101 protein-coding genes, 2 tRNA genes, 1 pseudogene and 1 riboswitch (2 of these 105 cut by a window edge) are annotated in these 114437 nt (G+C 70.3%); of the genes and pseudogenes, 44 read left to right on the top strand and 60 right to left on the bottom strand.

Features of this window, described 5'->3' with window-relative positions:
• Positions 1-492, bottom strand: partial view of a zinc-binding dehydrogenase gene (locus OG798_RS34825; protein ID WP_095852648.1) — the 5' portion only. Its footprint begins 474 nt before the window's first position; only the first 492 of its 966 coding nucleotides appear in the window; it begins with the start codon at positions 490-492; its stop codon lies off the left edge, out of view.
• A gap of 352 nt (positions 493-844) precedes the next feature.
• Positions 845-2119, bottom strand: coding sequence for an NAD(P)-dependent malic enzyme (locus OG798_RS34820; protein ID WP_097224806.1), 1275 nt, complete (start codon positions 2117-2119; stop codon positions 845-847).
• Positions 2120-2662: 543 nt separating this feature from the next.
• Here OG798_RS34820 and OG798_RS34815 point away from each other — a divergent pair.
• The 3 genes from OG798_RS34815 to OG798_RS34805 are packed head-to-tail and all read left to right on the top strand — an operon-like array spanning position 2663 to position 5387.
• Positions 2663-3619, top strand: coding sequence for an ABC transporter substrate-binding protein (locus OG798_RS34815; RefSeq protein ID WP_095852651.1), 957 nt, complete (start codon positions 2663-2665; stop codon positions 3617-3619).
• Between the two features lie 38 nt (positions 3620-3657).
• Positions 3658-4596 (top strand): amino acid ABC transporter permease, encoded by a 939-nt coding sequence (locus tag OG798_RS34810; protein ID WP_095852652.1) that lies wholly within the window; start codon positions 3658-3660, stop codon positions 4594-4596.
• Positions 4593-5387 carry an amino acid ABC transporter ATP-binding protein gene (locus OG798_RS34805; protein ID WP_306454730.1) on the top strand — a complete coding sequence of 265 codons (795 nt, stop codon included), beginning with the start codon at positions 4593-4595 and terminating at the stop codon, positions 5385-5387. Before OG798_RS34810 ends, OG798_RS34805 begins: the two co-directional genes overlap by 4 nt.
• Before the next feature lie 64 nt (positions 5388-5451).
• Here the strand turns inward: OG798_RS34805 and OG798_RS34800 are convergent, their stop codons facing one another.
• Positions 5452-5898, bottom strand: a complete 447-nt coding sequence (locus OG798_RS34800) for a hypothetical protein (RefSeq protein WP_328758217.1) — start codon at positions 5896-5898, stop codon at positions 5452-5454.
• Between the two features lie 203 nt (positions 5899-6101).
• Positions 6102-6890 carry a class I SAM-dependent methyltransferase gene (locus tag OG798_RS34795; protein ID WP_095852654.1) on the bottom strand — a complete coding sequence of 263 codons (789 nt, stop codon included), beginning with the start codon at positions 6888-6890 and terminating at the stop codon, positions 6102-6104.
• A gap of 110 nt (positions 6891-7000) precedes the next feature.
• Here OG798_RS34795 and OG798_RS34790 point away from each other — a divergent pair, with 110 nt between their 5' ends.
• The gene (locus OG798_RS34790) at positions 7001-7630 is read left to right on the top strand and encodes a CGNR zinc finger domain-containing protein (protein WP_095852655.1); all 630 of its coding nucleotides are present in this window, start codon (positions 7001-7003) and stop codon (positions 7628-7630) included.
• Here OG798_RS34790 and sodX read toward each other — a convergent pair.
• Entirely contained in the window at positions 7534-7968 is a 435-nt protein-coding gene (gene sodX, locus OG798_RS34785; RefSeq protein WP_095857783.1) for a nickel-type superoxide dismutase maturation protease, read from the bottom strand. The two genes, OG798_RS34790 and sodX, sit on opposite strands and share 97 nt — an antisense overlap.
• A gap of 144 nt (positions 7969-8112) precedes the next feature.
• On the opposite strand from sodX, the gene sodN reads away from it, so the two are divergent.
• Positions 8113-8508, top strand: a complete 396-nt coding sequence (gene sodN, locus OG798_RS34780) for a superoxide dismutase, Ni (RefSeq protein ID WP_004983535.1) — start codon at positions 8113-8115, stop codon at positions 8506-8508.
• 213 nt (positions 8509-8721) lie between these two features.
• Here sodN and OG798_RS34775 read toward each other — a convergent pair whose 3' ends face one another.
• Entirely contained in the window at positions 8722-9675 is a 954-nt protein-coding gene (locus OG798_RS34775) for an NAD(P)-dependent alcohol dehydrogenase (protein ID WP_121415047.1), read from the bottom strand.
• A gap of 147 nt (positions 9676-9822) precedes the next feature.
• Here OG798_RS34775 and OG798_RS34770 point away from each other — a divergent pair, with 147 nt between their 5' ends.
• The 5 genes from OG798_RS34770 to OG798_RS34750 all read left to right on the top strand — a co-directional run bounded on the left by OG798_RS34770 (position 9823) and on the right by OG798_RS34750 (position 13426).
• Positions 9823-10716 carry a helix-turn-helix transcriptional regulator gene (locus tag OG798_RS34770; RefSeq protein WP_267062790.1) on the top strand — a complete coding sequence of 298 codons (894 nt, stop codon included), beginning with the start codon at positions 9823-9825 and terminating at the stop codon, positions 10714-10716.
• Positions 10717-10756: 40 nt separating this feature from the next.
• Complete coding sequence (locus OG798_RS34765; RefSeq protein WP_095852657.1) at positions 10757-11182, top strand: helix-turn-helix transcriptional regulator; 426 nt, start codon at positions 10757-10759, stop codon at positions 11180-11182.
• Between the two features lie 81 nt (positions 11183-11263).
• Positions 11264-11680, top strand: coding sequence for a VOC family protein (locus OG798_RS34760; RefSeq protein ID WP_054228118.1), 417 nt, complete (start codon positions 11264-11266; stop codon positions 11678-11680).
• Positions 11681-11793: 113 nt separating this feature from the next.
• Positions 11794-12648 carry a hypothetical protein gene (locus OG798_RS34755; RefSeq protein WP_267062789.1) on the top strand — a complete coding sequence of 285 codons (855 nt, stop codon included), beginning with the start codon at positions 11794-11796 and terminating at the stop codon, positions 12646-12648.
• Positions 12649-12667: 19 nt separating this feature from the next.
• Positions 12668-13426, top strand: a complete 759-nt coding sequence (locus tag OG798_RS34750) for a VOC family protein (protein ID WP_267062788.1) — start codon at positions 12668-12670, stop codon at positions 13424-13426.
• Positions 13427-13496: 70 nt separating this feature from the next.
• Here the strand turns inward: OG798_RS34750 and OG798_RS34745 are convergent, their stop codons facing one another.
• From OG798_RS34745 to OG798_RS34720, 6 genes are all read right to left on the bottom strand, one after another.
• Positions 13497-13829: a DUF952 domain-containing protein gene (locus OG798_RS34745; RefSeq protein WP_095852660.1), complete on the bottom strand. Its 333-nt coding sequence runs from the start codon at positions 13827-13829 to the stop codon at positions 13497-13499.
• 78 nt (positions 13830-13907) lie between these two features.
• Complete coding sequence (locus OG798_RS34740; RefSeq protein ID WP_121415050.1) at positions 13908-14321, bottom strand: YciI family protein; 414 nt, start codon at positions 14319-14321, stop codon at positions 13908-13910.
• 21 nt (positions 14322-14342) lie between these two features.
• Entirely contained in the window at positions 14343-14639 is a 297-nt protein-coding gene (locus tag OG798_RS34735) for a hypothetical protein (protein WP_097224812.1), read from the bottom strand.
• Between the two features lie 158 nt (positions 14640-14797).
• Complete coding sequence (locus OG798_RS34730) at positions 14798-15409, bottom strand: GNAT family N-acetyltransferase (RefSeq protein WP_328758215.1); 612 nt, start codon at positions 15407-15409, stop codon at positions 14798-14800.
• Positions 15410-15661: 252 nt separating this feature from the next.
• Complete coding sequence (locus tag OG798_RS34725) at positions 15662-16708, bottom strand: family 2 encapsulin nanocompartment cargo protein polyprenyl transferase (RefSeq protein WP_328758214.1); 1047 nt, start codon at positions 16706-16708, stop codon at positions 15662-15664.
• A 152-nt stretch (positions 16709-16860) separates the two neighbouring features.
• Positions 16861-18267 (bottom strand): family 2B encapsulin nanocompartment shell protein, encoded by a 1407-nt coding sequence (locus OG798_RS34720; RefSeq protein WP_328758213.1) that lies wholly within the window; start codon positions 18265-18267, stop codon positions 16861-16863.
• A 265-nt stretch (positions 18268-18532) separates the two neighbouring features.
• On the opposite strand from OG798_RS34720, the gene OG798_RS34715 reads away from it, so the two are divergent.
• From OG798_RS34715 to OG798_RS34705, 3 genes are all read left to right on the top strand, one after another.
• Entirely contained in the window at positions 18533-18766 is a 234-nt protein-coding gene (locus tag OG798_RS34715) for a hypothetical protein (protein ID WP_097224814.1), read from the top strand.
• 181 nt (positions 18767-18947) lie between these two features.
• The gene (locus tag OG798_RS34710) at positions 18948-19538 is read left to right on the top strand and encodes an N-acetylmuramoyl-L-alanine amidase (protein WP_095852666.1); all 591 of its coding nucleotides are present in this window, start codon (positions 18948-18950) and stop codon (positions 19536-19538) included.
• A gap of 55 nt (positions 19539-19593) precedes the next feature.
• Positions 19594-20550: a 1-aminocyclopropane-1-carboxylate deaminase/D-cysteine desulfhydrase gene (locus OG798_RS34705; RefSeq protein ID WP_443053901.1), complete on the top strand. Its 957-nt coding sequence runs from the start codon at positions 19594-19596 to the stop codon at positions 20548-20550.
• 16 nt (positions 20551-20566) lie between these two features.
• Here the strand turns inward: OG798_RS34705 and OG798_RS34700 are convergent, their stop codons facing one another.
• Entirely contained in the window at positions 20567-22162 is a 1596-nt protein-coding gene (locus tag OG798_RS34700) for a Na+/H+ antiporter (protein ID WP_095857787.1), read from the bottom strand.
• A gap of 61 nt (positions 22163-22223) precedes the next feature.
• Here OG798_RS34700 and OG798_RS34695 point away from each other — a divergent pair, with 61 nt between their 5' ends.
• From OG798_RS34695 to OG798_RS34685, 3 genes are all read left to right on the top strand, one after another.
• On the top strand, positions 22224-22484 hold the full coding sequence (locus OG798_RS34695) for a UBP-type zinc finger domain-containing protein (protein ID WP_054228128.1): 261 nt from the start codon (positions 22224-22226) through the stop codon (positions 22482-22484).
• Between the two features lie 261 nt (positions 22485-22745).
• Entirely contained in the window at positions 22746-23159 is a 414-nt protein-coding gene (locus OG798_RS34690; RefSeq protein WP_054228129.1) for an anti-sigma regulatory factor, read from the top strand.
• Complete coding sequence (locus OG798_RS34685; protein ID WP_075028856.1) at positions 23156-24250, top strand: RNA polymerase sigma factor SigF; 1095 nt, start codon at positions 23156-23158, stop codon at positions 24248-24250. The genes OG798_RS34690 and OG798_RS34685 overlap by 4 nt, the downstream gene beginning before the upstream one ends.
• A gap of 56 nt (positions 24251-24306) precedes the next feature.
• Here OG798_RS34685 and OG798_RS34680 read toward each other — a convergent pair whose 3' ends face one another.
• The gene (locus tag OG798_RS34680; protein WP_095852667.1) at positions 24307-24756 is read right to left on the bottom strand and encodes a hypothetical protein; all 450 of its coding nucleotides are present in this window, start codon (positions 24754-24756) and stop codon (positions 24307-24309) included.
• Positions 24757-24914: 158 nt separating this feature from the next.
• Between OG798_RS34680 and OG798_RS34675 the strand changes: the two genes are divergently transcribed.
• Both OG798_RS34675 and OG798_RS34670 read left to right on the top strand, forming a co-directional pair.
• The gene (locus OG798_RS34675; protein ID WP_095852668.1) at positions 24915-25883 is read left to right on the top strand and encodes a diacylglycerol/lipid kinase family protein; all 969 of its coding nucleotides are present in this window, start codon (positions 24915-24917) and stop codon (positions 25881-25883) included.
• A gap of 319 nt (positions 25884-26202) precedes the next feature.
• The gene (locus OG798_RS34670) at positions 26203-26460 is read left to right on the top strand and encodes a WhiB family transcriptional regulator (protein WP_006380970.1); all 258 of its coding nucleotides are present in this window, start codon (positions 26203-26205) and stop codon (positions 26458-26460) included.
• Positions 26461-26653: 193 nt separating this feature from the next.
• Here OG798_RS34670 and OG798_RS34665 read toward each other — a convergent pair whose 3' ends face one another.
• Positions 26654-28120 (bottom strand): sensor histidine kinase, encoded by a 1467-nt coding sequence (locus tag OG798_RS34665; protein WP_054228133.1) that lies wholly within the window; start codon positions 28118-28120, stop codon positions 26654-26656.
• 466 nt (positions 28121-28586) lie between these two features.
• The gene (locus tag OG798_RS34660; RefSeq protein ID WP_075028853.1) at positions 28587-29663 is read right to left on the bottom strand and encodes an SIS domain-containing protein; all 1077 of its coding nucleotides are present in this window, start codon (positions 29661-29663) and stop codon (positions 28587-28589) included.
• A gap of 327 nt (positions 29664-29990) precedes the next feature.
• Between OG798_RS34660 and nagB the strand changes: the two genes are divergently transcribed.
• Positions 29991-30776 (top strand): glucosamine-6-phosphate deaminase, encoded by a 786-nt coding sequence (nagB, locus tag OG798_RS34655; RefSeq protein ID WP_328758212.1) that lies wholly within the window; start codon positions 29991-29993, stop codon positions 30774-30776.
• Between the two features lie 115 nt (positions 30777-30891).
• Here nagB and OG798_RS34650 read toward each other — a convergent pair whose 3' ends face one another.
• The 4 genes from OG798_RS34650 to OG798_RS34635 all read right to left on the bottom strand — a co-directional run bounded on the left by OG798_RS34650 (position 30892) and on the right by OG798_RS34635 (position 36541).
• Positions 30892-32403, bottom strand: a complete 1512-nt coding sequence (locus OG798_RS34650; RefSeq protein WP_267062783.1) for a glycoside hydrolase family 3 protein — start codon at positions 32401-32403, stop codon at positions 30892-30894.
• A gap of 9 nt (positions 32404-32412) precedes the next feature.
• Positions 32413-33261 carry a carbohydrate ABC transporter permease gene (locus OG798_RS34645; protein WP_067368696.1) on the bottom strand — a complete coding sequence of 283 codons (849 nt, stop codon included), beginning with the start codon at positions 33259-33261 and terminating at the stop codon, positions 32413-32415.
• Positions 33258-34244 (bottom strand): carbohydrate ABC transporter permease, encoded by a 987-nt coding sequence (locus OG798_RS34640; protein ID WP_095852670.1) that lies wholly within the window; start codon positions 34242-34244, stop codon positions 33258-33260. Before OG798_RS34640 ends, OG798_RS34645 begins: the two co-directional genes overlap by 4 nt.
• A 1010-nt stretch (positions 34245-35254) precedes the next feature.
• On the bottom strand, positions 35255-36541 hold the full coding sequence (locus OG798_RS34635) for an extracellular solute-binding protein (RefSeq protein ID WP_121415055.1): 1287 nt from the start codon (positions 36539-36541) through the stop codon (positions 35255-35257).
• Between the two features lie 424 nt (positions 36542-36965).
• Between OG798_RS34635 and OG798_RS34630 the strand changes: the two genes are divergently transcribed.
• The 9 genes and pseudogenes from OG798_RS34630 (at position 36966) to OG798_RS34590 (ending at position 48273) form a co-directional block, all read left to right on the top strand.
• The gene (locus tag OG798_RS34630; RefSeq protein WP_054228140.1) at positions 36966-37730 is read left to right on the top strand and encodes a GntR family transcriptional regulator; all 765 of its coding nucleotides are present in this window, start codon (positions 36966-36968) and stop codon (positions 37728-37730) included.
• A gap of 116 nt (positions 37731-37846) precedes the next feature.
• Positions 37847-38128 carry a DUF3311 domain-containing protein gene (locus tag OG798_RS34625; protein WP_095852672.1) on the top strand — a complete coding sequence of 94 codons (282 nt, stop codon included), beginning with the start codon at positions 37847-37849 and terminating at the stop codon, positions 38126-38128.
• Positions 38125-39735, top strand: coding sequence for a monocarboxylate uptake permease MctP (mctP, locus tag OG798_RS34620; RefSeq protein WP_267062781.1), 1611 nt, complete (start codon positions 38125-38127; stop codon positions 39733-39735). The genes OG798_RS34625 and mctP overlap by 4 nt, the downstream gene beginning before the upstream one ends.
• Positions 39736-40046: 311 nt before the next feature.
• A pseudogene (locus OG798_RS34615) lies at positions 40047-40322 on the top strand (GNAT family N-acetyltransferase); the annotation flags it as partial.
• Between the two features lie 52 nt (positions 40323-40374).
• Positions 40375-40513, top strand: a riboswitch (cobalamin riboswitch).
• Positions 40514-40633: 120 nt separating this feature from the next.
• Positions 40634-43033: a ribonucleoside-diphosphate reductase subunit alpha gene (locus tag OG798_RS34610; RefSeq protein ID WP_095852673.1), complete on the top strand. Its 2400-nt coding sequence runs from the start codon at positions 40634-40636 to the stop codon at positions 43031-43033.
• The gene (locus OG798_RS34605) at positions 43033-44046 is read left to right on the top strand and encodes a ribonucleotide-diphosphate reductase subunit beta (RefSeq protein ID WP_267062780.1); all 1014 of its coding nucleotides are present in this window, start codon (positions 43033-43035) and stop codon (positions 44044-44046) included. The genes OG798_RS34610 and OG798_RS34605 overlap by 1 nt, the downstream gene beginning before the upstream one ends.
• A 407-nt stretch (positions 44047-44453) precedes the next feature.
• Positions 44454-46535 carry a putative Ig domain-containing protein gene (locus OG798_RS34600; protein ID WP_121415057.1) on the top strand — a complete coding sequence of 694 codons (2082 nt, stop codon included), beginning with the start codon at positions 44454-44456 and terminating at the stop codon, positions 46533-46535.
• A 99-nt stretch (positions 46536-46634) separates the two neighbouring features.
• The gene (locus tag OG798_RS34595; RefSeq protein WP_095852675.1) at positions 46635-47093 is read left to right on the top strand and encodes a hypothetical protein; all 459 of its coding nucleotides are present in this window, start codon (positions 46635-46637) and stop codon (positions 47091-47093) included.
• Between the two features lie 217 nt (positions 47094-47310).
• Positions 47311-48273 (top strand): GlxA family transcriptional regulator, encoded by a 963-nt coding sequence (locus tag OG798_RS34590; RefSeq protein WP_095852677.1) that lies wholly within the window; start codon positions 47311-47313, stop codon positions 48271-48273.
• Between the two features lie 47 nt (positions 48274-48320).
• On the opposite strand, the gene OG798_RS34585 is transcribed toward OG798_RS34590, so the two are convergent.
• From OG798_RS34585 to OG798_RS34540, 10 genes are all read right to left on the bottom strand, one after another.
• Positions 48321-49691, bottom strand: coding sequence for a bifunctional albaflavenone monooxygenase/terpene synthase (locus OG798_RS34585; RefSeq protein WP_095852678.1), 1371 nt, complete (start codon positions 49689-49691; stop codon positions 48321-48323).
• Positions 49688-50773: an epi-isozizaene synthase gene (gene cyc1 / locus OG798_RS34580; protein WP_267063915.1), complete on the bottom strand. Its 1086-nt coding sequence runs from the start codon at positions 50771-50773 to the stop codon at positions 49688-49690. Before cyc1 ends, OG798_RS34585 begins: the two co-directional genes overlap by 4 nt.
• 309 nt (positions 50774-51082) lie before the next feature.
• Positions 51083-51733: a peptide deformylase gene (gene def, locus OG798_RS34575; RefSeq protein WP_054228148.1), complete on the bottom strand. Its 651-nt coding sequence runs from the start codon at positions 51731-51733 to the stop codon at positions 51083-51085.
• Positions 51734-51883: 150 nt separating this feature from the next.
• A complete protein-coding gene (locus OG798_RS34570) occupies positions 51884-52864 on the bottom strand; it encodes a tetratricopeptide repeat protein (RefSeq protein WP_095852680.1) in 981 nt (326 codons plus the stop codon).
• 153 nt (positions 52865-53017) lie between these two features.
• Positions 53018-54298, bottom strand: a complete 1281-nt coding sequence (locus OG798_RS34565) for an HD-GYP domain-containing protein (protein WP_097224820.1) — start codon at positions 54296-54298, stop codon at positions 53018-53020.
• Positions 54295-55776, bottom strand: a complete 1482-nt coding sequence (locus OG798_RS34560; protein ID WP_097224821.1) for an HD-GYP domain-containing protein — start codon at positions 55774-55776, stop codon at positions 54295-54297. Before OG798_RS34560 ends, OG798_RS34565 begins: the two co-directional genes overlap by 4 nt.
• 155 nt (positions 55777-55931) lie before the next feature.
• Positions 55932-56234 (bottom strand): mycothiol system anti-sigma-R factor, encoded by a 303-nt coding sequence (gene rsrA / locus OG798_RS34555; protein ID WP_054228151.1) that lies wholly within the window; start codon positions 56232-56234, stop codon positions 55932-55934.
• Positions 56231-56914 carry an RNA polymerase sigma factor SigR gene (gene sigR, locus OG798_RS34550; RefSeq protein ID WP_054228152.1) on the bottom strand — a complete coding sequence of 228 codons (684 nt, stop codon included), beginning with the start codon at positions 56912-56914 and terminating at the stop codon, positions 56231-56233. Before sigR ends, rsrA begins: the two co-directional genes overlap by 4 nt.
• A 255-nt stretch (positions 56915-57169) precedes the next feature.
• A complete protein-coding gene (locus OG798_RS34545) occupies positions 57170-57802 on the bottom strand; it encodes an alpha/beta hydrolase family protein (protein ID WP_267063914.1) in 633 nt (210 codons plus the stop codon).
• Positions 57803-57886: 84 nt separating this feature from the next.
• Positions 57887-58702 carry an SOS response-associated peptidase gene (locus OG798_RS34540; RefSeq protein WP_097224822.1) on the bottom strand — a complete coding sequence of 272 codons (816 nt, stop codon included), beginning with the start codon at positions 58700-58702 and terminating at the stop codon, positions 57887-57889.
• 50 nt (positions 58703-58752) lie between these two features.
• On the opposite strand from OG798_RS34540, the gene OG798_RS34535 reads away from it, so the two are divergent.
• From OG798_RS34535 to OG798_RS34520, 4 genes are all read left to right on the top strand, one after another.
• A complete protein-coding gene (locus OG798_RS34535) occupies positions 58753-59475 on the top strand; it encodes a M50 family metallopeptidase (RefSeq protein ID WP_097224823.1) in 723 nt (240 codons plus the stop codon).
• A 79-nt stretch (positions 59476-59554) separates the two neighbouring features.
• The gene (gene aroA / locus OG798_RS34530; protein ID WP_097224824.1) at positions 59555-60895 is read left to right on the top strand and encodes a 3-phosphoshikimate 1-carboxyvinyltransferase; all 1341 of its coding nucleotides are present in this window, start codon (positions 59555-59557) and stop codon (positions 60893-60895) included.
• A gap of 16 nt (positions 60896-60911) precedes the next feature.
• A complete protein-coding gene (gene rsgA / locus OG798_RS34525; protein WP_095852686.1) occupies positions 60912-61922 on the top strand; it encodes a ribosome small subunit-dependent GTPase A in 1011 nt (336 codons plus the stop codon).
• 145 nt (positions 61923-62067) lie between these two features.
• Positions 62068-62391, top strand: coding sequence for a DMT family transporter (locus tag OG798_RS34520; RefSeq protein ID WP_267062779.1), 324 nt, complete (start codon positions 62068-62070; stop codon positions 62389-62391).
• A gap of 91 nt (positions 62392-62482) precedes the next feature.
• On the opposite strand, the gene OG798_RS34515 is transcribed toward OG798_RS34520, so the two are convergent.
• A complete protein-coding gene (locus OG798_RS34515; protein ID WP_095852687.1) occupies positions 62483-63088 on the bottom strand; it encodes a TetR/AcrR family transcriptional regulator in 606 nt (201 codons plus the stop codon).
• A 234-nt stretch (positions 63089-63322) separates the two neighbouring features.
• Between OG798_RS34515 and hisN the strand changes: the two genes are divergently transcribed.
• Positions 63323-64123, top strand: coding sequence for a histidinol-phosphatase (gene hisN / locus OG798_RS34510; RefSeq protein WP_067369310.1), 801 nt, complete (start codon positions 63323-63325; stop codon positions 64121-64123).
• Between the two features lie 158 nt (positions 64124-64281).
• The gene (locus OG798_RS34505) at positions 64282-64674 is read left to right on the top strand and encodes a CBS domain-containing protein (RefSeq protein WP_095852688.1); all 393 of its coding nucleotides are present in this window, start codon (positions 64282-64284) and stop codon (positions 64672-64674) included.
• Between the two features lie 136 nt (positions 64675-64810).
• On the opposite strand, the gene OG798_RS34500 is transcribed toward OG798_RS34505, so the two are convergent.
• Positions 64811-66280: a catalase gene (locus OG798_RS34500; protein WP_328758211.1), complete on the bottom strand. Its 1470-nt coding sequence runs from the start codon at positions 66278-66280 to the stop codon at positions 64811-64813.
• A gap of 112 nt (positions 66281-66392) precedes the next feature.
• Here OG798_RS34500 and OG798_RS34495 point away from each other — a divergent pair, with 112 nt between their 5' ends.
• On the top strand, positions 66393-66809 hold the full coding sequence (locus OG798_RS34495) for a Fur family transcriptional regulator (RefSeq protein ID WP_095852690.1): 417 nt from the start codon (positions 66393-66395) through the stop codon (positions 66807-66809).
• Positions 66810-66917: 108 nt separating this feature from the next.
• Here OG798_RS34495 and OG798_RS34490 read toward each other — a convergent pair.
• From OG798_RS34490 to OG798_RS34475, 4 genes are all read right to left on the bottom strand, one after another.
• A tRNA-Met gene (locus OG798_RS34490) sits at positions 66918-66991 on the bottom strand.
• Between the two features lie 226 nt (positions 66992-67217).
• The gene (locus tag OG798_RS34485; RefSeq protein ID WP_095852691.1) at positions 67218-69041 is read right to left on the bottom strand and encodes a tetratricopeptide repeat protein; all 1824 of its coding nucleotides are present in this window, start codon (positions 69039-69041) and stop codon (positions 67218-67220) included.
• 265 nt (positions 69042-69306) lie between these two features.
• Positions 69307-69380 (bottom strand) — tRNA-Met (locus OG798_RS34480).
• A gap of 144 nt (positions 69381-69524) precedes the next feature.
• Entirely contained in the window at positions 69525-72521 is a 2997-nt protein-coding gene (locus tag OG798_RS34475; protein WP_328760114.1) for a UPF0182 family membrane protein, read from the bottom strand.
• A 163-nt stretch (positions 72522-72684) separates the two neighbouring features.
• Here OG798_RS34475 and OG798_RS34470 point away from each other — a divergent pair, with 163 nt between their 5' ends.
• Positions 72685-73227, top strand: a complete 543-nt coding sequence (locus OG798_RS34470) for a PPA1309 family protein (RefSeq protein WP_095852692.1) — start codon at positions 72685-72687, stop codon at positions 73225-73227.
• 93 nt (positions 73228-73320) lie between these two features.
• On the opposite strand, the gene OG798_RS34465 is transcribed toward OG798_RS34470, so the two are convergent.
• The 4 genes from OG798_RS34465 to OG798_RS34450 all read right to left on the bottom strand — a co-directional run bounded on the left by OG798_RS34465 (position 73321) and on the right by OG798_RS34450 (position 76791).
• Positions 73321-74418 (bottom strand): YlbL family protein, encoded by a 1098-nt coding sequence (locus OG798_RS34465; RefSeq protein ID WP_328758210.1) that lies wholly within the window; start codon positions 74416-74418, stop codon positions 73321-73323.
• 84 nt (positions 74419-74502) lie between these two features.
• On the bottom strand, positions 74503-74709 hold the full coding sequence (locus OG798_RS34460; RefSeq protein WP_121415063.1) for a hypothetical protein: 207 nt from the start codon (positions 74707-74709) through the stop codon (positions 74503-74505).
• Positions 74710-74859: 150 nt separating this feature from the next.
• Positions 74860-75321 (bottom strand): molybdenum cofactor biosynthesis protein MoaE, encoded by a 462-nt coding sequence (locus OG798_RS34455; RefSeq protein ID WP_054228166.1) that lies wholly within the window; start codon positions 75319-75321, stop codon positions 74860-74862.
• 354 nt (positions 75322-75675) lie between these two features.
• The gene (locus OG798_RS34450; protein ID WP_095852695.1) at positions 75676-76791 is read right to left on the bottom strand and encodes an SDR family oxidoreductase; all 1116 of its coding nucleotides are present in this window, start codon (positions 76789-76791) and stop codon (positions 75676-75678) included.
• A gap of 191 nt (positions 76792-76982) precedes the next feature.
• Here OG798_RS34450 and OG798_RS34445 point away from each other — a divergent pair, with 191 nt between their 5' ends.
• On the top strand, positions 76983-78413 hold the full coding sequence (locus OG798_RS34445) for a zinc-dependent metalloprotease (RefSeq protein ID WP_328758209.1): 1431 nt from the start codon (positions 76983-76985) through the stop codon (positions 78411-78413).
• Positions 78410-78937 carry an NUDIX hydrolase gene (locus OG798_RS34440; RefSeq protein WP_121415065.1) on the top strand — a complete coding sequence of 176 codons (528 nt, stop codon included), beginning with the start codon at positions 78410-78412 and terminating at the stop codon, positions 78935-78937. The genes OG798_RS34445 and OG798_RS34440 overlap by 4 nt, the downstream gene beginning before the upstream one ends.
• Positions 78938-79065: 128 nt before the next feature.
• On the opposite strand, the gene OG798_RS34435 is transcribed toward OG798_RS34440, so the two are convergent.
• The 4 genes from OG798_RS34435 to OG798_RS34420 form a co-directional block, all read right to left on the bottom strand.
• Entirely contained in the window at positions 79066-79821 is a 756-nt protein-coding gene (locus tag OG798_RS34435; protein WP_095852698.1) for an AIM24 family protein, read from the bottom strand.
• 16 nt (positions 79822-79837) lie between these two features.
• On the bottom strand, positions 79838-80518 hold the full coding sequence (locus tag OG798_RS34430; protein WP_054228171.1) for an AIM24 family protein: 681 nt from the start codon (positions 80516-80518) through the stop codon (positions 79838-79840).
• A gap of 11 nt (positions 80519-80529) precedes the next feature.
• On the bottom strand, positions 80530-82191 hold the full coding sequence (locus OG798_RS34425) for a TerD family protein (protein ID WP_121415066.1): 1662 nt from the start codon (positions 82189-82191) through the stop codon (positions 80530-80532).
• Between the two features lie 137 nt (positions 82192-82328).
• Positions 82329-82925: a M48 metallopeptidase family protein gene (locus OG798_RS34420; RefSeq protein WP_075028823.1), complete on the bottom strand. Its 597-nt coding sequence runs from the start codon at positions 82923-82925 to the stop codon at positions 82329-82331.
• A 217-nt stretch (positions 82926-83142) separates the two neighbouring features.
• On the opposite strand from OG798_RS34420, the gene OG798_RS34415 reads away from it, so the two are divergent.
• Together OG798_RS34415 and OG798_RS34410 are read left to right on the top strand one after the other, a co-directional pair.
• On the top strand, positions 83143-84324 hold the full coding sequence (locus tag OG798_RS34415; RefSeq protein ID WP_267062775.1) for a TOMM precursor leader peptide-binding protein: 1182 nt from the start codon (positions 83143-83145) through the stop codon (positions 84322-84324).
• The gene (locus OG798_RS34410) at positions 84317-85693 is read left to right on the top strand and encodes an ABC1 kinase family protein (RefSeq protein ID WP_095852701.1); all 1377 of its coding nucleotides are present in this window, start codon (positions 84317-84319) and stop codon (positions 85691-85693) included. Before OG798_RS34415 ends, OG798_RS34410 begins: the two co-directional genes overlap by 8 nt.
• Positions 85694-85733: 40 nt before the next feature.
• Here the strand turns inward: OG798_RS34410 and OG798_RS34405 are convergent, their stop codons facing one another.
• The 5 genes from OG798_RS34405 to OG798_RS34385 all read right to left on the bottom strand — a co-directional run bounded on the left by OG798_RS34405 (position 85734) and on the right by OG798_RS34385 (position 89624).
• Positions 85734-85958 carry a hypothetical protein gene (locus OG798_RS34405; protein WP_120985371.1) on the bottom strand — a complete coding sequence of 75 codons (225 nt, stop codon included), beginning with the start codon at positions 85956-85958 and terminating at the stop codon, positions 85734-85736.
• A 118-nt stretch (positions 85959-86076) separates the two neighbouring features.
• On the bottom strand, positions 86077-86400 hold the full coding sequence (locus OG798_RS34400; RefSeq protein ID WP_054228177.1) for a hypothetical protein: 324 nt from the start codon (positions 86398-86400) through the stop codon (positions 86077-86079).
• Positions 86397-86765, bottom strand: a complete 369-nt coding sequence (locus OG798_RS34395) for a WhiB family transcriptional regulator (protein ID WP_095852703.1) — start codon at positions 86763-86765, stop codon at positions 86397-86399. Before OG798_RS34395 ends, OG798_RS34400 begins: the two co-directional genes overlap by 4 nt.
• A gap of 175 nt (positions 86766-86940) precedes the next feature.
• Entirely contained in the window at positions 86941-87264 is a 324-nt protein-coding gene (locus tag OG798_RS34390; protein WP_179436441.1) for a hypothetical protein, read from the bottom strand.
• A 164-nt stretch (positions 87265-87428) separates the two neighbouring features.
• Positions 87429-89624, bottom strand: a complete 2196-nt coding sequence (locus tag OG798_RS34385; protein ID WP_328758207.1) for an ATP-dependent DNA helicase UvrD2 — start codon at positions 89622-89624, stop codon at positions 87429-87431.
• A 226-nt stretch (positions 89625-89850) separates the two neighbouring features.
• Between OG798_RS34385 and OG798_RS34380 the strand changes: the two genes are divergently transcribed.
• Positions 89851-90093: a mycoredoxin gene (locus OG798_RS34380; protein ID WP_054228181.1), complete on the top strand. Its 243-nt coding sequence runs from the start codon at positions 89851-89853 to the stop codon at positions 90091-90093.
• Between the two features lie 129 nt (positions 90094-90222).
• On the opposite strand, the gene nudC is transcribed toward OG798_RS34380, so the two are convergent.
• The 5 genes from nudC to OG798_RS34355 form a co-directional block, all read right to left on the bottom strand.
• Entirely contained in the window at positions 90223-91173 is a 951-nt protein-coding gene (nudC, locus tag OG798_RS34375; RefSeq protein WP_179436442.1) for an NAD(+) diphosphatase, read from the bottom strand.
• A 119-nt stretch (positions 91174-91292) separates the two neighbouring features.
• Positions 91293-92705, bottom strand: a complete 1413-nt coding sequence (locus tag OG798_RS34370; protein WP_328758206.1) for a dipeptidase — start codon at positions 92703-92705, stop codon at positions 91293-91295.
• A 10-nt stretch (positions 92706-92715) separates the two neighbouring features.
• The gene (locus OG798_RS34365; RefSeq protein WP_328758205.1) at positions 92716-96306 is read right to left on the bottom strand and encodes an ATP-dependent DNA helicase; all 3591 of its coding nucleotides are present in this window, start codon (positions 96304-96306) and stop codon (positions 92716-92718) included.
• 123 nt (positions 96307-96429) lie between these two features.
• Entirely contained in the window at positions 96430-99825 is a 3396-nt protein-coding gene (locus OG798_RS34360; protein ID WP_328758204.1) for an ATP-dependent helicase, read from the bottom strand.
• Positions 99826-100073: 248 nt separating this feature from the next.
• The gene (locus OG798_RS34355; protein ID WP_179436443.1) at positions 100074-100439 is read right to left on the bottom strand and encodes an MGMT family protein; all 366 of its coding nucleotides are present in this window, start codon (positions 100437-100439) and stop codon (positions 100074-100076) included.
• Positions 100440-100625: 186 nt separating this feature from the next.
• On the opposite strand from OG798_RS34355, the gene OG798_RS34350 reads away from it, so the two are divergent.
• The 3 genes from OG798_RS34350 (at position 100626) to OG798_RS34340 (ending at position 106754) form a co-directional block, all read left to right on the top strand.
• On the top strand, positions 100626-103424 hold the full coding sequence (locus tag OG798_RS34350) for a lysylphosphatidylglycerol synthase domain-containing protein (RefSeq protein ID WP_328758203.1): 2799 nt from the start codon (positions 100626-100628) through the stop codon (positions 103422-103424).
• 99 nt (positions 103425-103523) lie between these two features.
• Positions 103524-105068, top strand: coding sequence for an alpha/beta hydrolase (locus OG798_RS34345; protein WP_328758201.1), 1545 nt, complete (start codon positions 103524-103526; stop codon positions 105066-105068).
• 138 nt (positions 105069-105206) lie between these two features.
• On the top strand, positions 105207-106754 hold the full coding sequence (locus tag OG798_RS34340; RefSeq protein WP_328758200.1) for an alpha/beta hydrolase: 1548 nt from the start codon (positions 105207-105209) through the stop codon (positions 106752-106754).
• Between the two features lie 239 nt (positions 106755-106993).
• Here OG798_RS34340 and moeZ read toward each other — a convergent pair whose 3' ends face one another.
• The 6 genes from moeZ to OG798_RS34310 all read right to left on the bottom strand — a co-directional run.
• Entirely contained in the window at positions 106994-108172 is a 1179-nt protein-coding gene (gene moeZ, locus OG798_RS34335; protein WP_095852712.1) for an adenylyltransferase/sulfurtransferase MoeZ, read from the bottom strand.
• A 63-nt stretch (positions 108173-108235) separates the two neighbouring features.
• Positions 108236-108985 carry a spherulation-specific family 4 protein gene (locus OG798_RS34330; protein WP_121415075.1) on the bottom strand — a complete coding sequence of 250 codons (750 nt, stop codon included), beginning with the start codon at positions 108983-108985 and terminating at the stop codon, positions 108236-108238.
• Positions 108973-109932 (bottom strand): NAD-dependent epimerase/dehydratase family protein, encoded by a 960-nt coding sequence (locus OG798_RS34325; RefSeq protein ID WP_095852714.1) that lies wholly within the window; start codon positions 109930-109932, stop codon positions 108973-108975. Before OG798_RS34325 ends, OG798_RS34330 begins: the two co-directional genes overlap by 13 nt.
• Before the next feature lie 156 nt (positions 109933-110088).
• Entirely contained in the window at positions 110089-111282 is a 1194-nt protein-coding gene (locus OG798_RS34320; protein WP_328758198.1) for a hypothetical protein, read from the bottom strand.
• Positions 111282-113024 (bottom strand): DUF3492 domain-containing protein, encoded by a 1743-nt coding sequence (locus OG798_RS34315; RefSeq protein WP_121415076.1) that lies wholly within the window; start codon positions 113022-113024, stop codon positions 111282-111284. Before OG798_RS34315 ends, OG798_RS34320 begins: the two co-directional genes overlap by 1 nt.
• 189 nt (positions 113025-113213) lie before the next feature.
• Positions 113214-114437: the 3' portion of a dipeptide ABC transporter ATP-binding protein gene (locus tag OG798_RS34310; RefSeq protein ID WP_267062767.1), read on the bottom strand. Its footprint extends 357 nt past the window's final position; only the last 1224 of its 1581 coding nucleotides appear in the window; the start codon falls outside the window, past its right edge; it ends in the stop codon at positions 113214-113216.

Genomic DNA, 114437 nt, shown 5'->3' with positions numbered 1-114437 from the left:
GCCGCCGGCGCCCTGGACGAGGACGGAGTCGCCGGGCCGTACTCCGGCGTTGGTGAAGAGCATGCGGTACGCCGTCAGCCATGCGGTCGGCAGACAGGCGGCCTCCTCGAAGGAGAGTTCCTTGGGCTTGGGGATGACGTTCCACGTCGGGACGGAGACCTGTTCGGCGAACGTGCCCTGGTAGCGCTCGGTGAGGATGGAACGGGGCTCCTTCGGGCCGACCCCGTGCCCCGTCTGTCCGATGACCGAGTGCAGCACGACTTCGTTGCCGTCCTCGTCGACGCCGGCCGCGTCGCATCCGAGGATCATCGGCAGCTTGTCCTCGGCGAGACCGACGCCGCGCAGGGACCAGAGGTCATGGTGGTTCAGGGACGCGGCCCTGACGTTCACGGTGGTCCAGCCCGGCCTCTGCTCGGGGGCCGGACGCTCCCCCAACTCCAGGCCGGTGAGCGGCTGGTCACGGTCAATGCGGGCGGCGTAGGCAGCGAACATGACCTTGACGATAGGCTCCGCCCCCGCCCGGCGGAACCAGGTCCCCCTGTGACACACGTCCCGCCACCCTCACGCTCCACGTCACACCGGTCCGCTCCGACCACGAGCGAAAGCGACCGCCGACCTCCCGCCCGGGGTAGGGGCTGGTCGCGCAGTTCCCCGCGACCCTGAAGACTCCGCCCGCCGGGGTGCAGGGGGCAGCCCACCCGCAGGACGGCGAGGGCGCGTCCTTGGCGGGGGTCCGGGGCGGAGCCCCTGGGGATGATGGGGCCCCTGTACGGACCAATCCGGGAAAGAAAGCAGGGCCCCGCCGGGAGCACACCCGGCGAGGCCCTGACATCACGCGGCCGCGTCAGCGGCGGGCAACGCCCTCGGCCCGAGCAGCCGCGGCCACCGCCGCGGTCACCGCGGGAGCCACCCGCTCATCGAACGGCGACGGAATCACGTAGTCCGCGGCAAGGTCGTCCCCGACGACCGCAGCGAGCGCCTCGGCCGCCGCGATCTTCATCCCCTCGGTGATCCGAGACGCCCGCACCTGCAACGCCCCCGCGAAGATCCCGGGAAACGCCAGCACGTTGTTGATCTGGTTCGGGAAGTCCGACCGCCCGGTGGCGACCACGGCCGCGTACTTGTGGGCGATCTCGGGGTGCACCTCGGGATTCGGGTTGGCCATGGCGAAGACGAAGGCCCCCTCGGCCATCGACGCCACCGCCGGCTCCGGCACCGTACCCCCGGACACGCCGATGAAGACGTCCGCGCCCGCGAGCGCCGACTCCAGCGACCCCGTGAGCCCCGCCTTGTTGGTGATCCCGGCGAGCTCCCGCTTGACGTCCGTCAGGTCGTCCCGGTCCGCGGAGACGATGCCCTTGCGGTCCGCGACCGCGACGTCACCGATCCCCGCCTCCAGCAGGAACTTGGCGATGGCGACCCCGGCCGCCCCCGCCCCCGAGATCACCGCACGCAGATCACCCAGCGTCCGCCCGGTCAGCTTCGCGGCATTCCGCAGCGCCGCCAGCGTCACGATCGCGGTTCCGTGCTGGTCGTCGTGGAAGACGGGAATGTCCAGCCGCTCCTGGAGCTTGCGCTCGATCTCGAAGCACCGCGGCGCCGAGATGTCCTCCAGGTTCACGCCCCCGAACGAGGGAGCGAGCCGGACCACGGTCTCCACGATCTCGTCGACGCCCGTGCAGTCCAGCGCGATCGGCACGGCATCCACCCCGCCGAACTGCTTGAACAGGATGGCCTTGCCCTCCATCACGGGAAGGGAGGCCTCCGGGCCGATGTCACCGAGTCCCAGCACCGCCGTACCGTCCGTCACCACAGCGACGACGGACGACTTCCACGTGTAGTCGTGGACGAGCTCGGGCTGCTCGGCGATGGCGCTGCACACCTTCGCCACGCCGGGCGTGTACGCCAGGGACAGGTCGTCCTTGTCACGGACGGGCACGGTGGCCTGCACGGCCATCTTGCCGCCACGGTGCAGCGCAAAGGCAGGGTCGAAGTCGAGGGAGTCGACGGAACCGGCGGAACCGACGGTGTCGACGGAACCGGCGGAATTGACCGGCTCCACGTCGCCTTCAAGACCCGTACTGCTGTCGCTGCGAGGATTGACGATCTCCGCTGCCACTTTGTTTTACCCCTTAAGTCTTCATTGATTTGAGGGTGACCACTCCTGGTTGAGGGGTGGGCGGGCACCGCGTAACCCTGCCGCCGTGGTGGTGCGTACGGGCGGATACGCGACGGGCGCGCCGCACACGCGCCCTGAGCCCCGGATGAGGGGTGTAGAGAACCTTCTTACCGGACGGACCAGGTCGGCGACGAGTCCATACCGCGAAGCTCACACGCCGGTGACATGACTCATACCTGGATATGTGGACAAGTCCGGGACATGACCTCAACACACTACAAGTGCGGAGTAGTGGCGGCCCGCATCGTGAGATGCGCCGAAGATCTTCCGGCCGGAAGGAGGGATTCCCGCACAAGGTCCGGCCCTGATGGAGTCGTCCGTGGCGGTTCGGGGGTCACCCGTTATCCGATTTTGACATAGCGAGTCCCTTGAAGCGCGCAGTCCGAATGGCAAGATGCCGTCATCACACGAGGTCGCGACACCCAAAGGTGTGTGTTCTCGTCGACCCATCGGCAACTCCCTCATCCGCCGGAGGCACCCACCATGACCGCAAGCTCCACCCGTCGTACGACCGCCGCGCAGTCCCGGATAGCAGCGGTCGGCGCGATCGCGGTCGCCGGGGCCCTGATCCTCACCGGCTGCGGTGACCAGACCAAGAAGGACTCCAACAGCTCCTCCTCGAGCGCCGCCTCAGCTCCGCTGGCCTCCAAGCTGCCCGCGTCGATCCGTGACGCGGGTGTCATCAAGGTCGGCTCGGACATCGCGTACGCGCCCGTCGAATTCAAGGACAGCTCCGGCAAGACCGTGGGTATCGACCCCGATCTGGCGGACGCGATGGGCAAGCAGCTCGGAGTGAAGTTCGAGTTCCAGAACGGCACTTTCGACACCCTGATCACGGGTCTGCGCTCCAAGCGGTACGACATGGCGATGTCCGCGATGACGGACACCGCGGACCGCCAGAACGGTGTCGACGCCGACACCGGCAAGAAGGTCGGCGAGGGCGTCGACTTCGTCGACTACTTCACCGCGGGTGTCTCGATCTACACCCCCAAGGGCAAGACCCAGAACATCAAGACCTGGGCCGACCTCTGCGGCAAGAAGATCGCGGTGCAGCGCGGCACGGTCTCGGAGGACCTCGCCAAGTCCGAGTCGAAGAAGTGCACGGGCGGCAAGAAGATCGCCATCGAGTCCTACGACAACGACCAGCAGGCCCAGACCCGGGTGCGCGCCGGTGGCGCCGACGCCGGTTCCTCGGACTTCCCGGTCGCCGCGTACGCGGTGAAGACCTCGGGCGGCGGCAAGGACTTCGAGCTCGTCGGCGAGCAGGTCGAGGCGGCGCCGTACGGCATCGCGGTCGCCAAGTCCAACACGCAGCTTCGCGACGCACTGCAGGCCGCGCTCGACGCGATCATCAAGAACGGCGAGTACGACAAGGTGATAGCGAAGTGGGGCGTCGAGGCCGGCGCCGTCAAGACGGCCGCGGTCAACGGCGGCAAGTGACCGCGGAACCGAGCGGGCACTGAAAGGCAAGAACACCCGTGACTGTTGACATCGACAAGACGGCAGGGCCGGAGGACACTCCTCCGGCCGGGCCGGAGGCCATCAAGGCCATCCCCGTCCGGCACTACGGACGGTACCTCTCGGCCGTCATCGCGATCGCCGTGCTCGTCGCGATCATCTACGCGTTCGGCCAAGGCAAGATCAACTGGAATGCCGTACCGGACTACTTCTTCGACCAGCGCATCATCAAGGGCGTCGGCCAGACGCTGCTGCTGACGGTGCTCTCGATGGTGATCGGCATCGTGGGCGGCATCCTGCTCGCCGTGATGCGCCTGTCGAAGAACCCTGTGACCTCGTCCATCGCGTGGTTCTACATCTGGTTCTTCCGCGGCACCCCGGTCCTCGTCCAGCTGTTCGTCTGGTTCAACCTGGGTCTGGTCTTCGAGTACATCAACCTCGGGCCGATCTACAAGGACTACTGGTCCAGCTTCATGACGCCGTTCCTGACGGCGCTGCTCGGCCTGGGTCTGAACGAGGCCGCGTATATGGCCGAGATCTGCCGTGCCGGTCTGCTCTCGGTCGACGAGGGCCAGACCGAGGCCTCGCACGCGCTGGGCATGAGCCACGGCAAGACACTGCGGCGGATCATCATCCCGCAGGCGATGCGCGTGATCGTGCCGCCCACGGGCAACGAGGTCATCAACATGCTCAAGACGACCTCCCTCGTGTCGGCGGTGCAGTACTACGAGCTCCTGCGGTACGCCCAGGACATCGGACAGACCTCCGGCGCCCCGGTGGAGATGCTCTTCCTGGCCGCCGCCTGGTACCTGATCATGACCTCGGTCCTGAGCGTGGGCCAGTACTACGTCGAGCGGTACTACGCCCGCGGTTCGAGCCGTCAGCTGCCGCCTACCCCGTTGCAGAAGATCAAGGCCAATCTGACGTCCCTGTCCAACCGTCAGGGAGCGGCGGCATGACCGAGAACGAAACCACCAAAGACATTTCCGGTACGCCGATGGTGAAGTCCGAAGGCGTCCACAAGTCCTTCGGCGCGGTCGAGGTCCTCAAGGGCATCGACCTGGAGGTCAAGCCCGGCGAGGTCTTCTGCCTCATCGGCCCCTCCGGCTCCGGCAAGTCGACCTTCCTGAGGTGCATCAACCACCTGGAGAAGATCAACGCCGGCCGGCTGTCCGTCGACGGTGAGCTGGTCGGCTACCGCCAGAAGGGCGACAAGCTGTACGAGCTCAAGGACAGCGAGGTCGCACTGAAGCGCCGGGACATCGGCATGGTCTTCCAGCGCTTCAACCTGTTCCCGCACATGACGGCGCTCGAGAACGTCATGGAGGCCCCGGTCCAGGTCAAGGGCATCAGCAAGACCCAGGCCCGGGCGCGTGCCGAGCAGCTCCTGGAGCGCGTCGGCCTGGCCGACAAGGCGAAGAACTACCCCTCGCAGCTGTCCGGCGGTCAGCAGCAGCGTGTCGCCATCGCCCGCGCGCTGGCGATGGACCCGAAGCTGATGCTCTTCGACGAGCCGACCTCGGCGCTCGACCCGGAGCTGGTCGGTGACGTCCTCGACGTCATGCGCGACCTCGCCGAGTCCGGCATGACGATGATCGTCGTCACCCACGAGATGGGCTTCGCCCGCGAGGTGGGCGACTCGCTGGTCTTCATGGACGGCGGTGTGGTGGTCGAGTCCGGCCACCCGCGTGACGTACTGACGAACCCGCAGCACGAGCGGACGCAGTCGTTCCTGTCCAAGGTGCTCTGAGGGTTTCGACAGCCGGATGCCGCCCGCCCGTGAAGGGGTGGGCGGCATCCGACGTTCCGGATCACTACAGGTTCAACCAGGGGCTGCGCGGCGAGAGGTTGCCCTCGGTGTTGAGCCCCTGCAGCTGCACGAAGGTCGTGAACTGCCCCTTACCGTGGAAGTCCTTGCCGGCGTAGTGCTTGTTGACCACCTTGCCCGTGGGGCAGGGGTACGACTTCTTGGACACGATCCTCTCGCCCGTCGTGAGGACCCTGATCAGGATCGTGCACTTCGCGTGCTTCTTCCCCATGGAGACGATCGCGCTCGGGTGCCCCACGCCCTTGGACTTCTTGCTGAGGCAGGACTTCCAGATGACCGCGTGGTCGTTGTCGGGGAAGGTGTCCACGTTCGAGTAGGTGGAGCAACCTCCCTTGCCGGACTCCGCGTACGCCATGGGCGCCGTGGCCAGTCCGGCGAACGTCACGACCGCGCACATGGCCGCCGCGACGGCGGTCCCCCATGCATTGCACAACCTTCCCTCGTTTGACGGGCGGCATGGAGGCCGCCCCATGCGAGGAAAGATCATCCAATATGCTCGCACATCTGCGCAACTGTGAATTCGGAGTCAACTCGTCCAGTTGCGGCGGCACTTACCCGCGCAGCGGCGGGAGGCCGCGCAGGGCGCGGAAAAGGCGGTACGAGTCCCGTACCGCCTCAACCGAACCGCCCCGCGGATTACTTGACCGCGAGCACCAGCGCGTCGGACGGCGACCGCCACACCGCCCGCGCCTCCCCGAAGCCCTTTTCGCGCAGCACACGCGTGTGCCAGTCGACGGACGGCATGTCGCCGTCGGCGTGCTCCCCGTAGATCTCGAAGCGGCGGGCGGTCGGCGCGGCGAGGACGGGGTCCTGGGCCGCCAGCTCCCACCAGGCGGCCCAGTCGAGCGCCCCGCGCACCCTGGCCTGGTCCATCCGGGCGTGCCGCTGGGCGCGCTCGGCCTCGTTGATCCGGGGCGTGGACTCGTCGATCATGTGGTCGGCGTTCATGAAGACGCCACCGTCGCGGACGAGCTCCGCGATCTGGCCGTAGAGGACCGCGAGGGGTTCGCTGTGCAGCCAGTGGAGGGCGGTGGCGGTCAGGACGGCGTCGTACGAGTCGTACGGCAGCCGGGTCGCCCAGTGCGGATCCTTGAGGTCGGCCGTGACGAGGGAGACCCTCTCGTCGCCCGCGAAGGTGCCCTCGGCGATGGTGAGCAGCGCCGGGTCGAGGTCGACGCCGGTACTGGTGGCCTTCGGGAAGCGGTCGAGGAGCCGGGCCGTGATGGTGCCGGTGCCGCAGGCCAGGTCGAGGACGCGCGGCTCCGGGCCACACAGGGCCTCGACCATGTCGAGCATCACCCGGAAGCGCTCCTCGCGGTCCGGCATGTACCACTCCTGTTGCCGGTCCCAGCTCTCCTGCCAGGCGTGCCAGTCGGTGCCGTTGCCATGGATCTCGTCGCTGTCGATTCCGATGCCGACGGTCATGGAAACCCCTTCTCCGTTCGTCTTCACTCGCCCGCGTAATACCCTGGAAGCGCAATCAGCCGTTACCTGACCGCACGCACGACGATAGAGCGCCTCCGTAAGGACTACAAGTGGAACTGGCCTATTACTCGGATTACGCGGTACGCCTCGTCAACACCGAGGAGCCGACCCGGGGCAAGGACTCGCTCACCTCGGTCGAGGCGGTCCGGGACCTCTTCGAGGGGAACTCCTCCGCGGCCCGCCGCGCCACGGACGCGGACGTCACCCGCTTCCGGTCGGTCCGCGCCCGGCTGCGCGCCGTCTTCGAGGCGGCCGACGGCGGCGACGAGACCCTGTCCGTGGACCTGCTGAACTCACTTCTCCTGGAGTTCCCCGTCAGCCCGCAGATCTCCGGGCACGACCACCGGGACGACGACGGGCGCCCGCTGTGGCACATGCACCTGGCGGACCACCCGTCGAACGCGACCGCGGGCTACGCGGCGATCGCCGCCATGGGACTCGCCTTCCACCTCACCTCGTACGGCGTGGACCGCCTGGGCCTCTGCGAGGCGGCCCCCTGCCGCAACGCGTACCTGGACACGTCGACGAACCGCTCCCGGCGCTACTGCTCGGACCGCTGCGCGACGCGCGCCAACGTGGCGGCCTACCGGGCCCGCAAACGCCTGGAGGCCGACCGGTCGGAAAGCACCGGCCTGGCGGCGCCCAGCGCCCAGCGGACGACTGCGAACGGCGAGCGCTGACCCGGCAGGTAGGGCCGGTAGCGGAAACGCACCTTCCCGAGGACGAGGTCCTCGGGCACGGTCCCGTAGTCGGTGCTGTCCCCACCCGCGTAGGCGTTGTCCCCGAGCACCCACCAGCCCCCCTCGCGCCGCTCCGCGATCCGTTTCACGACCAGCAGGTCCTGCTGGAACGGATGGCGCAGAACGACCACGTCACCGGGCCTGACCCGGGCCCCGTACTGCACGACGAGCCGATCTCCGTGCTGGAGCGTGGGCACCATGGAGGGCCCCGTCACCTCGGCCGCCCCGAACGGCAGCACGGCCCTCCCACGCTCGGTCTCCTGCGACAGCTCCGGCATCACCGGCACCTCCCCGGTCCATCCTCCACCAGTCCCAGTCTCACCCCGGACTTTTGTCCTAAGCCCATGGGGGCACTCGAGAAAAGACGTCTCCCACGGAGTAATGTCCCACCTGAGAAGACGATCACGAGGAAGGACAGCTCAATGCTCTCCCGCCTGTTTGCCCCCAAGGTCAAGGTCAGCGCGCACTGCGACCTGCCCTGCGGCGTGTACGACCCGGCCCAGGCCCGCATCGAGGCGGAGTCGGTGAAGGCCGTCCAGGAAAAGATGGCCGGCAACGACGACCCGCACTTCCAGGCTCGCGCCACCGTCATCAAGGAGCAGCGCGCCGAGCTCGCCAAGCACCACGTGTCGGTGCTCTGGAGCGACTACTTCAAGCCCCCGCACTTCGAGAAGTACCCGGAGCTGCACCAGCTGGTCAACGACACCCTGAAGGCCCTCTCGGCCGCCAAGGCGTCCACGGACCCGGCCACGGGCCAGAAGGCGCTGGACTACATCGCCCAGATCGACAAGATCTTCTGGGAGACCAAGAAGGCCTGACCTTTGGTCATACGGCTCGACCCGCGACCTGTTCGGTTTCTCCGGTCGCACGGTCCCTCTGCCCGCACCCGGCCCGCGGGGCGCCGAACACGGCGTCCACGACGGTCCGGGTGCGGTCTTCTTTCGCCTGGCTTCTTTCACCGGGCTTCTTTCGCCCGCGTTTCGTTCGCCCGCGTTTCGTTCGTCCTTCGTCGGGGCTTCGTTCGTGGGACTTCATTCGGATACGGCGACCACGTGCTTGCCGACGACGCCGCCCCGTTCGAAAGCCTGGTGCGCCGCGGCGATGTCCGCGAGTGGGTACACGCTGTTCACCACCGGGCGCAGCGCTCCCGAGGTGACATGGTCGGCCAGGGCGCGCAGCACGGTGGCGTCGGGGTTGGCGCTGAAGGTGCGGATGCGGCGGGCGCCGTACACGCTCGATGCCGCGATCGCGGCCAGGGCGGGGGCCGACAGTCCGACGGTGACCATCCGGCCGCCCTTGGCCAACCGGCTGCGGTAGCAGTTCAGTTCCGTGCCGACCGTGTCGACGATGACGTCGAAGGGACCGATCCGGTCCGAGGTGGTGGAGCCGTGGTCAAGGACCTCGTCGGCGCCGAGGTCGGTGAGGGCGGGGGCGTGACGGGCGCGGGCCAGCGCGGTCACGTGGCCGCCCAGGGCGTGGGCGAGTTGGACGGCGGCCGTGCCGACGCCGCCCGCCGCGCCGCGGACCAGGACCTTCTCTCCGGGCGCGAGGCGCACGGTGTCCCGCACCGCGATCAGCGCCGTCGCGCCGGCGACGACCAGGGAGGCCGCGTCGGCCGCGGAGAGCCCCGCCGGGGCGGGCGCGAGCCGGTCCGTGGGGACGACGACGTACTCGGCCGCCCCGGCGATGGTGTGTCGCTGCCGGGGGTGCACCGTGCCCCACACCCGGTCCCCGACCCGCGGGCCCTCGACGCCGGTGCCGGATTCGGTGACGACGCCGGCGAAGTCCAGCCCCGTGCCGAGCGGGAACCGGCGCCCTGAGACGATCTTCATCTCCCCGGAACGGATGATCACGTCGTGGCCGTTCACGCTGGACGCCTCGACGCGGACCAGTACTTCACCCGCGCCGGGGGCGGGCCGGTCGACGTCATTGATCCGCAGCACGTCCGCCGCGTCGCCGTAACTCGTGATCTGAGCGGCCTTCATGGCGCTGTTCCTCTCCGCGGTCTGCTGTTGCGGTTCAGATCCTGGTACCGGGCCGCGGTATCACGGTCGTTCGCCTTTTCCCGGGTTCGGCTTTCCTGGGTCCGGCGGACCCACCCTCGCGGGCCGCGCCGCGGGCATACTGAAGCCGTGACCGACAAGCCCGTCGCGGTGAGCGACGATCCCCGACGCGAACTCGGGGAGTTCCTCCGGACTCGCCGCACCCGGCTGCGGCCCGAGGACGTCGGTCTGGAACCCGGTCCGCGGCGGCGCGTCGCCGGGCTGCGGCGCGAGGAACTGGCCCTGCTGGCCGGGGTCAGCTCGGACTACTACCAGCGCATGGAGCAGGGCCGCGACGTACGCCCCTCCGAGCAGGTCCTCGACGCCCTCGCGCGCGCCCTCGACTTCTCCGCCGAGGAGACCCGGCATCTGCACAGCCTCGCCGCCGCCGCGCGCACGCCCGCGAGGCGCCCGCGCCACCACGCGCCCGAGGAGGTGCCACCCACCACCCTGCGGCTGCTGCGCACGATGACCTCGCCCTCCGTGGTCGTCGGCCGCTTCCTGGACGTACTGGCGTGGAACCCGCTCGCCGGTGCCCTGCTCGGCGAGCTCACTCAGCGCCCGCGGAGCGAACGCAATCTGCTGTCGCTGCTGCTGCACCCGGAGGCCGACCGGACGTGCCCGGATCGGGCCGCCACCGTCGCCGAGCTGGTCGCGATGCTGCGTACGCAGGTCGCGGCCGAGCCGGGACATCCGCGCGCCGTCGAGCTGGTCGGTGAACTCGCCGTCCGCAGCGACGAGTTCGCGGGCCTGTGGGCGCGTCATGACGTGGCGGAGACCACCCGCGGCCGGATGCGCGTCCGTCACCCGCTGATCGGGGAGCTGAACCTGGACTGGGACGCGTACCCGATGCCGGACGCCACCGGCCCCGTACTCATCGCCTTCACCGCCGAGGAGGGCGGGCCCGACGCCGAGCGTCTCCAGTTGCTCGCCGGCCTGCTCGTCACTCCCGGCCCGGCGGCTGCGTCCCGTCCACGGCCTTGACCCACCGGTCTCTGTCAGTGGCGCGTGCCATCCTGAGGAAATGACTCTGGAGGATCTGGTCCGGCTGCGCCGGGCACGCGACCGGATGGACCGCGAGTACGCGGAGCCGCTGGACATCGCCGCGCTCGCGCGCACCGCGCTGATGTCACCCGGGCACTTCCAGCGGAGCTTCCGGGCGGCGTACGGGGAGACGCCGTACAGCTATCTCATGACCCGCCGAATAGAGCGGGCCAAGGCCCTGCTGCGGCGGGGCGACCTGACGGTCACGGAGGTCTGCCTCGCCGTGGGCTGTACGTCGCTCGGTTCGTTCAGCTCCCGCTTCACGGAGCTGGTCGGCGAGACCCCGAGCGCGTACCGGGCCCGGCCGCACGACCACGGCGCCCCGATCCCGCCGTGCGTGGCCCAGCGCCTGACCCGCCCGGCCCGCCACCGCAACCCGGAAGCGGAACCGGGTACACGCCTCTAGGGCCTGTCCGGCCGATCACGGTGGAGGAAAGCTGCGGCGCCTCTCCGGCGTGATCGGCCGGACAGGTCCTAGCGTGGGGCCATGGACCTGAAACTCTCACAGTGCTTCATCGCCGTGGACGACCATGACAAAGCGCTCGCCTTCTACCGGGACGTCCTCGGCCTGGAGGTTCGGGGTGACGTCGCCTTCGAGGGGATGCGCTGGGTGACGGTCGGCTCCCCGCTCCAGCCAGACGTCCAGATCGTCCTGGAGCCCCCCGCCGCGAGCCCGGACATCTCCCCGGCCGACAAACAGGCCATGGCCGAGCTCCTCGCCAAGGGCATCCTGCGCGGCGTCATCTTCTCCACCGCCGACTGCGACGCCCTCTACGAACGCGTCCGCGCCTCGGGCGCCGATGTCCTCCAGGAGCCGATGGACCAGCCGTACGGCGTCCGCGACTGCGCCTTCCGCGACCCGGCGGGCAACCTCCTCCGTTTCACCGAACGCCCCGATGCCTGACCCCGGCCACCCCCGCATAGGCCGCCGGGAGGGAGACTACGTCCGTGTGTTCCGTGGGAGCGGGTCGCCCATGGAATGAAACGTCTGAAGTCCCGTGGTCCGAGGAGTCATCGATGCCGTCCGCGCGCCCCCGCGTCCTCTACGTCAGTGACCTGGCCTACCCGGCCAAGGGGCGGCGGTACTGCGACGAGGACATCTTCCTCACCTCCCGGCTGCGCGAGGAGTTCGACCTCGCCGTGTGCCACCCCCTGGACGCGGCCGCGCTGATGACCGGCTTCGACGCCGTGGTCGTGCGCAACAGCGGGCCCGTGCTGCACTACCAGGCGCAGTACGACGCGTTCCGGAAGCAGGCGGTCACGGAAGGTGTCCGCGTGTACAACCAGCTGTCCGGCAAGGGGGACATGGCGGGCAAGGGGTACCTGCTGGACCTCACCGCGGCGGGGTTTCCGGTCATCCCGACCATCGACCGCGCGGAGGACCTCGACCGGCTCCCGGACGTCGACACCTACGTCGTGAAGCCCAAGCTGGGAGCGGATTCCATCGGCCTGGAATTCGTACCGCGCGACCGGCTGCCCGAACTGTCGTACGGCAACATCCTCGTCCAGCCGCGCATCGACTTCCGCTACGAGGTGTCCTTCTACTTCGTCGACCACACCCTCCAGTACGCCCTGTACGCCCCCCGCCCGGACGAGCGCTGGGCCCTGGAACCGTACGAGCCGACCGAGCGGGACCGGGAGTTCGCGCAGCGGTTCGTCGACTGGAACGACATCGCGTACGGCATCCAGCGCGTCGACGCCTGCCGGGCCCCCGACGGCGAACTGCTCCTCGTGGAGCTGGAGGACCTGAACCCGTATCTGTCCCTGGACGTCCTCTCCCCCGACGCGCGGGACGCCTTCGTCTCACGGGTGAAAACATCGTTGCGCGGGCTGATCGGACAGGAGACGGTACGAGCCGCACACGGCATCTGAGAGGGAGCGGTAACGGCCCATGGCTGACCTCATTCGATGGACCTACGCCTTCGTCGACCGGCCCATGAAGGACTTCGATCGCGCCTGCGGCTTCTGGACCGCGGTCACGGCGACGAAGCTGTCCGAACCGCGCGGTGAGCAGGGCGAGTTCGTGACGCTGCTGCCCGACGGCACCGACGCCTGCGTCAAGGCGCAGGGCGTCGACGCGGGCGACGGCGGCGCCCATCTCGACCTCGCCGTCGAGGACGTACCGGCGCTGGCGGAGTCGGCCCGGCGGCTTGGCGCCGAGCTCGTCACCACCGAAGAGGACCTGGTCGTCCTGCGCTCCCCCGGTGGTCAGCCGTTCTGCGCGGTCCGTTGGCACGGCGAGTCGGCGCGGCCTGCGGTCGTTCCGGGCCCCACCGGCGCCACCAGCCGCCTCGACCAGGTGTGCCTGGACGTGGCGCCCACCCGCTTCGAGGCCGAAGTCGCCTTCTGGAGCGCCCTGACCGGATGGGAGTCGCACCCCGGCGCGCTCCCGGAGTTCCACCTGCTCAGGCCGCCCGCCGGGCTCCCCTTCCGCATCCTCCTGCAACGCCTCGACACCGCCCGCCCCGCCGCCGCCCACCTCGACATCGCCTGCTCGGACATCGAGGCGGTACGCGCCGACCACGAGCGGCTCGGAGCCGTGCTCGTCGGTCACGGCGCCCGCTGGGCCGTCATGCGGGACCCGGTCGGCGGCACGTACTGCCTGACCGGCCGGGACCCGGCGACGGGCAGCCTCCCGGCCCCGGCCTGATCCGAAGAACGACCCGAAGCGGACGGCTCGAGGCGGACGGCCCGAAGCGGACGGCCCGAGGCGGACAGCCCTACGCGGACTCCCACACCTCCACGTCCACCACGGCCGCCACCGGAATCGGCCCGTAGACGTGCGGGAACTCCTCTCCCCCGGGCTTGACCGCCTCGTAGCGCAGCGGCACGTCCAGCCGTTCGGGATCGATGACCAGGAGCACCAGCTCGTCGGGGCCGTCGTACCCGCCGTACAGGAAGGAGGCGACCCCGGGGACCTGGTGCCGCAGCGAGCAGTGGATGAAGCCCTCCTCCTGGAGGGTGCGGCCACGGGTGGACATCTCGTACGCGCCGGACGCGCGCGCCGCGTCCCACAGGGAGCGCTCGGTGAGGTGCAACAGGGGTTCGGACATGCCGACACGCTACGGCCTCGGCCGGGCCGCCCGTGTCTCCAATCGGCGCCGCTCGGGGAGACCGCGGGCGCATCCCGCTCAGATGTCTCCGGCGCCGTCCAGGATGGGGCGGATGACCACCGGGTAGTTCGTGGCACCCTCGGGGCCGGGGCAGCGGGTGACGCGCTCGGCGATCTCGGTGACCCGCTCCAGGCTCTCGCACTCCAGTACCCAGTAGCCGGCGATCAGCTCCCTGGTCTCGCTGTACGGCCCGTCGGTGACGACGGCCTTCCCGTCCTGCCCGGCCGTGACCAGGCGGGTCTGTGCCGGTTCGGCCAGCCCCTGCCCGTCGACGAGCTCACCGGACTTCGAGAGGTCGTCGCTGATCGCGCCCATGTACGCGTACATCGCCTGCAGCTCCTGCTCACTCCAGGCCGGGGCGTGCGCGGAGCCCTTGCCCCGCATGCCCTCGTAGTCCGCCTGCGCGCCCTGCACCATCACCAGGTACTTCATGAGTCGGCTCCCTCGGCTTCCTCATTTCTCCGCGACGGACTCCCCGGGATGCTCCCTGGGCTCCCCGGTGTCCCTGCCGGGTTCGGCTCCGGTCCCGGGTACGGACCGGGACCCCGCGCTGCCTACGGCCCCGACCCCGGCTCCGGACCCTGCTCCGACTGCGGCGCCGGGCTCGCCGACGTACGCCTCGCACTCGGGGTTGTGACAGGGGCCGGGACCCCATACGGGAACGAACGCGCCCAGCGTCTTGTGGCGCCGCACGACGGTGGTGGTGACCGGCTGCCGGCAGGCGGGGCAGACATGCTCATCGGTGCCCATGCTTTCAGGGTAGGGCGGGAGAAGCTTCAGCGCTTCCTGCTGTACGTCCGCACGAAGACGCCGTTCTTGAACGCACGCGCCCCGTCGAGCAGCGCCCCCGCGAGCCGTACACCGCCGCACAGACAGATGCCGAGCCCGCTGTCCTACGACCTGCCCGATCAGGCCCCCCGCCCGGGCTGCGGCTCGCGCCACATCGGCCACATCCGCGGACCGTCCGGCAGGTCGAGAGGGCGCCCCGTGATGTCGAAGCCGAGACGTTCGTAGAGCCTGCGGCTGTCGGCGTTGCTCGCCTCCAGATAGGCGGGCAGGCCCTCGCGGTCGCAGCGGTCGAGAACCGACCGGACGAGCGCGGTGCCGAGGCCCTCGCCCTGGCGCCCCGGCGCCACGCCGATCATCCACAGGTACTCGTGGGCGCGGCCCGCGGGGTGGATCCCGGCCGTCAGGCGGCCTATCAGCTCGACCCGCTCGTTGTCCGGGTCGACGGCCTCACGCAGCCGTACGGGACCGTCGTCCTCGTCGTCGGCGTGGCCGGCGTCGGCGGGCACGGACAGCCACAGCGCGCACGCCGTGCCGTCCTCCGTGACGTCGATGCGGCCCTCGGCGAGCACGATCTCGGTGAACATCCCCATCAGGCCGGGGTGCTTGGCACGTCGGTGCGCCGCGTCCGGAAAGACCCAGACACTCACCGGGTCGTCCTGGAACGCCTCGTCGAGCAGCCGGGTGACCAGCTCCTGGTCGCCCTCGTCCGCCGTCCGGATCACCACGCCCATGTCCCACCCTCTCGCCTCAACCGCCGCTGATCGTACGGCTGTTGCAGCCTAGGGCCTGCCGGGTCCGTCGGGCCTGTCGGGGCTGTCGGGGCCTGAGAGGGGTGGGCCCCGCGCACCGTGGGGATGCGCGGGACCCGCCCCGGCCGGAGCCCCGTGCCGTACGGAGGTCAGGTGCCGTACGGTCCCGGAGGCCCCGGGGTCTTCAACCGCCCTTCTGAAAGGTCGAACGGATCATCCGAAGGTTCGGACGGGTCAGTTGCTGCGCCGCGTCACGAACTCCGCGAGTGCGAGGAGGCCGCCCGCCGCCTCCGGGTCGGGGATCGCCCGGGACAGCTCGTGCATCGCCCGGGACATCCGGTCGGCCGCCTGGAGCTGCGCCCAGTCACGGCCGCCCGCCCGCTCGACGGCCAGCACCGTGCGCTCCAGCTCCCCTTCCTCGTAGGGAACTCCGTACAGCTCTGCGAGCTCCGTCGCCGCCGGGGTGCCGGAGGCGAGCGCGGCGACCACGGGCAGGGACTTCTTGCGGGCGATGAGGTCCGCCCCGGCCGGCTTGCCGGTGCGGCTCGGGTCCCCCCAGATCCCGATCACGTCGTCGATCAGCTGGAAGGCGAGCCCGGCCTCCCGGCCGAACGCGTCCAGCGCGTCGACGTCCTCCTCGTCCGCTCCCGCGTACAGCCCGCCGAGCGCGCAGGCGCAGCCGAGCAGCGCGCCGGTCTTGGCCTCGGCCATGGCGAGCACTTCGTCGAGGGTGACCTCGGCGGGTCCGCGCTTCTCCATGACCGTGTCCGCGTGCTGCCCCTCGCACAGCTCGACGACGCAGGACGCGAGCCGGGCGGCGGCGGCCCCGGACGCCGGGTGCGAGTCCTCGGCGAGCAGCCGCTGGGCGAGCGCCTGCATGGCGTCCCCGGCGAGGATCGCGTCGGCGTCGCCGAACACGGTCCACGCGGTGGGGCGGTGTCTGCGGGTGGTGTCCCGGTCCATGACGTCGTCGTGCAACAGCGTGAAGTTGTGGATCAACTCCACGGCGGCCGCCGCCTGTACGGCGGCCGCGTGCTGACCGCCGAGCGCTCCCGTGGCGGTGAGCACCAGGGCCGGGCGGATCGCCTTGCCCGCGTTGCCCGCCGCCGGGGTGCCGTCCGCGTGCTCCCAGCCGAAGTGGTAGAGCGCGATCCGGCGCATGGATCCCGGCAGCGAGTCGACAGCCCTGCGCAGCTCGGGGTCGACGGACGCCCGGGCGTACTCCAGGATGCCCGCCGCCTCCTGTCCGTCCAGCGAGCCGGGCGCGACCTGCCGATCCATGGGCCTCCCGTCCGCGGCACCGTCGTCCAAGGGCCCGCCCTCCATGGGCTTGCCGATGAGGCCCCGCCTGTCCAGGGTCTCGGCCGGACTCCGCCTCGCCCCCGGTGTTCCCGCCTGATCGGGCGGAAACACGGCGGCCGGCGTCGGGAAGGTCACCGCCAGCGGCCGATCTCGACGTTCTCCAGGATGCCGAGGGCGTCCGGCACGAGAACCGCCGCCGAGTAGTACGCCGTCACCAGGTAGGAGATGATCGCCTGTTCGTTGATGCCCATGAAGCGCACCGACAGGCTCGGCTCGATCTCGTCCGGGATGCCCGCCTGCTGGAGGCCGATGACACCCTGCTCGGCCTCGCCGGTACGCATGGCGATGATCGAGGTCGTACGGGTGTCGCTGACGGGGATCTTGTTGCACGGGAACAGCGGCACACCGCGCCAGGTCGGGACGCGGTTGCCCGCGATCTCGACGCTCTCGGGGACCAGTCCGCGCTTGTTGCACTCGCGGCCGAACGCGGAGATCGCGCGCGGGTGGGCGAGGAACAGCTTGGTGCCACGCCGGCGGCTGAGCAGCTCGTCCAGGTCGTCGGGGCTGGGTACGCCGTCGTGCGGCTGGAGCCGCTGGTCGTACTCGCAGTTGTTGAGCAGTCCGAACTCCCGGTTGTTGATGAGCTCGTGCTCCTGGCGCTCCTTCAGCGCCTCGACGGTGAGGCGGAGCTGCTGCTCCGTCTGGTTCATCGGCTGGTTGTAGAGATCGGCCACGCGCGTGTGCAGGCGCAGCACGGTCTGGGCGATGCTCAGTTCGTACTCGCGCGGCGCGGCCTCGTAGTCCACGAAGGTGCCGGGGATGTCCTGCTCCCCTGTGTGGCCGGCCGCGAGGTCGATCTCCTTCTCGCCGTACTTGTTGGTGCGCTGCTCCGGAATCGCGCGCAGCGACGTGAGGTGCTCGCGCAGGGATTCGGAGCGCTCGGCGACCTGCTCGAGGTCCTGGCGGGGCAACGCGAGCACGGTGACCGCGGTGACGGCGCGGGCCGTGTACTCCCAGATGGCGTCCGGGTCGATGAGCGCCTGCTCGCCGAAGTACGCGCCGTCGGCGAGGACGCCGAGGACCGCGTCGTCGCCGTACGGGCCGGTACCGATCTTCTCCACCCTGCCGTGCGCGAGCAGGAACACCTCGTCGGACGGGCTGCCGAACGAGGCGAGCACTTCGCCCGGTACGAACTCCCGCTGCTGGCACCGCTGGGCGAGCTCGCCGAGCACCTCCTGATCCTCGAACGAGCGGAGCACGGACAGCTCGCCGAGCTCCGCGGGGATGACCTGCACACGGTCACCGGTCTTCACGAACGTCACGCGGCCGTCGCCCACGGAGTAGCTGAGCCGCCGGTTCACGCGGTACGTGCCACCCTGCACGTTCACCCACGGAAGCATGCGCAGCAGCCACCGTGAGCTGATCTCCTGCATCTGGGGCGCGGACTTGGTGGTGGTGGCCAGGTTCCGCGCGGCGGATGTGCCGAGACTCTGCTGCGGCTTGCCCTGACCCGCACGGACCTCTTCGCCTACCGACATGAAAATTGCCCTCCCGGTCGTGCACTGATCTGCGCCGACCAGCCTTCCATCACGGAGCGTGCCGGTGCTATTACACGAATGAGGGGGAATGGATCACGGTTGGATTGGGCAGAGGGTCCGCTTTTGTCGATCGATCGAACAGCCGGAGGCGTCGTCCTCGAACAGCCGGAGGCGTCGCCTTCGAACAGCGCGGAGCCGTTGCGGGCGGGAACTCCGAGATCAGGCCAACCGTTTGACGCGGTGACGGACGACGAAGGAGACGGCAATGGCAGGCTTCCTGGACCGTGCCAAGGAACAGGCGCAGCGAGGGCTCACGCAGGGCAAGCAGAAGATCGACGAGGTGCAGGCGCAGCGTGCGGGTGGCGACCTCCTGAAGAAACTGGGCGCGGCGTACTACGCGGAGCGGCGCGGCAGCGGCTCCCCCGAGGCGACCCAGCAGGCCCTGCAGGCGCTGGAGAGCCACATCGCGGTGAACGGGGACGCGTTCCTGCACTCCTGACGGGCCTCGCGGACGCACCGCGAACGCGCCGTGAACGCGCTGGTCAGACGCGCCCACGCCTCTGACCGGATCGACTCGCACGCCGTACGAACGGCTGGGCCGGAGCCCCGGGTTCCGGGTACAAGCTGCGGTACGAGACGGCCGCGACCGGTGGCCGCCGCGCAGTGCGAAGGAGGCGGTCATGGCCCCACCCATGTCCGCGGGCGGTTTCCTGAACCGGCTCAGGGAGGAAGGCGTCACCGTCGTCGAGGTCGGCGACTGGGAGCATCACAACCGCAATCACAAGGGGCCCTGGGGTCCGGTGCACGGCGTGATGATCCACCACTCGGTGACGTCGGGCAGCGAGCACACCGTCGGGATCTGCCGTGCGGGCCGCCCGGACCTGCCCGGTCCGCTGTGCCACGGCGTCATCACCAAGGACGGTGTCCTGCACCTCGTGGGCTACGGCCGGGCCAACCACGCGGGCCTGGGTGACGACGACGTGCTGCGCGCCGTGATCGCGGAGAAGGCGCTCCCGCCGGACAACGAGGCGGACACGGACGGCAACCGCCACTTCTACGGCTTCGAGTGCGAGAACCTCGGCGACGGGAAGGATCCGTGGCCCGAGGTGCAGCTGGAGGCCATCGAGAAGGTCGCGGCCGCGATCTGCCGCCACCACGGCTGGACGGAGCGCTCGGTCATCGGCCACCTGGAGTGGCAGCCGGGCAAGGTCGACCCGCGCGGCTTCACGATGGCCTCGATGAGAGAGCGGGTCCGCGACCGCCTCAAGTGACGGACGGACACGGGGTGGCCGCCCGCATACCGGACAGGTGTCCGACAATGGTGGGGTGCCCAGCCCCGCAACCCCGGACGGCCCGACCACCCCGGCCACTCCGGACGTCCCCGAAGCGCTCGACCCGACCGTTCTGCGGCCGAGGCTGCCCTCGCCGCTGTGTCAGGTCACGGACGAGCGCTTCACACGCCATGGCGTGCGGCTGCTGCTCAAGCGGGACGATCTGATCCACCCGGAGCTGATCGGCAACAAGTGGCGCAAGCTCGCCCCGAACCTCCGCGCGGCGGCGGGCCGCACGGTGGTCACGTTCGGCGGTGCGTACTCCAACCATCTGCGCGCCACCGCCGCCGCGGGCCGCCTCCTCGGGCTGACGACCGTGGGGGTGGTCCGCGGCCAGGAGCTGGCCGACCGCCCTCTCAACCCCTCCCTGACCCGCTGCGCGGCCGACGGCATGCGACTGCACTTCGTCGACAGATCGACGTATCGCCGCAAGAGCGAACCGGAGACGCTGGCCGCCCTGCTGCGCTCGGTGGACGCCGAGGACGCGTACGTCGTCCCGGAGGGCGGCAGCAACTCCCTTGCCGTACGCGGCTGCCGGGAACTCGGCGCGGAGCTGCGGGGCCATGATGGTGTCGACGTGGCCGCCCTGGCCTGCGGCACCGGCGGCACTCTCGCCGGCCTGGCCGCCGGCATCGCCCCCGACCAGCGGGCCCTGGGGATCCCCGTCCTCAAGGGCGGCTTCCTGAGGAGTGACATAAGCGCTCTCCAGGAAGCCGCCTTCGGCGGCCTGCGCGGCGCCTGGTCACTGGACGACCGCTTCCACTTCGGCGGCTACGCCCGCACCTCGCCCGAACTCGACACCTTCGCCGCGGACTTCGAGCAGCGCCACGGCCTGCCCGTGGAACGTCTCTATGTCGCCAAGATGCTCTACGGACTTGTCACCCTGGTGGAGGAGGGGGCGTTCACACAGGGGACGACGGTGGCGGCGGTGATCACGGGGGCACCGTTCTGAGCCCTCGTCCGGCGCCTCACGCCGCTTCCCGGTAGGCCGCCGCCTCCTCCAGGTCGAGTCTGCGCAGGAGCGTGCGGAGCATTTCGTCGTCGATGTAGCGGTGGTCGCGGAGTTTCACGAATATCTCGCGTTCGGCGCTGATCATCTCGCGGGACAGGCGGCGGTAGGTGTCGTCGGCGGTCTCCCCGGTCACCGGGTTGACGGCGCCGAGCCGTTCCCAGACGGCGTTGCGGCGGCGTTCCAGGACCGAGCGGAGCCGGTCGGCGAGCGGCGGGGGCAGGGCGTTGCGCTCGTCGGTGAGGAGTTCGTCGAGGCGCTCCTCGGCGACCCGGGACGCCTGCGCCTGGGCGTTCGCCTCGGCGAGCGTCTCGGCCTGGACGTCGCGCCCCGGCAGCTTCAGCAGGCGGATGAGAGGGGGCAGGGTCAGCCCCTGGACGACCAGGGTCCCGATCACGGTGGTGAAGGTGAGGAAGAGGAGCAGGTTGCGATCGGGGAAGGAGGCACCACCGTGCACGGTGAGCGGGATGGAGAAGGCGATGGCGAGCGAGACCACCCCGCGCATGCCGGCCCAGCCGATGATGAACGGGCCCTTCCAGGTGGGGGCCCCCTCGCGCTCCCGGACGCGCGCCGACAGGATCCGGGGCAGGAAGGTGGCGGGATAGACCCACACGAAGCGGGCGGCGACCACGACCAGGAAGACGGCCACCGCATACCAGGCGGCCTGCGCTCCCTGGTACTGGCCGAGGCCCTTGAGGACGACCGGCAGTTGGAGTCCGATCAGGGCGAACACCGCCGACTCCAGGACGAACGCGACCATCTTCCACACCGCCTCCTCCTGGAGCCGGGTCGCGAAGTCCACCTCCCAGGCACGGTGCCCGAGGTAGAGCGCGACGACGACCACCGCGAGCACTCCGGAGGCGTGCACCTTCTCGGCGATCCCGTAGGCGACGAAGGGGATCAACAAGGAGAGGGTGTTCTGGAGAAGTGCCTCATTCAGGTGCGTGCGCAACCAGTGGATCGGAACCATCAGGACGAGACCGACGACGACACCCCCGACCGCCGCGAGCAGGAACTCACGGACGCCGCCCGCCCAGGTCGCGCCCTCGCCGACCGCGGCGGCGAGGGCCACCTTGTAGGCGGTGATCGCGGTCGCGTCGTTCACCAGGGACTCGCCCTGAAGGATCGTGGTGATCCGCGAGGGCAGCCCCACCCGGCGCGCCACCGCCGTGGCCGCCACCGCGTCTGGCGGCGCCACCACCGCCCCGAAGACCAGCGCCGCGGGCAGCGGCAGGCTCGGCACGAGCAGATAGGTGGCCCAGCCGACGGCCAGCGTCGCGAAGAGCACGTACCCCACCGACAGCAGCGCGATGGGCCGCAGATGTGCCCGGAGATCGAGGTACGAGCTGTCGGTGGCCGCCGTGTACAGCAGCGGGGGCAGCACCAGCGGGAGCACGATCTCCGGGTCGAGTTCGTATCCGGGCACTCCAGGGATGTACGAGACGACCAGGCCCGCCGCAACGAGCAACAGCGGCGCCGGCACCGGGGTGCGACGGGCCAGCCCGGCGACCGCGGCGCTCCCCGCGACCAGCAACAGCAGTGGCAATACGTCCATCGTCTTCCGCCCGCCCTCGTTTTCGCGCGACATCCCGCACGCCCGACGTAACCTGGCAATCATGAAACAGTGCACGCACGCCGACGAGCTGCCGCACCCCGAACCTGGGCCGCTGAGCGAGACCTGCCTGGAGTGCCAGGCCGCCGGTACACATCCGGTGCAGTTGCGACTGTGTCTGAGCTGCGGGCACCTCGGCTGCTGCGACTCCTCGCCGCTGCGGCACGCGACGGAGCATTTCAAGGAGACCGGACATCCCGTGATGCGGACCTTCGAGCCCGGTGAAAGTTGGCGCTGGTGCTTCGTCGACCACGTACTGGCGTGACCCACGGCCCGGACGGTTCGACCGTCTGACGCCTGGGTACGTCAACCCGGCGCGCGCTCTTCCTATTTGGGCCCGCAGACCCCTAGCCACTGTGCGTACTCATAGGCTTACTATGAGTGACAGCAAGGGGCGGGGTCCCCAGGACAGAAAAGTTGGGAGCGCGGTAGCGTCACCGCTGAACCACCTAGCGCGTTACCCCGGGGGGCGACCCTCGGCCCCCGAAAAGAGCTCGAAAGAGCTTGTACCACCTTGGAGGTGAGGGTGTCCCAGATCGCAGGCGAGCCCGCGACGAAGGACTTCGTGGAAGTCCGGCTGCCGGCCGCGGGTGCCTACCTGTCGGTGCTGCGTACGGCTACGGCCGGTCTCGCGGCCCGTTTGGACTTCACCCTCGACGAGATCGAGGACCTCCGCATCGCGGTGGACGAGGCCTGCGCGATCCTGTTGCAGCAGGCCGTCCCCGGATCGGTGCTCAGCTGTGTCTTCCGGCTCATCGACGACTCGCTCGAGGTGACGGTCTCCGCTCCGACCACCGATGGTCACGCTCCGTCACGGGACACGTTCGCGTGGACCGTCCTGTCGGCGCTCGCGGGCAAGGTCGACTCCACCGTCGCCGAGGACAAGACCGTTTCGATCAGCCTCTACAAACAGCGCGGCGCGGGACCCGGGCCGGCGTGAGGAACGGGGACGGGCCGGTGCGGGACGAAGAGCGCGGCACACGGGAGCTTCCCGCCGGACGCGTCGACGGCCTCGACGGGCCGCGGCGCGCGGTGGAAGGCGTCGACGGCATCCCCGAACAGGCCCGGCCGCACCCGGAGGACGCACAGGAGAGCCTCTCCGGCCAGGACGACGGGCAACGGGATCCGGAGGGTGCCGCGCCGAGCACGTCCTCGGAAGGGCGGCGGCTGGTGACGGGCGGGACTATGAGCGAGCACGAGCGACACGACAAGCCAGGGGTGCAGAGCGTGCAGGGCACGCAGCACGGGCCGAGCGCCCAGCACATCCAGCACGACCCGCAGGACCGCAGCGGCGCGCGGGCGATGTTCATCGAGCTGCGCAAGCTGCAGGACGGCAGCGCGGAGTACGCGGAGCTGCGCAATCAGCTGGTCCGCATGCACCTCCCGCTCGTCGAGCACCTCGCGCGCCGCTTCCGCAACCGCGGTGAGCCGCTGGACGACCTCACCCAGGTCGCGACCATCGGCCTGATCAAGTCGGTCGACCGCTTCGACCCGGAGCGCGGCGTCGAGTTCTCGACGTACGCGACTCCGACGGTCGTCGGCGAGATCAAGCGGCACTTCCGCGACAAGGGCTGGGCGGTGCGGGTGCCGCGGCGCCTGCAGGAACTGCGCCTGGCCCTGACGACGGCGACGGCCGAGCTGTCGCAACAGCACGGGCGCTCCCCCACGGTCCACGAGCTGGCCGAGAAGCTGGCCATCTCGGAGGAGGAGGTCCTGGAGGGCCTGGAGTCCGCCAACGCGTACTCCACGCTGTCGCTGGACGTCCCCGACACGGACGACGAGTCCCCGGCGGTCGCGGACACGCTGGGTGCGGAGGACGAGGCCCTGGAGGGCGTCGAGTACCGGGAGTCGTTGAAGCCCCTGCTCGAGGACCTCCCCCCGAGAGAGAAGCGGATCCTGCTCCTTCGCTTCTTCGGCAACATGACCCAGTCGCAGATCGCACAGGAGGTCGGCATCTCCCAGATGCACGTCTCCCGCCTGCTGGCCCGTACCCTCGCCCAGCTCCGCGAAAAGCTCCTGGTCGAGGAGTAACCGGGCAGCCGCCGAGCGGGGGCGCAACCGGTGAGGACCCCGTCGGCGGGCCGAAGCTACTTGGTTTCCTCGGCGGCACCGGGGCCACGGATGCCCAGCGCCCGGGTGGTCTCGGAATTGACGAGCAGGACCAGCGCCGTGATCGCGACCACCGCGAGGGCGATTCCGGCGGGGATCGCCACGCTGTCCGCCTGAAGCAAGCTGTAGGCGACGGGCAGCGCCATGATCTGGGTGATGACCGCGGGCCCCCGGCTCCAGCTGCGGCGCAGCAGCAGGCCGCGGGCGGCCAGCAGGGGCAGCAGCGCGAGCACGATCAGCGTCACTCCCAGGGTCACGCCCTGCTGCCGGTCCCCCGAGCCACCCGTGGCCCCCAGGACCAGCATCCACACGCCCCCCACGGCGAGGACCAATCCCTCCAGCGCGGCCAGCGCGGCCGCGGCGGTCAGCCGTCCGGGACGGGGCTCTGCGGTCGGGGCGTCAGGGGTGGGGATCTGCTCAGCGCTCACCCCCGAAGGGTATCCCTCGGGCCTCGGCACGCGGCCCGACCCCGGCCGCCACCCCACCGCCACCCGCACCTCACCGTGTCGAGACTCACGCCCCTATCTCTTACCGGATCCCTAACTCTGTCTGGGACCGGTACCCCTCGGTAGGTACGCTGCATCGCATGCGTGCACTTCTCGTGGTCAATCCGGCAGCTACCACCACAAGTGCGCGCACGCGCGATGTCTTGATCCACGCGCTGGCGAGCGAGATGAAGCTCGAGGTGGTCACGACCGAGTACCGCGGGCACGCCCGGGACCTCGGCCGGCAGGCCGCGGAGAGCGAGGACATAGAACTGGTGGTCGCGCTCGGCGGCGACGGCACCGTCAACGAGGTCGTGAACGGTCTCCTGCACAACGGCCCCGACCTGGACCGCCAGCCCCGCCTCGCGGTGGTCCCCGGCGGATCCACCAATGTCTTCGCCCGCGCCCTGGGCCTGCCCAACGACGCCGTGGAGGCCACCGGCGCCCTGCTGGACGCGCTCAGAGAGGACCGTGAGCGCACGATCGGCCTCGGTCTCGCCGCGGGCACCCCCGGCACCGAGGACGAAGCCGTCCCCTCCCGCTGGTTCACCTTCTGCGCGGGACTCGGCTTCGACGCGGGGGTGATCGGCCGGGTCGAACAGCAGCGCGAGCGCGGCAAGCGTTCCACCCACGCCCTCTATTTGCGCCAAGTGGCACGTCAGTTTTTGGACGAACCTCACCGCAGGCACGGAACGATCACACTGGAGCGGCCCGGCCAGGACCCGGTCACCGATCTTGTGTTGTCCATAATCTGCAACACCTCGCCCTGGACGTTTCTCGGCAATCGTCCGGTGTACGCGTCACCTAAGGCTTCGTTCGATACCGGGCTCGACGTACTCGCTCTCAACCGCATGTCGACGGGCGCGGTTGCCCGGTATGCCACCCAGTTGCTCACTTCGTCCCCCGAGCGCGGACCCCATGGCAAGCACGCCCTGTCTCTGCATGACCTGACCGACTTCACCTTGCATTCGAAGGCGCCGCTCCCCCTCCAGATGGACGGCGACCACCTGGGACTGCGCACCAGCGTGACGTTCACAGGCGTACGCCGTGCACTGCGTGTGATTGTGTGAGCGGAAGGGCCCAAAGTCCTTTCACTCGAACGTTTAGACCAGGGTCCACCCCATGGAAGTACGGCTGTGACCTAGTCGACACCGAGGAATCAAAAAAAACTTTCCAGAAGGGGTTGTATCCGCCGCTGAGGTTTGCGAGTCTCTACGTGGCGATCGGGACGGCCCGCAACATCGGCCCCACAGAGAGCCAGAACCCCTCCTCAAATCACAGGACCACGTCAGGGAATCCTGGCAGTCGGCCCTTCACTTGTTGAGGGATTCGTGAAAGCGTTCACATTCACAAGCAACGTGCATGTAATACCAAGGAGAGGTAGCAGCCATGGACTGGCGTCACAACGCCGTTTGCCGCGAGGAAGACCCCGAGCTCTTCTTCCCCATCGGCAACACCGGTCCTGCGCTGCTGCAGATCGAGGAAGCCAAGGCCGTCTGCCGCCGCTGCCCCGTCATGGAGCAGTGCCTGCAGTGGGCGCTCGAGTCCGGCCAGGACTCCGGCGTCTGGGGTGGCCTCAGCGAGGACGAGCGCCGCGCTATGAAGCGCCGTGCCGCCCGCAACCGGGCCCGTCAGGCCACCGCCTGACACCCCACCCCGTAACGAGCCTGAGCCCGGCGGCGCGTACAGCGAGTACGCATCTCCCGCCCCCGAGCCGCAGCGCGCAGTACCCCCGATGCGCATAGCAACGTAAGCAGTGGCCCCGGACCTTCTGGTCCGGGGCCACTGTCATGCGCGACTTGCCACCGGCATGCGCGACTTGTGGGTGCGTCAGATATGCCTACTTGTGCGCTCGTACCGGAATGTCCAGGATGACCTGTGTGCCGCGCTCCGGGGCCGCCACCATGTCGAAGCTGCCCCCCAACTCGCCCTCCACCAGCGTCCGTACGATTTGCAGCCCGAGGTTGCCCGAGCGGTGCGGGTCGAAGCCCTCCGGGAGGCCGACCCCGTCGTCCTGGACGGTGACCAGCAGGCGGGCCTCCTTGCTGGTGCCGCCGCGCACCGCCGAGACCTCGACCGTGCCCCGGTCGCCCTCGCGGAAGCCGTGCTCCAGCGCGTTCTGAAGGATCTCGGTGAGAACCATGGAGAGCGGGGTGGCGACCTCGGCGTCGAGTATGCCGAAGCGGCCGGTGCGGCGGCCGGTGACCTTGCCGGGCGAGATCTCGGCGACCATGGCGAGCACCCGGTCGGCGATCTCGTCGAACTCCACCCGCTCGTCCAGGTTCTGAGACAGCGTCTCATGCACGATGGCGATCGAGCCGACCCGCCGTACGGCCTCCTCCAGGGCCTCACGACCGCGCTCCGACTCGATGCGCCGGGCCTGGAGCCGCAGCAGCGCCGCCACCGTCTGGAGGTTGTTCTTGACCCGGTGGTGGATCTCCCGGATGGTCGCGTCCTTGGTGATCAACTCGCGTTCGCGGCGCCGCAGTTCGGTCACGTCGCGCAGCAGGACGAGCGAACCGACCCGGGTGCCCTTGGGCTTGAGCGGGATCGCGCGCAGCTGGATCACCCCGTCGGCGCTCTCGATCTCGAACTCGCGGGGTGCCCAACCGCTGGCGACCTTGGACAGGGCCTCGTCCACCGGACCGCGGGACGGGGCGAGTTCCGCGGTGGTCACACCGAGGTGGTGGCCCACCAGGTCGGAGGCGAGGCCGAGGCGGTGGTACGCGGACAGCGCGTTCGGGGACGCGTACTGGACGATGCCGTCGGCGTCGAGGCGGATCAGTCCGTCGCCGACCCGCGGGGAGGCGTCCATGTCGACCTGCTGGCCGGAGAACGGGAAGGAGCCGGCGGCGATCATCTGGGCGAGGTCGGACGCGCTCTGGAGATACGTCAGCTCCAGCCGGCTCGGGGTGCGCACGGTGAGGAGATTCGTGTTGCGCGCGATGACACCGAGGACGCGCCCCTCCCGCCGTACCGGAATGGACTCGACCCGTACCGGCACCTCCTCCCGCCATTCGGGATCGCCCTCGCGCACGATCCGGCCCTCGTCCAGCGCGGCGTCCAGCAGCGGGCGGCGGCCGCGTGGGACGAGGTGGCCGACCATGTCGTCCTGGTACGAGGTCGGGCCGGTGTTGGGCCGCATCTGCGCGACGGAGACATAGCGGGTGCCGTCGCGGGTGGGAACCCACAGCACGAGGTCGGCGAAGGAGAGGTCGGAGAGCAACTGCCACTCCGAGACCAGCAGATGCAACCACTCGAGATCGGAGTCACCGAGAGCGGTGTGCTGGCGGACGAGGTCGTTCATGGAGGGCACATCTGCGAGCGTACCTGGGGCTTTGGCCCGGCTCCGAAAACACCCGCGGGCCGCGGCGCCTGGGAGGGACCCTCAACCCTCCCGGCACCGCAGCCCGGAGCAGCAACGGCCGCGGGGTGTGCGATCCCGGTCGGCCGAAGGAGAGGACCCGGAGCAGTCAGGGCAGAGAGCGCCGGTTCCTCGGTCCGCCTTCCTGTGCGGGGAAGACGGATGCTTGTGTGGATCAACGCCTCGCCGTAAGCGACGCTTCGTCGATCGAAGGCTTTACCTGCACATTGTGGACTAGACCACGTGCCGCGTCCATGCGCCTGCGGATGTTTGTTGTTGTCTCTTTATCGAACTTCCAACAGCATCCACCACGCAGACTAGCCCGGTTCGGCCCCCGGTGGGGACCGGATCGGCTCATGAACGGAGCCGGATCGCCGTGGCTCGTCCACCCGCCCGGAGGACGCGTCGGTCAGCGGGTCTCCGTCACCTTCGCCAGGGCGCGCGGCGCGTCCGGGTCCTGGCCGCGGGCGATGGTGACCTCGTAGGCCAGGAGCTGGAGCGGAAGGATCTCAAGGATCGGCTGGAGCTCCTCGGCCACCCCCTCGGTGGGCAGGACGAACCCGGCCGAGGCCTGCTCCACCTGGGCCCGGGGGCCGATGACGACCAGGTCGGCGCCGCGCCCGCGCAACCGGTCGAGCACGGGCTGGAGCGCCTCGCCGCCCTTGCCGTCGGTGACGACCGCGATGACCGGGGAGATGTTGTCGACCATGGCGAGGGGGCCGTGCAGCAGATCGGCGCCGGAGTACGAGAGGGCGGGGATGTAGCTGGTCTCCATCAGCTTCAGGGCGGCTTCCTTGGCCGTGGGGTAGCCGTAGCCGCGCGAGGTGATCACCATCCGCTCGGCGAAGCGGTAGCGGGAGGCGAGCGTGCGGATCTCGTCCTGGCGGGTGAGGAGGTGCGCGGCGAGATCGGGCAGCGCCTTGGCCGCGGCGCCGTCGCCGCCGCGCAGTCCTTCGACGAAGAGATAGAGGGTGAGGAGGGAGGCCGTGTAGGTCTTGGTGGCGGGCAGGGCCTTCTCGGGTCCGGCCATGATGTCGAGGTGGTACTCGGAGACGGCCGCCAGCGGTGAGTCCGGGTTGTTGGTCACCGCGAGCGTGATGGCGCCGGCCTCACGGGCGGCCCGGGTCGAGGCGACCAGGTCCGGGGAGCCGCCGGACTGGCTGACGGTGACGACCAGGACGTCGGTGAGATCGGGCCGCGCGCCATACGCCGTGGTCGTCGACATCGAGGTGAGCCCGCACGGCAGGCCCAGCTGGATCTCCAGCAGGTACTTCGCGTACAGGGCGGCGTTGTCGGAGGTACCGCGGGCGGTGAGCAGGACGAAGCGGGGCTCGCGGGCCGCGATCTGCCGGGCCACTTCCTGGATCCGCGGCGCGCCCGCCTCCAGGATCCGGCGCAGCACGTCGGGCTGCTCGGCCATCTCGCGGGCCATGATCCGACCCGGGCGGTCGTCGTCGGTCCGGGGGTCCGGGGTAGGGGCGGACATGGGGCCTCCTGGGGACGTTCCGGTCGTACGCGTCGACCGTGGGCCGGTACGGGGTGGAGCGCGGTGGTGCGGGGTGGTGCGTGCGGTGCGTGCGGTGCGGATCTCGAGGATCGGTATCAGCATCTCATCGCCTGTGGGCAGGACTTTGTCGGGTGTGCCGTTACTCATGGGGGTGGCGAGCGGGCGTCCGGGCGGCGGGCCTGGACGCATCGAGAAGCCGGCGACGGACGACGGGCCGCGGGTGGAACTCCTTTGCTAGATTGGTCTACACCACATGTGTTCCCTCGCGGTTCCCGGCGAGCCCCTCTCCAGATCGGCAGGCCCAGCGTGGAAGTTGTCATCGTTCCCGGCGCCAAGGCGGGCGGCGAACTGATCGCCGAGGCCATGGCGGAGCTGCTCCGGCGCAAGCCCGACGCTCTGCTCGGCGTGGCCACCGGCTCGACGCCGCTGCCCATCTACCAGGCGCTGGCGGCGAAGGTCGGCTCCGGTGCCGTGGACGCCTCGCGGGCGCGGGTCGCCCAGCTCGACGAGTACGTGGGACTGCCGGCCGAGCACCCCGAGTCGTACCGGTCGGTGCTGCGGCGCGAGGTGCTCGAACCGCTCGGGTTGGGCATGGACGCGTTCATGGGCCCGGACGGCACCGCCGTGGACGTGCAGGCCGCGTGCGCGGCGTACGACAAGGCGCTGGCCACGGCCGGCGGCGTCGACCTCCAGCTGCTCGGGATCGGCACCGACGGGCACATCGGGTTCAACGAGCCCTGCTCCTCGCTGGCCTCGCGGACCCGGATCAAGACACTGACCGAGCAGACCAGGGTCGACAACGCGCGGTTCTTCGGGGGCGACATCGAGCAGGTGCCGCACCACGTCATCACCCAGGGCATCGGCACGATCCTGGAGGCGCGGCATCTCGTCCTGCTGGCCACGGGCGAGGGCAAGGCGGACGCGGTCGCGGCGACGGTGGAGGGGCCGGTGGCCGCGGTGTGCCCCGCCTCGGCGCTCCAGCTCCACCCGCACGCCACGGTCGTCGTGGACGAGGCCGCCGCGTCCAAGCTGAAGCTGGCGGACTACTTCCGGCACACGTTCGCGAACAAGCCGGACTGGCAGGGGATCTGACCCCGAGGGCGCGAAGAAGGGCACGGCGGGGAAGTAGAAGAACGAGGAAGGTGCCGGACCACTGAGGTCCGGCACCTTCCTCGTTCTCCTTCTCGGTTCTCCTTCTCGCGGGCCGTCACTCCCCCGCGATGACCTCCGCCGCCGCCCGGCCGCACACCCTCGCCGCGCCGTGCGTGGCGATGTGGAGGGCGCCTCGGGGCGGGGCCTGGGGGATGCCCATCTCGACCACGATCGTGTCGGGGCGTTCCCCCAACAGTGTGTCCAGGGCGGCCGCCATCCAGGGGTGCCGGTGTTCGTCGCGGACGACGGCGACGACGCGGCGGCGGCCCGCGGCGGCCAGGACAGCCGTTGCCGCCCCCTCCCCCGCGAAGCTGCCCGTCTCCGTGCCGGGCAGCAGCCGGGCCAGTTCCGCGGCCACGCCCCAGGGGGTCTCGTCACCGACGGCGATGTTCGCCACGGGGGTGAAGGCGGCGACGAACGGCGCCGCGCCCACCGGCTCGTACGACGGCGCGCGTGTCACCGTCAGCGCGCGTCGGGCGGCGACGAGCCCCACGTCGGCCGGCTCCCGCTCGGCGGCCGGCGGGGCCGCGGAGGCCGCCGCCGTCCAACGGGCCAGCGCCCGTACCCGCTCCGCCGCGTCCGCGAGGCGCTCCTCGGGGAGTTCACCGGTGCGCACCGCCGTGACGAGGGCGTCGCGCAGGCGTCGTACCGTCTCGTCGTCCGCGAGCCCGCCGCCCACGCAGATCGCGTCCGCGCCGGCCGCGATGGCGAGGACGCTGCCCCGCTCGATGCCGTACGTCCCGGCGATCGCCTGCATCTCCATGCCGTCGGTGACGATGAGGCCGTCGTAGCCGAGTTCCTCGCGGAGCAGGCCGGTGAGGATGCGGCGGGAGAGGGTGGCCGGGCGGTCCGGGTCCAGCGCCGGGACCAGGATGTGCGCGCTCATCACGGCGCGTGTGCCCGCGGCGATCGCGGCACGGAACGGGGCGAGTTCGCGGGCCTCGATGACCGACAGGTCGGCGTCGATGCGCGGCAGCGCGTGGTGCGAGTCGACCGCGGTGTCGCCGTGGCCGGGGAAGTGCTTGGTGCAGGCCGCGACGCCCGCGGACTGGAGCCCGGTGACGTAGGCGGCGGTGTGCCGGGCCACCAGGTCGGTGTCGGCGCCGAAGGACCGTACGCCGATGACCGGGTTGTCGGGATTGGAGTTCACGTCCGCGGAGGGGGCCCAGTTCAGGTTCACCCCGCAGGCCGCGAGGCGGTGGCCGAGTGCCGAGGCCACCTCCCGCGTCAGCTCCACGTCGTCGACCGCGCCCAGCGCGTGGTTGCCGGGGTAGGACGAGCCGGCGCGGACCTCGAGGCGGGTGACGTCGCCGCCCTCCTCGTCGATGGCGACCAGGACGTCGTCGCGCTCCGCGCGCAACTGGGCGGTCAGGGCCGCGAGTTGTTCGGGAGAGGCGATGTTCCGGCCGAACAGGCCGACGGCGGCCAGCCCTTCGCCGAGGCGGCGCAGCAGCCAGTCGGGGGCGGTGGTTCCGGTGAAGCCGGGCTGGAGGACGGTGAGCGCGTCGCGTGCCAGGCCGTTCTGGTCGGAAGAGGACGCGGTCGTACCACTGGCGAGTGTCGTCATCGGGGGGCGTTATCCCTTCACGGCGCCCGCGGTCAGCCCCGCGGCCATCTTGCGCTGGACGATGAGGAAGAGCACGACGATCGGCACGGCCATCATCGTGGCGCCGGCCATCATCGGGGCGTACTCGGTGCCGTGCTTGGTGGTGAAGTTGCCGAGCCAGACGGTGGCGGTCTGGTGCTCCTGGCTCATGAGCATCAGGGCGTAGAGGTACTCGTTCCAGGCCTGGATGAACGCGTACACGGACGTGGCGACCATGCCGGGCGCGAGCAGCGGGAAGACCACCCGTATGAAGGCTCCGGTGCGCGAGCAGCCGTCGACCATGGCCGCCTCCTCCAGCTCCTTCGGGATGTTGACGATGAAGCCGCGCAGCGTCCACACCGTGAAGGGGAGGATGAAGGTCAGGTACGTGATGATCAGGCCGGTGAGCTTGTCGTACTGATTCAGGTCGTTGAGCAGCAGGAAGACCGGGATGATCATGGCGACCAGCGGGATCATCTGGACCGCGAGGATGCCGACGATCACGATCTTGCGGCCGCGGAAGGCGAAGCGGGAGATGGCCAGCGCGGCCAGCATTCCCACCACGACGCCGATCACGACGACCGACAGGGAGACGATCAGGCTGCGGCCGACGGGGCCCCAGAAGTCCGCGATGTCCAGCGCGCGACGGAAGTTGTCGAGCGTGAGCCCCGTGGGGAACAGGCTCGGGTCCGGGTCGATGGCGTCCTTCGCCGGCTTGAACGCCGTGTTCAGCATCCAGTAGACGGGGAAGCCCGCGGTGACGAAGACGAGGAGGCCGAGGAGGTTCCAGCCGAGCTTGGACTTCCCCCGGCGCCGGCCCGCCGTGGCGAGGGTGCTCATTCGACCTCTCCGATCTGCAGCATCTGACGCATGTACACGGCGACCACGCCCAGCAGCAACAGCACGGTCAGCAGGGCGATCGCCGACCCCTGCGCGTAGTCGTTGACGACGAAGGCGCGGTCGTAGGAGTACGTGGTGAGCAGTTGGAACTCCGCCTCCGGGTGGCCGCCCCGCATCACGAAGACCTGCGGGAAGACGCCCATGTCCCAGATGACGGAGAGCGTCGTGAGCATCACGACGATGGGCTTGAGGATCGGGAGCGTGACGTAACGGAAGACGCCCCAGGCGCCGGCGCCGTCCAGTCGGGCCGCCTCCTCCAGTTCGCTCGGCACCTGGGTGAGCCCCGCGCTGAGCGTGATGACCACGAAGGGCACCGCGCCCCACACCACCAGGAGCATGATCACGGCCAGTCCCTGGGGGCCGCTCGCGAACCAGTTGTGGCCGATCATGTCGACGCCAGGCAGCTTGCTCAGCAGCGCGTTGAAGACGCCGTAGTCGGAGTCGAAGAGCCACTTGAAGACGGTGGTGGCCACGATGATGGGCATGCCCCAGCTGGCCACCAGCGCGATGTTGATCAGCGTCTTCACCCAGCCCGAGACGCGCTGGAGGAGCAGCGCGATCAGCATGCCGATGACCATGGTGAAGACGACGGACCCGACGGCGAAGACGATCGTTCGGACGACGACCGTCCAGAACTCGCTGTCGCCCAGCACCTTGCCGAAGTTGTCGAAGCCGACCGACTCGGCCGGCTGGAAGCCCCACAGCTGGGACTGCCCGAACTTCTGGAAGGAGAGGGTGACCAGGCGGACCAGGGGATAGCCCATGACCAGCGCGAGGATCAGCAGACAGGGCGCGAGCAGGGCCCAAGGGGCCGCCGCTCCGCCCGAGGTCCGCCCTCTGCGTGGCGCCTTCGGGACGGCCGGTGGCGGTGCCTGCCGCGGCGGCGGCACCTTGGCGGGGGTGGTCGTGTCTGCGGCACTCATCGCGCGCTCCTCAGCGGTCCCTCAGGTCGTACGTGGTCGAAGCCCCGCACGGGGTCGTACGCGGGGCAGGCCCCACACGGTCGAACACAGGCGAAACACGCCCGGGCCGTACGCGGCCGGCGCCTCGCACGGTCGTACGCGGCCCGGCTCCGCACGGTCTGAGCGGGGGCGGACCCTCGCGATCGCGCACGGGGCGGACCCTCGCGGTCGTACAGGGCCCAAAGCCCGGCGCGGTCGTATCCGGGCGAAAGCCACCCAGGTCGCACACGGCCCGAGCCCCGCGCGGTGGTGCACCGTCCGAGCCCCGCACGGGTCGTGCACAGTCCGAACCCGGCACGGTCGTGCACGGTCCGAACTCCGCACAGGTCGCACACGGCCCGCCCCGAACAGGTCGCCCACCGGGGCCGACCCTCTCGGTCGTACGCGGTCCGAACCCCGCGCGGTCGTGCGCAGTTCGAACCCCACGCGGGTCGTGCACAGGGGCGGACCCCCGCGGTCGCACACGGGCCGAGCCCGCGCAGGTCATGCACGGGGGCGGGCCCCCGCGGTCGTACGCGGGGCGCTCGCCCGGGCGGGGCCTCTCGGTCGTGCGCGGGGCGGCCCGGTCGGTCCTGCCCCGCCCTGCCCGGTCCTGCCCTGCCCGGTCCTGGCCCGGTCCGAGTCCGGTGCGGGTCGTGCGTGATCCGAACCTGGTGCGGTCGGTTCCGGTCGGGGGCCGCCCGGGTCGTATACCGGCCGGACCCATTCGGTCGTACGCGGCCCGGCCTCGCACGGTCGTACGTGGCCGGGGCCCCGCGCGGTCGTACGTCGCCGGGACCCGCATGGTCGTACGGGAAGCGGCAGGAACCCGGGCCCGAAGAGGGCCCCGGCAGGCGCGCCCGGGAACAGCCCGGGATCGCCCCGGACGTACTCGGACGTACCCCTGGAGGCACACCCCGGGCGGACCCGGGGCGGACCCCGGGTGAAAGCCCCGGGCGTGCCCCGGGGTCCCACCACGCCCCGCGCTCACGTCACTTGGTGTTGATGACCTTGTCGATCGCGGCGTCCGCGTCCTTCGCGGCGGCCTCGACCGACTTCTTGCCGGTGCCGATGTTCTGCAGCATGGTCTGCAGGACCTGAGCCTTCTCGACCTGGCCCCAGCCGGGAGCCATCGGCACGAACCAGTTGGACTCGGCCGCGGTGGCCGGAACCACGGTCGCCGGGTCGTTCTTGAGGGTGGCGAGGTCGGTCTTGTTGTTGGGCAGGTTGCCCTTGGCCATCAGACCCTTCTGACCGGCGGAGCCCGTGAAGGCGTTGATCCACTCGGCGGCGAGCGCCTGCGCCTTGGACTTCACCGGGACGGCGAGGTCGGAACCGCCGAGGAAGACGGGGAGGTTCTTGCCGGACGGGCCGGGCATCACGAAGTTCTCGAGGTTGCCCTTGAGCTTGCCGGTCTTGTCGTTCTTCGGGTCCTCGGAGGTCGCACCCTCCCACGCGGCGCCGAAGATCATGGCGGACTTGCCCTGGCCGTAGACGATGTAACGGTCGGACTCGTCCTTGGTCTTGTCTCCGTGCATGTACTTGTCGACGATGGTCTTCCAGTCGTTGAGTCCCTTGATGGACTCCGGAGACGACAGGCTGGCCTTCCACTGGCCGCCGTCCTCCTTGGCGATGGAGCCGCCGGCGTCGTAGACGAAGGACATCGCGGCGTACCAGTCACGCGTCGGCTGGTACCAGGCGTTGAACTTGCTCCCCTCCTTCTTCTGGATCTTGTCCAGGTCGGAGATGAGCTCCGTGTACGTCTTCGGGGGCGTCTTGACACCGACCGAAGCCGCCACGTCCTTGCGCCAGTTGCCGACGCGGCCACCGGCGTAGTACGGCACGCCGTAGGTCTTGCCGTCGTAGGTGACGGAGGCCTTCAGGCCGTCCAGCCACGCGGCCGAGTTGTCGAGCTTCGACGCGTCGATGGGGGCGAAGGCACCCTTGACCATGTAGCTGAGCATCTCGGTGTTGCCCATCTCGACCACGTCGGGCGCCTTGTCGGTGGCGAGGACCGCGTCGAGCTTGGTGTTCTTGTCCGGCCAGCCGTAGTACTCGTGGTTGATCTTGACGCCCGGGTGCGCCTTCTGCACCGCCGCGTCGGCGGCCTTCACCAGCTCGGGCCAGTTGTTCTGCGCGTCCACCGTGAGCCAGACGGTCAGTGCTTTGGCGTCCGCGCCCTTGTCCGACCCCCCGGACTTGTCGTCGCTGCTCCCGCACGCCGCGATGGAGACCATCATGCCCGCGATACCGATCGCGGCTGCCAGCTTCCGCTTCACGCCACCCTCCTCAGGGATGCCATAAACCCCCCTGCCCACCGCGGTGACACATGCCGAAGCGCTGCCGAGTACTGCCCGTGGGACTGGGACTGGACCAATGGTGTAGACCAGTACGGGGAGCTTGGCCTAGACCTAGAGGGGTGTCAAGGGTGTGTAAGCCCGACTGGTCGTCCGTTATGGGACCTACATATGCAAGGACCTTTAAGTAGGTAAGTGGCATAAACGGCGGGGCCGTTCAGCGGCCTCACGTGCCTCTCGGTCGACCCGAGTCCACACTATGGACTAGACCAACGGGTACGCCGACGGTATATAGAGGGGATCACGGAGCGTGCGGGGGACACTCGCACACGAAGCCGTGCCACGATGTGAGCCGTGACCGACGGGATGTCGGTCGCTTCGGCACCCGGAGCCGGGAAGGCAGAGCATGAGCACCGACGTCAGCAGTGCGGAGAACGAGGGTGGGGCCCCCATCCGTACCGCGCGCGTGCCCAAGTACTACCGCCTCAAGAAGCACCTGCTCGACATGACGGAGACACTGCCGCCCGGCACGCCCGTACCGCCCGAGCGCACCCTCGCCGCCGAGTTCGACACCTCGCGCACGACCGTGCGCCAGGCCCTCCAGGAACTGGTCGTCGAGGGCCGCCTCGAACGCATCCAGGGCAAGGGCACGTTCGTCGCGAAGCCCAAGGTCTCCCAGGCGCTCCAGCTCACCTCGTACACCGAGGACATGCGCGCCCAGGGCCTTGAACCCACCTCGCAGCTCCTGGACATCGGCTACATCACCGCCGACGACACCCTCGCCGAGCTGCTCGACATCTCGGCCGGCGGCCGGGTGCTGCGCATCGAGCGGCTGCGCCTCGCGAGCGGCGAGCCGATGGCCATCGAGACGACCCACCTCTCCGCGAAGCGCTTCCCCGCCCTGCGCCGCAGCCTGGTGAAGTACACGTCCCTCTACACCGCGCTCGCCGAGGTGTACGACGTCCATCTCGCCGAGGCCGAGGAGACCATCGAGACCTCGCTGGCCACCCCGCGCGAGGCCGGCCTGCTGGGCACCGACGTCGGTCTGCCCATGCTGATGCTCTCCCGGCACTCGCTGGACCGGCAGGGCGAGCCGGTGGAGTGGGTGCGGTCGGTGTACCGGGGCGACCGGTACAAGTTCGTGGCACGGCTCAAGCGCCCGCAGGAGTAGCGCACCTGCCACGTTGCGCGGACCGAGATACGGACGAGGGGTTCCGCTTGGCTGACACCGTCGCCTAGATTGCCTGCGCATTGCACAGGTGAACAGCGAGGGGACGGAGTCGCCGTATGTCAGACGTGTCGGACGTGTCAGACGCGCCGAAGGTCGAACCGCCGGTGGTGACACCGATCCGGGTGGTCATCGCCCTGTGCCTGATAGCCCCGTTCGTGGCGATGCTGTGGGTCGGCTCCTACGCCAAGACCGACCCGGCGTTCATCGGCATCCCGTTCTTCTACTGGTACCAGATGCTGTGGGTGCTCGTGTCCACGGCGCTCACCGTGACCGCGTACCAGCTGTGGCAGCGTGACCAGCGCGCCCGCGCGTCCCAGGGCGGGGGTGCGGCGAAGTGAAGGACGGCGTGAACGGCGTCGCGCTCGGCGTCTTCATCTTCTTCTTCCTGGCCGTCACGGTCATGGGCTTCCTGGCCGCGCGCTGGCGCAGGGCGGACGACGAGCACAGCCTCGACGAATGGGGCCTGGGCGGACGGTCGTTCGGCACCTGGGTCACCTGGTTCCTGCTCGGCGGCGACCTCTACACGGCGTACACCTTCGTCGCCGTACCGGCGGCGATCTACGCGGCGGGCGCGGCCGGCTTCTTCGCCGTTCCGTACACGATCCTCGTCTACCCGCTGATCTTCACGTTCCTCCCCCGCCTGTGGTCGGTCTCCCACAAGCACGGATACGTGACGACCTCGGACTTCGTGCGCGGGCGCTTCGGTTCGAAGGGTCTGTCCCTCGCCGTGGCCGTGACCGGCATCCTCGCGACCATGCCGTACATCGCGCTCCAGCTGGTCGGCATCCAGGCCGTCCTGGACGTGATGGGCGTGGGCGGCGGCGAGAACACGAACTGGTTCGTGAAGGACCTTCCGCTCCTCATCGCGTTCGGCGTGCTGGCCGCGTACACCTACTCCTCGGGGCTGCGGGCGCCCGCCCTGATCGCGTTCGTGAAGGACACCCTGATCTACATCGTGATCGCGGTGGCCATCATCTACATCCCGATCAAGCTGGGCGGGTTCGACGAGATCTTCAAGGCGGCGAGCGACAAGTACACGGCGGCGGGGGCGGGCGGGCTCGTGCCCGCCCAAGCGGGCCAGTGGACGTACGCCACGCTCGCGCTCGGCTCGGCGCTCGCGCTGTTCATGTACCCGCACTCGATCACGGCGACGCTCTCCAGCCGCAGCCGTGAGGTGATCCGCCGCAACACCACGATCCTTCCGCTCTACTCCCTGATGCTGGGGCTGCTTGCCCTGCTCGGGTTCATGGCGATCGCGGCCGGGGTCAAGGTCACCAACGGCCAGCTCGCCATACCCCAGCTCTTCGAGAACATGTTCCCGGACTGGTTCGCGGGGGTGGCCTTCGCGGCGATCGGCATCGGAGCGCTCGTGCCGGCGGCCATCATGTCCATCGCGGCCGCGAACCTCTTCACCCGCAACATCTACAAGGACTTCATCAAGCCGGACGCGACTCCGCAGCAGGAGACCAAGGTTTCGAAACTGGTGTCGCTCCTTGTGAAGGTGGGCGCGCTGGTCTTCGTCCTGACGATGGACAAGACGGTCGCGATCAACTTCCAGCTCCTGGGCGGGATCTGGATCCTCCAGACCTTCCCGGCGCTGGTCGGTGGCCTGTTCACCCGCTGGTTCCACCGCTGGGCGCTGCTCGGTGGCTGGGCGGTGGGCATGCTGTACGGCACGCTCGCCGCGTACGGGGTCGCCTCTCCCACCCAGAAGCACTTCGGCGGCAGCTCGAAGGAGATCCCGGGCATCGGGGAGATCGGCTACATCGGTCTGACGGCGTTCGTCCTGAACGTCGTGGTCAGCGTCGTCCTCACCCTCGCCCTCCGCGCCTTCAACGCGCCGGACGGCGTCGACGAGACGTCTCCGGAGGACTACACGGCGGACGCGGGCGACCCGGGCGTCGAGACGGAGCTCCCACCGGCCACGGCCGGTTCCACCCACTGAGCCCGGGGGCTGCGCCCCCAGACCCCCGGGTGAGCGTGTTGGCTGCGGGTGGGTGGGGGCTTGGCGCGCAGTTCCCCCGCGCCCCTGGGGCACGGGGCTGCGCCCCGGTGCCCCAGGCTTTTAGGGGCGCGGGGAACTGCGCGACCAGCCCCCACCGCCCCGCAGCCGAAGAACCGCGCCAACAACCCCCACGGGCCGTCGGACACAAATCCGGCGGCCCGTTCCGCACCCTGTTGCGCACTCGCCGGCATGGACATCCGCATCGGAGAAGCCCACCGCCGCGGAGGTCCTCGTCGCCATCGACCACGACCGACCTGGCTTGCCCCGGCGAAGCCGAGATCCGCATGCTCGCCGTCGCACGCGAGTCCCGCGGCCGAGGCGCCGGCGAGACCCTCGTCCGCGCCCGCGTCGACCCCGCACGCGCCACCGACGGCTGCGTACGCGTCGTGCTCTCCACCCAGCGCACCATGCACGCCGCCCACCGCATCTACGAACGCCTCGGCTTCACCCGCACCCCCGACCGTGACTGGAACCCGCTCCCGGACCTCGACGACATCACTCTCCTCACCTACGAGTTGACACTCTGACACCGGCACGACACAACATCTGGTGGTGTCACGGCAGCCCGGCACAAGATGTATGCTCATGCTCGCTGTCGCCGCAGGGGAATCCGGTGCAAATCCGGAACTGTCCCGCAACGGTGTACTTGTACGTGTTCGCACGCCCGCGCCCATGTACTCGCGTCAGTCCGAGGACCTGCCGACAGCGCGCCCGGCCATCCGGCCCGGGTGCATGACGTCCGGGCCTCGCGGAATGGGCCGGTGGACGCGACGCCGTGTGCGCTCGTGAGCTGCCCTGCCCTCCGCCAGGCCCCGTGCCGAGCGAGGGAGAGCCCCAAGTGACCATCGCGCCAGCCGACCCGGCTTCAGCTACCGCTTTCGCACAGCAGGAGCGGAAGCAGGTCCTGGTGGAGACGGACGGTCCCGGTACCACTCTGCTGCGTACCCTGACCGACCTCACCGCCGACCTCCCCGACGCCGACCCCGGCCGGGTCGCCGCCGCCGCGCTGCGCGGCCGGTCCGCGCACGCGGACGACACGGAGCTGCGCGAACTGGCCACCGAGGCGGCCGCGGGCCTCATCTCCGAGGACCCCGTCTACTCCCGGCTGGCGGCCAGGCTGCTGACGATCAGCATCGCGGCGGAGGCCGCCTCGCAGGGCGTCACGTCCTTCTCCGGGTCGATCGCCACGGGTCACCGCGAGGGCCTGATCGCCGACCGCACGGCGGAGTTCGTCCGGCTGCACACGGCCCGGCTGGACGCGCTGATCGACACCGACGGCGACGACCGCTTCGGCTACTTCGGCCTGCGCACCCTGCACAGCCGCTATCTGCTCCGGCACCCGATCACCCGCAAGGTCGTCGAGACGCCCCAGCACTTCATGCTGCGCGTGGCGTCGGGCCTGGCCGAGGACGACACGAACCGGGCCCTGGACGAGGTCGCGGCGCTCTACGGGCTCATGAGCCGCCTCGACTACCTCCCCTCCTCCCCCACGCTGTTCAACTCCGGTACGCGGCACCCGCAGATGTCGTCCTGCTACCTCCTCGACTCCCCGCTGGACGAGCTGGACTCCATCTACGACCGCTACCACCAGGTGGCCCGCCTCTCGAAGCACGCGGGTGGCATCGGACTTTCGTACTCCCGGATCCGTTCGCGCGGTTCGCTGATCCGCGGTACGAACGGGCACTCCAACGGGATCGTCCCGTTCCTGAAGACCCTCGACGCCTCGGTCGCCGCGGTGAACCAGGGCGGCCGGCGCAAGGGCGCGGCCGCGGTCTACCTGGAGACCTGGCACTCCGACATCGAGGAGTTCCTGGAGCTGCGCGACAACACCGGTGAGGACGCCCGCCGTACGCACAACCTGAACCTCGCGCACTGGATCCCGGACGAGTTCATGCGCCGGGTCGACACCGACGGGCAGTGGTCCCTCTTCTCGCCCTCCGACGTGCCCGAGCTGGTCGACCTGTGGGGCGACGAGTTCGACGCGGCGTACCGCAGGGCGGAGGCGGCCGGCCTCGCCAAGAAGACCATCCCGGCCCGTGACCTCTACGGCCGCATGATGCGTACCCTCGCGCAGACCGGCAACGGCTGGATGACCTTCAAGGACGCCGCCAACCGCACCGCCAACCAGACGGCGGAGCCGGGCCACACCGTCCACTCCTCGAACCTCTGCACCGAGATCCTGGAGGTCACGGACGACGGGGAGACGGCGGTCTGCAACCTCGGCTCGGTCAACCTGGGCGCCTTCGTGGTCGACGGGGACATCGACTGGGAGCGGCTGGACGAGACGGTCCGCACCGCCGTCACCTTCCTCGACCGTGTCGTCGACATCAACTTCTACCCGACCGAGCAGGCCGGCCGGTCGAACGCGAAGTGGCGGCCCGTCGGCCTCGGCGCGATGGGGCTGCAGGACGTCTTCTTCAAGCTGCGCGTCCCCTTCGACTCCCCGCAGGCCAAGGCCCTCTCCACCCGGATCGCCGAGCGGATCATGCTCGCCGCGTACGAGGCCTCGGCCGACCTCGCGGAGCGCAGCGGCCCGCTCCCGGCCTGGGAGAAGACCCGTACGGCCCGTGGCGTCCTGCACCCCGACCACTACGGCGTGGAGCTGACCTGGCCGGAGCGCTGGGCGGCCCTGCGGGAACGTATCGCCGCGGTCGGCATGCGCAACTCCCTCCTCCTCGCCATCGCGCCGACCGCCACCATCGCGTCCATCGCGGGTGTGTACGAGTGCATCGAGCCGCAGGTGTCCAACCTGTTCAAGCGCGAGACGCTCTCCGGTGAGTTCCTCCAGGTCAACTCCTACCTGGTGGACGAGCTGAAGAAGCTCGGCGTGTGGGACGCGCAGACCCGCGAGGCGCTGCGTGAGTCCAACGGCTCGGTGCAGGGCTTCACTTGGGTGCCGCAGGACGTCCGCGACCTGTACCGCACGGCCTGGGAGATCCCGCAGCGTGGCCTGATCGACATGGCCGCCGCCCGCACCCCGTTCCTGGACCAGGCCCAGTCCCTGAACCTCTTCCTGGAGACGCCGACCATCGGCAAGCTCTCCTCGATGTACGCGTACGCCTGGAAGTCGGGCCTGAAGACGACGTACTACCTGCGCTCCCGCCCGGCGACCCGTATCGCGCGCGCCGCCCAGGCGCAGGCCCAGCCCGAGAAGACCATCCCCGTGCAGGTGATCCCCGACGAGGACGCCGTCGCCTGCTCCCTTGAGAACCCCGAGTCCTGCGAGGCCTGCCAGTAATGAGCTCCATCGAAAAGAACCTGCTCGACCCGGGCTTCGAACTCACGCTCCGCCCCATGCGCTACCCCGATTTCTACGAGCGCTACCGGGACGCCATCAAGAACACCTGGACCGTGGAGGAGGTCGACCTCCACTCGGACGTGGCCGACCTCGCGAAGCTCTCGCAGGGCGAGCAGCACATGATCGGCCGGCTGGTCGCGTTCTTCGCGACGGGTGACTCGATCGTGTCGAACAACCTCGTGCTGACCCTCTACAAGCACATCAACTCCCCCGAGGCGCGCCTGTATCTCTCCAGGCAGCTGTTCGAGGAGGCAGTACACGTCCAGTTCTATCTGACCCTGCTGGACACCTACCTTCCCGACCCGGAGGACCGCGCCGCCGCCTTCGACGCCGTCGAGAGCATCCCCTCGATCCGCGAGAAGGCCGAGTTCTGCTTCAAGTGGATGGACTCGGTGGAGAAGCTGGACCGTCTGGAGACCAAGGCGGACCGGCGTCGCTTCCTGCTCAACCTCATCTGCTTCGCCGCGTGCATCGAGGGCCTCTTCTTCTACGGCGCCTTCGCGTACGTCTACTGGTTCCGCAGCCGGGGTCTGCTGCACGGTCTCGCCACCGGCACCAACTGGGTGTTCCGCGACGAGACGATGCACATGTCCTTCGCCTTCGAGGTGGTGGACACCGTGCGCAAGGAGGAGCCGGAGCTCTTCGACGACCAGCTCCAGCAGCAGGTCACCGACATGCTGAGGGAGGCCGTCGAGGCCGAGCTGCAGTTCGCGCGCGACCTGTGCGGTGAGGGTCTGCCGGGCATGAACACCGACTCGATGCGCCAGTATCTGGAGTGCGTGGCCGACCAGCGTCTCCAGCGTCTCGGCTTCGCCCCGGTGTACGGCTCCGAGAACCCCTTCTCCTTCATGGAGCTCCAGGGCGTCCAGGAGCTGACCAACTTCTTCGAGCGCCGCCCCTCGGCGTACCAGGTGGCGGTGGAGGGCTCGGTCGGCTTCGACGAGGACTTCTGACGGACGAGGACCTCTGACGGGCAAGAACTTCCGTCGGTACGAGGACTTCTGACGGTACGACACCGGTGATGCCGGGCCGCATGTCGCGGCCCGGCATCACCGCGTCTCGTCCATGGACCGTCCATGCACCGTCCATGGACCCCCTATGGGGCGGCAAAGTTCTTCGGGCGTGGCTATCCGGGCGTCATCGGCCCCGGTTAGGTTCTGGCCGTCCTGACATGTCACGTACAGCGGCACGACAGGGCAACTGAATTGGCATGCCCATGGCACATCCGCTCTTCTCTCACGCTACGCGCGTCACGGGCCTGCCACGCAACGCCGAGAACCCCCACTTCCGGCTGTGGAGCCGTGCACGGCCCTACCCCGGCCCGCACGGCACCCGCCTCAAACCGATGGAGGCAGCACCCATGCGTGAGACACCCCCCAGCAGGCCCGCCCGGCGACTGCGAAGACTTCTGACCGCCGCCGCGCCCGCCCTCGCCCTCACGGTCGCCGGACTCATGGCGGCCCCGGCCGCGAACGCGCAGCCGGCGCCGACCACCGCCAAGCCCTCCCGGGCCGCCCAGAACGCGAAGGCCCTGACCGCCCCGGCCGCGCAGGCCGTGCACTCCACGGGCAAGGCGGGCCAGAAGGTGCCGACCACGCACCTGTGCGGTGCCCCGACGGCCGGTCACGCGGCCTGTTTCGCGCAGCGCCGCACCGACATCAAGCAGAAGCTGGCCGCCACGATCTCGCCGAACGCCGCCGCCGCGGTGTCCGGTCTGAGCCCGGCCAACCTGCACAGCGCCTACAACCTGCCCTCCACCGGCGGCTCCGGCCTGACCGTCGCCGTGGTCGACGCGTACAACGACCCCAACGCGGAGTCGGACCTCGCGACCTACCGTTCGCAGTTCGGCCTGTCGGCCTGCACCAAGGCCAACGGCTGCTTCAAGCAGGTCAGCCAGACCGGCTCGACCAGCTCCCTGCCGACCAACGACACCGGCTGGGCGGGTGAGGAGGCGCTCGACATCGACATGGTCAGCGCGGTCTGCCCGAACTGCAACATCGTCCTCGTCGAGGCCAACTCGGCCACCGACTCCGACCTCGGCACCGCCGAGAACGAGGCCGTGACGCTGGGCGCGAAGTTCGTCTCCAACAGCTGGGGCGGCTCCGAGTCCTCCTCGCAGACCAGCGAGGACACCTCGTACTTCAAGCACCCGGGCGTCGCCATCACCGTCTCCTCCGGTGACTCCGCCTACGGCGCCGAGTACCCGGCCACGTCCCAGTACGTGACGGCAGTCGGCGGCACCGCGCTGTCCACCAGCTCCAACAGCCGCGGCTGGACCGAGTCCGTGTGGAAGACCAGCAGCACCGAGGGCACCGGCTCCGGCTGCTCCGCCTACGACGCGAAGCCGAGCTGGCAGACCGACACCGGCTGTTCCAAGCGCATGGAGTCCGACGTCTCCGCGGTCGCCGACCCCGCCACCGGCGTGGCCGTCTACGACACCTACGGCGGCTCCGGCTGGGCGGTCTACGGCGGCACGAGTGCCTCCTCGCCGATCATCGCGGGTGTGTACGCCCTCGCGGGCACCCCGGGCTCCAGCGACTACCCGGCGAAGTACCCGTACTCCCACACCTCGAACCTGTACGACGTGACCAGCGGCAACAACGGCTCCTGCTCGCCCTCGTACTTCTGCACCGCGGCCACCGGCTACGACGGCCCGACCGGCTGGGGCACCCCGAACGGCACCACCGCCTTCGCGTCGGGCACCAGCACCGGCAACACGGTGACCGTCACCAACCCGGGCAGCCAGTCCACCACCACCGGCGGTTCGGTCAGCCTGCAGATCTCGGCGAGCGACAGCGCGGGCGCGACCCTCACCTACAGCGCGAGCGGTCTGCCGACCGGCCTTTCGATCAGCAGCTCCACCGGTCTGATCTCCGGCACCGCGAGCACGGCCGGTACGTACAGCGTCACCGTCTCCGCCTCCGACAGCACGGGCGCCTCCGGCTCCGCCTCCTTCACCTGGACCGTCAGCACCTCCGGCGGCGGCACCTGCACCTCGGCGCAGCTGCTCGGCAACCCGGGCTTCGAGTCGGGCAACACCACCTGGAGCGCCAGCAGCGGCGTGATCACCAACTCCAGCAGTGAGGCCGCGCACGCCGGTTCGTACAAGGCATGGCTGGACGGCTACGGCTCGACGCACACCGACACGCTCTCCCAGTCGGTGACGATCCCGTCCGGCTGCAAGGCCAGCTTCACCTTCTACCTGCACATCGACACCGCGGAGACCACCACAAGCAGCCAGTACGACAAGCTGACGGTCACCGCCGGATCGACCACCCTGGCGACGTACTCGAACCTCAACACCGCCTCCGGCTACGCCCAGAAGACCTTCGACCTGTCCTCGTTCGCCGGGTCCACCGTCACCCTGAAGTTCAGCGGTGTCGAGGACTCCTCCCTCCAGACCAGCTTCGTCGTCGACGACACCGCCGTCACGACCAGCTGACCAGTGGGGCCCTGGCCGGCGTCGCGGCCAGGGCCCTGTGTCCCTGTGTGGATCCTGATGCGGGGGTGGCACGTCCAAGCGACAAGGAGGTGCCACCCCATGCGCCGTACGACCCACCATCGGATCCTCGCCCTCACGGCCCTGACGCTGCTCCTCGCGGGCTGCGGCACACAGGGCGGCGGTGACGCGGGCGGCAGCCGCAGCGTGTCGCCGTCCCCCACGACGAGCCACCCGAGCTGTGACACGGCTCCCGCGGAGCTCGGCGCCGCCGACACCGGCCACACGTACTGCCTCACGGCCGGCGGCGTACTCCGCCTCACCCTGGACGGCACCACCAGTCGGCCGTGGACACCCGTCAAGGTCAGCGGCACCGGGCTAGAGGCCACCAACAGCGGCGTCGTCCTTCAGCCGGGCGACGCGAGCTCCGCCTTCAAGGCGGTCTCGGCGGGAACGGTCCACCTCGCCTCCTCCCGGCCGCTCTGCGCGACCGCCCCGGGCAAGGTGTCGTGCAAGGGCATTCAGGAGTGGACGGTCACGGTGCTGGTCACGAAGTCCTAGCTGACGGTCGATGCGCCGCTCGCGGGCCGTGCCGATCAACGCGGGCAGGGCCAGGACCACGAAGAGCGCGAGGACGGTCAGGATTCCGACGGTGGTGTCCGAGTTGTCGATGAGCATCTTCATGAACACCACTGTCGTACCACTCGCCCTTCGGCGTCAGTGGCAGGACTGCCGCACACCCTCGATTTCCTGCCACTGACGAGGCACACTGGCGGACATGCTGAAAAACGTGGCCGCGGTCCTGCTCGACGGTGTGCACCCCTTCGAACTCGGGGTCGTCTGCGAGGTGTTCGGCATCGACCGCAGCGACGACGGCCTGCCCGTCTACGACTTCGCGGTCGCCTCCGCCGAGGGCCCGACCCTGAGCACCCACGCGGGGTTCTCGCTGACCACGGAGCACGGCCTGGAGCGGCTGGAGAGCGCCGACCTCATCGCTCTCCCCGCCGGGAACTCCTATGTGACCCGGTCCTATCCGCCCGAACTGCTCGACGCCCTGCACCGCGCCACGGACCGCGGCGCCCGGGTGCTCAGCGTCTGCTCCGGTGTCTTCGTGCTCGGCGCGGCCGGGCTCCTCGACGGGCGGCGCTGCGCCGTGCACTGGCACCACGCCGAGGAGCTCACCCGGCAGTACCCGAAGGCGATCGTCGAACCGGACGTGCTGTACGTGGACGAGGACCCGGTGATCACCTCGGCCGGCACCGCCGCCGGAATCGACGCCTGTCTGCACATCGTCCGCAAGGAACAGGGCCCCGAGGTCGCCAACGCCATCGCACGCCGTATGGTGGTGCCCCCGCACCGGGACGGCGGGCAGGCCCAGTACATCGAGCGCCCGCTGCCCCGCTCCACCTGCGACACGGTCGGCGAGGTGCTGGTATGGATGGAGCGCCACCTCGACCGGGAGGTGACCGTCGAGCAGCTCGCGGCCCGCGCCCACATGTCCCCGCGCACCTTCGCACGCCGGTTCCAGCAGGAGACCGGCACCACCCCGTACCGCTGGATCCTGCGCCAAAGGGTGCTGTTGGCACAGGAGTTGCTGGAGGCGTCGGACGAGACGATGGACGCGATCGCGGGCCGCACCGGGTTCGGCACCGCGGCCGCGCTGCGCCACCAGTTCGTCCGGAGCCTGGGGACGACCCCGCAGGCGTACCGGCGCACGTTCAGGGGCCCGCGGGCTGCCTGAAGGCGCACCGGTACGGACACGGGGTCACCGCGGACGACGTCGCGCGGTCATCGCGGCAGGGCCCTCAGCAGCAGCCGGTACGGACGCAGGGTGATGCCGACGCGGGTCGCGTCATTGGACTCGGAGACCTGCTCGAACCGCCACCGGGACGCCACCGTCGCCGTGATCAGGCTGAGCTGCGCCATCGAGAAGTGGTCGCTCGGGCACTTCCGGTTGCCCACGCTGAAGGGGCTCATGGCGTGCTTCGGGACGTCCTTGGCGCGTTCCGGAAGCCAGCGGTCGGGGTCGAAATCCAGATGCCCGTCGTACGAGCGCGGATCACGCTGGATGGCGAACGGACTGTAGACGATGTCGGCACCTGCGGGTATCCGATAGCCGCCGAGTTCGGTTTCGGTCACCGCCCGCCGGGTCAAAATCCATACGGCGGGGCGCAGCCGCATCGACTCGACAACGACATTGTTGGTGTACGACAGCTTCCGGACGTCGTCGAATGCGACGGGCCGGTCCCCGACGACGGATTTGACCTCCTCGGCCACCCGCGCGGCGTGTTCTGGGTGTTCGGTGAGGACTTGCAGCAGCCACATGATCGTGGACGCCACGGTTTCGCTGCCGGGCGTGAGTATCGCTACGACTTGGTCGTGGATCTCCTGTTCGCCGATCGGCTCGCCGTTCTCGTCCTTCGCTTCCAGCAATGCCGTCAGCAAATCGTCCGGCTTTTGACCGGATGCGCGGCGCTCGGCGACGATCTCGTCGACTAGGAGATGCAAATCGGCCAATGCGCGGTCGAATTTGCGGTTGGCCGGAAGCGGCAGCCGATAGAGCGGGCCCGCCGGGATCACCATGCGCCGGTACATGCCGCGGAACACGGTGGCGAGCGCGACGCTCAGCCGCTCGGCGCGCTCGTCCATGAACTCGCCGCGCAGCAGACAGCGGGCCGCGATGCGCACGGCGACGCGGAACGACTCGGAGGTGCAGTCGACGGGCTCGCCCGACCCCATGCGCTCGGCGAGCGCACGCGCCTCCTCCTCCATGATCGGTCCGTACTCGGGGATGATGTCGAGTCGGAACGCGGGCTGGATGGTGCGGCGCTGACGACGGTGCCTGGGCCCGTTCGCGGTGGCGACGCCCTCCTTGCCGAGCAGGCCTTCCAGGGACTCCCAGAGGGGTCCGTCGATCTTGAAGTCGGTGCTGAGCGCCATCGCTCCGGTGAGGGCCGGCGAGGTGAGCGCGTACACCGTCTTGGGGCCCAGCTTGAGCCGTACGACGTCGCCGTGGTCGCGGAGCCGGGCGAGGAAGCCCAGCGGGTCGCGGACCAGTTTCCAGCCGTGGCCCAGGACGGGTACGCCGCCCCCGGCCAGGGGTGGGACGGGCAGCTGCGGTGCCGCGGGTTGCGCGGGCTTCACGGACTCGACGGTCATGACTCACCTGCCGCTTCGTTGTTGACGTACGGGGGTGTGGAGCGGTCGTCCCAGCTGTCGACGGTGTACCGGCCGGACTCGTGGTGGAACCAGTACACGGAGCTGAACCAGTTCCGCATATTGCCGAGGCACGCTTTCACGGCGAGGCTCAATTCCTTGCCGTGCACGGTGCCGTCCGCGAGTGTTTCGGCGAACCGGTTGAGGTCCTTTTCCGCGTCGAGGAATTCGGTGATGCATTCCTCGATCCGCCGCCGGATGTCCTGGACCGCTTCTTCGAGTGTCAGCCCCTCGTGATGGATGAGGCTGATTCCGAGATTGTGGACCTCGTCGCCCGCGATTTCTTTCGGGAGCGAGCAGAGATCGTTGTACCAGGCCGCGAATTCCTGGCTCAGCAGCGCCGCCCGCCGATATGCGAAATGGTTCCGCACGGCGGTGGGAAGTTCGCAGCCCGCGCTCGGCTCCAGAAGGTCGGTCCAGATCCAGTGCGCGAAGGTGAGCCGCCGCAGTTCCAGATATTCCTCGACCGTGGGCACGGTGCCGTTGACACGGTTGCGGAATTCCCGGTCGTACGCCTCGATCACCGCGTGGAAATGCCGGGCGAAGCGCGCGTTCCACTTCCTGGTCGGGAACGAGTACAGGCGCACCATGGTGTCCGCGAACCCCGCGACCAGGGGATCCCGGTGGTGCAGGTGCTCCCTCGGGGAGTCGAGAGCCGCATGAAGCTGGAACCGGAGCCTCCGCCAGGCGCCGGGCCTGCCGTGGATGACATCGCGGTCGTGGCGGTCGTCCCAGACGAAGAACCACGCGCTGTAGTCCGCTATCGCCTGCATGACCTCGTCGGGAGCGCCAATGTAGTAGCCCGCCATCAGGTCCGTATAGCAAAGGCCGTCGGCATATTCGTCGACCTTGTCCGCCGGCATGAGGCGTTTTTCCCTCAGCCACGAACGTGTGTTCTCCTGAAGCCTCGGCCAATACGGGTGCAGTTGGCGGGGAAACGCGGACTCGATCACCGGGAGAGAGAGCGCCGGTGGAACCGCGACCACGGTCGGTGTCGATGAAGTGCCGTGTGAGAATGCATGCACGAACAAACCCCTCTCAGCCGCCAGTTGACGCCGCGCCCCTCCCGCTGTGCCGGGCGTGCGCCGTTGCGTATCCCCGCACTTCCCATTCAGCACCACAACTGACCGTTCTGGGAACGGATTTACTCCACTCGCTACCCCACAGTGCTGAGAATCTCCCCTTGTGTGACTGAATATGGATCACTAGAGGAGCACAAGGGATCGGATGTGCGACGCACATGCGAACGGCGCCTGGTCAAGGAGTTCCCCCTGACCAGACGCCGCTCGAACCGACCCGCGCGTGCGCGCGAGCCCCAACTGTCCTGCCGCGACTCAGTCGTTCGCGACGATCGGGTAGCGGGGCTCGTTCTCGGCCATCTGCCGCAGGGCTTCCTTGCGCTCGCGCTTGGAGAGCCGGTCGATGTAGAGGTAGCCGTACAGGTGGTCGGTCTCGTGCTGGAGGCAGCGCGCGAAGTAGCCGGTGCCGCGCACCTTGATCGGGTTGCCCTTCTCGTCCTGCCCGGTGACCTCCGCGTAGTCGGGGCGGGCCAGCGGCGCGTAGGCGGTCGGCACCGAGAGGCAGCCCTCGTTGCTGTCGTCGAGGCGGCGCTGCTCGGCGGGCAGCTCGACGAGGACGGGGTTGCAGACGACACCGACGTGCCGCTTGCCCTCGTCGTCCTGGCAGTCGTAGACGAAGACCTTCAGGTCGACACCGATCTGGTTCGCCGCCAGGCCCACGCCCTCGGCGGTGCGCTGGCTGGCGAACATGTCGGCGACCAGCTGGTCGAGCTCGGGCCCGAACTCGGTGACGTCCTTGCACTCCTTGTGCAGCACCGGGTTGCCGACGACCGTGATCGGCCGCGAGGTACCGCGCTCACGGTAGGCCGCCTCGCGCTCCTCACCGTCCTCGGTGTCGTTGACGAAACCCTCGTCGTCCACGGGGAGCACTCCAGAGTGCTGCTGCTCGGTGTCCTGCTGCGCCATGACCGACGTACGCCTTCCTCGAAACCAGGGGTGTGGTGCTCATACAGGGTACGGGGGTGGCGCCCGGCGAGGGCGCGGGACTGTGTTGATCTGCGGCTCCGCCGCGTGGGCGCGACAAGCACCCACCGGCCCGCGGTGAACCCGCGACGCTCAGCAAACCTCTTCGAGATCCCGCCAGTCCCGGGAGTCCGGACTGTCGGCGACCCACCCGTCCAACAGCCCCCGCACCAGCCCGGCCGGCGCAGCCACCCCGCACTCCCGCTCCGGCACCCACAGCTGCCCGTCGGTGCGGTGACCGAGCGGCCCCGGATGCCCGGGCTCGCTGTGGTCGTGCGGGTCGAGATGCTCACCGTCGCCCTCGTCGGACGGCATCCGCGACTCGGAACACATCCGGCACAGCAGCCGTACGGACGAGGACCAGTCCTCCGCGGCGAAGCCGGCGTCCGCCGCGAGCTGCTCCAGGGCGTCGCGGTCCTCCTCGGTGGCGGCCTCCAGGAGGACCACCCAGGTGGGCACCGGGGAGGGCGCCCACAGCTCGATCTCGTCGAAGACGGGATAGGCGTGCCCGGCGGCGGTCGTCCGCTCCCCGTGCGGGACACCGTCGTGCAGCACGACCTCGCCCCAGCGCCGCCCCGAGGACGGCAGCGGAATGGACAGGACCTCCACCCGGGCCGGATCGAGCCTGCGCCCCCACACGACCTCGGCCTCGCCCTCCGGCGACAGCCGTACGGCCGCACTGCCGAGGTCCATGCCCACCGGTTCCCCGGAGACGGCGGCCCCGCCGGGCACCCGCAGCCCGTACGCCTGCCAGGCACGGCGGGCCAGCGGCCAGTCCTGCAGGGCGGTGGCGGCGATCCCGACGTTCCACCAGTCGGGGGCGCCCGTCTCCCGGTCGAGAAGTGCGACGGCCCTGAGGCCCGCGGCCCGCGCCTGCTCCCAGTCGTGCCGGAACTTGTGCAGCAGGGCCAGGTTGAACCAGGACTCCGACAGCCAGGGCTCCAGGTCCGCGGCGCGCGTCAACAGCGCTCCCGCGTCCTCGTACCGGCCGTCGCCGATCAGCGTGAACGCGCGATCGGTGGCCTGCCGCCATGAGGCGGAGGGCCGGTGTCGTCCCTTGCCGAAGATCCTCACGATTCCCGCCTGCCAGTTCCTTGCGTTTCCCGCCTGCCGGTCCTTTGAAGAGTTTCCTGAAGACAGCGCAGCCCCGGGCTGGCCCGTGCCCCCGAACGCCCTCTTCCTCGCATCCAACCACGGACCGTTGGACGGGCGCTCATTACCCATGGGTTACCCAGCCTGGGGCAGGGTAAGGGTGCCCCGCAACAGGACCCTGGCCAGCGACTCCACGACCTCGGGCTGATAGTCGCGGGCGGTGGCCAGGCGCAGCTTCTCCAGGGCGGTGAGGGGCCCTCCCGGGCCTGCTTCCCTGGCCATCTCCTCGTATGCGTTGACGGCCCGCACGATCCGTGCCGTGACCGGCTGCTCCCGGTACGGATCGGCCTGCCGCTCCACGACCACGGCGACCTCGGCGTCCACGCCGGTCTGACGTACGACGGCGCCGCCGAGGAGGGCGATGCGCCGCTGCTCGTCGGCGGAGAGCACGGAGGTGGCTCCGGCCGGCACCGGGTCGACGAGGCTGAGCTGTCCGATGTCGTGCATGAGCGCCGCGTACTCCAGGACGGTCAGATCGGGCTCGGACAGGCCCAGCTCACGGCCGACGGCCCGGCTGAGCTCGGCGACCCGCCGGGCGTGCCCGGTGGGGGTGTACCCGGCGATCTCGGTCGCCCGCGCGAGTGAGGCGATCGTCTGCCGATAGGTGACGCGCACGGCGGCGTACCGCCGAACGGAGAGCTGGGTGAGCAGCAGGGGCAGCGAGAACACGGGCAGCGCCCACAGCCCGACGACCGCCACCGCGAGCGACATCACGGCCCCGGTCGCGCAGACCGCCGACCCGATGCCGAGCGTGGCCCGCAGCTCGTCCCGCAGCAGCGGTCCGAAGGGCCAGCGGGTCCGGGCGTGCGCCATCGCCGCCGCGAGCACGGCGTCGCACAGCGCGGTGAGCACCAGCAGGGAGACCAGCAACAGGGCGTACGAGGGGCCGCCCCAGCCCATCAACCTCCCCTGGTTGTAGAGGGGTTGGAAGCAGACCGCGGCGAAGCCGACGGTGAGCACGCGCCGGGTGAGGTGGTCGGCCGTGGGCCCGCGGCCCCGGGCGACGTGCGGTACGCAGCCGATGAGGGCCGCGGCCACGACGACGGCGACGATCTCGAGGACGCCGTGGTCGGCGCGGTGTCCGGCGTTCTCGCCGAGCAGCGCGTAGGCGAGGGCTCCGGCGGCGGCGAGGGGCGCCGACTCCCGTTCCTCGGCCCCGCTCCAGCGGGCCAGCTCCCCCACGGCGATGAGGATCCCGAAGGCGAGCGCGACACCTCGTTCGTCGAGACCGTGCCAGAAGACGACGGCCAGCGAGACAACGGCGAGGAGCAGGGCGACCGCGTGAACGAGGGTGAGGGTGAACGGGGCTCGCCCGACGATCCCGTACCCGGAAATCTCCACCCCGACGGCACTCATGACCGCCCCCGCCCGACGCCACCGCCCGACGGAGGGGACTCGTCGGCGCCCAAGGGACGCGTACCCGTCGTCCTCGTCGGGGATGCGTCTTTGTCTGTCGGGTTCCCCTCTGTCCGACTGGAAACGGGCGATGGGGGTCCCCCCTGTTCGAGCGAAGTCGAGAACTCGGGGGAGGGCGGGTAAACCCCCGCGGTCACCGCAGGATGCCACCCGTGTCGGTTCAGCGCTCGCACCAGGGCCCGTACCATCCCCGGATCGAACTGCGCCCCCGCACACCGTTCCAGTTCCTCCAGCGCCACCGGCACCGGCCTGGCCCGCCGGTAGGACCGGGTCGACGTCATCGCGTCGAACGCGTCGGCGACGGCCACCACGCGTGCGAACTCCGGGATCTGGCGTCCCACCAGCCCGTACGGGTACCCGCTCCCGTCGATCCGCTCATGGTGGTGCAGGATCGCCGACCGCGCCTCCCCGAGGAAGCCGATGCCGCGCACCATCTCGTGCCCGTACTCGGGATGCAGCTCGATGATCCGCCGTTCCTCCGGCGTCAGCGGCCCGTCCTTGCGCAGGAGCCGCGTGGGCACGCCCAGTTTCCCCACGTCGTGCAGGATCCCGGCGAAGCGCAGCACTTCGACACGCTCGTCGTCCATGCCCAGCTCACGGGCGATCATCATGGACGCCTGCCCGACCCGCTCACTGTGCCCGCGCGTGTACCCGTCCTTGATGTCGACGGCCTGCACGAGGGCCCGGATGGTGGCCTGGTGGGCGGCCCGCTCCCGGTGGTACTGGGCGAACGCCCAACAGGACACGTACATCGGCAGCAGGACGAGCAACGCGGCGACGGGACCGTACGGACTGCGCCACAGCACCGCCATCATCAGCCCGGCGAGCCCGTGCACGGCGACGGAGGCGAGGGAGCGCGAGAAGAGCCCGCGCCAGGCACCCCGCACCGGCACCCGCTCGGCGAGCGCGAGGATCCCGCCGTCGAGCGCGGTCAGCACCACGCAGAAGGTGAGCACCGCGGCCCCGGCGGGCACGAGCGCGTACGGGAAGTGGGGAAGGGCGACCGCGTCCCGGCCGCCCAGCGCCCAGTGCACCCGGGACGCCGCCCAGACCGCGACGGCGAGCTGGGCCGCGCGCCAGACCCGCCGCAGCCACCGCGGCCGCTGCTCCACACGGGCGAGCAGCGCGCCCGGCAGCGCCACGAGCGCGGCTGCCGCCGGCGGCAGCAGAAAGGCCCCGGCGAGCAGCACGGGCAGGAAGGTGCCCAGCCCTCTGGGGGCGCCCCGCTCGGCGACGCGGGTGGCGGCACCCTTGGGGCTGTGCGGGAAGGGGATCCGCTCGCAGCCGGCGTACAGCGCGGCGAGCAGGGCGACGATCCACCAGGGTGCGTGAACGGCGGGCAGCGGAGCCAGGCAGGCCACGGCGGCCAGGACGACACAGACGACGTAGAAACGGGCCCACGTCGGAATCGACCCCATCGCCTCGTTCCCTCCCCCGGACGTCTCCTGCCCCGGTCAGGCTCCGGAGCCTAGGGCGGTGGGAACGGTACGGGGGCGGCAATGGCCGAATCCGCGGGCTCGGAGCCCGCGGATTAGCACGTTCGGGTGATAACCGGACGATCTTCCCGGGGAGTTCAGGACTCCTGGGGCGTCGCGGTGACGTCGTGCTCGGGCACGGTCTGACCGGAGCGGATCAGGTCGATACGACCCATGACCTTGGCGCGCAGATCGGTCGGCACGTCGTCCTGGCCGCAGCACCGCTTGACCAACTTCTTCACGGCCTGCTCGAGTCCGTACTTCTCGAGACACGGGGAGCACTCCTCGAAGTGCACCTCGAACTTGGTGCAGTCCGAGTCCGGCATCTCATGGTCGAGGAACTCGTACAGGTGGTCGAGTACCTCACTGCAATCCGTCTCGTGCGGCTCTCCGCAGCTCATGAGCCCGAGCCTTTCGCTTCGTTCGACTCTCCGGCGCCGGCCGGGACCAGCCCGCGGTCACGGGCGTAGTCCTCGAGCATGCCGCGCAGTTGGCGACGGCCCCGGTGCAGCCGGGACATCACCGTACCGATGGGTGTCCCCATGATGTCCGCGATCTCCTTGTACGCAAAGCCTTCTACATCAGCGAGATAGACCGCGATGCGGAATTCCTCGGGGATCGCCTGCAGTGCAGCCTTGACGTCCGAGTCGGGCAGGTGGTCGAGCGCCTGCGACTCCGCGGAGCGCAGACCGGTCGACATGTGCGACTCGGCACGCGCGAGCTGCCAGTCCTCGATCTCCTCGGCCGCACTGCGCTGGGGTTCGCGCTGCTTCTTGCGGTACGAGTTGATGAAGGTGTTGGTGAGAATGCGATACAGCCAAGCCTTGAGGTTGGTGCCCTCGCGGAACTGGTGGAAGGACGCGTACGCCTTCGCGTACGTCTCCTGCACCAGATCCTCGGCGTCGGCCGGGTTGCGCGTCATGCGCAGGGCGGCCGAGTACATCTGGTCGAGGAATTCGAGCGCGTCCCGCTCGAAGCGCGCGGTGCGCTCGGCGGACGACTCCGTGCTCGTGCCCTGGCCCTCGGGCTGCTCCGCCTGGCCGTGATCGGTCCCTGCGTCGGTCCCAGTGACCGGACCCACCTCCTCCAGCGACGTGGCAGGACCGAAACCGGTCCCACTCGAATCGGAGGATAGACGAACATCCACACCCGCCGCCGCTCGAACGGGGGCGGTCTTCGCCGCGTGCAGCACCGTCCAGTCCAGCTCAGGGCTACTGCTGCGGTTCGGGCAGATGGTCGAACCCATGCGGCGGACTTCCTCTCGTTCGAACGGTTCAGCACGCTCCGTGCTGTCTGCTCGACACAACAGTGGTCCACCGCCCGACATTCCCGTGCGTCACCCGAGTGACGCGATCCACCTCACAACGCCGTCGGTGACGATCTCCAGGGCCGCGTCCTGGTCGATCGGTGCCCGTTTCGGCACGGCGAAGCCATGATCTCCGTACGGCACCTCGATCAGCTCGTGCGAGCCCTTCGGGAACTCCGCCGGCCTGCCGAACGGGTCGTTGCCACCCTGGACGACAAGGGTGGGCACCCCGGCGCCGAGGAGCTCGTCGGCGCGGGACTTCTCGGGCTTGCCGGGCGGGTGCAGCGGGAAACTGAGGGCGAGGACGGCGGTGGCGCCGAGTTCCGTCGCCGTACGGCAGGCGACGCGGGCCCCGGCGCTGCGCCCGCCCGCGACCACCGGCACTCCGGGCTTCGCGACCGTGGACCACAGGCCCCGCCATCCGACGTCCAGGGTCTTCGGCGCGGGCGCCACCTTCTTCCCGGCCACCCGCCAGGGCTGCTCGACCAGCGCGACGCTCACGCCGTGCCCGGGCAGCACCGCGGCCAGCGCCTGGAGATCGCGCGCCTCGATACCGCCGCCCGCGCCGTGACTCACAGCGAGCACGAGGCGTGGCTTCTTGGCCCGGTGCCAGGTGACGCGGGCCGTACCGGCGTCCGTCTCGACCGTCTCGATCACGTCCATGATCTCCGTCACGTCAGCCTTCCATGATCTCAGTCACGGCTTCCATGATCTCTGCCACGGAAGGCTTCCATGACCTCCGTCACGTCAGAAGAGTGTGCCCTCTTCGGGGCCCTCCAGCTCCTTCAGCAGCTCCGGCCCGTTGTTGCGGACGTTACTGACGGCCGTGGAGACGGGATAGGCGCGCATCAGACCGGCGGGCGGCGGCGCGAGCAGCTCGCGCAGGCCGTCGACATCCGTACGGGCCGGGTCGAGCCAGGCGTCCCAGCGGTCCGGGGTGAGCATCAGGGGCATCCGGGGGTGGATGTCGGCGAGGGCGTGCGGCCCCTCGGCGGGCGCGACCGCGAGCGGTGAGGTCTCCGCCTCGGTCGTGATCACCGAGCACGTCACCCACCAGGCCCGGGGGTGGTCGTCGGGGAGCGTCCGGTCGCGCCAGAACTCGTACAGCCCGGCCATCGCGAAGACCGAGCCGTCCGCGGGGAGCACGAAGTACGGCTGCTTGCGTGGCCGCTTCTTCTTGCCCTCGACCTCGAGATCGCGCTCGGCGGACGCGGTGACCCACTCGTAGTAGCCGTCGGCGGGGACGATGCAACGCCGGGTGGCGAAGGCACGGCGGTACGAGGGCTTCTCGTGCACGGTCTCCGCGCGGGCGTTGATCATCCGGGCGCCGCCCTCGGGCGTCTTGGCCCAGGACGGGACGAGCCCCCACTTGAGCCTGCGCAGCTGGCGAACCGGCTTCGGACTCTCCGCGTCCTTAAGGGGGCGGTCGAGGACGGCATAGACGTCCTTGGTCGGAGCCACGTTGTAGTCGGGGTCCAAGGTCTCCTCGGGCTCCCACTTCTCGACCTCAAAGATTCCTGCGAGATCCTCGGGCCTACGACTCGCTGCATACCGTCCGCACATACGTGCCACACTGCCAGATTCCGCGCCACCAGAGGGAGCCACCGCAGACAATGGACAGCACCGCATCCACCTCGCTGGCCTCGCTCTGGGACCAGGTCTCCGGCACCCAGCCGGACCCCGACCTGTGGGTGGTGATAGCCACCCTGGTCGCCGCTCTCGCGGTGATCGTCCCGCACGGCGTGTGGCGTCTCTCCCGCAACGCCATCACCATCGCGCACGAGGGCGGCCACGGGCTGGTGGCGCTGCTGACCGGGCGGAGCCTCAGTGGTATCCGGCTGCACTCCGACACCAGCGGTCTCACCGTCAGCCGCGGCAAGCCCACCGGCCTCGGCATGATCCTCACCGCGGCGGCCGGCTACACCGCTCCCCCGCTGCTCGGCCTCGGCGGCGCCGCGCTGCTGGGCGTGGGCCGCATCACCCTGCTGCTGTGGCTGGCCACGGCCCTGCTCGTCGCGATGCTGGTGATGATCCGCAACGCCTACGGGGCGCTCACGGTGGTCCTCACCGGCGGTACGTTCCTGGTGGTGTCCTGGCTCACCGGACCCCAGGTACAGGCGGCCTTCGCGTACGCCGTGGTGTGGTTCCTGCTGCTCGGCGGCGTCCGGCCGGCCTTCGAGCTCCAGGCCAAGCGCAGCCGGGGCGGCGCCGGCGACTCCGACGCCGACCAGCTCTCCCGCCTCACCCACGTCCCGGCGGGGCTGTGGCTGTTCCTGTTCCACGCGGTGTCCCTGTGCTCCCTGCTGGGCGGCGGCCGCTGGCTGCTGGGGCACTGAGGCACCCCAGCAACTTTCGATCACATTCCGTCACTTTTGATCAAGATCTACCCCCACCCCCACCCACTAAAGTGGGCGCATGACCGCGAACCCCGCCCACACCGCCCTCTGGCCCGCCCCGCACGCGAGCGGAGCCGTCGACGCGACGGTCCACGTGCCGGGGTCCAAGTCGGTCACCAACCGCGCCCTCGTCCTTGCCGCGCTCGCCTCGGAGCCGGGCTGGCTGCGCCGCCCGCTGCGCTCCCGGGACACGCTGCTGATGGCGGGCGCGCTGCGCGCGATGGGCGTCGGCATCGAGGAGACGGTGGCGTCCAGCTCCACGGTCGCCGCGGGCCCGGACGCCTCCGGCGAGGCCTGGCGGGTCATCCCCTCGGGTCTCCAGGGCCCGGCCACGGTCGACGTCGGCAACGCCGGCACCGTGATGCGCTTCCTGCCCCCGGTCGCCGCCCTCGCGGACGGCCCCATCCGCTTCGACGGCGACCCCCGGTCGTACGAGCGCCCGCTGAACGGTGTGATCGACGCGCTGCGTCTGCTCGGCGCCCGCATCGACGACGACGGCCGCGGCGCGCTGCCGCTGACCGTGCACGGCGGCGGCGCCCTGGACGGCGGCCCGGTGGAGATCGACGCGTCCTCGTCGTCCCAGTTCGTGAGCGCTCTCCTCCTGTCCGGCCCACGCTTCAACCAGGGGGTGGAGGTCCGCCACATCGGCTCGACGCTGCCCTCGATGCCGCACATCCGGATGACGGTCGACATGCTGCGCGCGGTCGGCGCGCAGGTGGACACCCCGGAGTCGGGCGGCGAGCCCAACGTCTGGCGGGTCACGCCCGGCGCGCTGCTCGGCCGTGACCTGATCATCGAGCCGGACCTGTCGAACGCCCAGCCGTTCCTGGCGGCGGCCCTGGTGACCGGCGGCACGGTCGTCATCCCCGACTGGCCCTCGCACACCACCCAGCCCGGTGACCGGCTGCGGGAGATCTTCACCGAGATGGGCGGCTCCTGCGAACTGACCGAGAGCGGTCTGGAGTTCACCGGTTCGGGTGCGATCCACGGCATCGACGTGGACCTGAGCGAGGTCGGCGAGCTGACCCCGGGCATCGCGGCGGTCGCGGCTCTCGCCGACTCCCCGTCCACCCTGCGGGGGGTGGCCCATCTGCGCCTGCACGAGACGGACCGGCTGGCCGCGCTCACCAAGGAGATCAACGAACTCGGCGGTGACGTCACCGAGACCGCCGACGGGCTGCACATCCGCCCGCGCCGACTGCACGGCGGCATCTTCCACACCTACGACGACCACCGCATGGCGACCGCCGGCGCGATCATCGGGCTGGCGGTGGAGGGCGTCCAGATCGAGAACGTGGCGACGACGGCCAAGACCCTGCCGGACTTCCCTGACATGTGGTCCGGAATGCTCGGGAACTGACGGGCGGACCGGGATCATGCGCCGCTACGGCAAGAACACCGACGAGGACGACATCCGCCAGCGCCCGAACCGCAAGGGCAACCGTCCGCGTACGAACATCCGCCCCAAGCACGAGGAGGCGGTCGAGGGCATGGTCGTCACCGTCGACCGGGGCCGTCTGACCTGCCTCGTCGAGGACCGCCTCGTGATGGCGATGAAGGCCCGCGAGCTGGGCCGCAAGGCCGCCGTCGTCGGGGACCACGTCGCGATCGTCGGTGACCTGTCCGGCGAGAAGGACACCCTCGCCCGCATCGTCCGCATCGAGCCGCGCAGCTCGGTACTGCGCCGCACGGCCGACGACGACGATCCCTACGAGCGCGTGGTCGTCGCCAACGCCGACCAGCTCGCCATCGTCACCGCCCTCGCCGACCCCGAGCCGCGCCCCCGCCTGATCGACCGCTGCCTGGTCGCGGCGTACGACGCCGGCCTGGAGCCCCTGCTGGTGCTGACCAAGTCGGACCTCGCCCCGCCCGACGAACTCCTCGAGCTGTACGGGGCCTTGGGCGTCCCCTACGTCGTGACGAGCCGTGCGGAGCTGGAGAGCGGCGCGGCGGTGGACCGGGTGCGCAAGCAGCTGGACGGCAAGATCACGGCGTTCGTCGGGCACTCCGGCGTCGGCAAGACGACCCTGGTCAACGCGCTGGTCTCGCAGGAGCGACGGCGCAGCACCGGCCACGTGAACGCCGTCACGGGCCGCGGCCGGCACACCACGACCTCGGCGCGCGCGATCCCGCTGCCGGGCAGTGAGGGCTGGGTCATCGACACCCCCGGCGTCCGCTCCTTCGGCCTGCACCACGTCGACCCGTCCCGGGTCATCCACGCCTTCCCCGACCTCGAACCCGGTACCGAGGGCTGTCCGCGCGCGTGCAGCCACGACGAGCCGGACTGCGCGCTGGACCAGTGGGTGGCGGACGGCCACGCGGACCCGCAGCGGCTCTACTCCCTGCGCCGGCTGCTGGCGACGCGGGAACGCACGGAAGGTGACTGAGTCCCCTGCGCCCCCTTGTGACCTCCGCGTTGTTTGCGTGGGCGGCCCGTCGGTAAGTGCTTAGCCGGTCGGCAAATGCATAATCGCACCAAGCCGGACCCAGGCCAGGCGAAGCAGTCGACGTGCGGACACGGGAGGACGAGACATGGCGTGGCTGCTGGTCGTTGTGGCGGGACTGCTCGAAACCGGCTTCGCCGTCTGTCTGAAGCTCTCGCACGGCTTCACCAGACTCTGGCCGACGATCGCCTTCTGCGTCTTCGCGCTGGGCAGCTTCGGCCTGCTGACCCTCGCCCTGCGCAAGCTCGACGTCGGCCCGGCGTACGCGGTGTGGACCGGCATCGGCGCGGCGGGCACCGCCATCTACGGCATGATCTTCCTCGGCGACCTGGTGTCGACGCTCAAGATCGTCTCCATCAGCTTCGTCATCATCGGCGTCATCGGCCTACAGCTCTCGGGCTCCGCTCACTGAAGCGCCCCTTTAAGGGCGTGGGGAACCGCGCGACCAGCCACAACGACGCCGCACCCGCCGACGCCCGCTCCCCGGCACCCCAGTAGGCGAGTCATCTCCACTGCCGCGGCAACGCACCTCGCACCAGCTCCGTCACCCCACCCTCCCCCGGCGGAGCCGCCACACACGACAACGACAACCGCACCACCAACTCACACGCCCCCGCCAACTCCCCCACGTCCCCCCACATCGCCCCGGGCCCGGACAACGCCGCGACGGCCCGATCCCGTACGAGCGCCACGAAGTCGGCGGGCGAGGGCAACGGCCCGTCGGCCCTGCGCTGCGCGGGCACCGCGGACGACGACGGCACCGCTGAGAGCGTCGGCGACGGCAGCCGCTCACTCCAGCACCCGGTCAGCATGGCCCGTACGAGCGCGTTGCCCCGGGCCGCCGACGTGGTCCACTCGGCGGTCGCGACCAACCGCTCGCGCGCGTCCGCGTGGGCGGCCAGCGCGCGCTCGACACCGGCGAGATAGCCGTCGGCCTCCCTCCGCACGAGGGCGCGCGCGAGCCCTTCCTTGCTTCCGAACTCGTTGTAGAGCGTCTGGCGGGACACACCGGCCACGGCGGCGACGTCGACCATCCGCACCGTGGACCACGGGCGGTGTGCGAGCGCCGTATAGGCGGCATCCAGAAGGGATTCCCGCGCTGCAGGCATCTTTCGCCTCCCTGGGGGCGAGCGGGCGGCACTGCAGCTCAGATTTGACGCGCGCAGGGGCACTGTCAAGGGTTCGCGGCGGCGTCGAGGGGCGTACGTCGACCCCCGCACGCCGCGATGATCAATCCGGCCGTACGGCCCGCGCCCCAGAGGCGCCCCCGAGCCCCATGAACGTGCCCGATGATCCCCCGGGCCGTATGGCTGTGGCCCGAGTGGGCCATATACGGTGCAGTCATGCCCGACTATCGCGATGACCTGCGCCTGGCCCATGTCCTGGCGGACGCCGCCGACGCGGCGACGATGGACCGGTTCAAGGCGCTCGACCTCAAGGTCGAGACCAAGCCGGACATGACACCGGTCAGCGAGGCGGACAAGGCCGCCGAGGAGCTGATCCGCGGCCACCTCCAGCGGGCACGGCCACGCGACGCGATCCTCGGCGAGGAGTACGGCATCGAGGGCACCGGCCCGCGCCGCTGGGTGATCGACCCGATCGACGGCACCAAGAACTACGTCCGCGGGGTGCCCGTCTGGGCCACGCTGATCTCCCTGATGGAAGCGGGGGAGGGCGGCTACCAGCCGGTGGTCGGAGTGGTCTCGGCGCCCGCGCTGGGCCGCCGCTGGTGGGCGGCGAAGGGGCACGGCGCGTTCACCGGCCGCAGCCTGTCCTCGGCCACCCGCCTGAAGGTCTCCCAGGTCTCGCGGATGGCCGACGCGTCCTTCGCGTACTCCTCACTGTCCGGCTGGGAGGACCAGGGCCGCCTCGACGGCTTCCTGGACCTGACGAAGGCGGTCTGGCGCACGCGCGGGTACGGCGACTTCTGGCCGTACATGATGGTGGCGGAGGGCTCGGTGGACATCTGCGCGGAGCCCGAGCTGTCGCTGTGGGACATGGCGGCGAACGCGATCGTGGTGACCGAGGCGGGCGGATCCTTCACGGGCCTCGACGGCCGCCCGGGCCCGCACAGCGGCAACGCGGCCGCGTCGAACGGCATCCTCCACGACGAGCTGCTGGGTTACCTGAACCAGCGGTACTGAAGAGCCGAAGGCGCGCCCTTGTGATCCATGGGCGCCCCCGAAAGTCTCCGCACGCCCTCTTGTTGACCCTCCCTTTAACTGCGACTCTGAGAGTCCCCCCACTTGTGAACTTGTGAATCGCTTCTCTTGGCGCTTCACCAAGGAGGTGGCTCCAGCCCATGCTCGTCCGCGACGCCATGAGCACGGTGGTCCTCACCATCGGCCCGGCACACACACTCCGTCAGGCGGCCTGCCTGATGTCCTCCCGCCGCGTAGGCGCGGCCGTCGTCCACGACGAAGACTCCTCCGGCCTCGGCATCCTCACCGAACGCGACATCCTCAACTCGATCGCCCTCGGTCAGAACCCGGACACCGAGACCGCGAGCACCCACACCACGACCGACGTCGTCTTCGCCGCCCCCGTCTGGACCCTGGAGGAAGCCGCGGCGGCGATGGCACACGGCGGTTTCCGACACCTGATCGTGCTCGACGACAACGGCCCGGTCGGCATCGTCTCGGTCCGCGACATCATCCGCTGCTGGGCTCCGAAGCGGCAGCGGGTACCCGCGTAGGCGCCCAGGCGCCCCCCAGGCGCCCCTCCCGGGCACCACCGCCGGGCCCGCACATGCCGACGGGCCGGACCCCCCTCACTCAGAACTCAGAGGGGATCCGGCCCACCGCCCACGACAAGCGATCCAGTGCTGATTGTCAGCCGCGCAGGGCCTGGACCGCGGCCTCCAGCCGCTTGCCGAAGTCTTCGTCAGCCTGACGGAAGTTGTTGATCGCGCGCTCGGCGATGTCATCACGGGAGACCTTGGCGATGAACCCCGCCAGGTTCGCGATCAGACGCCCCTGCTCGTCCTCCGACATCAGGCGGTACAGACTGCCCGCCTGCACGAAGTCGTCGTCCTCGGAGTGGGACGGCGCCTCGGTCTCACCGGTGTGGCCGGTCACCGCGATCGGCTGCCACAGCGGACGGTCCGTCTGGAAGGGACCGCCGAAGCTGTTCGGCTCGTAGTTCGTCGCGCCCTTGTGGCGACCGTCGTACAGGGAGCCGTCACGGGAGTTCGTGCGTGCCTGGGCGGCGTGCGGGCGGTTCACCGGCAGGTGGTCGGCGTTGATGCCGACGCGGTAGCGGTGCGCGTCGCCATAGGCGAAGAGCCGCCCCTGAAGCATCTTGTCGGGGGAAGGCCCGATACCCGGCACGAAGTGCGCCGGCGAGAAGATCGACTGCTCGACCTCGGCGAAGATGTTCTCCGGGTTGCGGTTGAGCTCCAGCCTGCCGATCTCGATCGGCGGGTAGTCCTCGTGCGGCCACACCTTGGTGAGGTCGAACGGGTTGAACCGGTAGGTCGCCGCGTCGGCCGCCGGCATGATCTGCACCTGCACGGTCCAGGACGGGAACTCACCGCGCTCGATGGCCTCGCGCAGGTCCCGCTGATGGGAGTCGGGGTCCTCACCGGCGAGCCTGTCGGCCTCCGCCTGAGTGAGGTTCTTGATGCCCTGGTCGGTCTTGAAGTGGTACTTGACCCAGAAGACCTCGCCGGCCTCGTTGTTCCACTGGTAGGTGTGCGAGCCGTACCCGTTGAGGTGCCGGTAGGAGGCAGGAATCCCCCGGTCGCCGAAGAGCCAGGTCACCTGGTGCGTGCTCTCGGGGCTGAGGCCCCAGAAATCCCACACGTTGTCGGCCTCCTGCGAACCGGTGTACGGGTCGCGCTTCTGCGTGTGGATGAAGTCGGGGAACTTGATGGCGTCCTTGATGAAGAACACCGGGGTGTTGTTGCCGACGAGGTCGTAGTTGCCGTCCTCGGTGTAGAACTTCAGCGCGAAGCCGCGGGGGTCACGGACCGCGTCCGCGGAGCCGAGGTTGCCGGCCACCGTCGAGAACCGCAGAAAGGTCTCGGTCTGCTTGCCGACCTCGGAGAGGAACGTGGCACGGGTGTACGGGGTGACATCCGCGGTGACCGTGAAGGTGCCGTAGGCGGCGGCGCCCCGGGCATGCACGACACGCTCCGGGATGCGCTCACGGTTGAAGTGGGCGAGCTTCTCGAGAAGCAGCTGGTCCTGAACGAGCACCGGGCCGCCGACGCCCGCGGTCTCGCTGTTCTGGTTGTCGGCCACCGGCGCGCCGGCCTCTGTCGTAAGCGGTCCCTGCGTCACGTGCGCCTCCTGCGTCATTACGGATCACCCAATGCCGAACCGATCCTACATTAGACACAATCTAATTCAAGCATTCATCCAAAGTCACACCCATTCGGGATCTGGTCACCTTGCTGTTAAGCTGGCCTGCATGAGTGACCTCTTGGAACGACTGCGCGGACGCGGATGGCGAATGACCGCGCAGCGGCGTGTCGTGGCCGAGGTCCTCGACGGCGATCACGTCCATCTGACGGCCGACGAGGTGCATGCCCGGGCCGTCGCCAAGCTGCCCGAGATCTCCCGGGCGACCGTCTACAACACGTTGGGTGAGCTGGTCTCGCTAGGCGAGGTGCTGGAAGTCGCGACGGACAAGCGCGCCAAGCGCTATGACCCGAACGCGCACCGTCCGCACCACCACCTGGTCTGCGCCCAGTGCGGCTCGATCCGCGACGTCCACCCGAGCGGCAACCCGCTCGCCGACCTCCCCGACTCGGAGCGCTTCGGCTTCACCGTCTCGGACGTAGAGGTCACATACCGGGGCCTGTGCCCCAACTGCGCCTCAGCCTGACTCCCCGAAGCCCCGGCCTCCACGGACGCCGGGGCTTCCCCTTGCCCCCCGCACCCCGAAAACGCCGAAGGACCCAGATCAAAATGATCTGGGCCCTTCGCCTTCAAGTAGCGGGGACAGGATTTGAACCTGCGACCTCTGGGTTATGAGCCCAGCGAGCTACCGAGCTGCTCCACCCCGCGTCGATGAACTGAACATTACGTCAACCAGGTGGACCAGTGCAAATCCCATAGACGCCGGAGCCCCTGATGGGGTTCGGGGCGCCCCGCGAAGGTCCGGGGGCAGGGCCCGGCGGGGTGCAGGGGCGGAGCCCCTGGTGGGGTTCGGGGCGGAGCCCCGGGGATGGGTCGGGTAGGGGCGGCGGGGGCGAGAACAAGCCGAGACCAGCCCCCACCCACCGCCACAACCTCACGCGGACAACTCCTGCCGCAACGCATCCCGCAACCGAGCCGCCCGCTCAGCCACCTCCGCAGGCCCCAGCGCAACCGCCCGATCAGCCCACCGCTGCCCCTCCGCCAACTCCCCCCGCCGCGCATACACGAGCGCAAGCCGAAGCGCCGCCCGCCCATGCCCCGCATCCGCCGCCCGGGTCCACCACAACGCGGCCTCCGGCTCGCTCCCCTCCCGAGCCAACAGCAGCCCCAGATTGAAGGCCCCGTTCCGAGACCCGGCCTCCGCGGCCGACCGGTACCACCGAGCCGCCTCCACCACATCACCCCGAGCCGCGGCGAGCATCCCGACCCGCACCTGCGCCCGCCGATGCCCGAGGGAGGCAGCGCGCTCGTACCACTCCTCGCACTCGCTCTTCTCCTGCGCCGGCTCCCCGAGCTCATGCGCGGGCGCCGGCGGCCGCCGAGCGTCGAGCACGGCGGCCAGCCGGTACGCGGCCTCCGCGCTACCGCCCCCCGCCGCACACCTCAGATGCCGCTCCGCCTCCAGCTCGTCCCCGTCCCGCAGCCGCGCGATCCCGACCTGCAGCGCCGCCTCGGTGTGCCCGGCGGAAGCCGCCCGCTCGTACCACCGCAGCGCCGCCTCCTCGTCCTCCTCGCTCCCCCGCCCGGCATGCAGGATCCCGAGATTGAACGCGGCGTCCACACTCCCGGCCTCCGCGGCCTTGGAGAACCACGGCTCGGCCCCGGCCGAGTCCCCGACCTGAAGCAACAGGATCGCCAGCGCGTTCGCGGCCTCACGGTGCCCCGCGTACGCGGCCCGCCGGTACCACTGCTCGGCCTGCGCGGTCCGCCCCTGCTCGGCGCAGAGCAGCCCGAGGTTGTACGCGCCGTTCACATCACCGGCGTCCATGGCGGCCCGGTACCACCGCTCCGCGGTCTGCGTCTCGCCGCGCTCGGCGTGCAGCGCCCCCAGCGCGTTCGCGGCGTTCCCGTCCCCGTCCTGAGCGGCCCGCAGCCACCACACGGCCGCGCTCTCCGTGTCCCCCGCGTCCCGCAGCAGGAACCCGAGCGCGCAGGCGGCCCGCGCCTCTCCGTCCTTGGCCGACGTCAGATACCAGCGCCCCGCCTCCTTGAGGTGCCCCCGCTTCTCCAGGATCGCCCCGAGGTGCAGCGCGGCCCGCCGGTGCCCCCGCGCGGCGGCCTGCCGGTACCACTGCTCGGCATCTTCACCGGCGGCTCCTATGACCCCGATGACACCGTTGTCGCCCCTGCCCTCGCCCGCGTCCGCGGCCTTGCGGTCGAGCGTGCGAGCGAGCCGGTACGCCGCCTCACGGTGGCCCCGCTCGGCGGCCGCCCGCATCCACTGCTCCGCGCCGACGTCACTGCGGTGCTCCAGCAGATCGGCGAGCGCGTACGCCCCGAGGGCATGCCCCTGCTCGGCGGACTGGCGCAGCCAGTACTCGGCGGCAGGCTCGTCTCCCCGCTCCCGGTGATAGCGCCCGAGCGCGTGCGCGGCGGCCGCGGACCCGGCGACGGCGGCGATCCGCCACCACCCGGCGGCCTCGTCGGCGTACCCACGCTGGTGCAGGAGAACACCAAGGTTGTTGGCGGCGGCGCGGTCACCGGCGGCGGTGGCCGCGCGCAACTGAGGCTCGGCTCCGTCGAGATCGCCACGGCGCAGCAGCATCGCTCCGAGGACACTCATCGCCTCGACGTCGCCGGCCTCGGCGGCGAGCCGCTGACGTGCTTCCTCGGCAGCCTCGCCGGTTTCGTCCCGGTCTGAAGGCTGCACAAAACGCCCTGTATCCAACAGAGTTGCCTTGTCCCCCATAACGTCCATCGTCGCACCACCTGCAACCTGGGTACACCTGGTATACCGCAGTCAGTGAGGTCACTTCAGCGTTTTGTCGACATGCCCACAGAGAGACAAGTCAAACACAGTTCTCCCAACTCCCCACGGATGGCGCAGTCTTCGGCGCGTCGCCCATGGTCGCCGCACGCACCCCGCGCACGCGTCCTGCTCAGGTCGTCATACGGGTGCAGTACACGTGTGCGCACACAGCGAAGGCCCGGATCCTGTGAGGATCCGGGCCTTCGCTTTTCAGTAGCGGGGACAGGATTTGAACCTGCGACCTCTGGGTTATGAGCCCAGCGAGCTACCGAGCTGCTCCACCCCGCGCCGTTGTGTTGCAACCGTACCACGGCGCGGAGGGGGCCTCTGACCAGCAGCGGAGGGGGCCTTTGAGCAGCGGCTGATCCAAGAACCGGACCAGCCGCCGACCGGCCCGACGGACCGGCCGGCACCCTGGCCCGTACGGCCGCCCTAGGTCGTACCGCCGCTGGGACTACTGCTGCCGCTGGGGCTCGGACTGCTGCTGCCACTCGGGCTCGGACTACTGCTCGGGCTGCTGCCCTTGTCGTCGCTCTTGCTGCCGCCGCTGCCGCCAGTGGCGCTCTTGTCGGCCTTGGCCTGAGCGTCCTCGGCCCGCTTCAGCGCGTCCTGAAGATCCTTCTGCGCCTGCCCGTACGCCGTCCAGTCGCCCTTCTTGAGGGCGTCCTGGCCCTGGTCGAAGGCCTTCTGGGCGTCGGTGAGCGCCTGTTGGACCGTCGGGTTGCTCGATGTCGGCGGTGGGGTGGTCCCCGTGTCGGCCGGTGGACTGGTCGTACTGTCCGTCCCGAAGATCTTGTTGAGCGCCTGGTCGAGCGTGTCCTCGAAGGCGGTGTTGCCTCCGTAGGTCACCAACACCTTGCGCAACAACGGGTACTTGAGGTCGCCACCGCGTACGTAGACGGGCTCCACGTAGAGCAGTCCTCCGTCGAGCGGAACCGTCAGCAGATTGCCGTACTCGACTTCCGAGTCCCCGCCCTTCAGAAGTCTGATCGACTCGGCGATGTCCTGTTGGGAGTTGAACTGACTCTGGACCTGTTTGGGCCCGTCGACGGGTTCACTGGTCGGCAGTTTCAGGATTCTGATCTTGCCGTAGTCACTGGTGCCCGCCTCGGAGTCGACCGACATGAAGGCGCTCAGGTTGTCCCGGCCGTTCGGAGTGAACGTGGTCGTCAGCGAGAACGTCTGCGCCTGCTGGTCGGGCATCTTCATGCTCAGGTAGTACGGCGGCACCGCGTCGCCCGACTTGTTGGTCGGCTCGTCGGGGACCTGCCACACCTCGCTGCCGCTGAGGAACGTCTGCGCGTCCTTCACGTGGTAGCGGGTGAGCAGCTCGCGCTGGACCTTGAACAGGTCCTGCGGGTACCGCAGATGGTCCATGAGCGACTGCGAGATGGCCGTCTTCGGCTCCACCGTGTTCGGGAACGCCTTCATCCAGGTCTTGAGGACCGGGTCCTTGGTGTCCCACTGGTAGAGCTTGACCTCGCCGGTGTACGCGTCGACGGTCGCCTTCACCGAGTTGCGGATGTAGTTGACCTGGTTCTGCTGGGCCACCACCGCGCGCTGGTTGTTGGTCGCGGTGAGTGAGTCCGCCGTCGTGTCACCGAGGGTGGTGCGGGAGGCGTACGGGTAGCCGTTGGTCGTGGTGTAGGCGTCGACGATCCACTGGATCTTGCCGTCGACCACGGCCGGGTAGGCGTCGCCGTCAATGGTCAGCCAGGGGGCCACCGCCTCGACGCGGTTCTTGGGGGTGCGGTTGTAGAGGATCCGGGAACCCTCGCCGATCGCGCCCGAGTAGAGGATCTGCGGCTCGCCGAACGCCACGGCGTACGCGGCACGGTTGATCGGGCTGGAGAGGCTGACCCCGCTCTTGCCCTGGTAGCTGGTGGTCTTCTCACCGCTGTCGTCGGAGTAGTCGATTTCCTTCTGGGGACCGCCGACGATCGAGTACTGCGTGGTCTTCTCGCCGTAGTAGACCCGCTGCTCGTACGTCCCCAGGTTGCCCTTGGACGGCAGGTCGGACTCGGTGAAGACGGGCCGGCCACCGGAGGTCGCCGTGGTGCCCTTGGCGGCCACCACGCCGTATCCGTGCGTGTAGCGGAAGTGGTCGTTGATCCAGTTGTTCTTCGGAATGCCGTTCAGGTTCAGCTCGCGCAGTCCGATGACCGTGTCTTGATCCCCGACGTTCGTGCCGTCCTTGCTGTACCGGTCGACGTCCAGGTTGGTCGGGAACGCGTAGTAGTTCTTCATCTGCTGCAACTGCTGGAACGTTGGCGAGACGATGTTCGGGTCCAGCAGACGGATGCTCGCCGTGGTGTCGGCGTCGGCGCGCTGCTTGGTCTTGTCCTTGGTGTCGCTCTTGCCCGCGTACTCCGAGACCTGGGTGCCGTCGATGCCGTAGGCCTCGCGGGTCGCCTTCAGGTTCTTCTCGACGTACGGCGCTTCCTTGGCCTGCTCGTTCGGCTGGACCTGGAACTTCTGCACGATGGCCGGGTAGAGACCGCCGATGAGGATCGCCGAGAGGACCATCAGGCCGAAGCCGATGACGGGCAGCTGCCAGGTGCGCCGCCACAGGGTGGCGAAGAACAGCAGCGCGCAGATGACGGCGATGCAGAACAGGATCGTCTTGGCGGGCAGATACGCGTTGGCGTCGACGTACCTGAGACCCGTCCAGTTGCCGGTCGCCTTGAAGTCGCTGGACTTCACGGCGAGTCCGTAGCGGTCGAGCCAGTAGGCGACCGCCTTCAGGGCGACGAAGATGCCCAGCAGCACCGACAGGTGCCCGGTCGCCGCGGCCGTGGCGCGCGCGCCCGGGGAGGTGATCCGGAGCCCTCCGTAGAGGTAGTGCGTGAGCGCGGCGGCGATCAGCGAGAGCACGGCGGCGGCGAAGCCGAAGCCGAGCAGGAACCGGTACCAGGGCAGGTCGAAGGCATAGAAGGAGACGTCGAGGTGGAACTGGGGGTCCTTCTCGTGGAAGGGGACCCCGTTCACCCACATCAGCCACGTGCGCCACTGGCCCGACGCCGACGCGCCGGCGATCAGCCCCACCAGGGAGGTGATGCCGAGCAGCAGCCACCTCTTGTAGGGCGCGATCCCCATCCGGTACCGGTCGAGGCTCTGCTGCTCCATCGACATCGCGCTCAGCGGCGGTCGCAGTCGGTGTGCCAGCCAGATGTTCACGCCGACCGAGGCCGCCATGATCAGGCCGAAGACGAAGAAGAGCCCGATCTTGGTCCACAGGGTGGTCGTGAAGACGGACGAGTAGTGAACCGACCGGTACCAGAGCCAGTCCGTCCAGAACCCCGCGAACATGACGAACGCCATGGCCAGCACGGCCAGCACGCCCAGTGTCATGAGCAGGGTCCGGACCCGCCGGGACGGTCGGCCCACTCTGATCCGTGGCCCCGTCGGGCCTCCGCCGCGGTCCGGCATCTGGAAAGCCAAGGTGCGCACCTCGAAGTTCGCTGTTGATCCGTCAGGTCCCCGTGAAGCGGACCATCCGTCAGGCTCCGTGATCGTGGAGCCTCATCTATGCAACTTACTCACGCTTTACTCGGTTCCCGGATCCGGGTACGAACGAGGCAGGATTGTGACCATGTCCAACACTCCCATGGCAGCGAGCCCGCTCACCCGGGCCGTACTCGAGATCGACGAGTACGCCTCCGGCCTCGGCTGGGACCAGCCCGCTCGCCTTTTCGCCCTCGTAGACACCGCGCGACTGCGGGCCCAGGAGCCCGGCCTCGCGGCCCAGCTCGGCCTGCAGGACGAGCCCGAGACCACCGGTCTCACCCCCATCGAGCAGGACGAGATCCCTGCCGACAAGCCGCTGGACGAGTTCCTCGGCACCATCGCCTGGCCCGACGCCGTGGTCGGCTGCGCGCTCACCGTGGAGCGGCTGATGCTGCCGCCGTCCGCGGAGGCCTCCGTCCCGGAGGGCCTGAGCGACAAGAAGCTCGCGAAGTGGGTCGCCGAGCACCCGGACCGCCAGGAGGTCCGTATGACGGTCGGCGTCCTGCGCGACGGCACCCGCGACTCGGCACTGCGTCTGCGCGAGAAGGACGCGCCGACCGAGGTCCTCACGGGCTCGGGCCTGGTACCGGGCCTGGCGGAGGCGCTGTCGGCGACGTTCGCGGACTGACGTCCTGGTGTACGCGGATGGGGGCGCCCCCGGACTTCCGGGGGCGCCCCCATCACGCCGTACGGCCCATGCGTACCGCCGCCGGTCGGTCCCTCAGCTCTTGGTCGTGCACTTCGGCAGGTCGGCGGTCTTGCCGGAGCTGATGTCCTTCAGGGCGTTCATCGCGTCGTCGATGGTGTTGACCTTGACGAGGGTGAGCCCCTTGGGGGTGTCCTTGGCGGCGGCCGCGCAGTTGTCCTTGGGCGTCAGGAAGTACTGGGCGCCCTTCTCGCGCGCTCCGATCGTCTTCAGCTCGATGCCGCCGATCGGACCGACGGTTCCGCTGTCGTCGATGGTGCCGGTGCCGGCCACGAACTTGCCGCCGGTGAGGTCGCCCGGGGTCAGCTTGTCCACGATGCCCAGCGCGAACATCAGCCCGGCGCTCGGACCGCCGACGTCGGCGAGCTTGATGTCGATGCTGAACGGGAACGTGTGATCGGTCCCGGCCGAGATGCCGACGATGGCGCGGGACGCGCCGCTGTCGCTGGACTTAGCCGTGGTGATGGGCACATCCGTGGTCGCGGTGGCCGTCTTGCCCGCCTTCTCGGCGGCGGCCTGCTCCTTGGCGGGCACCACCGTGAAGACGACCTTCTCGCCGGGCTTGTGCTTGGTGACCAGCTTGGCGACGTCCTCGGGTGCCTTGACGGCCGTACCGTCGACGCTCTTGATCACGTCACCGGCGTGCAGCCGACCCTCGGCCGGGGAGCCCTTGACGACGGTCGACACGATCACCCAGGACTTCACCGGGATGCCCAGCTCCTTCAGAGCGGCCACCTTGGCGCTCTCCTGGGACTGGCTGAACTCCTCGGCGTTCTCCTGCGTCGACTGCTGCTCGGTCTTGCCGTCCGGGTAGAGCGTGTCGTGCGGCACGACCTTGTTGTCATGCGCGAGCCACCCGTAAACGGCCTCTGGGAGGTTCATGTTGTAGTCGGCACTGGTGACCCGGACAGTGGTCATGTTCAGGTGCCCGGTGGCCGGGTACGTCTTGCGCCCGGAGATCTGCAGCACCGGCTCGCCGTCGTGCTCGCCCAGTGTGTTCACCGTCGGTCCCGGTGACATCTCCGAGTACGGCACTTTGATGAACACTCCCGCGCACAGGAGCGCGATCAGGATCAGGGTGGAGGCGAGCATCGTCGCGGTGCGGCGTGGCATGCCACGACAGTACGGGACGGTGCTGTCAGCGCACTGTCGGGGCCGTCCGTACGGGGCCCGGGCGGCCCCTGCGGGGCCCCGGCCTCAGACCACGTCGGAGTGCGGCTTCTCCCCGGCACCGGGCCGCACCATGACGGCCTCGGAGCGCTCCATGGCCGCGCGGAAGCGCGCGTACCCCTCGAGCTCGATGCCGTCCCCCGCCGTCTTGCGGTTCCGGCCGGCCCAACTGCCCCACAGTCCGGCACCGATCGCAGCCAAAAGCGGAATCAACAACCAGGCGAGCGACGCCATGCCGACCTCCCAACCCCACGAGCGACCGCAACTGACTGATCAGCAGATTAACCATCCGCCTTGTTAACGCTCATACCAGGGGGTCGGTTACGCAACCGGAGCAAAGGTGAGAGCTCGGTGAGGCCGGACTCACACGTCCGGCCGACTCCCTCAACAGGCTCCGACCCACTCCTCCGTGCCGTCGGAGAACTTCTGGTGCTTCCAGATGGGCACCTCGTGCTTGAGGTCGTCGATCAGCTTGCGACACGCTTCGAAGGCCTCACCGCGGTGCGGGCACGACACGGCGACGATCACCGCGAGATCACCGACGGCCAGGTCACCGACCCGGTGCACGGCGGCCAGCGCCCGCACCGGATACTCGGCGACCACCTTCTCGGCGATCCGCCGCATCTCGGCCTCCGCGCTGGGATGACACGAATACCCCAGCCCGTCGACGTCGGCACCCCCGTCGTGATTGCGCACGGTCCCCACGAAGAGCGCGGTCCCCCCGGCGGCGTCGTCCCCGACGGCCCGGAAGACCTCGTCCAAGGAGAGCGGCTCGTCCCGGATCGCCAACAGCCGAATCGGATCCTGCGCGCCCAACTCACCCGGATGCTCAAAGGTAGGTGCCATGTCCCCATCGTGCCGCACCCCACGGCACCCACGAAATACGCCGTTCACCCCGCACACACGCGTGACCCTTTGGAGCCTCCTACAGGGGCAACAAGCCCGCACCCCACCCCGGCCACCATTCGACAACGAGCCCGTTCAGTCCGCCACCGGGGTCGGGGCAAAGCCCCACCAGGGGTTCACCGGGGTGCAGGGGCGGAGCCCCGCCAGGGGTCCGGGGGCGGAGCCTCCGGGGATGATGGGGGTCCCCCCTGCTCGAGCGAAGCCGAGAGCTTGGGGGAGGGTAGGGGCGGCGGGGGCGGAACACCGGGCCCCAGCCACGACGCACCCGCACCCGCACCCACCCCCCCCCAAGACTCAGATCCGCCGCCGAGCCTTCCGAGCCCGCCGAACCAACGCGGCCGTACCCAGAAGAGCAACCGTCGCCCCCGCAGCCCCCGCCGCCGTCGCATCTTTCCGCCCCAGCCGCCGCCCAGCCACGGTGTGCCGCCCGGCAACCTCCTCCAGCAGCTCCGCGAGAACCTCCTCGTTGGTCCACTGCGGCCGCCACCCGGCGTCATGCATCCGGCTCCCACTCACCACCCAGGGATACATCGTGTACGCCAGATCCCCGGCGGGCGAAGGAGTGAGCCCAATCCGGTGAAGTCGCGCGGCAGCCCCCAGCGCGACGGCGGACGGCAACTCCATCCGCCGAATCCCGCTGAGCTCCTCGACCTCCTCCTGCTCCAGCCACCCGTCGCACCCGACGGCCAGCTCCCCCTCCACCTTCTCCAGGACGGCGTACTCCAGAGCACTGCACAGATCCTCGACGTGGCAGAACTGCCAGGCAGGCCGTGACCCCGCCACCACAAGGAGTCGAGGAGACTCGAAGTACCTGGTCAGCGCGGTGTCGGTGCCACCACCGACCAGGACCCCCGGCCGTACGACGGTGACATTGAGCCCCGGATGCGCGCGCGGCGCCCGCCGGGCGAGCCGCTCGATCTCCAGCAGGTCCCCGACCCCCGTGGCCTCGGCGGTCGCCCGCAGTTCGGCGTCTTCGGAGAGGGGCAGTTCGTTGTCGGGCAGCGCCCCGTAGACCATCGCGGAGGTGCACAGCACGACCCGGTGCACCCCGACCGCGGCGGCAGCCGTCAGCACGGTCTGCGTCCCCCGGACGTTGTACGCCGTGCGCGCCGCCGCGTCCGTCTCCAGGTCGAGGTCGAGCGCGAGATGCACCACGACATCCGCGCCGCGCAGCTTCTCGGCGATCGCCGGGTCCCGCACGTCGAGGATCTGCCACTGGGCGCCCTCGCACTCGCCGCGACGCTCGTCGATGGCGATGACCTGCTTGATCTCCTCGCTGGCGGCGAGCCGCTCGGTCAGCATCGCGCCCACGCCGGACGCGGCGCCGGTGACCGCGACGACGGGCCCGCGCAAGGGCGAGCTGGTTGAGTGGTTTCGCGCTGCGCGAACCTGTGGATCTGGGGAACTCACCGGGCGTCTCCAGCGGTTGTCTTCAGTAACGGACGCGCGTGACGCGGCCGTACCAGGTGGCATCCATCCTGCCGCAGGCCAAGAGTCGGCGAAGCACCGAGGCCCGATCGGGCTCGGGTGTCTACGCTGGGTGGTGTTGTCGGGCAGTCGCCGTCGGAACGAACCGGCGGCCTTACCAGCCGAGGAATCCCGTGAGTGACACCCCATTCGGATTCGGCCTTCCGCCGGAGGAGCCGGAGAACGGCGACGAGGGCAAGAAGAAGGACCAGCAGAGCGGCGGTGGACAGGGACCGTTCGGTTTCGGGCCGCCCGGAGCCGGCGGCCCCGGCGCCGACAATCCGCTCGCAGCGATGTTCGGTTCCATGAACCCCAACGATCTGGGGGCCGCGTTCCAGCAGCTGGGCCAGATGCTCTCGTACGAGGGCGGTCCGGTGAATTGGGACATGGCCAAGCAGATCGCCCGCCAGACGGTCTCCCAGGGCACTTCTGACGGCACCAAGGACGCGAGCGTCGGTCCCGCCGAGCGCACCGCGGTGCAGGATGCCGTACGCCTGGCCGACCTGTGGCTGGACGACGCGACGTCCCTGCCGTCCGGCGCCGCCTCCGCCGTGGCCTGGAGCCGCGCGGAGTGGGTCGAGGCGACCCTGCCGGTGTGGAAGGAGCTCGTCGACCCGGTCGCCGAGCGCGTCGGCGCGGCCATGGGCGATGTCCTGCCGGAGGAGATGCAGGCCATGGCGGGCCCGCTCATCGGCATGATGCGCTCCATGGGCGGCGCCATGTTCGGTACGCAGATCGGGCAGGCCGTCGGCGTGCTCGCGGGCGAGGTCGTCGGCTCCACCGACATCGGCCTGCCGCTCGGCCCGGCCGGCAAGGCCGCGCTGCTGCCGCTGAACATCGCGTCGTTCGGCAAGGACCTGGGCATCCCCCTGGAGGAGGTGCGGCTCTACCTCGCCCTGCGCGAGGCCGCCCACCAGCGTCTCTTCTCGCACGTGCCGTGGCTGCGCTCGCACCTGTTCGGCGCGGTCGAGGGCTACGCGCGCGGGATCAAGGTCGACACGGCCAAGCTGGAGGACGTGGTCGGCCAGCTCGACCCGCAGAACCCCGAGCAGCTGCAGGACGCCCTCCAGCAGGGCATGTTCCAGCCGGAGGACACGCCGGAGCAGAAGGCCGCGCTGGCCCGTCTGGAGACGGCGCTCGCGCTCGTGGAGGGCTGGGTGGACGCGGTCGTGCACGCGGCCGCGAAGCCGCGTCTTTCCTCCGCGGACGCGCTGCGCGAGACCCTTCGCCGCCGTCGCGCCACGGGCGGTCCGGCCGAGCAGACGTTCGCCACACTGATCGGTCTGGAGCTGCGCCCGCGCCGGCTGCGGGACGCCTCGCGCCTGTGGGCCTCGCTCACCGACGCGCGCGGTGTCGACGGCCGCGACGGTCTGTGGGCCCACCCGGACATGCTGCCGACCGCGTCCGACCTCGACGACCCGGACGGCTTCGTGCACCGTGAGCAGCTGGACTTCTCCGAGCTCGACAAGATGCTCGGCGAGGCGGCGAGCGGCTCTGCTGAGAAGACGAACCTGAAGAAGGACGACGCTCCCGCGGACGACGACAAGGGCGACGACACCGAGTGACCCTTCACGACGACGCCGTCCTCGTACTGAAGCAGTACGAGGACCAGGAAGAGCTGCGCCAGGTCTATCTGGACCATCTGTCCGAGCATCCCGACGGCATGTGGAAGGCCTGCACGGCGGGGCACATCACGGCCAGCGCCCTGGTCATCGACCCGGTGGGCGGCCGCGTCCTGCTGACGCTGCACCGGAAGCTGCAGATGTGGCTGCAGATGGGCGGCCACTGCGAACCGGGCGATCCGACGCTGGCGGCGGCCGCGCTGCGCGAGGCGACCGAGGAGTCGGGCATCGAGGGTCTGGTCCTGCTGCCGGGCGGCCCCGTGACCCTGGACCGGCACGCCATCCCGGCGCCGTGCAACTGGCACCTGGACGTCCAGTACGCCGCGCTCGCCCCGGCCGAGGCCGTGGCGGCGATCAGCGACGAGTCCCTGGACCTGCGCTGGTTCCCCTACGAGGAGGTCGCGGACGTGGCGGACGCCTCGGTCGTACGGCTCCTGGAAGCAACCCGCGCACGGCTCGCGGCCTGAGGCACGTGTAAGGGGCGACCGCCGCGGCGGTCGCCCCTTACGTTCGTTTCCCGGACCGTCGCCTGGTCGACTGACCGCCGGTCGATCAGCCGACCTTGGGTACGGCCGATCGAGCGACCATCGGCCGGTCAGCTCCAGGCGTTGCCCTGGTTCTGCGCCCGAGCCCCCTGCTGCCCCATGCCGTACTGGGCGCGCAGCCCCTGGCCGATCGCCGCGTTCTGCGGCGGCAGCAGCTCACTGGGCTGGACGAGCGCGAAGCCCTGGCCCAGGAAGCTGAGCTCCCAGCCCTCACCGGTGTTGCCCCGCCGCCGCCACACCCCGGAGGAGTGCGTCTGGGCCTGCATCTGGACACGCAGGCCGGTGGACCAGGCGACGATCGCGTCGGCGTCACAGTTGACGTACTTGTCCGGCGTGACGTGCATCATCAGCGGCATGCCCGAGGTCATCAGGGCGACCTTGCCACGGCCGGTGATGTTGAGCTGGTACTTGCCGGAGCCGGAGATGCCGTACTGGCTGTCCACGGCGATGACCTCGTGGTGCAGCGAGGAATCCATCGCCAGGACGTAGCTGCTGTCGACGGTCAGCCCGTCCTGCTCCACGTCGACCACGTGCACGTGTTGGGCGAGATTGGCGAGATAGACCGTCCCCTGCCCGTGGCACCGCATGAGGTCGAGGCCTTCACCGGTGTACGCGCGTGCGCGGTGCTGGCTGTTGTTCTGGTACTCGGCGTCGAACTCCACGAGCCCCTGGTAGGCGACCATGGTGCCCTTGCGCGCCAGGATGTCGTCGTGCCCCTCCATGACGACTCGCAGCATCTGCGAGTTCTGGAGGCTGTAGCGCTCCTGGGTCTGCTGCTCGTTGTAGCCGAAAAGCGGGCTCTGCATGATGTGGTGCTCCCCCTCAGCCCCGGATCCGGAGGCGGTCGGTGCTGTCCTCGCTGGGCTGGACGACGACGATGCCCTGTCCGGAGAACGCCATCTGGTACGCCTCGCCGCTGCCGCGTCCGATCAGCGACTGCGCCTTGAAGCTGCGCTTGCCCTTCACCTTGAGGTTCGGGGACCAGGCGACGAGCGCGTCCGGGTCGACGTACGTCTCGTCCTCACCGCCGCCGCAGTCGACCACGATCGGCTTGCCGCGCGAGGTCAGTGCGACCCAGCCCTGGCCGGAGATCTTGGTGTTCCACAGGCCCTGTCCGGCGAACTTGGCGAGCCCCTTCACCCGCTCGACGCCCCACTGGAGGTGGGCGTCGAAGGCGAGCAGGTTGGTGGCGTTGACGGAGATCGCGTCCCCGTTGAGGTTGATGACGACGACGTTCGCCCCGTAGTCGGCCAGGTAGAGCAGGCCGTCGCCGGTGCACTTCATGAGGGGCGCGCCCTCACCGGTCATCCAGTCCCGCGCGATCTGGCGTACGGCGGGCGGGTTGGGCTCGTACTGGACGAACCCTTCGTAGGCGACCATCGAGCCCACGCGCGCGAAGAGGTCGTTTCCGGTCTGCATGGCGACCTTGAGCATGTGGTTGCCGTGGTTCTCCATGCGGGCGGTGACAGGTGCCGGGGCGAAGCCCGCGAGTGGCTGGTTCATGACGGGCTCCCTCAGACCTCGTACGGCTGGACGACGATGAAATTGCCGGGCGCGCCGCGGAACTGGAGGTTCACGCTCTCCCCGGTGTCGCCGGGGTAGGCGTTGCGGCGCATCCGCACCTGGCTGGAGACGATCACCTGGGAGGCCGCGGACCAGGCGACGACGGCGTTGCAGTCGGCGAAGGTCGTCGGCGTCACGGGCAGCACCACGGGAGCGCCGTGCGTCTTCACGACGATCGTTCCGGTCCCCTGGAACTGCATGGTGAACAGCGCCCCTCCGGGGATGCCGTGCCCCTCGATACGCCGGACCTCGTACTGGAGGGACTCGTCGAAGGCGAGCACGCTCTCCGCGGAGACACAGATCGCGTCGCCCTGGAGTTCGATGGGATGCACGTGGGTGGCGTTCTCGGCGAGGAAGACCTGCCCCTGGCCGGTACAGCGCATGAGCTGCATCTCCTGGCCGGTCGCGTTGCCCACGATCCGCCCGGCGAAGCCGGCGCCCTTGTAGCTGAAGTCGACCTTGCCCTGGTAGAGCACCATGCTGCCCTGGCGGGCCAGCACGGGCTGGCCGCCGATACCGAGGTCGACGCGGATGAGCTTCTTGTTCTGCTGGGTCCACCGCTGACCGGTGGGCGTCTCCTTGTAGGCCCCCAGCGCGGCGGCCACACCGGCACCGCCCTGCGGGGCGCCCTGGGGAACGCCGTACGGGGACGGCGCGCCGGGCTGACCCGGCGCCTGGCCCGGAACCTGGCCGTACGGCGGCTGCTGGCCGTAGCCCGGAGGCGCCGTCGGGGCCTGCTGCCCGTAGCCGGGGGGTGCGGGCGGCGCCTGCTGGCCGTAACCGGGCGGCATGGGAGCCGTCTGACCGGGAGGCTGCTGTCCGTAGCCCGGCGGCGGACCGGGCGGACCGGGCGGCTGGATGTACGGAGCGGGGCCCGGCGGCGGCACGGTGCCACCCGGCGGAGTGTGCAGCGGGGCGATGATGGTCGGCGCGGCGTGCACCGAAGGCGCGGCGGGCGTCGGCGTGAACCCCTGAGCGGCGGGCGCCGGAGCCGGGGCGCCGAACGCGGGGGGTGCGGTGGCCTGGGCAGGCGGAGCGAAGGACGGCGCGGCAGTGGCCTGCGGTTCCTGCGCGGCGGGCTGCTCGTCGGCGACCTCACCACCGAAGTTCTTGAGCAGCGCGTCGAGGCCGCCGTCGAAGCCCTGCCCCACGGCGGCGAACCGCCAGACGTCCTTCAGGTAGAAGTCGCCCAGCATCACGGCACGCTCGGTGGAGAACTCCGCGCCACTGAACGAGTACCGGGCCACCTCCTCGCCGCCCGCGACAACACGGAGGTATCCGGGGGCGATCTGCGACATCTGTCCGGCGCCGTCGATCGTCGCCGTGAACGACAGCTTCTGGATCTGCGCCGGGATCCGGTCGAGCGTGACGCGGAAGGACTCCGTGTCACCCGACTGGGCGCCGAGGAGCTGGATGGATTCTTCGGGGGTCTTCGGCTGGTTGAAGAAGACGAAGTACCGGTCGTCCGAAAGCCTTTCGTCGGCGTCCAGACCGAAGCAGCTGATGTCGAAGGTCAGTCCGGGACCGGTGATCTGCACACCTACGTACAGATCCGTGCCCGCGGTGAGGTCACTGATCCTGGCCTTGTGGCCGCGTTGGAATTCCCTGGCCATGCGTAACGACCGTCCCCCATCCCGAGTGCGATTGCGTCGCGTCAGGCTAACGGGAAACTCTGGGAGTGAACGCCGCCGGTACAGACCCGGTACACAATCACCCCCGGGCTGGAACGGTCCGCCGCCGCCCGCGCCCGCTACTCGTCGCTCGCCACGGGCAGATGCGGCAGCCGTTCGGCCGCGACCACCCCTTCGAGATAGCCGCGGGCACGCTCCGTACGCGGATACGCCTCCAGCAGCCGCCAGAAGCGGGGGCCGTGACCGGGCACCAGAAGGTGGGCGAGTTCGTGGACGAGGACGTAGTCGACGACATACTCGGGCATGCCCTGCAGGCGATGCGAAAGACGGATACTGCCCTCGGCCGGGGTGCAGGACCCCCAGCGCGTGTTCTGATTGGTGACCCAGCGGACCGAGGCGGGGCGGGCCCGGCCGTCGAAGTACTGCTCCGACAGCCGCGCGGCGCGCTCGGTCAGCTCGGCGTCGCCGAGCACCCGTTTGCTCTCCTGGGCGGCCAGCTTGTCGAGCATGACGGTGACCCAGCGCTGCTCCTCCGCCTCGGACATACGGGCGGGGATGAGCACGACGGTGCGATCGCCCTCGCGGTACGCGGAGACCGTTCTGCGCCGGCGCGCGCTCCTGCGAACCTCGATCGCGCTCGCCCCCGAGCCGCTTGGTGGCGGACTCGTCGTGCTGCGCTGTGGCTTTCCGGCGCGGTGCAGTGGGTCGGCGGGCACGCCCCGACGTTACCCGCTGCACATGGGGGAAGTCCCGCCCCCCGGACGGTTCGATGCCGATCCGCACCCCGTGCGCTTGATTTATACGACGAACACCACCGCCTGTGGACAACTTTCGGCACGGTTCGGCCGGGCGGGGCATGCTGGCATTCGATCGGCGGGCCCGGGACGGACCCCGCCGACACACGGGGATGCTCTACGGGTTCGGGGGTCGGTCATGCATCCGATGGTGAAGCCCGCGCTGCGGCGCGGCTGGCGGGATCTCAACACCGTGCAGTTCGGGATGGCACCCGCCCACGCGATGGTGCTGGGCCCGGTGGACACGGCGACAGGCAGCTTTCTCGACCTGCTCAACGGAACACGCGGGCTGCCGCTCCTTCGCGACCTGGGTCGCGCGATGGGCCTGCCCGACGGTCATGTCGACGCGCTGGTGGAGCGGCTGGCCCGCTCGGGTCTGCTGGACGACGCGACGGGCGGCGGCCGGGCCGCGGACGCCCTGCGCGAGAAGAAGGCGGTCCTGGACCGGCTCCGCCCCGACCTCGCGTCCCTGTCCCTCGTCGCCCGCGCGCCGGGCGACGCCCTGAAGCATCTGGCCGCCCGCCGCTCCCTGCGGGTGCAGGTGAGGGGCGCCGGCCGGGTGGGAGTCGTCCTGGCCTCCCTCCTGGCCGGCGCCGGCGTCGGCCAGGTCGAGGTGCGCGACATCGGCAGCGTCGAACCCTGGGACGTGGCACCGGGCGGACTGCCCTCGGCGTCCATCGGCGAGCGCCGGGAGGAAGCCGCCCGGCGCGCGGTGCGCCGAGCGGCACCGGATCGGCCACCACGGCCCGCTGCCGACGGCGAGGAGCTCGGTCTCTCCCTGGTGATCCTCGCGCCCCGGGACGGCCTGGCGGTGCACGCCCCCGATCCCGCCGTCGCCGAGCCCCTGATCACCTCCGGCACACCCCATCTCTACGCGGGGGTCGTGGAGGGAACGGGTGTCGTCGGCCCCTTGGTGCTGCCCGGCGACACCGGCTGCGCGGGCTGCCTGGACCAGCAGCGCATCGACCGGGACCCGACCTGGCCACGCCTGATCGCCCAGTGGCGCTCCGGCGCCTCGCACCAGGTCCCGGCATGCGACCTCGCGCTGGCGACCGGGGTCGCCGGACTCGCAGCGGGACACGCCCTCGCCTTCCTCGACGGACTGCTTCCCTCCAGCGCCGGGGCACGCTGGGAGTCCTCCGTGCCGGGCTTCGACTGGCATGCGAAGCCGGTGTGGTCGCATCCCGCATGCCCGTGCGGCGCGGCGGAGAAAAGTAAGAAGGGGGAGCGCGCCGCCGAGGACGGGCAGCCGCACGAGACAATGGCGGGGCAACAGCCGCACGCGGCACGGCTGTCTGGGACTTGGAGGGCGCATGTCTGATCTTCCCCGGAAGGCAGTCACCCGAACTGCCAAACTCGCCGCACTACCGCTCGGCTTCGCCGGGCGTGCGACCTGGGGGCTGGGCAAGAGGATCGGCGGGAAGTCCGCGGAGATCGTCGGCCGCGAGCTGCAGCAGCGCACGGCGGAGCAGCTCTTCAAGGTCCTCGGCGAGCTGAAGGGGGGTGCCATGAAGTTCGGGCAAGCCCTGTCCGTCTTCGAGTCGGCACTGCCCGAGGAGGTCGCGGGACCCTATCGCGCGGCGCTGACGAAGCTCCAGGAGGCGGCGCCGCCGATGCCGACGCGCACGGTGCACTCCGTTCTGCGGGAGCGCCTCGGCGAGGACTGGTCCGAGCTGTTCCAGAAGTTCGAGGACAAGCCGTCCGCGGCGGCCTCGATCGGCCAGGTGCACCGGGCGGTGTGGCACGACGGACGCGAGGTCGCCGTCAAGGTGCAGTACCCGGGGGCGGGCGAGGCCCTGCTGTCCGATCTGACCCAGCTCAGCCGATTCGCCAGGCTCCTGGGTCCCCTGATCCCCGGCATGGACATCAAGCCGCTCATCGCGGAGCTGCGCGACCGGGTGTCCGAGGAGCTCGACTACGCGCTGGAGGCAGAGGCCCAGGAGACGCATGCCACGGAGTTCGCGGGCGATCCGGACGTGCTCGTCCCGGCGGTGGTCCACCAGTGCGACCAGGTCCTGGTGACCGAGTGGATCGACGGAATACCGCTGTCGGAGGTGATCGCCGAGGGCACCCAGGAGCAGCGGGACCGTGCGGGCCAGCTGCTGGCCCGGTTCCTCTTCTCGGGTCCCGCCCGCACCGGACTGCTGCACGCCGATCCGCACCCGGGCAACTTCCGTCTCCTGCCGGACGAGAAGAGCGGCTGGCGGCTGGGCGTCCTAGACTTCGGCACGGTCGACCGTCTTCCCGGCGGTCTGCCCTCGACGATCGGTTACTCCCTCCGGATGACTCTCGAGGGCGAGGCCGAAGCGGTCTACGAACTGCTGCGTGAGGAGGGCTTCGTCAAGGAGTCCATAGAGCTCGAACCCGACGCGGTCCTGGACTATCTCCTGCCGATCATCGAACCGGCCCAGGTCGACGAGTTCACGTTCACCCGCGGCTGGATGCGCAGTCAGGCCGCCCGCATCGCCGACCCCCGTTCCCCCGCGCACCAGTTGGGCAGGCTCCTCAACCTGCCACCGTCGTATCTCCTGATACACCGTGTGACTTTGAGCACCATCGGAGTCCTGTGCCAGCTGGGCGCGACGGTGCGGCTGCGCGACGAACTGGAGGAGTGGCTGCCGGGTTTCGTACCGGGAGAGGACCCGACGGAGGAGCTGCTGGACGAGGAGGGATCAGCGGCCGGAGCATGACTCGGGCCGCCTTCGGCCGGCGGGCTCGCCCGGGCGTGGCCTACCACCAGGCCGAGTCCAGCCGTCCCTCGATCGCCCTGAGGTTGCTGCGGGCGCAGTTGTCGCAGAAGTAGTGGCGGCTGCCGTTTTCCATGGAGCAGGTCCACGTCAGCGGAGGGCCGTCGGCCGGGGTGCCGCAGCGGGCGCACACGATGTGTCGGGCCTCGGCCGTGTCGGGCCGCGGCATGGAGCCGGTGTTGTCACTGTCCCCGGGAAGACTCGTCACTCGGCGACGATAGCGCCGTGGTCGGCGGTTCGCCCGGCACAACGCACCGCGGGGGCCGGTCCGTTCGGACCGACCCCCGCGAGGAGTTGCCTACTGGTACTGCAGCGACTGCCTTCGGCTAGTGCATGACCGCCATGGCCAGCGCGCGCCGGGCGCGCATGGAGGCGCGCTCGGCCCGACGCTGCATCCGACGGGCGGAGGCCAGGCGCACGGCCAGGCGTTCCCGCTCGGCCTCGTGCAGTCGCTCGTGCATATGCGCACGAGCCAGGGCTTCTGGGATGAGTTGCATCTCGCGGGTCCTGTTCTGACGCGAGTCGTTCGCGCCGGTGGTGGTGAAGTCTGGGATGGCGGAGCCTGCGGGCTCGCTGGTGGACGGCTTCATCGGGGCCTGTTTCTTGGGGTCGTGCGTCAGGGGGCGATCGATCGTTCCTACGGTGTTCATGCCGCAACCGGGTTCTTGCGCGGGCGGCCACGCGGCCGCTTGCGGGCCACGACAACACCCTGGACGAAGAGCTCGCCGCCCCAGACACCCCAGGGCTCGCGCCGCTCCTTGGCGCCGGCGAGGCAGGCCTCGATCAGCGGGCAGGTACGGCAGAGGGACTTGGCGTACTCGACGTCGGCCGGCGACTCGGCGAAGAAGACCTCCGGGTCGTAGGAGCGGCAGGGGACGGGTACGCCGAGGTTCTCGATGGCGTCGTCGAGCGCGGTGAGCGCAGTGAGCGGGATCAAGGTGGGGTCCTCCGTGAGGCCGGGCGGGGGGATCGTTTCGGAAGGCGGTACGGACGGGGCGTGCGCTTCGAGTTGCACGGTTGGTCTTCCTCGTCTGGTCGTGCCGGCCGGGTTGGCCGGTTGGCGGCTGGTACCGGGTTCTTTTCTTGTCCCGAGGCCCCTTCGCTCTGCCGTCCCCGGTCGGGGACAAACAGAAGGGCCGCGGATCCCGGGTGGGGTTCCGCGGCCCTGAAGGCGCCGGCCTGATCGAAGATCAGGCTGGATCACTCCAGGGTTCAGGCCCACGGAAGGCCCACATCGTGTGGTGCTGCTTCGTCTGCTTCAGGGATCCGGCACCGGCTGCCGCAAAGGCATAGGCCTGGGCCTCTGCCACTACTGCCGCTTCCAGTGCCTTCATCGGTCGCTCATTGCGCTCACGGATGGGAAGAACCGCGAGAGACAGAGGGGAGGCCGGCCGGACGGCAGCGATGCCGGACAGACCGGTGCCCAGGTTCGAGACGCCGAGCAGGCACGGGGAGACGACCGAGCGATCGGTCATTTTGGCGGTGCTGATGGAGCTGATGTTGATGCTGATCACTGGAATCGCCTCCTCTCGGCGTCTTGGGGGACTGGGGTGAGCCAGTCCGACGGCTATTAAGTACAGCACGGAACCAGGGCCTCGGAGAAGGCCGCTGCTGCCGTGGTTAAGAACCTATGGGGATTGCTGGGGCATGCGCAAACTATTTTTTCGACGAGTTTGCATCAGTCACCCTCGCCGCCCCCCGCAGGCTCTTGACCAGCACAGATGGCCAGAACATCGGCCCCGAACCGGTTGAACTTGCGCACGCCGACCCCGGGGATCCGCGCCAACTCGCCCTCGTCGTCCGGCGCGGCCTCGGCGATCGCCATGAGGGTCTTGTCGGTGAAGACGCAGAACGCGGGCTGCCCACTGCGCTGCGCCTGTACCGCCCGCCACTCCCGCAGCCGCTCGTAGAGGCCTTCGTCCATGTCGGAGGGGCAGTCCTCACAACGCATCAGTTTCATCTCGCCGGCGTCGGTCAGCGTGCGCCCGCAGACCCGGCAGCGGGCCGGGGTCCGGCTCGTCCGCCGTACGACCGCGCCTCCGCTGCTTCCGATGCCGCGCTCGATGCCTCCTGGACCGCCGCCGGCGCTGCGGTCCGCGGTGGCGACGGAGCCCGGGCGCAGCCCGTCGAGGAAGCGGCTGGGCCGGCGGTTGGGTCTGCCGCCGGGTGAGCGGGACAGGGCCCAGGAGACGAGGAGGTGTTCTCTGGCGCGGGTGACTCCGACGTAGAGGAGTCGGCGTTCTTCCTCGATCTGCTCGTCGGTCTTTGCGTAGGTGATCGGCATCATGCCCTCCGCGACGCCGACCAGGAAGACGACGTCCCACTCCAGTCCCTTGGCGGAGTGCAGAGAGGCCAGGGTGACGCCCTGGACGGTCGGGGCGTGCTGGGCGCTCGCGCGCTCGTCGAGCTCGGCCACCAGGTCACCGAGGGTGGCGCCGTGTTTGGCGGCGGCGAAGTCCTGGGCGAGATGGACGAGGGCGGCCAGTGACTCCCAGCGCTCTCTGACGGCCCCGGATCCGGCCGGGGGTTGACTGGTCCAGCCCTCGCCGGAGAGCACCGCTCGGACCTGGGAGGGCAGGTCGACGGCGTCGTCGAGGAGGGAGTCGTTGGCGCCGAAGCGGGCGGCCGCGCGCAGGGCGGCGCCTGCTTTGCGCACCTCAGGGCGGTCGAAGAACCGCTCGGCGCCGCGCAGCTGGTAGGGCACTCCGGCGTCGGCGAGGGCCTGTTCGTAGATCTCGGACTGGGAGTTGGTGCGGAAGAGGATGGCGATCTCGCCCGCGGGGATGCCGGAGGCGACGAGATCGCGGATGCGGCGGGCGGCGCCCTCGGCCTCGGCGGGTTCGTCCGTGTATTCGGCGTAGACGGGCTCGGGGCCCGGGGCACGCTGGGAGATCAGTTCCAGGCGGTGGTCGGCGGCCCGGCCGCGGGCTTGGGAGAGCAGGCCGTTGGCGAGGCGCACCACTTGGGGTGAGGAGCGGTAGTCGCGGACGAGCTTGACGACGGTGGCCCCGGGGTGGCGGGTGCGGAAGTCGAGCAGGTGGTCGGGAGTTGCACCGGTGAACGAATAGATCGTCTGGCTGGCGTCGCCGACGACGCAGAGGCTGTCGCGCTCGCCGAGCCACAGTTCCAGGAGGCGCTGCTGGAGGGGGCTGACGTCCTGGTACTCGTCGACCACGAAGTGCTGGTACTGGGAGCGGACCTGCTCGGCGATGTCGTGACGGTCCTGGAGGATCGCGACGGTCAGCAGCAGGACGTCCTCGAAGTCGATGACGGCGCGGTCGCGCTTGAGGTCCTCGTACGTGGCGTAGAGCTGGGCGATCTCGGCCGGGTCGCGGGGTGAGACACGTCCGGTCTTGGCCGCGGCGGCCGCGTAGTCGGCGGGGACGGTCTGGGTGACCTTGGACCATTCGATCTCGGCCGTGACGTCGCGCAGCTCGCCCCGGTCGAGGCGGATGCGGCAGGCGGACGCCGCGTCGGCGACGAGCTGGATCTTGCGGTCGATGAGCCGGGGCAGGCCGCCGCCGACCGCTTTCGGCCAGAAGTACTGAAGTTGGCGCAGCGCGGCGGAGTGGAACGTACGCGCCTGGACACCACCGGCGCCGAGCTGGCGGAGCCGGCCGCGCATCTCGCCCGCTGCCCTGTTGGTGAAGGTGACGGCGAGCACGCTGGAGGGCTGGAGGATCCCGGCACGCACCCCGTAGGCGATGCGGTGGGTGATCGCTCGTGTCTTGCCCGTGCCGGCGCCTGCCAGCACGCACACCGGACCGTGCAGGGCGGTGGCGACCTCGCGCTGCTCGGGGTCGAGCCCGTCGAGCACCGCGTCGGCCGTGTCCGGTGCCTGCGGGAAGAGGGTGGAGTGCGTTGCTGCTGTCACCCCGCCATGCTGCCAGGTCGGCGGGGACGCATGAGCCGGTTGTCCACAGGGAGGCACTTGTAGTCGTACTAATGCGGCAGGCGCTGGGCGTGCTCTTGCTCACCCGTCTGCCGCGAGGTGCACTCGTGTACCGGGCCGGGGTACCCGGGCGCGGGAATGGTGGCCCGCTCGCGTACGTTCCACCTCTGCGACAACGCACCCCCAGCAGCAAAGGAGCGCGAGACACATGCCGGGCACTGTGACGATGTACAGCACCACGTGGTGCGGCTACTGCACGCGACTGAAGGGCCAGATGGACCGCGCGGGCATCGCGTACAACGAGATCAACATCGAGCAGGACCCGGAGTCCGCGGCCTTCGTGGAGAAGGCGAATGGCGGAAACCAGACGGTTCCGACCGTGCTGTTCGCGGACGGCTCGACGCTCACCAACCCTTCGCTGGCGCAGGTCAAGCAGAAGATCGGCGCGTAAGCGGCTCACCATCGGTGCGCCCCCGGCGGTTGCCGCGGGCAGCAACAGGGGCGGTCCTTGAGTCTGACTCAAGGACCGCCCCCGTTGTGTGACTTGCGCCACTCGCGCGAGTGGTGTGGTGCGAGTCGGTCAGGCGGCTACCGCTCCCGGGCGGGGCAGGGGCTTGCCGTACCAGAGTTCGATCAGGCGGGCGGCGATGGAGATGCCGAACGGAGGCAGTACCTCGCCGGACTCGAAGGCGGTGCGCAGGTCCTCGCGGGAGAACCAGCGGGCCTCGTGGATCTCCTCGCCGTCGACGTTGATCTCGGACGAGGTGGCGCGGGCCATGAAGCCGAGCATGAGGCTGGAGGGGAACGGCCAGGGCTGGCTGGCGACGTACTCGACCTCGCCGACCGTGACGCCCGCCTCCTCGAAGACCTCGCGGCGCACGGACTGCTCGATGGACTCGCCGGGTTCGACGAAGCCGGCGAGCGTGGAGAAGCGGCCTTCGGGCCAGTGCACCTGGCGGCCGAGCAGGATGCGGTCCTCGTCGTCCGTCACCGCCATGATCACGGCCGGGTCGGTGCGCGGGTAGTGCTCGGCGCCGCAGGCGGGGCAGCGGCGGATGTGCCCGGCCGCCGCGATCACGGTGCGCTCGCCGCAGCGTGAGCAGAAGCGGTGCAGCCGCTGCCAGTTCTCCAGGGCGACGGCGTGCACCATCAGACCCGCGTCGCGGGGTGAGAGCAGGAGTCCCGCCTCGCGCAGGCCCGCCGATCGGGCGGACTGGTCGATGCGGCCGGGCAGTGCGTCCTTCTGGAGTGCGAAATAGCTCACACCGTCGTCGTCCGTGCCGAGGAAGTAGCGGTGCGCCTCGGTGAGCGGGGCCTCGAAGGAGGGGGTCATGACGAGTTCGGTGGTGCCGTCCGCCGTCTCGTCGATGAGCACCTGACCGCCGGAGACCACGAAGACGCGGGTGGTGGGGTGGCTCCAGGCCGCCGCGAGCCAGGCCTCGTCGAGCCGGTGGTGGGCGGCCCGGTCGATGCCGCTCGGGGCGGTGAGCGAGATGGGACGGTCGGCGGTTCGGTCGGTCCAGGTGGTCACGGGTGCTTCCAACTCCCCCGGTGGAACGGTTATTTCGGCGGGCGGTTCAGCAGGGCGGGTGCGAAGGGCGCTGTTCGGGGTGGGGACGGACTTTTCAGGAGGGGTGGAGACGGGCTCTTTCAGTGTGCCTCGCGCCAGTTCTCGGCCAGGTCGCCCCACAGGTAGGCGCTGGTTTCGACGCCCTTCATGAGGAGGTCGAGTTCGACCTTCTCGTTGGGGGCGTGCCAGCCGTCGGAGGGGACGGAGATGCCCAGGAAGAGCACGGGGGCGCCGAGGACTTCCTGGAGGTCGGCCGCGGGTCCCGAACCACCCTCGCGGGTGAAACGGATCGGCTGCTCGAAGGCGCGGCCCATGGCGCGTACGACGGACTGCAGGGCGGGGTGGTCCAGCGGTGTGAGGCAGGGGCGGGTGGCGGCGCCGAACGTGATCTCGTGCCGGATGCCGGCGGGCAGCCGGTCGGCGGCCCAGGCGCGGACTGCCTTCTCGATGTGGTCCGGGTCCTGGCCCGCCACCAGCCGGAACGAGAGTTTCACGGTGGCCGAGGACGGGATGATCGTCTTGCTGCCGGGGCCTTGGTAGCCGCCGCCGATGCCGTTGACCTCGGCGGTGGGGCGGGCCCAGATGCGCTCCAGGGTGGTGTGTCCGGCCTCTCCGTAGGTGGCCGTCGACTTGGCCGTGCTCAGCCAGCGCTCCTCGTCGAAGGGCAGTTCGGCGAAGAGCTCACGCTCGCGTTCGGTGAGTTCGGTGATGCCTTCGTAGAAGCCGGGGACGGCTACGCGCGCGTGCTCGTCGTGGAGGGCCGCGACAAGGCGGGCGGCGGCGGTGGCCGGGTTGGGCACGGCACCGCCGAAGGAGCCGGAGTGGATGTCCTGCCGCGGCCCGTACAGCTCGATCTCGCACTCGGCGAGGCCGCGCATGCCGGTGCACACGGTGGGGGTGTCCTCGGACCACATGCCGGTGTCGGAGACGATCACCGCGTCGGCGGAGAGCCGGTCGGCATGGCTTTCGACGAGGTCGCGGAAGTGCGGGGAGCCGGACTCCTCCTCGCCCTCGATCAGGAGCTTGAGGTTCACGGCCGGTGCGCCGCGCCCGGTGGAGGCGAGATGGGCGCGGACGCCGAGTGTGTGGAAGAACACTTGGCCCTTGTCGTCGGCGGCACCGCGCGCGTGGAGGCGGTTTCCGCGGATCACCGGTTCGAAGGGGTCGGTGTCCCAGCCGTCCTCGCGGGCCGCGGGCTGCACGTCGTGGTGTCCGTAGACGAGAACCGTGGGAGCCCCGGGGTCCTCGGCGGGCCACTCGGCGAAGACGGCGGGGGCGCCCTCGGTCGCCCAGACCTCGGTGGTCGGGAAGCCGGTCTCCTGCAACTTGGCGGCGAGCCAGTCGGCGCTGCGTGCCACGTCCGCGGCGTGGTCGGGCTGGGCCGACACCGAAGGGATGCGCAGCCACTCCGCGAGGTCGTCGAGGAAGGCCGTGCGGTGGTTCTGGATGTATGTGCGGACGGTGCTGACGGCGTTGTCAACGGGCTTGCTCATGCTCACGAGCCTATCCGCCCACAGAGGCGTGTTCGTCCGGCGGATCCCCGGCAGACGCTTCCTGTGGGTCCGCCGGGTCCTGTGTGAGCAGTCGTTCCAGTGCCGCGCGGTCCGGGAGCTCGTCCGGGTGGACCACCTCACCGCTGCGGACGTACAGGAACGCGGCCTTGACGGACTCCAGGGGCACGCCTTGCTGTTCGGCCCAGGCGAGGCGGTACAGGGCGAGCTGGAGGGGGTCGGCGGTGCCAGCGCGGCTGGTCTTCCAGTCGACGATCTCGTACGTCGTGCCGGCGTCGTCCTGCGCCCGGTAGACGGCGTCGATCCGGCCCCGTACGACGCGTCCCGCGATGGCGAGCTGGAACGGTGCCTCGACGCGGTAAGGGGTGCGGTACGCGTAGGGAGTGCGTTCGAAGGCGTCCTTGAGCTCCTCCAGATCGCGTTCGTCGGCGATCTCGGCGTCGCTGCCGGGGAGGTCCTCCGGTTCCAGCATCGGCAGCCGCAGCTCTTCGAAGCGGGACTCCAGCCAGGCGTGGAAGCGTGTTCCGCGGCGCGCGGCGGGCTGTGGGGGGCGTGGCATGGGGCGCGCGAGCTCCTGCGCGAAGCCGTCCGGGTCGGCGGCCAGGCGCATGAGCTGCGTCACGGTGAGCGAGGCCGGCAGGGGGACGTCGGTGACGCCGGCGCGGGCGCGCAGGAGCTCTCCGGTCAGGGCATCGAGGTCGCGGTCCCAGGAGGCGAGGGTGCGGGCCTCCTCCGGGGTGAGGTGCGCGGGTTCCTGAGGGTGCGGTTTCGCGGGCTGCTGTTTCGCGGGGTGCGGGCGCGCCTCCGGAGCCGGTGCCTGGTGCGGGACCGTCGGGCGGCCCTGCGCGGGTCGCGTCGGCCGGTCCTCGGGGCGGTCGGTCGACCAGGAGTCCCAGTCGGAGTCGTCCCCGTCGGGGAAGGCGTCGTCGGGGAGGTCGTCGTCCCCGTAGGGCATGTCGTCGTACGCGGGGCCGTCGTCCTCGGGCGGGGGTGGCCAGTCCGGATCGTCGTACGAGGTGGGGTCGTGGTCGGCCGCGTGCCGGGCTCCCTCCGCCCCGGGGTGGGGCTCTTCGTGGGACGCCACACGCTCCAGGTGGGCGAGCACGGTCTCGGCGGCGGCGCGGCGCCGGGCCAGTGCCGCGTCGTCGAGCGGGAGTGGCCACGCGTGGTCGGCGGCCGCCTCGCGCAGGGCGGGGTTCTCCTCGTCCTCGGCGGGCTCCTCGGCCCAGACCTCGATCTCGCCGTGTCCCGCGGCACAGTGCTCGTAGAGGGCGTCGAGGAAGTCCGAGGGGCCGCGCGGCTTCTTCTGGGAGGGGCCCCACCAGTGGCCGGAACCGAGCAGGAGCGAGCGGGGGCGGGTGAAGGTGACGTAGCCGAGGCGGAGCTCTTCGGTGTGCTGGTGGTCCTTCATGGCCTCGTGGAAGGCCTTGATGCCCTTGGCGTCCCAGGTCGCGATCTCGGGGAGCGTGTCGGCGTCGCCGCGCAGTTCGTGCGGCAGGACCTTGCCCTGGGCGGTCCACTTCTCGCGGCCCTGGGCGCTGGGAAAGGTGCCGGTGACGAGTCCGGGGACCGCGACGACGTCCCATTCCAGGCCCTTGGACTTGTGCGCGGTGAGCACCTTGACGGTGTTCTCGCCGCCGGGCAGGGCGTTGTCGAGGCCCTTCTCGTACTGGGCGGCGGTGCGCAGGAAGCCGAGGAAGGCCAGCAGCGTGGCCTCGCCGTCGCCGGCGGCGAAGGACGCGGCGACGTCGAGGAAGTTCGACAGGGTCTCTCGGCGGCGGGCGGCCAGCGCGTGCGGGGACGCGGAGAGCTCGACCTCGAGGCCGGTGACGGCGAGCACCCGGTGCAGGACGTCCATCAGAGGGTCGGCGAGCGAGCGGCGCAGGTCGCGCAGCTCGGCGGCGAGCCGCGCGAACCGCACCCGCGCGTCCGGCGAGAAGGGCAGCCCGTCGTCGTCCCCTTCGGCCTCGATGGGCATCTCCAGGAACGTGTCGAGAGCGTCGGCGAGCGAGATCACCTCGGCCGGGTCGACCCCCTCCACGGCCGCGGCGAGCCGGCGGTCCGGGTCCTCGTCGGCGCCCACACGCGCGTGGGACACGAGCAGGCGGGCGCGCCGTCCCAAGAGGGCGAGGTCGCGCGGGCCGATCCGCCAGCGGGGGCCGGTGAGCAGGCGGACCAGGGAGGCGTTCGCCCCGGGGTCCTGGAGGACTTCGCAGACGGCGACGAGGTCGGCGACCTCGGGCAGGTGCAGCAGCCCGGAGAGGCCCACCACCTCGACCGGGATGTCCCGGGCGACGAGCGCGCCCTGGATCTCGGCGAAGTCGCCCGCCGTACGGCACAGTACGGCGATCTCGCCGGGCGCCTTTCCGGTGCGTACCAGGTGGGCGATCGAATCGGCGAGCCAGTCGATCTCCTCGGCGTGGGTGCGCAGCAGCGCGCAGCGGACCTGGCCGTCATGCTCGGCTCCTGGGGCCGGGCGCAGGGCCTCCACGCCCGCGTGCATGGCGCGCAGGGGCTCCGCGAGGCCGTTGGCGAGGTCGAGGAGGCGGCCGCCGCTGCGACGGTTCTCGCTGAGCGCCTGGCGGGCCGCGGGGCGGCCGTCGGCGTGTGCGAAGTGTTCGGGGAAGTCGTCGAGGTTGGCGACGGAGGCGCCGCGCCAGCCGTAGATGGCCTGGCAGGGGTCGCCGACCGCGGTCACGGGGTGGCCGGTGCCGCCGCCGAAGAGTCCGGCGAGCAGGATGCGCTGGGCCACCGAGGTGTCCTGGTACTCGTCCAGCAGCACCACCCGGAACTCGTCGCGGAGGATCTCCCCGACCTCGGGGCGGGTGCGGGCCAGAGTGGCCGAGAGGGCGATCTGGTCGCCGAAGTCGAGGAGGTCGCGCTCACGCTTGGCCGACCGGTAGCGGCCCACCAGCTCGGCCAGTTCACGCCGGGCAGCGGCCGCCTCGGGGACCTTCCGCAGGTCGGCGTTGGTGAGTTTGGCGCCCTCCAGGGAGCGCAGCAGCTCGGCGTCGTAGGCGCGCAGGTCCTCGGGCCGTACGAGGTGTTCGGCGAGCTCGGAGTCGAGGGTGAGGAGGTCGCCGACGAGGTCCGGGAAGGAGCGGGTCAGCGCCGGGTACGGTCCCGGGGCCTCGCGCAGTACGCGGGCGGCGAGCTGGTAGCGGGTGGCGTCGGCGAGCAGGCGGGAGCTCGGTTCGAGTCCGATGCGCAGGCCGTGGTCGGTCAGCAGGCGGCCCGCGAAGGCGTGGTAGGTGGAGATCACCGGCTCGCCCGGCGGGTTGTCGGGGTCGATCACGTCCGGGTCGGTGACTCCGGCCTTGATCAGCGCCTTGCGGACGCGCTCGGCGAGTTCGCCCGCCGCCTTGTTGGTGAACGTGAGACCGAGGACCTGCTCGGGGGCGACCTGTCCGGTGCCGACGAGCCACACCACGCGTGCCGCCATCACCGTGGTCTTGCCCGATCCGGCTCCGGCCACGATCACCTGCGGGGCGGGCGGTGCGGTGATGCAGACCGTCTGCTCCGGGGTGAACGGGATGCCGAGGAGCTCCTTGAGCTGCTCGGGGTCGGTGATACGGGCGGGCATGTCGGAGAGGCTAGCGGCGCCCACTGACAGCGGAGGCCACATCGGCTGCCGGGACGGAAGAAGTGCTGGTCAACACCTGTGGTGCCGTACGTCACTCGCTGACGTGACCTCGACCTGCGCCCCTCACTCGACCACGTGGCGTCCCTCGGGCCGAGCGCTGCACGATGCCCGGAAAGCGCAGTGTGTGCAGTGTTGTCCCGTGGTCGGTGAGAACCGTTCGTCGAGGACCTTCCCGGCCGCGGTGGCCAGCAGGTCGCCGACCCACTCGCCCTCGAGGGGCTCCTGGGCCTGCACCTTGGGGAGGGTCTCGCCACCGTTCTTCTTGGCGGCGCCCTGGCGCAGCTGGACGAGTTCCGCGCCGCCCGGCTCGGGGCGTACGCCGTCGAAGGTGTCGTCGACGGCCCCCTCGCGGACGGCGAGCTGGTAGACGGCGAGCTGCGGGTGGTGCGCCACCTCCGCGGCGCTGGGCGCGTGTTTGCCGGTCTTGAAGTCGACCACGTAGGCGCGGCCCTCGGTGTCCGTCTCGACGCGGTCCATGGAGCCCCGGATGCGCACCTCGTAGTCGCCCGCCTCCAGGGTCACGTCGAAGTCGTGCTCACTGGCCACCGGCACACGTCCCGCACGGACGCCGTTGGAGTCGACGTGCCACTTCAGGAAGCGTTCGAGCGCCACGCGCGCGTGCTCCTTCTCCTGCGCGGACTTCCAGGGCGCGTCGAAGGCGAGCGCGTTCCACACGGAGTCCAGACGTTCCATGAGGACGGCGAGGTCGGCGGGGGTGCGTCCGGAGGCGACCTCGTCGGCCAGGACGTGCACCACGTTGCCGAAGCCCTGGGCGGCGGTCGCGGGCGCGTCGGCCTTGACCTCGCGGCCCAGGAACCACTGCAGGGCGCAGGTGTTGGCGAGCTGGTCGAGGGCGCTTCCGGAGAGCACGACGGGCTGGTCGCGGTCGCGCAGCGGCACCTTGCTCTCGGTCGGCTCGTACATGCCCCACCAGCGGTAGGGGTGCGCGGACGGCACGAGGGGGCGGCCGTCCTCGTCGCCGAGGGCGGCGAGCTTGGCCAGGCGGTGGGCCGCGGCCTGCCGGAGGGTGTCCGAGACCCGCGGGTCGACCGTGGTGGCGCGCAGTTCGGCGACCAGGGCGGCGACGGACAGCGGGCGGCGGGGGCGGCCGGTGACGTCCCTGGGTTCGACGCCGAGTTCGGTGAGGAAGCGGGAGGGCTGGTCGCCGTCGTCGGCGGGGGCCTTCACGGCGGTGACGATCAGGCGTTCACGCGCGCGTGTGGCGGCCACGTAGAACAGACGGCGCTCTTCGGAGAGGAGCGCTCCGGGGGTGAGGGGTTCGGCGAGGCCGTCGCGTCCGATGCGGTCGGCCTCCAGCAGGGAGCCGCGGCGGCGCAGGTCCGGCCACAGGCCCTCCTGGACGCCCGCGACGACGACGAGGCGCCACTCCAGGCCCTTGGAGCGGTGCGCGGTCATCAGGCGTACGGCGGCCGGGCGCACCGCCCTGCGGGTGAGCGTGTCGGCGGCGATGTCCTGGGCCTCGATCTCCTCCAGGAAGTTGAGGGCGCCGCGCCCGCCCGTGCGTTCCTCGGCGCGGGCCGCGGTCGCGAACAGCGCGCAGACGGCGTCGAGGTCACGGTCGGCGTTGCGTCCGGCCGCGCCACCGCGTCGGGCGGCCCGCTCCAGGCGCTGCGGCCACGGTGTTCCCTCCCAGAGGTCCCAGAGCGCCTCCTCGGCCGTCCCGCCGCCCGCCAGGCGCTCCCGCGCCTTGCGCAGCAACGCGCCGAGGCGCTGGGCTCCCCGGGCGTACGCCGGGTCGTGCGCGACGAGCCGCTCCGGCTCGGCCAGCGCGCGGGTGAGCAGTTCGTCGGAGGGTTGCGGTACGTGGTTGCCCGCGGCGCGCTCCTCCTCGCGCAGCGCGCGCCCCAGACGCCGCAGATCGGCCGCGTCCATGCTCGCGAGGGGCGAGGCGAGCAGGGTGAGGGCGGTTTCGGTGTCGAGCCAGGGATCGGCTTGCGCGTCGGCATCCTCGGGCACGTCGATGTCTTCGGGTGCGTCGGCATCCTCGGGCACGTCGGCGTCTTCAGGTACGTCGCTGTCGCCGCTGGAGCGTGCGGCCGTACCCGACTCCGCGCGCGCCACCGCCCGCAGTGCCGTCAGCAAGGGCGTGACCGCCGGTTCGTGCCGCAGCGGCAGGTCGTCGCCGTCGATGTCGAGCGGCACGCCCGCCGCGGTGAGCGCCCGCCTGATCGTCGGGATCGTGCGGGAGCCGGCGCGCACCAGGACGGCCATGTCGCCCCAGGGGACGCCGTCCTCCAGATGGGCGCGGCGCAGGATGTCCGCGATGTTGTCCAGCTCCGTGCCCGCCGTCGGGTACGTGTAGACCTCGACGTCGCCGCCGTCCCGTACCGGAGACAGCTGGCGGTGGGCGCGTACCTTCTCTGCCGGAAGGCGGGTCAGCGGCATGCGCTGGGTGATCAGACGGGTGGCGGTGAGCAGGGCGGCGCCGGAGCGGCGGGAGGTGCGCAACACCTCGACCTGCGCGGGGTGGCCGTCCGCGCGCGGGAAGGCGTCGGGGAAGTCCAGGATGCCGTTCACGTCCGCGCCCCGGAAGGCGTAGATCGACTGGTCGGGGTCACCGAAGGCGACCAGGTTGCGGCCGCCGCCGGCGAGGGCGTGCAGCAGCCGGACCTGCGCGGGATCGGTGTCCTGGTACTCGTCCACGTAGACGGCGTCGTACTGCGCGGCGAGGTGCTCGGCGACGCCCGGACGCCCGGCGAGCAGCACCGCGCGGTGGACGAGTTCCGCGTAGTCGAGCACTCCTTGGAGGTCGAGAACGTCCAGGTACTCGGCGAGGAAGGCGGCTGCCGCGCCCCAGTCGGGGCGGCCGATGCGCCGGGCGAAGGCGGTCAGGGCGTCGGGGCTCAGGCCCAGTTCGCGGCTGCGCGCCAGTACCGCGCGGACCTCGTCGGCGAAGCCGCGCGTGGTCAGGCAGGCGCGCAGCTCGTCCGGCCAGCGGACATGGGCGAGGCCGAGCCGCTCCAGGTCGGGCTGGCCCGCGAGCAGCTCGCGCACCGCCACGTCCTGTTCGGGTCCGGACAGCAGCCGCAGGGGTTCCACGAACAGGTCGCTGTCCTGGTGGGCGCGGACCAGGGCGTAGCAGAACGAGTGGAAGGTGGTCGCCCGGGGAGCGCGAGCGGCCCCTATGCGCAGCGCCATGCGGTCGCGCAGCTCGACGGCCGCCTTGCGGCTGAACGTCAGCACCAGGATGCGTTCCGGGTCGCCGCCCCGCGCGATCCGCGCCGCGACGGACTCGACGAGCGTGGTCGTCTTGCCGGTGCCGGGGCCGGCCAGCACGAGCAGCGGTCCCGTGTCATGGTCAACCACCGCGCGCTGCTCTGCGTCCAGACGAGGGGGCCCCACTCGGACCGGCGCGGTACGTACCAGTCGGTACGCGCCGCGGGTCCCCTGCCGCACCTGGGGGTGCGACAGGCGCCTGGTGGAAGAAGAGGAGCTCACGTGGTTCGCCGGTCCTGGAGGTCGTGCTGGTGGGAAGAGCGCCGCGCGTTCAGGGCGGTGGCCGCGGGGTGAGGGGGATGCGTGCCGTCGACGCTACGCCGGTGGGCATCGTGGAAGGAGGGCTTCCCCTTCTTCCCTCACACCACGTGCGTCCCTCTGCTCTCGAACGTACGGCATGTGACGGGCGTGCCCGGTTTCCCCCGTACGGGCCACAGGCTCCCCATCGCCCCGTCCGATGCCGGAAGCTGTCAGGTGTGACCCTGCGCGCGTTCGCCGCCGTCCCATCGTGCCCGTCTCATGTCGACGCGCGGCAGATGCCCCTCAGAGGCCCTGCTCGCCTCCTTCAGGGGCGTGCTCTCGTCGCGGTAGTGGCCCAGCGCGTCGAGTTCGTGGCCCGGGAGCAGCGCGCCGTCCGCGCGGACGACCCGCCACCACGGGACCGCTCCTCCGTAGAGGGCCATCACCCGGCCCACCTGGCGCGGTCCGCCCTCCTCCAGCCACTCTGCGACGTCCCCGTACGTCATCACGTGCCCGGGCGGGATCGACTCGGCGACCTCAAGGACCCGCTCCGCGTACTCCGGCAGGGCATCCGTCGGAAGGCTCTCCTCGCTCATCCGCCCCATCCTGCCCCATCCCACCGACAGTGCGACGAGTCGGTGACTGTGCGTATCCCTCGCCACGAAGGCGCACTTGGGGCAGACTGTGCGCCCCCGTATTTGCACCCTGATGCCCCCGTGTGTCGGTGGGGCATGCCACCATCGTGCGGGCGGTGACCGGTGATACGAGATCAAGAAGAGACGATGAGGCAGCAGGGCGTGCACCCCGAAGACGCGGAGAGCATCTCCGCGGCCTCGTCGCGTCCGGACACCGGCGACACCGGCCCGAAGGACCCGGGCGAGGCGGCGAACGAGCCCACCACGACGGTGGACGAAGAACCCGTTCCTGACACCCACGGCCGAGCCCAGAAGCGACTCGATCCGGCGGACGACTGCGGCGACGAGGTCCACAGCGACGAGGTCGAGGGCGACGAACCGCTGCTGCCCGCGCGCGTGCACCGTCCCTCCGATCTGATGCGGCTGATGGTCGGCGTCCTCGCCATCGCCGTGCTGCTGGCCATCGCCGCGTTCGCGCACGGCACCACCTCGGGGCTCGAGCAGGACATCAACAAGGGCACCGGCCAGGCACCCGATCTGCTGATCAAGATCGCGGGTCTGGCGTCGAGCATCGCGATCCTCCTGGTGCCGGTCGCCTTCGCGATCGAGCGGCTGATCAAGCGGGACGGGCTGCGCATCGCCGACGGCGTGCTGGCCGCGGTCCTCGCGCACGGAGTGACACTCGCCACGGACCTGTGGGTCGCCAAGGGTGCCCCGAGCTCCATCCAGGAGGCACTCACCCAGCCCTCGCCGGGTGACATCCACGCCCTGACCGACCCGGTGCACGGCTATCTGGCGCCGGTCATCGCGTACATGACTGCCGTCGGGATGTCCCGCAGACCGCGCTGGCGCGCGGTGCTGTGGGTGGTGCTGCTCCTCGACGCCTTCTCCATGCTGGTCACCGGCTACACCACGCCGTTCTCGATCATCCTGACGGTGCTGATCGGCTGGAGCGTCGCGTACGGGACGCTGTACGCGGTCGGCTCGCCGAATGTGCGTCCGACCGGGCGGACGCTGATGGCGGGCCTGCGGCACGTCGGCTTCCACCCCGTCAGCGCGGCCCGCGAGGACACGCCCGACACCACGGAGAACGGCGATCGCGGTCGGCGCTACTTCGTCACCCTGGAGGACGGCCCGCCGCTGGACGTCACGGTGGTCGACCGTGAGCAGCAGGCGCAGGGCTTCTTCTACCGAGTGTGGCGCAACCTGACGCTGCGCGGTCTCGCCACCCGTCGCAGTCTCCAGTCGCTGCGCCAGGCCCTGGAGCAGGAGGCACTCCTCGCGTACGCGGCCATCGCGGCCGGGGCCAACGCCCCGAAGCTGATCGCGACCTCCGAGCTCGGCCCGGACGCCGTGATGCTCGTCTACGAGCACACCGGCGGCCGCACACTGGACTCGCTGCCCGACGAACTCATCACCGACGATCTCCTGCGCGACACCTGGCATCAGGTGCAGGCCTTGCAGTCGCGACGCATCGCACACCGCAGGCTCGCGGGTGACGCGATTTTGGTGGATCGTTCCGGCATGGTGATCCTCACCGACCTTCGTGGCGGTGAGATCGCGGCCGGCGATCTGCTGCTGCGCATGGACATCGCCCAGTTGCTGACCACGCTGGGGCTGCGCGTCGGCGCCGAGCGCACGGTGGCGTCGGCCGTCGGTGTGCTCGGCCCGGACGCGATCGCCGACTGCCTGCCGCTGCTGCAGCCCATCGCACTGACGCGCTCCACGCGCGCGACGCTGCGCAAGCTGGCCCGGGAGCGCGCCCAGCGCGAACGCGACGCGGTCCTGGAGGCCTCCCGGCAGAACAAGCTCGCCCGCGCGGAACAGGCCCAGCACGCCGAGGCCTCGGTGGAAAAGCCCGGCAAGAAGGCCGTACGCGCGGAGCAGCGGGCCGAGAAGCGGGCGATCGACGAGGCACTGGACGAAGCACGCGAGGAGGATCTCCTCACCCAGATCCGCCACCAGGTGCTGCTGATCCGCCCGCAGGCGCCGGTCGAACCGGCCCGCCTGGAGCGGGTGCGGCCACGCACACTGATCAGTTTCATCGCCGGTGCCATCGGTGGGTACTTCCTGCTGACGCAGCTCACCCACATCGAGTTCGGGACCCTCTTCGACAACGCCCAGTGGGGCTGGGTCGCCGCGGCCGTGCTGTTCTCCGCGGTGAGCTACTTCGCGGCGGCGATGGCGCTGCTCGGCTTCGTACCGGAGCGGGTGCCGTTCATGCGGGCCGTCGCGGCACAGGTCGCCGGCTCGTTCGTGAAGATCGTGGCGCCCGCCGCGGTCGGCGGTGTGGCCCTCAACACGCGCTTCCTGCAGCGTGCGGGGGTGCGGCCGGGGCTCGCGGTGGCGAGTGTCGGCGCGTCCCAGCTGTTCGGGCTCGGCTGCCACATCCTGATGCTGCTGTCCTTCGGCTATCTGACCGGCACCGAGAAGACGCCGTCCCTGTCGCCCTCCCGCACGGTCATCGCCGGTCTGCTGACGGTCGCCGTCCTGGTGCTCGTCGTGACGTCGGTGCCGTTCCTGCGCAAATTCGTCAGCACGCGCGTGAGGTCGCTGTTCGCGGGCGTCGTACCGCGCATGCTCGACGTGCTCCAGCGGCCCCAGAAGCTGATCACCGGCATCGGCGGCATGCTGCTGCTGACCGCCTGCTTCGTGATGTGCCTGGACGCTTCGATCCGCGCCTTCGGCCAACAGCAGCCCACCACGCTCAGCCTCGCCAGCGTCGCCGTCGTCTTCCTCGCCGGTAACGCGCTCGGCTCCGCGGCGCCGACCCCCGGTGGCGTCGGCGCCGTCGAGGCGACCCTCACGGTCGGTCTGATCGCCGTGGGGCTCCCCAAGGAGGTCGCCGCTCCCGCGGTGCTGCTGTACCGGCTGCTGACGCTGTGGCTTCCGGTGCTTCCGGGCTGGCTGTTCTTCAACCACCTGACCCGCAAGGGCGCCCTCTAGAGCCCCGCACCGACCCTCCCGTACGAGCCCTCCGCGCGCCCTCACCCACACGGCCCGCGTCCCGAGCGCCCCGCCCCGCACGACCGCAGGATGGGGAGCATGCCGAACCCGTCTCCGCCGCGCGCCGCTGCGCTGGCGCTCTCCGTCGCCGTGCTGTCCGCCATGCTGACGGGCTGCAGCGACAACTCGAAGAGCGAGGACCTGCCGGCCCAGAAGCTGAGCTGGAAGGACTGCCCGGCCCCCGCCGAGTCCGAGGGCGGCGGCAACGCCCCCTCTCCCCTGCCGGGCGGCACACAGTGGCAGTGCGCCACCATGAAGGCACCCCTCGACTGGGCCGACCCCAAGGGCGACACCATCGGGATCGCGCTGATCCGGGCGCGGACGAGCGGCGACCAGAGCAAACGCATCGGCTCCCTCATCTTCAACTTCGGCGGCCCCGGCGGCTCCGGCGTCACCACGCTGCCCGCCTTCGGCGAGGACTACGCGAAGCTGCGCACCCGCTACGACCTGGTGAGCTTCGACCCGCGTGGGGTCGGCCGCAGCGCGGGCGTGAAGTGCGAGGACGACAGCGGACTCGACGTGTTCTTGCAGCAGGACGCCACCCCCGACGACACCGCCGAGCAGAAGAACCTCCTCAGCAACACGAAGACGTTCAACGCGGCCTGCGAGAAGAACTCCGGGCAGACCCTCCCCCACGTGCGCACCACCGACGCGGCCCGCGACATCGACCTCATGCGCCAAGTGCTCGGCGACGCCAAACTGCACTACTTCGGCATCTCGTACGGCACCGAACTCGGCGGCGTCTACGCACACTTGTTCCCCAAGCACGTAGGGCGCGCCGTCTTCGACGCGGTCGTCGACCCGACGCAGAACCCGGAACAGAGCGCGCTCGGGCAGGCCAGAGGCTTCCAGCTCGCGCTCGACAACTTCGCCACCGACTGCACCTCGAAGACCGAGCCCTGCCCGATCGGCGACACCCCGCAGGACGTCAAGAACCGCATCGCCAAACTCCTCAAGGACCTGGACAGCAAGCCCATCCCCGGCGTCTTCCCACGCCAGCTCACCCAGACCGAGGCCACCAACGGCATCGCGCAGGCGCTGTACTCCAAGGACTTCTGGGAGTACCTGACGGAGGGCCTGGACCAGGCGTACAGCGGTGACGGCAAGGTATTGATGCTGCTGTCCGACTCGATGAACGGGCGCAACCAGAACGGCCAGTACAGCAACCTCTACGCGGCCAACGTCTCCATCAACTGCGCCGACGAGAAACCGCGGTACACGATCCCCGACGTGCAAGCCGGTCTGCCGGCGTTCCGGGCCGCCTCACCGCTCTTCGGCGACTACCTGGCCTGGGGCATGCTCAGCTGCACCAACTGGGCGGTCCCGGGCGCCGCCGACCACCCGGACGTCAGCGCCACCGGTGCGGCGCCGATCCTCGTGGTCGGCAACACCGGCGACCCGGCCACGCCGTACCAGGGCGCGAAGAAGATGGTGGACGCGCTGGGCAAGGGCGTCGGCGTCGAGGTGACCTACAAGGGCCAGGGGCACGGCGCGTACGACAGCGGGAACAAGTGCGTGCACAACGCGGTGAACGGCTATCTGCTGGACGGGACCGTGCCGCCCGCGGGAACCGTCTGCACCTAGGACCGACGCCATCCACACCTAAGAAAAGCGCAGGTCAAAGGGTTATCCACAGGCCTCCGCGGTGTCGGCCGCGGGCGCTTACCATGGCCTGCATGTGATCCGCGACATCCGGCGGACCACGGGCGAGGGGGGAAATTCATGACGCGTTTCGCACGGTGGACGGCCGCGGCGGCCGCCGCGTTGCTGGTGGCGGGCTGCGGCAGCGGCTCGTCGGGGGGCGGCAAGGACGAGGGGAAGAACAGCGGCCTGCCGTCGGCCGGGGCGCCTTCCTCCGGCGCCGCCTCGGGGCTGCCCACCTCGCTCACCTCACAGAAGCTCGACTGGGGCCACTGCAAGAGCTCCTCCGCGCCGGGCAGCGGCTGGCAGTGCGCGACACTCAAGGTGCCGCTGGACTACGCGAAGCCTGACGGCGAGACGATCGACCTGGCGCTGATCCGCTCGAAGGCGACCGGCGGCCAGAGCAAGCGCATCGGCTCACTCCTGTTCAACTTCGGCGGCCCCGGCGGCTCGGGCGTCGACACGATGCCGTCGTACGAGAGTGCCGTCGGCCTACTCCACGAGCGCTACGACCTGGTGAGCTGGGACCCGCGCGGCGTCGCCGCCAGCGAGGGTGTGCGCTGCCGCAGTGACAAGGCGATCCAGGCAGCCGAGTCCGTGGACGCCACCCCGGACGACGCGGCCGAGGAGACCGCGTACTTCAAGGACGCCGCCGACTTCGGCAAGGGCTGCGCGAAGGCCGCCGGACAGCTGCTGTCACACGTCTCCACGACCGACACGGCCCGCGACATGGACCTGATGCGTCAGGTCCTCGGCGACGGGACGATGCACTACCTCGGCTTTTCGTACGGGACCGAACTCGGCGGCGTGTACGCCCACTTGTTCCCCAAGAACGTGGGCCGTCTGGTGCTGGACGCAGTCGTCGACCCGAGCGCCGACACGGTCGGCCACGCCAAGAACCAGACCCTGGGCTTCCAGCGCGCCCTGGACGACTACCTCAAGTCCACCGGCCAGGACCCCAAGCAGGGCTCCCAGAAGATCGTGGACCTGCTGAACCGCATCGACGCGAACCCCCTGCCGACGGCCGACGGCCGCAAGCTCACCCAGACGCTGGCGCTCACCGGCATCGTCCTGCCCCTGTACAGCAAGGAGGGTTGGCCCCGCCTGACCAACGCGCTCAAGGGCGCCGAGGGCGGTGACGGTTCGGGACTGCTGGCCCTCGCCGACGGCTACAACGACCGCGATTCCTCGGGGCACTACGGCACGACGACCCACTCCCAACGGGTCATATCGTGCTTGGACGACAGGCAGCGGCCGACTCCCGCGGAGACGAAGAAGCTGCTGCCCGAGTTCGAGAAGATCTCGCCCGTCTTCGGGGACTTCATGGGCTGGGACACCGCGGGTTGGTGCCACGACTGGCCGGTCGCCGGCCAGTACGACAACCCGGAGGTCAGCGCGCCGGGCGCCGCGCCCATCCTGATCGTCGGCAACACCGGGGACCCCGCGACTCCGTACGAGGGCGCCCGCAGAATGGCCGACGAGCTGGGCAAGGGCGTCGGAGTGGAGCTCACCTGGAAGGGCGAGGGCCATGGCGCCTACGGGAGTGGGAGCGAGTGTGTCGACTCCACGGTGAACAGCTATCTGCTGGACGGGACGGTGCCGAAGGACGGGAAGGTCTGCGCGTCGTAGTGGCGGGTGCGGCCGACGGGCGCGGACCTGTGCCCGGGCCGACCCGGCCGACGAGCACTCGGCCGGCGAACCCCCCGTCGGCGAGCACCCGGCCGGCGAACCCCCGGCGTACGGATGCCCGGTCGGCGGACCCCCGGCCCGCGAGTGACCGGCCAGCGGAAGACCGGTCAACGGAAAGGGGCCCGGCACGCACGGTGCCGAGCCCCTCCCGAAAAGCCGTTCGCCTGGTACACCGGCGCCTAGTACACCGGCTTCTCCGGCTCGATCTGGTTGACCCAGCCGATCACACCGCCGCCGACGTGCACCGCGTCCGAGAAGCCCGCGGACTTCAGCACGGCGAGCACCTCCGCGCTGCGGACGCCCGTCTTGCAGTGCAGGACGATCTTCTTGTCCTGCGGAAGGGTCTCCAGGGCGGTGCCCATGAGGAACTCGTTCTTCGGGATCAGCTTGGCGCCGGGGATCGAGACGATCTCGTACTCGTTGATCTCACGGACGTCGATGATCTCGATGTTCTCGCCGTCGTCGATCCACTCCTTGAGCTGCTTGGGAGTGATCGTCGAGCCGGCCGCCGCCTCCTGGGCCTCCTCGGACACGACACCGCAGAAGGCCTCGTAGTCGATGAGCTCGGTGACGGTCGGGTTCTCGCCGCAGACCGCGCAGTCCGGGTCCTTGCGGACCTTGACCTGGCGGTACTGCATCTCGAGGGCGTCGTAGATCATCAGGCGGCCGACGAGCGGCTCACCGATGCCCGCGAGAAGCTTGATCGCCTCGTTGACCTGGATGGAGCCGATGGACGCGCACAGCACGCCCAGCACGCCGCCCTCGGCGCAGGAGGGGACCATGCCCGGCGGCGGGGGCTCCGGGTAGAGGCAGCGGTAGCAGGGACCGTGCTCGGACCAGAAGACGGAGGCCTGGCCGTCGAAGCGGTAGATCGAGCCCCACACGTACGGCTTGTTGAGCAGGACGCACGCGTCGTTGACCAGGTAGCGGGTCGCGAAGTTGTCCGTGCCGTCGACGATCAGGTCGTACTGGCTGAAGATGTCCATCACGTTCTCGGCCTCGAGCCGCTCTTCGTGAAGGACCACGTTCACGTACGGGTTGATGCCCAGCACGGAGTCACGGGCCGACTCGGCCTTGGAGCGGCCGATGTCCGCCTGACTGTGGATGATCTGGCGCTGCAGGTTCGACTCGTCGACCTCGTCGAACTCCACGATGCCGAGCGTGCCCACGCCCGCGGCGGCCAGGTACATCAGCGCCGGCGATCCGAGGCCGCCGGCGCCCACACACAGCACCTTGGCGTTCTTCAGCCGCTTCTGCCCGTCCATGCCCACGTCGGGAATGATCAGGTGGCGGGAGTACCTGCGGACCTCGTCTACGGTGAGCTCAGCAGCTGGCTCAACCAGGGGTGGCAGCGACACGGGGACTCCGTTGGTCGGTCAATCACTACAGTTGTTCTCCCCGTAACACTGCCACGCCCTCCTTCATTCCGAGACACCCGTTCCGATCCGCGAGACGATCTCGTCCCAGTAGCCGGGCATCGTCTCCCAGGGGTCGGCCCGTCCACCGTGATCCGTGCGGTCGGTGAAGTAGATCGTGGCGGCGCCCTGCCAGCGGGCGATGCGCAGCGCTTCGTCGAGATGACCGCGCGGTACCCCGTGCACGAAGTGGCAGAAGCGCTCGGGCGGATAGTCGGCGGTCCACTCGGCCACCTGCGACCAGCGGTAGTCGCTCCAGGTGCCGGAGAAGGTCACCAGCTGGTCGGCGCTTTCGACATAGCCGGGGTAGGGGTGGGTGCCGTGGCCGAAGACGAGGTGTGCGTCGTCGAGGAGCGTGCGGAGCGTGGTGGCCGCCCGGCGGACCTCGGGGAGCGCGGCGCGCTCGGTGGGACAGCGATGGAGGAGGAAGCCGCCGACCCGGTACCAGTCGAGATACCGGTGTGCGTCGGAGATCACCTCGGCGAAGGCGCGTGCGCCGTACGTCACGTCCAGGTGTCCCAGGACGCGCACGCCCGCGTTGCGGAGTCGGCCGGCGGCCTCCAGGCAGTGCGGGTCGGGGCGGGTGCCGGGACCGCCCGCCACGTTCAGGACGGCCCAGTGCACGGGGGTGCCGGGGCGGGTGAGTTCGCCCCACTCGGCCGGAGCGACGAGGGGGTGCGCATAGCCGGGGACGCCGAGGCCGACCCTTAAGTCCGTGCTCGCGATGTCCGTCGCGGCGCTGGTCAGATACGGCATGCCGCCTCCATCCAGATATCGGCGAGGGATTCCTCGAGGTTGATCCGGGGCCGCCAGCCGAGCCGGTCGCGTGCGGTGCGCACATCGGCCTGCTGCCAGCTGCCGCAGCCGTCCGGGTAGGGGTACGCGACCGGCGCCCCGTGATCCGCTTCGGTGCGGGGATGACCGATGGCCGACCTCATCGGTCCGGGTGGGCCGTCGAGTTCGTGCAGCGTGCCCCCATAGCCGGCCACACGGGCGAGGACGGCGGAGGCGTCGCGCAGGCGGACGGCACGGCCCGAGCCGATGTTGATGACGCCCTGAGCGGCGGAGAGCGAGGCGGCGTGCACGGCGCGGGCGACATCGCGGACGTCGATGAAGTCGCGCTGGACGCCGAGTCCGCCGAGTTTGAGTTCGCCGTCGCCGGACTGCATGGCGCGGCGCAGGGCCTCGGCGAGGCGGCCGAGCGGGGATCCGGCGGGGGTGCCGGGACCCGCGGGCGAGAAGACGCGCAGGACGACGGCGTCGAGGCCGGAACCGAGGACCAGTTCGGTGGCGGCGAGCTTGCTCACGCCGTACGGGCCGCCGGGGCGCGGTACGGCGTCCTCGGCCGTGGAGGAGCCGGGCTGGCTGGGCCCGTACTCGGCGCCGCAGCCGATCTGCACCAGGCGGGCACCGCAGCCGCTGCGGCGAAGGGCCTCGCAGACGGTGGCGACGGCGACGGTGTTGTGCCGGGTCAGTTCGCGGGCTCCGCCGCGGGTGGCGCCCGCGCAGTTGATGACGACACCGGGGTGCACCGCGTCCAGGAAGCGGGTGAGGGCGCCGGGGCTGCCCGAGGCGAGGTCGAACCGTACGTCGGCGTCGTCGCCCCGGCCGAGCGCGGTGAGCTGCACGGCCGGATCGGCGAGCAGTCTGTCGGCGACGAATCGGCCGAGGTATCCGTTGGCTCCGATCAGCAGGACCCTCATCGGGCGGCTCCCGGGGCGGATTCTCCGGTTCGGGAGGTGATCATCTGGCGTTCTCCTTCGGGGTGGTGCCGTGGGTCGGACGGAGCGCCCGCGGTGTCGGCCCCGCGGGAGGGTGCGCCCGGCACGAGGGCTGGACCCTCGGGCGCCGGTCGCGGCTCATGGCGTCCCGCCCGGTGTGGCGTGGGCCGAGGCCCGGGTCAGGGTGCGGGTCGCGTGGATCAGGAGGACGAGCGCCGCCGCGCCGCACACCAGGGCCGGGACGGCACCCGGACCCCAGGCGTCGGCGACGGTCTCGACGGGGGTGGCGACGAACGAGCAGCCGGGCAGGCGGGCCGCGAAGACCGTGGTGAGGGCGGTCACTTCGGCCGCGCCCGCGGCGCCGAGGACGACGGCCGGGGCGTGGGTGAAGCCGCGGGTCGTGAGCAGGCGGGCGAGCAGGAGCAGCGCGCCGAGGGCGCCCGCTCCAGGCCCGTTGTAGGCACCGGGCTCGCTCGGCGCCTCCCGGCACAGTGCGAGCAGCGCGCCCAGGGCGCAGAGGAACAGGGCGAACACTCCCAGGAGCAGGGGCCGCACGGAGACGGCGAACTCCTCCAGGCCTCGGCTCACGGTCAGTTTGCGGCGGGCGCCCGCGGTGAAGAGGTGGGCGCACCAGACCGCGGGTGCGCACGCCAGGGCGAGGGCCAGCACGGGTGCGGTGGCCGGGGGCCAGGGGCCGTCGGGGCCGCCTTCGATGCCGACGCTCAGCAGTCCGTCGCCGAGCAGGGCGTACGCGATCAGCCAGCAGGTCCAGGCAAGGGTGCCCCTCGTCGTGCGGTGCGTGGTGCTGAGGGGACCTCGGCGCAGCGCGGCGCGCAGGCCGAGCGTCACGGCGAGGGTGCCACCGGCGGCGACCGCGAGGCGCGGCTGCCCTTCGGTGAGCCGCAGCCCGGCCACGGTCGCCGCGCACAGAGCGCCCGGCAGCAGGGAGAGCACGGCCCAGTCGGCGCGCACGCCGGAGTGTTCGGGGGCCGCGGGCCGCGGTGCCGGTTCCGAGTCGCGGGCCACGCGCGCGTACATCTCCTCGGCGAGCGAGAACACGTCCCGGTGCCGGAACCGTGCGGCGGTGCGGTCGGTCACGCCATGCGCCTCCAGGCCCGCCGCGATCTCCAGGGGGTCGACGGCACGCTCGCAGAGTTCACGGTGCCGGTGCATCAGCGCCTTCACCGGGTCCACGGCACCGCGGCGACCACCGCCGAGGGATGTGCGCGCGCCCCCCGAGTGGCTCCCCGGGCCGCTCCCCGAGTCGTTCCCCGGATCACCCCCGGCTTCGCCGCGCGCACCGCCCGAGCCGTCCCGTACGAGTTCGCTCATCACGCGCCCTCCCCCGCGGGCAGCGGAGCTGTGGCACGCACCGGCGCCCCCGCCGCCCAGCGCGGGCGTCCCGTGACCATGAGACGGGCCTCGGTCCAGCGACCGGGTACGTGGACCTCGGCCGGCACGCCGAACGGCAGGGGATCCCCTGCGTCGTCCACGACGAGCCGCCGGACCGGGGAGCGCGAGACGATCTCCAGGTAAATGCCGTGAAATGCCGTGATGTTCTGTTCGACCGTGAAGAGTTCGAGGGCTCGCGCGCGGGCCGCCGCGCCCAGGCGCGCACGCCGTTCGGGGTCGCGCAGCAGTGCCACGCACGCCTCGGCGAGCGCCCGCGGATTGCGCGGCGGCACCACCAGCCCCGTACCGCCGATGACTTCGACGACCGCGCCGACGTCCGTGGACACGGTGGCGCGGCCGCAGAACATGGCCTCGACCAGGCTGATCGGGAAGCCTTCGACGACGCTGGAGAGGACGACCACGGAGCCGGACGCGTACGCCTCCGCGAGGCTCGGGACCTCCGGGCCGCCGATCTCCTCGAAGGACACCGGGTTGTCGCCGACCGCGTGCACGCCCTCCGCCTCGTCGGGGAAGAGCTGGGCGGCCAGCGCCTTGCAGTGGGCCAGGTACAGCGCGCCCTCCGGCCCGTCGGCGGGCGCGCCGACGATCCGCAGCCGGGTCTTCGGTGCCTCCTTGCGGACCTCGGCGAAGGAGTGCAGCAGTGAGATCAGGTCCTTGGCCGGTTCGATGCGGCCGACCCAGACCAGGGTGTCCGGGTCCGCGCATCCGGAGCCGTCGGCCCGCTCGCCCACCTCCGCGAAGCGGGCGGCCTCCATGCCGGGGTAGACGGTGCGCAGTTTGGCGCGGTCGGCGCCGCAGCGCTCCTGCCAGCGGCGCGCGTGGGTGTTGCCTGGCGTGATGAGCGCGGCCCGGCGGTAGACCTCGGCGGCCAGCGCGCCGTGGAAGGCCGCGAGCAGCGCCCGTACCGCGGAGGACTCCTCGGCGGCGGAGGAGGCGAGGTAGTGCGCCCGCAGCTGCACGCCGTACTCCGTGACCAGCAGGGGCACCCCGGCGAAGTGCAGGGCGAGCAGGCCGGGCAGGGCGGCCTCGCCGCCTGCCGTCGCGTGGCAGAGGTCGACCGAGCCGAGCCCGTCGTCCTCGTACCAGTCCAGCGAGAGGGGGCGCAGGGCGCGCTCTATGTGAGCGGCGACGGACAGCAGGTCGGGCACGCGCGCGGTACGCGCGGCGCGCAGTGCGCCGGGCGCACGGCAGGCGCGCTCCAGGGCGCGCACGGCCCCCTCGGAGCGCAGCGCCCCGACCAGCCCGCCCTCGTCGCGGGCCAGTTCCGCGAGCCCGTACAGCGCATTGCCGAAACGGTCCGCCACCACTCCGCGAGAGGCCTCCGACGCCGTCACTCCACCAGAGGCCTCCGAGCCGTCGAGGACCGCCGGTGCGGCACACACCGCCGCCGCCAACTCCCCGAAGCACTCGGCGAACCGTCGGCGCGCCCGTCGCCCGTGTACCACACCGTCGTCCTCGGCCATCCACAGCGGAGCCGTCCGCACCCGGCTGACCTGCGGCGGCAGCTGGATCCAGCCCTCGTCCTCCTGCCGCTCGCTGCGACTGAGCGCGTAGATGTCGAACTCGTGCTGCTCGAGCCCGCGCACGAGCCGGTCGCACCAGAGTCTGGCGTCACCGCTCACATACGGATAGCCACCCTCCGTAAGCAGTCCTATGCGCACCAGTGCACCCCCGATCTCCCTATGGGGAGCCGCCGTTGACCCGGCGGCTCGCAGCGGGAAGAACGTATGCGCACAGGGCGGTGGCGCGACGGACGGTTGTCCATCGCGCCACCAAAAGGGGTGAACGGTCGTAACTTTCCCGTGCGGGTCGCGTTCTGTCGCGCTACGAGATCAACCAGTCACGTTGCATCACACCGCCGTCAGCTGCCTCCGGGCCGTCCGTCGCTGCGCCGCGACCTCCGGGTCCAGCGCCGGTACGGCGGCCAGCAGTTGCTTGGTGTACGGGTCGCGCGGCGACTCGTAGACCTCGTCGGCGGGCCCGTACTCGACGATCCGGCCGCGTCGCATCACCGCGACCCGGTCGCTGACCTGCCGGACGACCGCGAGGTCGTGCGCCACGAACACGAGCGCGAGCCCGAGTTCCCGTTGCAGTTCGGCGAGCAGGGCGATCACCTGGGCCTGAGTGGTGACGTCGAGCGCGGAGACCGGTTCGTCGCAGACGATGACGCGTGGGTCGGCGGCGAGCGCCCGGGCGATGCCGACGCGCTGGCGCTGTCCGCCGCTGAACTCGTGCGGGTAGCGGTCGTAGTGCGCCGCTTCGAGCCCCACGCGCTCCAACAGTTCCCGTACACGCCCCCGAATGCGCCCCTCGTCCCGTTCCCCCTGCGCGCGCAGCGGATCGGCGATCGACTCGCCCACGCTGCGGCGCGGGTTGAGGGAGGAGACGGGGTCCTGGAAGACCATCTGGACGTCCGGGCGCACGCCTCCGCCGGGCTTGATCTCCCCCGCCGTGGGCTCCAGCAGCCCCACGAGCATCCGTCCCAGGGTGGTCTTGCCGCTGCCGCTCTCCCCCACGATCCCGAGGGTCTCGCCCCGGTGGATCGTCAGCGACACGTCGTCGACGGCCGCGAACGCCTTCTTCCCGCGTCCGAATTCGCGCCGCAGGCCGCTCGCCTCGAGAACCACCTCCTCCGTCACCGCGGAGGCGGTGCGCGGCGCGTCCACACGGGGCACCGCGCCGAGGAGTTCCTGGGTGTACGCCTGCGCGGGCGCCCCCAGGACGGCACCGACGAGGCCGTGCTCGACGGCCCGCCCGTGCCGCATGACCAGGATCTCGTCGACGCTCTCGGCGGCGACACCCACGTCGTGCGTGACGAGGAGCAGGCCCATTCCGGTCTCCTCGCGCAGCGTGTGCAGCAGGTCGAGGATCTGGGCCTGGACGGTCACGTCGAGGGCCGTGGTCGGCTCGTCGGCGATCAGCAGGTCGGGTTCGCAGGCCAGCGCCATCGCGATCAGTGCGCGCTGGCGCATACCGCCACTGAACTCGTGCGGCCGGGAGCGCGCCCGGCGCGCGGCGTCCGGGATGCCGACGCGGTCGAGCACCTCGACGGCACGCGCGCGTGCGGCACGCCG

Origin of the sequence: Streptomyces sp. NBC_00271, assembly GCF_036178845.1 — a bacterium.
Classification (GTDB): Bacteria; Actinomycetota; Actinomycetes; order Streptomycetales; family Streptomycetaceae; genus Streptomyces.
This window is presented reverse-complemented; position numbering and strand designations above follow the sequence as displayed.

Coding starts and splice junctions, on each gene's coding strand:
- OG798_RS34660 (WP_075028853.1), bottom strand. CDS start 29,663: ATGTCCGCCCCTACCCCGGACCCCCGGACCGACGACGACCGCCCGGGT.
- OG798_RS34715 (WP_097224814.1), top strand. CDS start 18,533: ATGGCAGGCTTCCTGGACCGTGCCAAGGAACAGGCGCAGCGAGGGCTC.
- OG798_RS34775 (WP_121415047.1), bottom strand. CDS start 9,675: ATGAAGGCCGCTCAGATCACGAGTTACGGCGACGCGGCGGACGTGCTG.
- OG798_RS34645 (WP_067368696.1), bottom strand. CDS start 33,261: ATGAGCACCCTCGCCACGGCGGGCCGGCGCCGGGGGAAGTCCAAGCTC.
- OG798_RS34700 (WP_095857787.1), bottom strand. CDS start 22,162: ATGGACGTATTGCCACTGCTGTTGCTGGTCGCGGGGAGCGCCGCGGTC.
- OG798_RS34640 (WP_095852670.1), bottom strand. CDS start 34,244: ATGAGTGCCGCAGACACGACCACCCCCGCCAAGGTGCCGCCGCCGCGG.
- OG798_RS34695 (WP_054228128.1), top strand. CDS start 22,224: ATGAAACAGTGCACGCACGCCGACGAGCTGCCGCACCCCGAACCTGGG.
- def (WP_054228148.1), bottom strand. CDS start 51,733: ATGGCGCAGCAGGACACCGAGCAGCAGCACTCTGGAGTGCTCCCCGTG.
- OG798_RS34590 (WP_095852677.1), top strand. CDS start 47,311: ATGCTGAAAAACGTGGCCGCGGTCCTGCTCGACGGTGTGCACCCCTTC.
- OG798_RS34795 (WP_095852654.1), bottom strand. CDS start 6,890: ATGACCGTCGGCATCGGAATCGACAGCGACGAGATCCATGGCAACGGC.
- OG798_RS34415 (WP_267062775.1), top strand. CDS start 83,143: ATGCATCCGATGGTGAAGCCCGCGCTGCGGCGCGGCTGGCGGGATCTC.
- OG798_RS34735 (WP_097224812.1), bottom strand. CDS start 14,639: ATGGGCACCGATGAGCATGTCTGCCCCGCCTGCCGGCAGCCGGTCACC.
- OG798_RS34515 (WP_095852687.1), bottom strand. CDS start 63,088: ATGCCTGCAGCGCGGGAATCCCTTCTGGATGCCGCCTATACGGCGCTC.
- sodN (WP_004983535.1), top strand. CDS start 8,113: ATGCTCTCCCGCCTGTTTGCCCCCAAGGTCAAGGTCAGCGCGCACTGC.
- OG798_RS34540 (WP_097224822.1), bottom strand. CDS start 58,702: ATGTGCGGACGGTATGCAGCGAGTCGTAGGCCCGAGGATCTCGCAGGA.
- OG798_RS34740 (WP_121415050.1), bottom strand. CDS start 14,321: ATGAAGTACCTGGTGATGGTGCAGGGCGCGCAGGCGGACTACGAGGGC.
- OG798_RS34630 (WP_054228140.1), top strand. CDS start 36,966: ATGAGCACCGACGTCAGCAGTGCGGAGAACGAGGGTGGGGCCCCCATC.
- OG798_RS34370 (WP_328758206.1), bottom strand. CDS start 92,705: ATGAGCAAGCCCGTTGACAACGCCGTCAGCACCGTCCGCACATACATC.
- OG798_RS34500 (WP_328758211.1), bottom strand. CDS start 66,280: ATGACGCAGGAGGCGCACGTGACGCAGGGACCGCTTACGACAGAGGCC.
- OG798_RS34675 (WP_095852668.1), top strand. CDS start 24,915: ATGCGTGCACTTCTCGTGGTCAATCCGGCAGCTACCACCACAAGTGCG.
- OG798_RS34410 (WP_095852701.1), top strand. CDS start 84,317: ATGTCTGATCTTCCCCGGAAGGCAGTCACCCGAACTGCCAAACTCGCC.
- OG798_RS34380 (WP_054228181.1), top strand. CDS start 89,851: ATGCCGGGCACTGTGACGATGTACAGCACCACGTGGTGCGGCTACTGC.
- OG798_RS34565 (WP_097224820.1), bottom strand. CDS start 54,298: ATGAGTGCCGTCGGGGTGGAGATTTCCGGGTACGGGATCGTCGGGCGA.
- rsgA (WP_095852686.1), top strand. CDS start 60,912: ATGCGCCGCTACGGCAAGAACACCGACGAGGACGACATCCGCCAGCGC.
- OG798_RS34760 (WP_054228118.1), top strand. CDS start 11,264: ATGGACCTGAAACTCTCACAGTGCTTCATCGCCGTGGACGACCATGAC.
- OG798_RS34330 (WP_121415075.1), bottom strand. CDS start 108,985: ATGCCGTATCTGACCAGCGCCGCGACGGACATCGCGAGCACGGACTTA.
- OG798_RS34750 (WP_267062788.1), top strand. CDS start 12,668: ATGGCTGACCTCATTCGATGGACCTACGCCTTCGTCGACCGGCCCATG.
- OG798_RS34745 (WP_095852660.1), bottom strand. CDS start 13,829: ATGTCCGAACCCCTGTTGCACCTCACCGAGCGCTCCCTGTGGGACGCG.
- OG798_RS34625 (WP_095852672.1), top strand. CDS start 37,847: ATGTCAGACGTGTCGGACGTGTCAGACGCGCCGAAGGTCGAACCGCCG.
- OG798_RS34725 (WP_328758214.1), bottom strand. CDS start 16,708: ATGGATCGGCAGGTCGCGCCCGGCTCGCTGGACGGACAGGAGGCGGCG.
- OG798_RS34650 (WP_267062783.1), bottom strand. CDS start 32,403: ATGACGACACTCGCCAGTGGTACGACCGCGTCCTCTTCCGACCAGAAC.
- OG798_RS34465 (WP_328758210.1), bottom strand. CDS start 74,418: ATGCCACGCCGCACCGCGACGATGCTCGCCTCCACCCTGATCCTGATC.
- OG798_RS34345 (WP_328758201.1), top strand. CDS start 103,524: ATGCCGAACCCGTCTCCGCCGCGCGCCGCTGCGCTGGCGCTCTCCGTC.
- OG798_RS34455 (WP_054228166.1), bottom strand. CDS start 75,321: ATGGCACCTACCTTTGAGCATCCGGGTGAGTTGGGCGCGCAGGATCCG.
- OG798_RS34585 (WP_095852678.1), bottom strand. CDS start 49,691: ATGACCGTCGAGTCCGTGAAGCCCGCGCAACCCGCGGCACCGCAGCTG.
- OG798_RS34430 (WP_054228171.1), bottom strand. CDS start 80,518: ATGAACCAGCCACTCGCGGGCTTCGCCCCGGCACCTGTCACCGCCCGC.
- OG798_RS34355 (WP_179436443.1), bottom strand. CDS start 100,439: ATGAGCGAGGAGAGCCTTCCGACGGATGCCCTGCCGGAGTACGCGGAG.
- OG798_RS34595 (WP_095852675.1), top strand. CDS start 46,635: ATGCGCCGTACGACCCACCATCGGATCCTCGCCCTCACGGCCCTGACG.
- OG798_RS34545 (WP_267063914.1), bottom strand. CDS start 57,802: ATGGACGTGATCGAGACGGTCGAGACGGACGCCGGTACGGCCCGCGTC.
- sodX (WP_095857783.1), bottom strand. CDS start 7,968: ATGCCGGAGCTGTCGCAGGAGACCGAGCGTGGGAGGGCCGTGCTGCCG.
- OG798_RS34485 (WP_095852691.1), bottom strand. CDS start 69,041: ATGGACGTTATGGGGGACAAGGCAACTCTGTTGGATACAGGGCGTTTT.
- OG798_RS34710 (WP_095852666.1), top strand. CDS start 18,948: ATGGCCCCACCCATGTCCGCGGGCGGTTTCCTGAACCGGCTCAGGGAG.
- OG798_RS34815 (WP_095852651.1), top strand. CDS start 2,663: ATGACCGCAAGCTCCACCCGTCGTACGACCGCCGCGCAGTCCCGGATA.
- OG798_RS34470 (WP_095852692.1), top strand. CDS start 72,685: ATGTCCAACACTCCCATGGCAGCGAGCCCGCTCACCCGGGCCGTACTC.
- OG798_RS34805 (WP_306454730.1), top strand. CDS start 4,593: ATGACCGAGAACGAAACCACCAAAGACATTTCCGGTACGCCGATGGTG.
- OG798_RS34520 (WP_267062779.1), top strand. CDS start 62,068: ATGGCGTGGCTGCTGGTCGTTGTGGCGGGACTGCTCGAAACCGGCTTC.
- OG798_RS34670 (WP_006380970.1), top strand. CDS start 26,203: ATGGACTGGCGTCACAACGCCGTTTGCCGCGAGGAAGACCCCGAGCTC.
- OG798_RS34560 (WP_097224821.1), bottom strand. CDS start 55,776: ATGGGGTCGATTCCGACGTGGGCCCGTTTCTACGTCGTCTGTGTCGTC.
- OG798_RS34365 (WP_328758205.1), bottom strand. CDS start 96,306: ATGCCCGCCCGTATCACCGACCCCGAGCAGCTCAAGGAGCTCCTCGGC.
- OG798_RS34600 (WP_121415057.1), top strand. CDS start 44,454: ATGCGTGAGACACCCCCCAGCAGGCCCGCCCGGCGACTGCGAAGACTT.
- OG798_RS34755 (WP_267062789.1), top strand. CDS start 11,794: ATGCCGTCCGCGCGCCCCCGCGTCCTCTACGTCAGTGACCTGGCCTAC.
- OG798_RS34495 (WP_095852690.1), top strand. CDS start 66,393: ATGAGTGACCTCTTGGAACGACTGCGCGGACGCGGATGGCGAATGACC.
- OG798_RS34320 (WP_328758198.1), bottom strand. CDS start 111,282: ATGAGCGAACTCGTACGGGACGGCTCGGGCGGTGCGCGCGGCGAAGCC.
- OG798_RS34435 (WP_095852698.1), bottom strand. CDS start 79,821: ATGCAGAGCCCGCTTTTCGGCTACAACGAGCAGCAGACCCAGGAGCGC.
- rsrA (WP_054228151.1), bottom strand. CDS start 56,234: ATGAGCTGCGGAGAGCCGCACGAGACGGATTGCAGTGAGGTACTCGAC.
- OG798_RS34535 (WP_097224823.1), top strand. CDS start 58,753: ATGGACAGCACCGCATCCACCTCGCTGGCCTCGCTCTGGGACCAGGTC.
- OG798_RS34475 (WP_328760114.1), bottom strand. CDS start 72,521: ATGCCGGACCGCGGCGGAGGCCCGACGGGGCCACGGATCAGAGTGGGC.
- OG798_RS34350 (WP_328758203.1), top strand. CDS start 100,626: ATGAGGCAGCAGGGCGTGCACCCCGAAGACGCGGAGAGCATCTCCGCG.
- aroA (WP_097224824.1), top strand. CDS start 59,555: ATGACCGCGAACCCCGCCCACACCGCCCTCTGGCCCGCCCCGCACGCG.
- OG798_RS34605 (WP_267062780.1), top strand. CDS start 43,033: ATGAGCTCCATCGAAAAGAACCTGCTCGACCCGGGCTTCGAACTCACG.
- OG798_RS34325 (WP_095852714.1), bottom strand. CDS start 109,932: ATGAGGGTCCTGCTGATCGGAGCCAACGGATACCTCGGCCGATTCGTC.
- OG798_RS34400 (WP_054228177.1), bottom strand. CDS start 86,400: ATGAACACCGTAGGAACGATCGATCGCCCCCTGACGCACGACCCCAAG.
- OG798_RS34340 (WP_328758200.1), top strand. CDS start 105,207: ATGACGCGTTTCGCACGGTGGACGGCCGCGGCGGCCGCCGCGTTGCTG.
- OG798_RS34505 (WP_095852688.1), top strand. CDS start 64,282: ATGCTCGTCCGCGACGCCATGAGCACGGTGGTCCTCACCATCGGCCCG.
- hisN (WP_067369310.1), top strand. CDS start 63,323: ATGCCCGACTATCGCGATGACCTGCGCCTGGCCCATGTCCTGGCGGAC.
- OG798_RS34425 (WP_121415066.1), bottom strand. CDS start 82,191: ATGGCCAGGGAATTCCAACGCGGCCACAAGGCCAGGATCAGTGACCTC.
- OG798_RS34665 (WP_054228133.1), bottom strand. CDS start 28,120: ATGAACGACCTCGTCCGCCAGCACACCGCTCTCGGTGACTCCGATCTC.
- OG798_RS34720 (WP_328758213.1), bottom strand. CDS start 18,267: ATGTCGGTAGGCGAAGAGGTCCGTGCGGGTCAGGGCAAGCCGCAGCAG.
- OG798_RS34460 (WP_121415063.1), bottom strand. CDS start 74,709: ATGGCGTCGCTCGCCTGGTTGTTGATTCCGCTTTTGGCTGCGATCGGT.
- OG798_RS34730 (WP_328758215.1), bottom strand. CDS start 15,409: ATGGGCGTGGTGATCCGGACGGCGGACGAGGGCGACCAGGAGCTGGTC.
- OG798_RS34765 (WP_095852657.1), top strand. CDS start 10,757: ATGACTCTGGAGGATCTGGTCCGGCTGCGCCGGGCACGCGACCGGATG.